The organism is Sphingobium sp. CFD-1, from assembly GCF_024611115.1.
In the GTDB taxonomy this organism is placed as follows: domain Bacteria; phylum Pseudomonadota; class Alphaproteobacteria; order Sphingomonadales; family Sphingomonadaceae; genus Sphingobium; species Sphingobium baderi_A.
In genome coordinates this window covers 666,425-778,239 of sequence record NZ_CP084398.1, presented here as the reverse complement: position 1 = coordinate 778,239, position 111,815 = coordinate 666,425, and the positions used below count along the sequence as shown (strand labels likewise).

111 protein-coding genes and 1 riboswitch are annotated in these 111,815 nt (G+C 62.3%); of the genes, 42 read left to right on the top strand and 69 right to left on the bottom strand.

Annotated elements, in window-relative coordinates:
* Window positions 1–32 precede the first annotated feature (32 nt).
* A complete protein-coding gene (locus tag LDB26_RS03875; protein WP_257540449.1) occupies window positions 33–500 on the bottom strand; it encodes a hypothetical protein in 468 nt (155 codons plus the stop codon).
* Window positions 501–620: 120 nt separating this feature from the next.
* Between LDB26_RS03875 and rplU the strand changes: the two genes are divergently transcribed.
* From rplU to LDB26_RS03860, 3 genes are all read left to right on the top strand, one after another.
* The gene (gene rplU, locus LDB26_RS03870) at window positions 621–920 is read left to right on the top strand and encodes a 50S ribosomal protein L21 (protein ID WP_062064242.1); all 300 of its coding nucleotides are present in this window, start codon (window positions 621–623) and stop codon (window positions 918–920) included.
* A gap of 31 nt (window positions 921–951) precedes the next feature.
* Entirely contained in the window at window positions 952–1,221 is a 270-nt protein-coding gene (gene rpmA, locus LDB26_RS03865) for a 50S ribosomal protein L27 (RefSeq protein ID WP_007683600.1), read from the top strand.
* A gap of 275 nt (window positions 1,222–1,496) precedes the next feature.
* Window positions 1,497–2,072, top strand: a complete 576-nt coding sequence (locus LDB26_RS03860) for a GNAT family N-acetyltransferase (protein ID WP_062064240.1) — start codon at window positions 1,497–1,499, stop codon at window positions 2,070–2,072.
* Window positions 2,073–2,107: 35 nt separating this feature from the next.
* On the opposite strand, the gene LDB26_RS03855 is transcribed toward LDB26_RS03860, so the two are convergent.
* On the bottom strand, window positions 2,108–2,641 hold the full coding sequence (locus tag LDB26_RS03855; protein WP_257540447.1) for a GNAT family N-acetyltransferase: 534 nt from the start codon (window positions 2,639–2,641) through the stop codon (window positions 2,108–2,110).
* A gap of 97 nt (window positions 2,642–2,738) precedes the next feature.
* Here LDB26_RS03855 and obgE point away from each other — a divergent pair, with 97 nt between their 5' ends.
* The 3 genes from obgE to LDB26_RS03840 are packed head-to-tail and all read left to right on the top strand — an operon-like array spanning window position 2,739 to window position 5,887.
* On the top strand, window positions 2,739–3,842 hold the full coding sequence (gene obgE, locus LDB26_RS03850; protein ID WP_257540444.1) for a GTPase ObgE: 1,104 nt from the start codon (window positions 2,739–2,741) through the stop codon (window positions 3,840–3,842).
* Entirely contained in the window at window positions 3,827–4,966 is a 1,140-nt protein-coding gene (gene proB, locus LDB26_RS03845) for a glutamate 5-kinase (protein WP_257540442.1), read from the top strand. Before obgE ends, proB begins: the two co-directional genes overlap by 16 nt.
* A 6-nt stretch (window positions 4,967–4,972) precedes the next feature.
* Window positions 4,973–5,887, top strand: coding sequence for an NAD(P)-dependent oxidoreductase (locus LDB26_RS03840; protein WP_257540440.1), 915 nt, complete (start codon window positions 4,973–4,975; stop codon window positions 5,885–5,887).
* 138 nt (window positions 5,888–6,025) lie between these two features.
* On the opposite strand, the gene LDB26_RS03835 is transcribed toward LDB26_RS03840, so the two are convergent.
* Both LDB26_RS03835 and radA read right to left on the bottom strand, forming a co-directional pair.
* A complete protein-coding gene (locus tag LDB26_RS03835; RefSeq protein ID WP_062064234.1) occupies window positions 6,026–6,547 on the bottom strand; it encodes a CvpA family protein in 522 nt (173 codons plus the stop codon).
* An 11-nt stretch (window positions 6,548–6,558) separates the two neighbouring features.
* The gene (gene radA, locus LDB26_RS03830) at window positions 6,559–7,926 is read right to left on the bottom strand and encodes a DNA repair protein RadA (RefSeq protein ID WP_257540438.1); all 1,368 of its coding nucleotides are present in this window, start codon (window positions 7,924–7,926) and stop codon (window positions 6,559–6,561) included.
* 211 nt (window positions 7,927–8,137) lie between these two features.
* On the opposite strand from radA, the gene LDB26_RS03825 reads away from it, so the two are divergent.
* The 3 genes from LDB26_RS03825 to LDB26_RS03815 are packed head-to-tail and all read left to right on the top strand — an operon-like array spanning window position 8,138 to window position 11,802.
* Entirely contained in the window at window positions 8,138–8,836 is a 699-nt protein-coding gene (locus LDB26_RS03825) for an endonuclease/exonuclease/phosphatase family protein (RefSeq protein ID WP_257540436.1), read from the top strand.
* 42 nt (window positions 8,837–8,878) lie between these two features.
* On the top strand, window positions 8,879–11,209 hold the full coding sequence (locus tag LDB26_RS03820; protein ID WP_257540434.1) for a patatin-like protein: 2,331 nt from the start codon (window positions 8,879–8,881) through the stop codon (window positions 11,207–11,209).
* Window positions 11,206–11,802 (top strand): hypothetical protein, encoded by a 597-nt coding sequence (locus LDB26_RS03815; protein WP_257540432.1) that lies wholly within the window; start codon window positions 11,206–11,208, stop codon window positions 11,800–11,802. Before LDB26_RS03820 ends, LDB26_RS03815 begins: the two co-directional genes overlap by 4 nt.
* A gap of 1 nt (window position 11,803) precedes the next feature.
* Here the strand turns inward: LDB26_RS03815 and LDB26_RS03810 are convergent, their stop codons facing one another.
* Window positions 11,804–12,100, bottom strand: a complete 297-nt coding sequence (locus LDB26_RS03810; RefSeq protein WP_257540430.1) for a 4a-hydroxytetrahydrobiopterin dehydratase — start codon at window positions 12,098–12,100, stop codon at window positions 11,804–11,806.
* A 40-nt stretch (window positions 12,101–12,140) separates the two neighbouring features.
* Between LDB26_RS03810 and LDB26_RS03805 the strand changes: the two genes are divergently transcribed.
* From LDB26_RS03805 to LDB26_RS03790, 4 genes are read left to right on the top strand one after another with little or no spacing between them, the layout of a single operon-like run.
* On the top strand, window positions 12,141–12,548 hold the full coding sequence (locus tag LDB26_RS03805; RefSeq protein WP_257540428.1) for a metallopeptidase family protein: 408 nt from the start codon (window positions 12,141–12,143) through the stop codon (window positions 12,546–12,548).
* Entirely contained in the window at window positions 12,545–13,150 is a 606-nt protein-coding gene (gene ccmA / locus LDB26_RS03800; RefSeq protein ID WP_257540426.1) for a heme ABC exporter ATP-binding protein CcmA, read from the top strand. Before LDB26_RS03805 ends, ccmA begins: the two co-directional genes overlap by 4 nt.
* Window positions 13,147–13,794 (top strand): heme exporter protein CcmB, encoded by a 648-nt coding sequence (locus LDB26_RS03795; RefSeq protein ID WP_257540424.1) that lies wholly within the window; start codon window positions 13,147–13,149, stop codon window positions 13,792–13,794. Before ccmA ends, LDB26_RS03795 begins: the two co-directional genes overlap by 4 nt.
* 49 nt (window positions 13,795–13,843) lie before the next feature.
* A complete protein-coding gene (locus LDB26_RS03790) occupies window positions 13,844–14,740 on the top strand; it encodes a DMT family transporter (RefSeq protein WP_257540421.1) in 897 nt (298 codons plus the stop codon).
* Between the two features lie 5 nt (window positions 14,741–14,745).
* Here LDB26_RS03790 and LDB26_RS03785 read toward each other — a convergent pair whose 3' ends face one another.
* Window positions 14,746–15,024: a chorismate mutase gene (locus tag LDB26_RS03785; protein WP_062064224.1), complete on the bottom strand. Its 279-nt coding sequence runs from the start codon at window positions 15,022–15,024 to the stop codon at window positions 14,746–14,748.
* Between the two features lie 89 nt (window positions 15,025–15,113).
* Here LDB26_RS03785 and LDB26_RS03780 point away from each other — a divergent pair, with 89 nt between their 5' ends.
* The 7 genes from LDB26_RS03780 (at window position 15,114) to LDB26_RS03750 (ending at window position 23,617) form a co-directional block, all read left to right on the top strand.
* Window positions 15,114–16,166, top strand: coding sequence for a polyprenyl synthetase family protein (locus LDB26_RS03780; protein WP_062064223.1), 1,053 nt, complete (start codon window positions 15,114–15,116; stop codon window positions 16,164–16,166).
* 39 nt (window positions 16,167–16,205) lie between these two features.
* Window positions 16,206–16,985 (top strand): TSUP family transporter, encoded by a 780-nt coding sequence (locus tag LDB26_RS03775; protein ID WP_257540419.1) that lies wholly within the window; start codon window positions 16,206–16,208, stop codon window positions 16,983–16,985.
* 37 nt (window positions 16,986–17,022) lie between these two features.
* Window positions 17,023–19,473, top strand: coding sequence for an ATP-dependent helicase HrpB (gene hrpB / locus LDB26_RS03770; RefSeq protein ID WP_257540417.1), 2,451 nt, complete (start codon window positions 17,023–17,025; stop codon window positions 19,471–19,473).
* A gap of 83 nt (window positions 19,474–19,556) precedes the next feature.
* Window positions 19,557–19,835, top strand: coding sequence for an ETC complex I subunit (locus tag LDB26_RS03765; protein ID WP_062064219.1), 279 nt, complete (start codon window positions 19,557–19,559; stop codon window positions 19,833–19,835).
* Between the two features lie 100 nt (window positions 19,836–19,935).
* Window positions 19,936–20,178 (top strand): acyl carrier protein, encoded by a 243-nt coding sequence (locus LDB26_RS03760; RefSeq protein ID WP_062064217.1) that lies wholly within the window; start codon window positions 19,936–19,938, stop codon window positions 20,176–20,178.
* Window positions 20,179–20,270: 92 nt separating this feature from the next.
* Window positions 20,271–21,503, top strand: a complete 1,233-nt coding sequence (locus tag LDB26_RS03755) for an aminotransferase class I/II-fold pyridoxal phosphate-dependent enzyme (RefSeq protein ID WP_062064216.1) — start codon at window positions 20,271–20,273, stop codon at window positions 21,501–21,503.
* Between the two features lie 140 nt (window positions 21,504–21,643).
* Window positions 21,644–23,617 (top strand): ATP-binding protein, encoded by a 1,974-nt coding sequence (locus tag LDB26_RS03750; protein WP_373886161.1) that lies wholly within the window; start codon window positions 21,644–21,646, stop codon window positions 23,615–23,617.
* Here the strand turns inward: LDB26_RS03750 and LDB26_RS03745 are convergent.
* The 3 genes from LDB26_RS03745 to LDB26_RS03735 form a co-directional block, all read right to left on the bottom strand.
* Window positions 23,574–24,497 carry a hypothetical protein gene (locus LDB26_RS03745; protein WP_257540413.1) on the bottom strand — a complete coding sequence of 308 codons (924 nt, stop codon included), beginning with the start codon at window positions 24,495–24,497 and terminating at the stop codon, window positions 23,574–23,576. The two genes, LDB26_RS03750 and LDB26_RS03745, sit on opposite strands and share 44 nt — an antisense overlap.
* Before the next feature lie 533 nt (window positions 24,498–25,030).
* Window positions 25,031–26,557, bottom strand: a complete 1,527-nt coding sequence (locus tag LDB26_RS03740; protein ID WP_257540411.1) for a class I SAM-dependent methyltransferase — start codon at window positions 26,555–26,557, stop codon at window positions 25,031–25,033.
* A 108-nt stretch (window positions 26,558–26,665) separates the two neighbouring features.
* The gene (locus LDB26_RS03735; protein ID WP_257540409.1) at window positions 26,666–31,531 is read right to left on the bottom strand and encodes an autotransporter outer membrane beta-barrel domain-containing protein; all 4,866 of its coding nucleotides are present in this window, start codon (window positions 31,529–31,531) and stop codon (window positions 26,666–26,668) included.
* Between the two features lie 574 nt (window positions 31,532–32,105).
* Here LDB26_RS03735 and LDB26_RS03730 point away from each other — a divergent pair.
* Window positions 32,106–32,711, top strand: coding sequence for a hypothetical protein (locus LDB26_RS03730; protein WP_257540407.1), 606 nt, complete (start codon window positions 32,106–32,108; stop codon window positions 32,709–32,711).
* Window positions 32,712–32,818: 107 nt separating this feature from the next.
* Here the strand turns inward: LDB26_RS03730 and gcvPB are convergent, their stop codons facing one another.
* From gcvPB to LDB26_RS03600, 26 genes are all read right to left on the bottom strand, one after another.
* A complete protein-coding gene (gene gcvPB / locus LDB26_RS03725; RefSeq protein ID WP_062064211.1) occupies window positions 32,819–34,390 on the bottom strand; it encodes an aminomethyl-transferring glycine dehydrogenase subunit GcvPB in 1,572 nt (523 codons plus the stop codon).
* On the bottom strand, window positions 34,387–35,745 hold the full coding sequence (gcvPA, locus tag LDB26_RS03720) for an aminomethyl-transferring glycine dehydrogenase subunit GcvPA (RefSeq protein ID WP_257540404.1): 1,359 nt from the start codon (window positions 35,743–35,745) through the stop codon (window positions 34,387–34,389). The genes gcvPB and gcvPA overlap by 4 nt, the downstream gene beginning before the upstream one ends.
* 49 nt (window positions 35,746–35,794) lie before the next feature.
* Window positions 35,795–36,166, bottom strand: a complete 372-nt coding sequence (gene gcvH / locus LDB26_RS03715; RefSeq protein WP_257540402.1) for a glycine cleavage system protein GcvH — start codon at window positions 36,164–36,166, stop codon at window positions 35,795–35,797.
* 21 nt (window positions 36,167–36,187) lie between these two features.
* On the bottom strand, window positions 36,188–37,345 hold the full coding sequence (gene gcvT, locus LDB26_RS03710; protein ID WP_082635155.1) for a glycine cleavage system aminomethyltransferase GcvT: 1,158 nt from the start codon (window positions 37,343–37,345) through the stop codon (window positions 36,188–36,190).
* A gap of 172 nt (window positions 37,346–37,517) precedes the next feature.
* Window positions 37,518–37,619, bottom strand: a riboswitch (glycine riboswitch).
* A gap of 74 nt (window positions 37,620–37,693) precedes the next feature.
* Window positions 37,694–38,002, bottom strand: a complete 309-nt coding sequence (locus LDB26_RS03705) for a hypothetical protein (protein WP_062064207.1) — start codon at window positions 38,000–38,002, stop codon at window positions 37,694–37,696.
* Window positions 38,003–38,044: 42 nt separating this feature from the next.
* Window positions 38,045–39,202: a deoxyguanosinetriphosphate triphosphohydrolase gene (locus tag LDB26_RS03700; RefSeq protein WP_257540400.1), complete on the bottom strand. Its 1,158-nt coding sequence runs from the start codon at window positions 39,200–39,202 to the stop codon at window positions 38,045–38,047.
* Between the two features lie 9 nt (window positions 39,203–39,211).
* A complete protein-coding gene (locus tag LDB26_RS03695) occupies window positions 39,212–41,101 on the bottom strand; it encodes an SPOR domain-containing protein (RefSeq protein ID WP_062064204.1) in 1,890 nt (629 codons plus the stop codon).
* A gap of 123 nt (window positions 41,102–41,224) precedes the next feature.
* Complete coding sequence (gene ftsZ, locus LDB26_RS03690; protein WP_062064203.1) at window positions 41,225–42,667, bottom strand: cell division protein FtsZ; 1,443 nt, start codon at window positions 42,665–42,667, stop codon at window positions 41,225–41,227.
* Window positions 42,668–42,778: 111 nt separating this feature from the next.
* Window positions 42,779–44,065 carry a cell division protein FtsA gene (gene ftsA, locus LDB26_RS03685; RefSeq protein ID WP_257540398.1) on the bottom strand — a complete coding sequence of 429 codons (1,287 nt, stop codon included), beginning with the start codon at window positions 44,063–44,065 and terminating at the stop codon, window positions 42,779–42,781.
* A gap of 6 nt (window positions 44,066–44,071) precedes the next feature.
* The gene (locus LDB26_RS03680) at window positions 44,072–44,995 is read right to left on the bottom strand and encodes a cell division protein FtsQ/DivIB (RefSeq protein WP_062064200.1); all 924 of its coding nucleotides are present in this window, start codon (window positions 44,993–44,995) and stop codon (window positions 44,072–44,074) included.
* On the bottom strand, window positions 44,988–45,944 hold the full coding sequence (locus LDB26_RS03675; protein ID WP_062064199.1) for a D-alanine--D-alanine ligase: 957 nt from the start codon (window positions 45,942–45,944) through the stop codon (window positions 44,988–44,990). The genes LDB26_RS03680 and LDB26_RS03675 overlap by 8 nt, the downstream gene beginning before the upstream one ends.
* Entirely contained in the window at window positions 45,941–46,906 is a 966-nt protein-coding gene (gene murB, locus LDB26_RS03670; RefSeq protein WP_062064197.1) for a UDP-N-acetylmuramate dehydrogenase, read from the bottom strand. The genes LDB26_RS03675 and murB overlap by 4 nt, the downstream gene beginning before the upstream one ends.
* Window positions 46,907–46,991: 85 nt before the next feature.
* Entirely contained in the window at window positions 46,992–48,440 is a 1,449-nt protein-coding gene (gene murC, locus LDB26_RS03665; protein ID WP_062064196.1) for a UDP-N-acetylmuramate--L-alanine ligase, read from the bottom strand.
* On the bottom strand, window positions 48,437–49,603 hold the full coding sequence (gene murG, locus LDB26_RS03660) for an undecaprenyldiphospho-muramoylpentapeptide beta-N-acetylglucosaminyltransferase (protein ID WP_257540395.1): 1,167 nt from the start codon (window positions 49,601–49,603) through the stop codon (window positions 48,437–48,439). Before murG ends, murC begins: the two co-directional genes overlap by 4 nt.
* Window positions 49,600–50,802 (bottom strand): putative lipid II flippase FtsW, encoded by a 1,203-nt coding sequence (gene ftsW, locus LDB26_RS03655; RefSeq protein WP_062064193.1) that lies wholly within the window; start codon window positions 50,800–50,802, stop codon window positions 49,600–49,602. Before ftsW ends, murG begins: the two co-directional genes overlap by 4 nt.
* Before the next feature lie 28 nt (window positions 50,803–50,830).
* Window positions 50,831–52,147, bottom strand: a complete 1,317-nt coding sequence (murD, locus tag LDB26_RS03650; protein WP_062064192.1) for a UDP-N-acetylmuramoyl-L-alanine--D-glutamate ligase — start codon at window positions 52,145–52,147, stop codon at window positions 50,831–50,833.
* 2 nt (window positions 52,148–52,149) lie between these two features.
* The gene (gene mraY, locus LDB26_RS03645) at window positions 52,150–53,223 is read right to left on the bottom strand and encodes a phospho-N-acetylmuramoyl-pentapeptide-transferase (protein WP_062064190.1); all 1,074 of its coding nucleotides are present in this window, start codon (window positions 53,221–53,223) and stop codon (window positions 52,150–52,152) included.
* A complete protein-coding gene (gene murF / locus LDB26_RS03640; protein ID WP_257540393.1) occupies window positions 53,223–54,617 on the bottom strand; it encodes a UDP-N-acetylmuramoyl-tripeptide--D-alanyl-D-alanine ligase in 1,395 nt (464 codons plus the stop codon). Before murF ends, mraY begins: the two co-directional genes overlap by 1 nt.
* On the bottom strand, window positions 54,614–56,059 hold the full coding sequence (locus LDB26_RS03635) for a UDP-N-acetylmuramoyl-L-alanyl-D-glutamate--2,6-diaminopimelate ligase (protein ID WP_082635154.1): 1,446 nt from the start codon (window positions 56,057–56,059) through the stop codon (window positions 54,614–54,616). The genes murF and LDB26_RS03635 overlap by 4 nt, the downstream gene beginning before the upstream one ends.
* Window positions 56,056–57,771, bottom strand: coding sequence for a penicillin-binding protein 2 (locus LDB26_RS03630; RefSeq protein ID WP_257540391.1), 1,716 nt, complete (start codon window positions 57,769–57,771; stop codon window positions 56,056–56,058). The genes LDB26_RS03635 and LDB26_RS03630 overlap by 4 nt, the downstream gene beginning before the upstream one ends.
* On the bottom strand, window positions 57,771–58,421 hold the full coding sequence (locus LDB26_RS03625; RefSeq protein ID WP_257540389.1) for a colicin transporter: 651 nt from the start codon (window positions 58,419–58,421) through the stop codon (window positions 57,771–57,773). The genes LDB26_RS03630 and LDB26_RS03625 overlap by 1 nt, the downstream gene beginning before the upstream one ends.
* Window positions 58,418–59,383 carry a 16S rRNA (cytosine(1402)-N(4))-methyltransferase RsmH gene (gene rsmH / locus LDB26_RS03620; protein ID WP_062064186.1) on the bottom strand — a complete coding sequence of 322 codons (966 nt, stop codon included), beginning with the start codon at window positions 59,381–59,383 and terminating at the stop codon, window positions 58,418–58,420. Before rsmH ends, LDB26_RS03625 begins: the two co-directional genes overlap by 4 nt.
* A complete protein-coding gene (locus tag LDB26_RS03615) occupies window positions 59,380–59,877 on the bottom strand; it encodes a division/cell wall cluster transcriptional repressor MraZ (RefSeq protein WP_062064184.1) in 498 nt (165 codons plus the stop codon). Before LDB26_RS03615 ends, rsmH begins: the two co-directional genes overlap by 4 nt.
* Window positions 59,878–60,064: 187 nt before the next feature.
* Window positions 60,065–61,291: a GldG family protein gene (locus LDB26_RS03610; RefSeq protein WP_257540387.1), complete on the bottom strand. Its 1,227-nt coding sequence runs from the start codon at window positions 61,289–61,291 to the stop codon at window positions 60,065–60,067.
* Between the two features lie 34 nt (window positions 61,292–61,325).
* On the bottom strand, window positions 61,326–61,631 hold the full coding sequence (locus LDB26_RS03605) for a hypothetical protein (protein WP_062064180.1): 306 nt from the start codon (window positions 61,629–61,631) through the stop codon (window positions 61,326–61,328).
* Between the two features lie 43 nt (window positions 61,632–61,674).
* On the bottom strand, window positions 61,675–62,670 hold the full coding sequence (locus tag LDB26_RS03600; RefSeq protein ID WP_062068610.1) for a cysteine synthase A: 996 nt from the start codon (window positions 62,668–62,670) through the stop codon (window positions 61,675–61,677).
* Window positions 62,671–62,885: 215 nt separating this feature from the next.
* Here LDB26_RS03600 and LDB26_RS03595 point away from each other — a divergent pair, with 215 nt between their 5' ends.
* Window positions 62,886–63,830: a cell wall hydrolase gene (locus LDB26_RS03595; protein ID WP_257540385.1), complete on the top strand. Its 945-nt coding sequence runs from the start codon at window positions 62,886–62,888 to the stop codon at window positions 63,828–63,830.
* Between the two features lie 324 nt (window positions 63,831–64,154).
* The gene (locus LDB26_RS03590) at window positions 64,155–64,283 is read left to right on the top strand and encodes an entericidin A/B family lipoprotein (protein WP_062064176.1); all 129 of its coding nucleotides are present in this window, start codon (window positions 64,155–64,157) and stop codon (window positions 64,281–64,283) included.
* 67 nt (window positions 64,284–64,350) lie between these two features.
* Here LDB26_RS03590 and tatC read toward each other — a convergent pair whose 3' ends face one another.
* The 9 genes from tatC to LDB26_RS03545 all read right to left on the bottom strand — a co-directional run bounded on the left by tatC (window position 64,351) and on the right by LDB26_RS03545 (window position 71,478).
* Window positions 64,351–65,127 (bottom strand): twin-arginine translocase subunit TatC, encoded by a 777-nt coding sequence (gene tatC / locus LDB26_RS03585; protein ID WP_062064174.1) that lies wholly within the window; start codon window positions 65,125–65,127, stop codon window positions 64,351–64,353.
* A complete protein-coding gene (gene tatB, locus LDB26_RS03580) occupies window positions 65,124–65,528 on the bottom strand; it encodes a Sec-independent protein translocase protein TatB (RefSeq protein ID WP_062064173.1) in 405 nt (134 codons plus the stop codon). Before tatB ends, tatC begins: the two co-directional genes overlap by 4 nt.
* Before the next feature lie 27 nt (window positions 65,529–65,555).
* Complete coding sequence (locus tag LDB26_RS03575; RefSeq protein WP_062064171.1) at window positions 65,556–65,792, bottom strand: twin-arginine translocase TatA/TatE family subunit; 237 nt, start codon at window positions 65,790–65,792, stop codon at window positions 65,556–65,558.
* A 28-nt stretch (window positions 65,793–65,820) separates the two neighbouring features.
* The gene (gene scpB, locus LDB26_RS03570; protein WP_257540382.1) at window positions 65,821–66,414 is read right to left on the bottom strand and encodes an SMC-Scp complex subunit ScpB; all 594 of its coding nucleotides are present in this window, start codon (window positions 66,412–66,414) and stop codon (window positions 65,821–65,823) included.
* On the bottom strand, window positions 66,411–67,193 hold the full coding sequence (locus LDB26_RS03565) for a ScpA family protein (RefSeq protein ID WP_257540380.1): 783 nt from the start codon (window positions 67,191–67,193) through the stop codon (window positions 66,411–66,413). The genes scpB and LDB26_RS03565 overlap by 4 nt, the downstream gene beginning before the upstream one ends.
* 11 nt (window positions 67,194–67,204) lie before the next feature.
* Window positions 67,205–68,221 carry a beta-N-acetylhexosaminidase gene (gene nagZ / locus LDB26_RS03560; RefSeq protein ID WP_257541964.1) on the bottom strand — a complete coding sequence of 339 codons (1,017 nt, stop codon included), beginning with the start codon at window positions 68,219–68,221 and terminating at the stop codon, window positions 67,205–67,207.
* 58 nt (window positions 68,222–68,279) lie between these two features.
* A complete protein-coding gene (locus LDB26_RS03555; RefSeq protein ID WP_062064167.1) occupies window positions 68,280–68,999 on the bottom strand; it encodes an SPOR domain-containing protein in 720 nt (239 codons plus the stop codon).
* A gap of 32 nt (window positions 69,000–69,031) precedes the next feature.
* Window positions 69,032–70,759 carry an arginine--tRNA ligase gene (argS, locus tag LDB26_RS03550; protein WP_062064165.1) on the bottom strand — a complete coding sequence of 576 codons (1,728 nt, stop codon included), beginning with the start codon at window positions 70,757–70,759 and terminating at the stop codon, window positions 69,032–69,034.
* Window positions 70,760–70,869: 110 nt separating this feature from the next.
* The gene (locus LDB26_RS03545) at window positions 70,870–71,478 is read right to left on the bottom strand and encodes a hypothetical protein (protein ID WP_062068606.1); all 609 of its coding nucleotides are present in this window, start codon (window positions 71,476–71,478) and stop codon (window positions 70,870–70,872) included.
* A gap of 153 nt (window positions 71,479–71,631) precedes the next feature.
* On the opposite strand from LDB26_RS03545, the gene ispH reads away from it, so the two are divergent.
* From ispH to rnhA, 3 genes are read left to right on the top strand one after another with little or no spacing between them, the layout of a single operon-like run.
* Window positions 71,632–72,591 (top strand): 4-hydroxy-3-methylbut-2-enyl diphosphate reductase, encoded by a 960-nt coding sequence (gene ispH / locus LDB26_RS03540; RefSeq protein WP_062064164.1) that lies wholly within the window; start codon window positions 71,632–71,634, stop codon window positions 72,589–72,591.
* A gap of 3 nt (window positions 72,592–72,594) precedes the next feature.
* The gene (gene thrB, locus LDB26_RS03535; RefSeq protein WP_257540378.1) at window positions 72,595–73,572 is read left to right on the top strand and encodes a homoserine kinase; all 978 of its coding nucleotides are present in this window, start codon (window positions 72,595–72,597) and stop codon (window positions 73,570–73,572) included.
* Window positions 73,569–74,015 carry a ribonuclease HI gene (rnhA, locus tag LDB26_RS03530; RefSeq protein ID WP_257540376.1) on the top strand — a complete coding sequence of 149 codons (447 nt, stop codon included), beginning with the start codon at window positions 73,569–73,571 and terminating at the stop codon, window positions 74,013–74,015. The genes thrB and rnhA overlap by 4 nt, the downstream gene beginning before the upstream one ends.
* Window positions 74,016–74,027: 12 nt before the next feature.
* Here rnhA and LDB26_RS03525 read toward each other — a convergent pair whose 3' ends face one another.
* The 4 genes from LDB26_RS03525 to LDB26_RS03510 all read right to left on the bottom strand — a co-directional run bounded on the left by LDB26_RS03525 (window position 74,028) and on the right by LDB26_RS03510 (window position 76,981).
* Window positions 74,028–74,651, bottom strand: a complete 624-nt coding sequence (locus LDB26_RS03525; RefSeq protein WP_062064159.1) for a cation transporter — start codon at window positions 74,649–74,651, stop codon at window positions 74,028–74,030.
* Between the two features lie 76 nt (window positions 74,652–74,727).
* Window positions 74,728–74,904: a DUF1508 domain-containing protein gene (locus LDB26_RS03520; protein WP_082635152.1), complete on the bottom strand. Its 177-nt coding sequence runs from the start codon at window positions 74,902–74,904 to the stop codon at window positions 74,728–74,730.
* Between the two features lie 23 nt (window positions 74,905–74,927).
* Window positions 74,928–76,031, bottom strand: a complete 1,104-nt coding sequence (locus LDB26_RS03515) for an FAD-binding oxidoreductase (RefSeq protein WP_257540374.1) — start codon at window positions 76,029–76,031, stop codon at window positions 74,928–74,930.
* Window positions 76,028–76,981, bottom strand: a complete 954-nt coding sequence (locus LDB26_RS03510) for an alpha/beta hydrolase (RefSeq protein ID WP_257540372.1) — start codon at window positions 76,979–76,981, stop codon at window positions 76,028–76,030. Before LDB26_RS03510 ends, LDB26_RS03515 begins: the two co-directional genes overlap by 4 nt.
* 78 nt (window positions 76,982–77,059) lie before the next feature.
* Here LDB26_RS03510 and LDB26_RS03505 point away from each other — a divergent pair, with 78 nt between their 5' ends.
* From LDB26_RS03505 to LDB26_RS03470, 8 genes are all read left to right on the top strand, one after another.
* Window positions 77,060–77,494 (top strand): prepilin peptidase, encoded by a 435-nt coding sequence (locus LDB26_RS03505; RefSeq protein WP_257540370.1) that lies wholly within the window; start codon window positions 77,060–77,062, stop codon window positions 77,492–77,494.
* A 63-nt stretch (window positions 77,495–77,557) separates the two neighbouring features.
* The gene (gene cpaB / locus LDB26_RS03500) at window positions 77,558–78,559 is read left to right on the top strand and encodes a Flp pilus assembly protein CpaB (protein WP_257540368.1); all 1,002 of its coding nucleotides are present in this window, start codon (window positions 77,558–77,560) and stop codon (window positions 78,557–78,559) included.
* A 1-nt stretch (window position 78,560) separates the two neighbouring features.
* Complete coding sequence (locus tag LDB26_RS03495) at window positions 78,561–80,069, top strand: type II and III secretion system protein family protein (RefSeq protein ID WP_062064154.1); 1,509 nt, start codon at window positions 78,561–78,563, stop codon at window positions 80,067–80,069.
* A 16-nt stretch (window positions 80,070–80,085) separates the two neighbouring features.
* Complete coding sequence (locus LDB26_RS03490) at window positions 80,086–80,742, top strand: CpaD family pilus assembly protein (protein WP_257540366.1); 657 nt, start codon at window positions 80,086–80,088, stop codon at window positions 80,740–80,742.
* Between the two features lies 1 nt (window position 80,743).
* Window positions 80,744–82,024 (top strand): pilus assembly protein CpaE, encoded by a 1,281-nt coding sequence (locus LDB26_RS03485; protein ID WP_257540364.1) that lies wholly within the window; start codon window positions 80,744–80,746, stop codon window positions 82,022–82,024.
* 56 nt (window positions 82,025–82,080) lie between these two features.
* On the top strand, window positions 82,081–83,079 hold the full coding sequence (locus LDB26_RS03480) for a type II secretion system F family protein (protein ID WP_062064150.1): 999 nt from the start codon (window positions 82,081–82,083) through the stop codon (window positions 83,077–83,079).
* An 18-nt stretch (window positions 83,080–83,097) separates the two neighbouring features.
* Entirely contained in the window at window positions 83,098–84,087 is a 990-nt protein-coding gene (locus LDB26_RS03475; protein ID WP_257540362.1) for a type II secretion system F family protein, read from the top strand.
* A gap of 130 nt (window positions 84,088–84,217) precedes the next feature.
* Window positions 84,218–84,646 (top strand): DUF2147 domain-containing protein, encoded by a 429-nt coding sequence (locus tag LDB26_RS03470; protein WP_257540358.1) that lies wholly within the window; start codon window positions 84,218–84,220, stop codon window positions 84,644–84,646.
* 298 nt (window positions 84,647–84,944) lie between these two features.
* Here LDB26_RS03470 and LDB26_RS03465 read toward each other — a convergent pair whose 3' ends face one another.
* The 5 genes from LDB26_RS03465 to LDB26_RS03445 form a co-directional block, all read right to left on the bottom strand.
* Window positions 84,945–85,637: an aspartate/glutamate racemase family protein gene (locus LDB26_RS03465; RefSeq protein WP_257540355.1), complete on the bottom strand. Its 693-nt coding sequence runs from the start codon at window positions 85,635–85,637 to the stop codon at window positions 84,945–84,947.
* An 85-nt stretch (window positions 85,638–85,722) separates the two neighbouring features.
* Window positions 85,723–87,153 carry an NAD(P)(+) transhydrogenase (Re/Si-specific) subunit beta gene (locus tag LDB26_RS03460; RefSeq protein ID WP_062068602.1) on the bottom strand — a complete coding sequence of 477 codons (1,431 nt, stop codon included), beginning with the start codon at window positions 87,151–87,153 and terminating at the stop codon, window positions 85,723–85,725.
* 20 nt (window positions 87,154–87,173) lie between these two features.
* Window positions 87,174–87,458, bottom strand: coding sequence for a proton-translocating transhydrogenase family protein (locus LDB26_RS03455; protein ID WP_021245599.1), 285 nt, complete (start codon window positions 87,456–87,458; stop codon window positions 87,174–87,176).
* A gap of 76 nt (window positions 87,459–87,534) precedes the next feature.
* The gene (locus LDB26_RS03450; RefSeq protein ID WP_257540353.1) at window positions 87,535–88,656 is read right to left on the bottom strand and encodes an NAD(P) transhydrogenase subunit alpha; all 1,122 of its coding nucleotides are present in this window, start codon (window positions 88,654–88,656) and stop codon (window positions 87,535–87,537) included.
* Between the two features lie 26 nt (window positions 88,657–88,682).
* The gene (locus tag LDB26_RS03445) at window positions 88,683–88,808 is read right to left on the bottom strand and encodes an aa3-type cytochrome c oxidase subunit IV (protein ID WP_257540351.1); all 126 of its coding nucleotides are present in this window, start codon (window positions 88,806–88,808) and stop codon (window positions 88,683–88,685) included.
* Window positions 88,809–88,961: 153 nt separating this feature from the next.
* On the opposite strand from LDB26_RS03445, the gene LDB26_RS03440 reads away from it, so the two are divergent.
* Together LDB26_RS03440 and LDB26_RS03435 are read left to right on the top strand one after the other, a co-directional pair.
* Window positions 88,962–90,404, top strand: coding sequence for a sigma-54 dependent transcriptional regulator (locus LDB26_RS03440; RefSeq protein WP_257540349.1), 1,443 nt, complete (start codon window positions 88,962–88,964; stop codon window positions 90,402–90,404).
* Between the two features lie 91 nt (window positions 90,405–90,495).
* Window positions 90,496–91,128, top strand: a complete 633-nt coding sequence (locus tag LDB26_RS03435) for a hypothetical protein (RefSeq protein WP_257540347.1) — start codon at window positions 90,496–90,498, stop codon at window positions 91,126–91,128.
* Here LDB26_RS03435 and folP read toward each other — a convergent pair.
* Window positions 91,125–92,249, bottom strand: a complete 1,125-nt coding sequence (gene folP / locus LDB26_RS03430; RefSeq protein WP_257540345.1) for a dihydropteroate synthase — start codon at window positions 92,247–92,249, stop codon at window positions 91,125–91,127. The two genes, LDB26_RS03435 and folP, sit on opposite strands and share 4 nt — an antisense overlap.
* Window positions 92,250–92,331: 82 nt before the next feature.
* The gene (locus tag LDB26_RS03425) at window positions 92,332–93,456 is read right to left on the bottom strand and encodes a site-specific DNA-methyltransferase (protein WP_062064140.1); all 1,125 of its coding nucleotides are present in this window, start codon (window positions 93,454–93,456) and stop codon (window positions 92,332–92,334) included.
* A gap of 287 nt (window positions 93,457–93,743) precedes the next feature.
* On the opposite strand from LDB26_RS03425, the gene LDB26_RS03420 reads away from it, so the two are divergent.
* Window positions 93,744–94,088, top strand: coding sequence for a helix-turn-helix transcriptional regulator (locus LDB26_RS03420; protein ID WP_062064139.1), 345 nt, complete (start codon window positions 93,744–93,746; stop codon window positions 94,086–94,088).
* Here LDB26_RS03420 and LDB26_RS03415 read toward each other — a convergent pair whose 3' ends face one another.
* Complete coding sequence (locus LDB26_RS03415; protein ID WP_062064138.1) at window positions 94,089–94,541, bottom strand: hypothetical protein; 453 nt, start codon at window positions 94,539–94,541, stop codon at window positions 94,089–94,091. It abuts the gene before it with no gap.
* Window positions 94,542–94,761: 220 nt separating this feature from the next.
* Here LDB26_RS03415 and ahpC point away from each other — a divergent pair, with 220 nt between their 5' ends.
* Window positions 94,762–95,325 carry an alkyl hydroperoxide reductase subunit C gene (ahpC, locus tag LDB26_RS03410; RefSeq protein WP_021245608.1) on the top strand — a complete coding sequence of 188 codons (564 nt, stop codon included), beginning with the start codon at window positions 94,762–94,764 and terminating at the stop codon, window positions 95,323–95,325.
* Between the two features lie 154 nt (window positions 95,326–95,479).
* Complete coding sequence (ahpF, locus tag LDB26_RS03405; RefSeq protein WP_062064136.1) at window positions 95,480–97,063, top strand: alkyl hydroperoxide reductase subunit F; 1,584 nt, start codon at window positions 95,480–95,482, stop codon at window positions 97,061–97,063.
* Window positions 97,064–97,263: 200 nt separating this feature from the next.
* Here ahpF and LDB26_RS03400 read toward each other — a convergent pair whose 3' ends face one another.
* The 5 genes from LDB26_RS03400 to glmM form a co-directional block, all read right to left on the bottom strand.
* Window positions 97,264–97,887: a L,D-transpeptidase family protein gene (locus tag LDB26_RS03400; protein ID WP_257540343.1), complete on the bottom strand. Its 624-nt coding sequence runs from the start codon at window positions 97,885–97,887 to the stop codon at window positions 97,264–97,266.
* A 159-nt stretch (window positions 97,888–98,046) separates the two neighbouring features.
* Window positions 98,047–98,646 (bottom strand): ribonuclease HII, encoded by a 600-nt coding sequence (locus LDB26_RS03395; RefSeq protein WP_257540341.1) that lies wholly within the window; start codon window positions 98,644–98,646, stop codon window positions 98,047–98,049.
* Window positions 98,639–99,400 (bottom strand): bifunctional hydroxymethylpyrimidine kinase/phosphomethylpyrimidine kinase, encoded by a 762-nt coding sequence (gene thiD / locus LDB26_RS03390; protein ID WP_257540339.1) that lies wholly within the window; start codon window positions 99,398–99,400, stop codon window positions 98,639–98,641. Before thiD ends, LDB26_RS03395 begins: the two co-directional genes overlap by 8 nt.
* The gene (locus LDB26_RS03385) at window positions 99,397–99,621 is read right to left on the bottom strand and encodes a DUF1272 domain-containing protein (RefSeq protein ID WP_257540337.1); all 225 of its coding nucleotides are present in this window, start codon (window positions 99,619–99,621) and stop codon (window positions 99,397–99,399) included. The genes thiD and LDB26_RS03385 overlap by 4 nt, the downstream gene beginning before the upstream one ends.
* A complete protein-coding gene (gene glmM / locus LDB26_RS03380; RefSeq protein WP_257540334.1) occupies window positions 99,621–100,961 on the bottom strand; it encodes a phosphoglucosamine mutase in 1,341 nt (446 codons plus the stop codon). The genes LDB26_RS03385 and glmM overlap by 1 nt, the downstream gene beginning before the upstream one ends.
* A gap of 93 nt (window positions 100,962–101,054) precedes the next feature.
* Here glmM and LDB26_RS03375 point away from each other — a divergent pair, with 93 nt between their 5' ends.
* Window positions 101,055–102,440, top strand: coding sequence for a sodium:alanine symporter family protein (locus tag LDB26_RS03375; protein ID WP_257540332.1), 1,386 nt, complete (start codon window positions 101,055–101,057; stop codon window positions 102,438–102,440).
* A gap of 80 nt (window positions 102,441–102,520) precedes the next feature.
* On the opposite strand, the gene LDB26_RS03370 is transcribed toward LDB26_RS03375, so the two are convergent.
* The 6 genes from LDB26_RS03370 to LDB26_RS03345 all read right to left on the bottom strand — a co-directional run bounded on the left by LDB26_RS03370 (window position 102,521) and on the right by LDB26_RS03345 (window position 106,576).
* The gene (locus LDB26_RS03370; protein WP_062064127.1) at window positions 102,521–102,703 is read right to left on the bottom strand and encodes a CsbD family protein; all 183 of its coding nucleotides are present in this window, start codon (window positions 102,701–102,703) and stop codon (window positions 102,521–102,523) included.
* A 199-nt stretch (window positions 102,704–102,902) separates the two neighbouring features.
* The gene (gene rpsI / locus LDB26_RS03365; RefSeq protein WP_257540329.1) at window positions 102,903–103,448 is read right to left on the bottom strand and encodes a 30S ribosomal protein S9; all 546 of its coding nucleotides are present in this window, start codon (window positions 103,446–103,448) and stop codon (window positions 102,903–102,905) included.
* Window positions 103,448–103,927: a 50S ribosomal protein L13 gene (gene rplM, locus LDB26_RS03360; protein ID WP_082635149.1), complete on the bottom strand. Its 480-nt coding sequence runs from the start codon at window positions 103,925–103,927 to the stop codon at window positions 103,448–103,450. Before rplM ends, rpsI begins: the two co-directional genes overlap by 1 nt.
* A gap of 159 nt (window positions 103,928–104,086) precedes the next feature.
* Entirely contained in the window at window positions 104,087–104,431 is a 345-nt protein-coding gene (cutA, locus tag LDB26_RS03355) for a divalent-cation tolerance protein CutA (protein ID WP_257540327.1), read from the bottom strand.
* Window positions 104,428–105,471: a COX15/CtaA family protein gene (locus LDB26_RS03350; protein WP_257540324.1), complete on the bottom strand. Its 1,044-nt coding sequence runs from the start codon at window positions 105,469–105,471 to the stop codon at window positions 104,428–104,430. Before LDB26_RS03350 ends, cutA begins: the two co-directional genes overlap by 4 nt.
* A 187-nt stretch (window positions 105,472–105,658) precedes the next feature.
* Window positions 105,659–106,576, bottom strand: a complete 918-nt coding sequence (locus LDB26_RS03345) for a LysR family transcriptional regulator (protein WP_257540322.1) — start codon at window positions 106,574–106,576, stop codon at window positions 105,659–105,661.
* A 94-nt stretch (window positions 106,577–106,670) separates the two neighbouring features.
* Here LDB26_RS03345 and LDB26_RS03340 point away from each other — a divergent pair, with 94 nt between their 5' ends.
* The gene (locus LDB26_RS03340; RefSeq protein ID WP_257540320.1) at window positions 106,671–107,513 is read left to right on the top strand and encodes a sterol desaturase family protein; all 843 of its coding nucleotides are present in this window, start codon (window positions 106,671–106,673) and stop codon (window positions 107,511–107,513) included.
* A 67-nt stretch (window positions 107,514–107,580) separates the two neighbouring features.
* Here LDB26_RS03340 and LDB26_RS03335 read toward each other — a convergent pair whose 3' ends face one another.
* On the bottom strand, window positions 107,581–108,765 hold the full coding sequence (locus tag LDB26_RS03335) for an acetyl-CoA C-acyltransferase (RefSeq protein WP_062064118.1): 1,185 nt from the start codon (window positions 108,763–108,765) through the stop codon (window positions 107,581–107,583).
* 113 nt (window positions 108,766–108,878) lie between these two features.
* Here LDB26_RS03335 and LDB26_RS03330 point away from each other — a divergent pair, with 113 nt between their 5' ends.
* On the top strand, window positions 108,879–110,063 hold the full coding sequence (locus tag LDB26_RS03330; protein WP_257540318.1) for a PQQ-dependent sugar dehydrogenase: 1,185 nt from the start codon (window positions 108,879–108,881) through the stop codon (window positions 110,061–110,063).
* Between the two features lie 72 nt (window positions 110,064–110,135).
* On the opposite strand, the gene LDB26_RS03325 is transcribed toward LDB26_RS03330, so the two are convergent.
* The gene (locus LDB26_RS03325) at window positions 110,136–111,770 is read right to left on the bottom strand and encodes a CTP synthase (protein WP_021245623.1); all 1,635 of its coding nucleotides are present in this window, start codon (window positions 111,768–111,770) and stop codon (window positions 110,136–110,138) included.
* Between the last annotated feature and the right edge of the window lie 45 nt (window positions 111,771–111,815).

The window sequence follows — 111,815 nt, the reverse complement described above, 5'->3', positions numbered from 1 at the left end:
ATGGGAGATGCAGGCCGGCAACGGCTGTCTTTTCAGGAGAGCGGCGGCGCGCGCGCCGGAGGACGATGACCGATAGCGGTGGAAGCGAGAATCTTCGCAAAATGAAGGGCAAGTGCGTTTGGCGTATGCAAAACACAGAGGGAAATCGCGAACCCGCAAAGGATTGGTAGAACTGAAAGCGGGACGGCATAAGGCAGGGACTTAAGCCCCTCGCCATCCGGTCGGATCACCCTGTTCACCTGCGGCCCGGCAGGCGATCGGGCTTTCAGCACCACGGCGGTCGTCGCGGGATTGAAGGCGGACCCCATGAGCTTGCTTGATGGAGGACCAAGCGGCGCCAGCGCGCAAAGCAGAGCTACGCAGATTGCCATCCACAACGTCGCGAGAAAGAGCGGGCAGCCCTTTCCTGCGTCGTCCCTGCGGCGTGGTAGCAACATGCGGTTCCCTTTCTTTCGGTAGAAATAGGGAATGAAAACGCTGAAAACCAGTGCCAATGCCACCCCATATCGGTTGACATAGGCGAGTCATTACCTTACCGGGCCACATTCCCGCGCGGGTCGGCAGGACTTTCGTCCTCAATGATCTGCGTAAAGCAGATTTGAACAAGAAGAGACAGAGCCATGTTCGCAGTCGTGCGCACAGGCGGCAAGCAATATCGCGTCGCCGCCGGAGACAAGATCGTCGTCGAAAAGCTGGCCGGTGAGGCTGGCGACAAGGTAACCCTGGACGATGTCCTGTTCGCCGGTGAAGGCGGCAAGGCGCAAGACGCCAACAAGCTGACCGTCGCCGCCGAAATCATCGCGCAGGCGAAAGGCGAGAAGGTCATCGTCTTCAAGAAGCGCCGTCGTCACAATTACCGCCGCAAGAACGGCCACCGCCAGAATCACACGATCCTGAAGATCGTGTCGATCGGCGCCTGAGCCGCAGCTAGAGATTTAAGGAGTTTAGGTCATGGCACATAAGAAAGCTGGCGGTTCGTCGCGTAACGGTCGCGATTCGGAATCCAAGCGCCTTGGCGTCAAGAAGTTCGGCGGTCAGGAAGTGATCGGCGGCAACATCATCATTCGCCAGCGCGGCACCCGCGTCTATCCCGGCCGTAACGTCGGCATGGGCAAGGACCACACGCTGTTCGCGCTCGGGGAAGGCCGCGTGGTATTCCACACCGGTAAGCTCGGCCGCAAATATGTATCGGTCGACGCGATGGCCGAAGCCGCAGAATAACGGACGATCGATGACGGATCGTCCTTCGCAAGGGCGATCCTCCCGGTAGAAAGCCATTTGGCGAACTGCCGGTGTTCGAGGGAAACAAGGGGCGCCCCATCCCAGGGAGCGCCCCTTTTTCTATTCGTCCGGCTCTTCCTTCATTTTCCCTCAAACCGCTGGAACCCAAGCCTTTTTCGCACGTCTATCGCGCAGCCAAGGCAGCCAGTCGAGAGCGTCGCCAAGCCGTAACTTTTGTGGGCCATGGGCGCTGCAGAAAAGAGGAGAGATCTATCATGTTCGCCCGTACCCCCCGCCTGCTGCTTCGGCCCGGCTGGAAGGAGGATGCAAATGCCCTGGCCCAGGCAATCGACGATACTGCAATCCTGCGGAACCTGACCCGCGTGCCCAGCCCTTATCGGCCGCAGGACGCCGAAGCCTTTCTGTCGATGCCGCAGGACTCGCTTCAGCCGCGCCTGCTGATCTTTGCGCGCACGCAGGGAGCGCCGCGTCTCGTCGGCGGATGCGGAATCGAACGATGCGCCGACGGCACGCCGGAACTGGGTTATTGGATCGCGCGCGCCTATTGGGGCCTTGGTTTTGCCACCGAAGCCACTCGCGCCCTGCTCAGCATGACTCGCGCCAGCGGTCTGCGGGGCGTGCGCGCGGCCCACTTCGCGGACAATCCCGCTTCGGGTCATGTGCTGCGGAAGATGGGCTTCCACTTCACCGGCCGTGTCGAAAAACGGCGCAGCCATGGTCGTGAAAACGCCGCCGACTGCCTGATTTTCGAAGAAGGTGAAAGCGCGCTCATGCCGGTGGACCCGGCACTCGACATCTATGGCGACGCCCTGCCCGCCCTGGCGGCATAAGGGCGCAATTCGGGCCGGGAGCCAAACTCCCGGTCCTATCCGGCTGAGGCGCGGGAACGGTCCAGGATTTCGACGGGGGTTCCGTCGATCAGGGCTTTTCCTATACTGGAGAAGCCCTGTTTCCCGGCCACCCGGAACGACGCGACATTGTCGCCTTCGATAATACAGCGAATCGCGGGAGCGTCGATATGGGCGTCGGCCCAGCGCAGCACCGCCCCGACCGCTTCAGAGGCGATTCCCCTACCCCAGGCGGACGGTAAAAAGACCCAGCCGATTTCCGGCACACCCTCCAGCTCCGCAATGCCGCGACAGGCGCTTAGCAGGCCAGCTTCACCCAGAAAGGCGCCTGTCGCGCAGTCCTCCACCACCCACATGCCATAGCCAAGGAGTTGCCACATGCCCGCATAGCGTAGCATGCGGAACCAGACCGCCTGCGTATCCTGCGTCGCGCCGCCGATATGGCGAACCACCTCGGCATCACTCCAGAGCATGCGGCAGGCAAGAAAATCCTCCTGCCGGTGGGGACGCAGGACCAGTCTTTCGCTATGCAGCGTGGGCGCATGGGTCATGATCCCGCCATGATGACGCCCCCTCTCCCACCGTCAAGCAGCAGGCCCCCTTCCATCGCCGGTTTAACTTCACCGCATAAGCGGCTATGGGCGCGCGATGCACTTTCTCGATCAAGCCAAGATTTTCATCAAGTCCGGCTGGGGCGGCCCCGGAGCGGTCAGTTTCCGGCGCGAAAAATATGTGGAATATGGCGGCCCCGACGGCGGCAATGGGGGCAAGGGAGGCGACATCATCTTTGAAGCCGTCGCAGGCCTCAATACTTTGATCGACTTTCGCTATACCCAGCATTTCAAAGCACAGCGCGGCATGCCCGGCGCGGGCAAGAACCGCTATGGCGCTGGCGGCGACGATCTGGTCATCAAGGTTCCCGTCGGCACGCAGATCCTCTCCGATCCCCAGCCGATCGAAGGCACGGAGGACGAGGACGGCATCCCCGAATATGAGGAGCAGGAGGTGTTGGCCGACTTCACCCAGGTCGGGCAACGGCTCGTGCTGCTGCGCGGGGGCGACGGCGGGCGGGGCAACCTGTCCTACAAGACCAGCACCAACCGCGCGCCGCGCCAACATGGCACGGGATGGCCGGGACAGGAAATGTGGGTGTGGCTGCGATTGAAACTGCTGGCCGATGTCGGGCTATTGGGGATGCCCAATGCTGGCAAATCGACCTTCATCAATCAGGTCACCAATACGAAGGCGAAGGTGGGGGCCTATGCCTTCACCACCACCAAGCCGCAATTGGGCGTCGTGCTCCATCGGGATCGGGAGTTCGTGCTGGCGGATATTCCGGGCCTGATCGAAGGCGCGGCCGAGGGTGCGGGGATCGGCGACCGATTCCTGGGGCATATCGAGCGGTGCAGAGTATTGGTGCATCTGGTCGACGCGACAGGCGACGATCCAGTCGAGGCATTTCGGATCGTGCAGGACGAACTGGCCGCCTATGGCGCGGGGCTGGACGAAAAACCGCAGCTGGTGGCGCTGAACAAGGGCGACCTGCTGGGGCAGGAATTGATGGAAGACATCGCGGCGCAGCTTCGCGACGAGGCGGGCGTGGTCGATATGTTCATCATCTCCGGCGCGACCGGCGAAGGCGTAGGCGCTTTGCTGGACGCCGTGCTGCCCTTGCTGGGGGAGGCACAGAATAAGGGCGACGCGCCGGATGATGAGGGCGAGGAAGGCGAAAGCACATGGTCGCCCCTGTAACGCCTCTCTCCGGCTTCCTACCCGCACAAATCCGCCGTCTGGTCATCAAAATCGGCTCGGCATTGCTGGTCGATCCCGATGGCCAGGTGCGTGAAAACTGGCTCCGCACGCTGGTCGCCGATGTGGCGGAGCGACGCGCGGCGGGCCAGCAGGTCATCATCGTGTCGTCGGGGGCCATCGCGCTGGGCGCGCGGCGGCTGAAACTCCCCAAGGGCGGGCGCGGGTCGCTGGAAGACGCGCAGGCAGCGGCGGCGACCGGGCAGATCACCCTGTCGCAATGCTGGGCCAGCTTGCTGCACGAAAACGGCATCACCGCCGCGCAGATGCTGGTGACGCTGGACGATCTGGAGAATCGGCGGCGCTATCTCAACGCTTCGGCGACGCTGGAGCGGCTGATGCAGTTGAACGTCGTGCCGGTGGTCAATGAAAATGACAGCGTGGCCACGGCGGAGATCCGCTTCGGCGACAATGACCGGCTGGCGGCGCGCATCGGACAGGCGGCACGGGCTGACGCGGTTGTGCTCCTTTCGGACGTGGATGGGCTTTACAGCGCCAACCCGCATGCCGATGCGAAGGCCATGTTGATAGAGACAATCGAGCGCATCGATGCGCGGATCGCGGGCATGGCGGACAGCGGGTCCGCTTCGGGCATGGGATCGGGGGGCATGACCTCCAAGATCGAGGCCGCGCGAATCGCGACGAGCGCGGGCGCGCACCTCGCCATCATTTCGGGCAAGGTGGAAGCGCCGCTGTCTCATTGGGCGAAGGGCGGGCGCGGGTCGATCTTCCTCGCTGCCCCCGCAAAGCGCGCGCGCAAGGGATGGCTGGCGGGCCGGTTGACGGTGCGCGGGCGGATCGTCGTCGATGCGGGCGCGGAAAAGGCGCTGGGCAAGGGCAACAGTTTGCTCCCGGCAGGCGTAGCGAAGGTGGAAGGCATTTTCGCACGGGGCGATGTGGTCGATATATTGACGGAGGACGGCCGGGTGATCGCGCGCGGCCTGATCGAATATGATAGCGAGGAAGCCGCGCGGATCGCAGGGAAGCGAAGCGAGGACATCGCCGCGCTGCTGGGTCATCTGCCCCGATCGGTGCTGGTCCATCGCGACCATCTGGCGATGGTCTGACTCCCCATGACACTTCGCATCGCCATGACCGGCGCGACGGGATTCGTCGGCGCCGAAACGCTCAACCAGGCGCTGGAATCCGGATATTATGTAAGCGCCCTTACCCGCCGGGCGCAACCGCCGCGCGCACGGCTTAAATGGGTGCCAGGGTCGCTGGACGATGCCGCCGCGCTGGATACGCTGGTGCGCGACGTGGACGCGGTGATTCATATTGCAGGCGTGGTGAATGCGCCGGACCGCGACAGCTTTGAGGTCGGCAATGCGCGCGGGACGATGGCGGTGGTCGATGCCATGCGAAAGCGCGGTGTCAGGCGGCTGGTGCATGTATCTTCGCTGGCCGCGCGCGAGCCGGGACTGTCGGACTATGGCTGGTCCAAGGAACTGGCCGAACGGCATGTGAAAGCCAGCGGGCTGGATTGGACCATCGTGCGCCCGCCCGCTATTTACGGACCGGGCGACCAGGAGATGCTGGAACTGTTCCGCATGGCGAAGCGGGGCGTGATGCTGCTGCCACCGGGCGGGCGGCTTTCAGTGATCGAGGTCAGCGATCTGGCGCGACTGCTGCTGACGCTGACGGGCGAGACGGATATGAGCCTCGCGCAGACCTATGAGGTCGATGACGGCACGCCACAGGGATGGGATCATCAGGATTTCGGGCAGGCAATCGGGCATGCGCTGGGGCGGACGGTGCGGACCATGGCGACACCCGCGTGGCTGCTGGGCGCGGGCGCGCGGATGGACCGTTTCTTCCGAGGCAAGGGCGCGAAGCTGACGCCCGACCGGGTGCGCTATTTCTGTCACCCCGACTGGGTAGCCGCTATGGGGCAACATCCGCCCAGGGCACTGTGGTCGCCGGAGGTAGCGACCGAGGATGGACTGAAGGCGACGGTGCAGGCTTATCGGGTCAAGGGGTGGTTGTAGGAGGCGGCTTTTGTCCGCCTTGATGGCTTCGCGAACTGACCACTGATCCCATATATGCCGCGCCTCCGCGAAGGCAGGAGCACGGGCTTGTTTAACGGCAAAGCCTAGCCAAAAACCGCCGCCCGCCGGATCTGCGTCTTAATTCGCTGCCGGTTCCGCAGGCTTCTGCGCGCGTCGTTCCGCGACAAATTCGCTGATCGCCTGTCCACTCGCGTTGAGCAGCGGATAGGTGCGCGCGTCAGACAGCCAATCGGGGCGGCGCGCGCCGCTGCCGTAGAAAGTATCGTAGACAAGGCTGAAAGCGAGGAAGAACAGGGTCGCGCCGATCAGGCCCTTGATCGCGCCGAAGCCGCCACCGAGCACACGGTCGACCGGACCAAGGATCGACTGGCGCGTGCGCTTGCCGATGGCATGGGCGAGCAGTTTTCCCGCCGCGAAGGTCACGCCGAACACCAGCACCAACGCCAGCATCGCCGCGCCGCTTTCCGTACCGATGAGCGGGGTCAGCAGTTCAGCAACCGAAGCATGGAACAAACGGATGGCGAAGATCGCCAACACCCAGGCAATCAGCGAGAGCGTTTCCTGCACGAAACCGCGCATCAAACCGAAAATGGCGCAACCGCCGATGGCGAGGAGGACGAGGATGTCGACGGCGTTCATGGCATGGCTGGCTATCCGCGCCCGAGCATCTGGTCAACAAGCTGTGAGAGAGCACGATAACCGCTGACCGAAATGCCCTTCACACCATCGGCAGCGGCAGCAGGAACGAACGCGCGGTTGAAGCCGAGCTTGGCCGATTCGCGCAGACGCAGCGGCGCATGAGCGACGGGACGGATTTCGCCCGAAAGCGCCACTTCACCGAACAGCACGACATCGGCGGGAACCGGGCGTTCGGTGAGCGCGGACATAAGCGCGGCGGCAACGGCAAGATCAGCCGCCGGGTCCGACAGGCGATAGCCGCCCGCCACGTTCAGATAGACTTCGCAGGTGGAAAAGCTGAGACCGCAGCGCGCCTCCAGCACGGCGAGGACCATGGCGAGCCGCCCGCTGTCCCAACCGACCACCGCGCGGCGAGGCGTCGCGCCGCTCGACAGGCGGACGACCAGCGCCTGGATTTCGACCAGAACGGGGCGCGTCCCTTCCAGCGCGGGGAATACCGTTGCCCCCGTCACACTTTCATCACGGTGGGTGAGGAACAAGGCGGAAGGGTTGGCGACTTCCTCCAACCCCTCTGCCACCATGGCGAAGACCCCAATCTCATCTGTGCCGCCGAAGCGGTTCTTGATCGCGCGCAGGATGCGATATTGGTGGCTTCGCTCGCCTTCGAAGCTCAGCACCGTGTCGACCATATGTTCGAGGACGCGGGGACCGGCGATGCTGCCATCCTTGGTCACATGGCCCACCATGACAAGCGCGGTGCCGCGCTGCTTGGCGAAGCGGATGAGTTCCTGAGCCGAGGCCCGAACCTGACTGACGGTGCCGGGCGCGCCTTCGATCAGGTCGCTGTGCATCGTCTGGATCGAATCGATGACGAGCAGCGCAGGCGGCTCCCCTTCCCCCAGCGTGGTCAATATATCGCGGACGGAGGTGGCGCTGGCGAGTTGCACCGGCGCCGTGCCAAGGCCGAGGCGTTGGGCACGCAGGCGAACCTGATCGGTGGCTTCCTCCCCGCTGATATAGGCGACCGACAGACCGCGGGCAGCGATGCGGGCGGCGGCTTGCAGGAGAAGCGTGGATTTGCCGATACCCGGATCGCCACCAATCAGCGTGGCGGAACCGAAGACGATGCCGCCGCCCAATGCGCGGTCGAACTCGGCTATCCCGGTACTGGTGCGGTCGGGCAATTGAACGGTGCTGTTCAGGCCGACGAGGGAAATCCCCCTGCCTCCGGTCTGAAGATCGTGGCGCGCGGAAAAGATGGTTTCGGCCGCTTCCTCGACAATGCTGTTCCATTCCCCGCAATCGTCGCACTGGCCCTGCCAGCGGCCCGATATGGTGCCGCATTGCTGACAGACGAATTTACGCTTTGCCTTTGCCATGATCCACGCATATCAGAACATATATAGAACACAATCCCGGCTGGCGGTTTGGTTAGGATTTTCGCCTTTGGGTGGAGGGTGGACATTCCCTTATCTCCATTCGCCCTGAACGAAGGTGGGTTGTCCGCAACTGGCCGGATGCAGAAATTCAAGAGCGAGCAAGCTGCATTGCCCCTTGGAAACGAAGGGGCTTCTGACGCATTACATCACCATGAAGTCCATTCGCATCGCCAGCTACAATATCCGCAAGGCCATCGGCACCGACCGCCGCCGCATCCCAGAACGAGTGATCGACGTGCTGAACGAAGTCGACGCCGACATCATCGCGCTTCAGGAAGCCGACAGGCGATTCGGCGTGCGGTCGGCGGCTCTCCCGCCGCTGCTGCTCGACAGCCAGAGCGGCTATAAGGCTGTGCCGCTCAATGTGCAGACCGACTCAATGGGCTGGCACGGTAATGCGATTCTCGTCCGCAAGAGTGCGGAGGTTGGCGCGCATGATGTGATTCACCTCCCCTGCTTGGAACCGCGCGGCGCAACGATGGCGGAAGTGACGCTGAACAGCGCAACCATACGCGTGTTCGGGATGCATCTGGACCTGTCGGGCCTGTGGCGGCGGCGACAGGCTTCGGCGATGATCCATGCGGCGGCGCAGGGCGCGGCAATGCCCACGGTGCTGATGGGCGACCTCAATGAATGGAGCGCGGACCGGGGGTGCCTGGCCGACTTCGCGCGGCACTATAATTTTGCGCCCTGCGGACGGAGTTTCCATGCGCGGCGGCCGGTGGCGCGACTCGACCGGATCATGCATTGCGGGCGGCTGAAGCTGGCGGATAGCGGCGTCCATGAAAGCGCGGCGGCGCGCAAGGCGTCGGACCATCTGCCGATCTGGGCGGAGTTCCGGCTTGACTGACGCCCCCTCGACAAGCTTCGTCCGCTCTGCGATCCATGAGGCATGAGGGAGAAGGAACTCCGGCTGGCGCTGGTCTGCTATGGCGGCATCAGCCTTGCCGTATATATGCACGGCATCACCAAGGAGATCTGGCGGCTGGCGCGGGCGAGCCGGGGTTTTCATGACGGGACGCCGCACCAGGGCAGCACCGAAGCCGTCTATCGCCGCCTGCTGGAAGCCATGGAGCAGGAAAGCGGCATCAGGCTGCGGATCATGCCCGACATCATTGCCGGGGCGAGCGCGGGCGGGATCAACGGCATCTTTCTGGCGCAGGCGATCGAGACGGGACAGTCGCTGGAGCCGCTGACCGACATGTGGCTGGAAAATGCCGATGTCGATCAGTTGCTGGCTCCCGATGCCCGCCCCGCCCGGGCGATCACGAAATTCTGGGCAACACCCCTGGTGTGGGTGGCGGCACGGCGGCCTGGCGATACGGTGGAGCGCACGGTCGCGCCCGACACGCGAGAGGAAGTGCGGCGCAAATTGTCCCGCTTCATCCGTTCGCGCTGGTTCGAGCCACCCTTTGGCGGGGAGATCTTCTCCGGCATGATCCTCGACGCCTTCGACGCGATGGAAGCGACGGGAGGCGGCCCGCCGCTGTTGCCCAACGGGCATCCGCTGGATCTGTTCGTCACCGTCACCGATTTCGAAGGGCATCCGCAAAGCCTGACGCTCAACAGCCCGCCACAGGTGATCGAGACGGAGCATCGCCTCTCCATCGGCTTCCGCGCGCAGGGGCACGGACGGCGGGCCTTTGCCGATGCCGCCGAACTGGTCTTTGCGGCGCGGGCGACGGCGAGCTTTCCGGGAGCCTTCCCGCCCTTCACCGTGCGGGAACTGGATGCGGTGCTGAAACGCCGTCATCGCGCATGGCCCACGCGCGACGCCTTTCTGGCGCGGGCCTTGCCACGGCATGTGGCGCAGGGCGTGGCGGAGGACGCAGTGCTGATCGACGGCTCCGTCCTTGCCAACGCGCCCTTCGCGCAAGCCATAGGGGCGCTCAGCAACCGGCCCTCCCGGCGGGAAGTGGATCGCCGTTTCGTCTATATAGATCCCAAGCCGGGACATCATTCCATCCGCCTGAACCGCGAAGGGGAAGCGGAGGAGGAAATGCCCGGAGACACGCGGCTGCCGGGCTTTTTTCGCACCATTTTCGGGGCGCTGAGCGACATTCCGCGCGAACAGCCGATCCGCGACAATCTGGAAGCGATCGACCAGCATTCCTCTCGCGTCCGGCGCATGGTGCGGATATTGCACGCGCTGCGCCCCGGCATCGAGGCGGAAGTGGAAAGCGCCATTGGCGGGATGCTTTTTCTGGACCGGCCCACGCCTGCGCGGCTGTCCACCTGGCGCGCCAAGGCGCAGCAGCGGGCGGCGAGTTCGGCTGGGTTCGCCTTTCCGGCTTACGGGCACCTCAAGCTATCGGGAATCGTCGAATCGCTCGCGGAACTGCTGTTCCGCCTGAGCGGGGAGGACAGTCCGATGATGCACGAAAACTATCGTCAGGCGATCTGGGCGGAAGTGCGCGCTACCGGCGCGGACAAGCTGACGGAGGATGCAGGGCCATCTTCCGCGCCGGTGCTGTTTTTCCGCACCCATGACCTGGCTTTCCGCGTGCGGCGGCTGCGTTTCCTGGCGCGGCGGCTGACGGAGGCTCTGGAGATCGAAAACGCGGCCGAGGAGGCGGCGATCGAAAAGCTGCGCAACGCCATCTATCAGGCGCTGGCCCATTATTCGGAGTGCGAAGAAGCCGATTTCCACGCGGAAACCGTTCGCGCCGCAGCGCGTGAGGTGCCGACCGACGCCGCCGCCGCCTTGGCCGCCATCGCGCAGGAACGCAACCTGAGGGCACGGGACGACGCCGCCGACAGAATGTTGGCCGATGCGCTGGCTGGCTTGCCGAAGAAAGAGCGGCGCATCATGCTGCTCGCCTATCTGGGCTTCCCCTTCTACGACATTGCCACACTGCCGCTCTTGCAGGGCGAAACCGCCGACGAATATGATCCGATCAAGGTCGATCGCATTTCGCCCGAAGATTGCGGCGCCATCCGGTCAGGCGGTGCTGAAGCCACGCTGAAAGGCATAGAATTCAACAATTTCGGTGCTTTCTTCAGCCGCGCCTATCGAGAGAACGATTATCTGTGGGGACGGCTGCACGGGGTGGAGCGGCTGCTGGATATCGCGATTTCCGCCATACCCGCAGCAAGCCGCCTTTCGCCCGAGCGACTGCATGACTATAGGCGGGAAGCGTTTCTGGCGATCCTGGACCAGGAGGAGGAGCGGTTGCCGCACATCGCGGATCTGATCGCCAGCCTGCGAGAGGAGATCGGATGAGCATCCGCGCGACACTGATTGCAACGATCCTGCTGGCCCTTGTCGGCGGTTGTTCATCATCGTCGGAAGAGCGTTCCGCCAACGCCGATCAGACGCAACATGGCGGAGCCGCGAATGAGTTGCCTGCCGTTACGCCGCCCCCACCCATAGTCGGAAAGACAGTCCCACCTCCTGCCGTCAGGATAAAGGACTTGCCGCCCACCAAGGTCATCGCGCCCGCCGAAGCGGAAGGGCCGCTGCAAGCCAAATTGCCGGACAGTCAGGAAATGGCCGTCACCCCGCCACCGCCTTACCGTCCGCTCGACCTGCCGCCCTCGGGGCAAGCGGGGCAGCTTGCGCCCTTTCCCCAGGAGGTGACGAACTTCATGGTCGAACGGGACAGTTGCGACCATTTCCGGGGCGAGGAACCCTATGATGCGGATCGGCGCGCTTATCTGGAGGAAAATATCGCAGAACTGTGTTCCGGCACCGACGGCCGGCTGGCTGCGCTGCGTATGCGCTATGCGAGCAACGCCACGGTGATCGCCGCCCTTTCCGGCTATGAGGACCGGATCGAAAGCGGCACGGGCAACAGCAAATATATCGGCAAATAATCTAACGCGCAGCCAATAGCGCATCGATGGCGGTTGCCATGGCAATATCGCGCTGGGACAGGCCGCCCGCATCGTGCGTGGTCAGCGTGATGTCCACGCGATTATAGACGTTCGACCATTCAGGATGATGATCCGCCTTGGCCGCCAACAACGCCACGCGCGTCATGAAACCAAAGGCTTCGTTGAAATCGGTAAAGGCGAAGCGGCGGCGAATGCCGTCAGGTTCGCCAATCGTTGTCCAGTCGGGAAGTCCTGCCAGCGCCAGCGCCCGCGCTTCTCCGTCCAGTTTATCAACCATTTGACTATCCTCACAATCTGCTTTGGCTTATGTCGCAGCCATGTCCGACACCCGTCAACCACAGCGTTTCGCGCCGACGAAAGAAGATATCGAAACGCTGGCGCTCCAGGCCCTGAGCCGCCTGCCCGATCCGTTCGCCGCGCATTTGTCCAATGTAATCCTGTTCGTCGAGGATTTCGCCGACGAACAGGTGCTGAAGGAGATGGAGATCGACGATCCCTTTGGCCTTACCGGCCTTTATACCGGACGACCGGTGGGCCATGAAGCGCAGACCGGGGATACGCCGCCGACCGTCCATCTTTTCCGCCGACCGCTGCTGGACGAATGGGTGGAAACCGGCGTCGCTCTGGATGCGCTTATCACCCATGTCGTAGTGCATGAGATCGGCCATCATTTCGGCCTGTCCGACCTCGACATGCACGTACTGGAAGACATGGTTGCGCCATGAGGAACGCGGTGCTGCGCCTGTCGGATGTAGCCTGTATGCGCGGCGGACGGATGCTGTTCCGGCATGTCACGCTCGATCTGCAAGCGGGCGGCAGTGCGCTGCTCACCGGCCCCAATGGCGTGGGCAAGTCTAGCCTGTTGCGGATTTGCGCGGGCCTCCTGCCCGCCTTTGCCGGGAGAGTGGACATGCGCGGCGGCATAGCCCTGACCGACGAGCGGCTGGCGCTGGATAGCGAGCGGCCATTGCTGAAGGCACTGGGTTTCTGGGCACGGCTGGACGGAGTGGATGACGGAACGTTGGAGCGCGCACTGGACGCCATGGCGCTCCTGCCGCTCGCGGAGGTGCCGGTGCGGATGCTCTCCACCGGGCAGCGCAAGCGCGCGATGATGGCGCGTGTGATCGCTTCAGAGGCGGCGATATGGCTGCTGGACGAGCCGGGCAACGGGCTGGACGATGCATCGCTGGATTTGCTCGGCGCAGCGATATCCTGTCATCTGGCCATGGGCGGCATTATTCTGGCTGCGTCGCATCAGCCGCTGCCGATTGCGGATCATGCACGGATCGACCTGCGCGCTTATGCGGCGGAGGCAGAAGACGCATGAGGATAATGTGGCTGCTGGCCCGCCGCGATCTGGGGCAGGCATGGCGCTCGGCGGGGCTGTGGCTGCCGGTCGCCTTCCTCTTGCTGGTGGCGAGCCTCTATCCCTTTGCTGTTGGTCCTGACGCACCGCTGCTCCGGCGAACAGGCGGGGGCATGTTGTGGATCGCGGCGTTGCTGGCCAGTCTGCTGCCTGTAGATCGTCTGGTGACGCCTGATCGCGATTCGGGCGTGCTGGACCAGATCGCCCTGCGCGGCATCGGGGAGGAGATGATCGTCCTGGCGCGGCTGATCGCGCATTGGCTGGGTTTCGGGCCGCCGCTGATGATAGCGACGCTGCCTGCCGCCGCCCTGCTGAAACTGGACCCCGAAACGATCATCCTGCTGGAAGCAGGCCTCCTGATCGGGACGCCCGCGCTCGCGGCGTTGGGTTTGCTGGTCGCGACCCTCACCGCTGGATTACGGTCCAGCGGAGCACTGGCCGGGCTGCTGGCCTTGCCGCTGGCCGTGCCGCTGCTGATCTTTGGCGCGGGGACGCTGAGCGACGGCAGCGGCGCGGCTTTCAAATTCCTGGGTGCGGCTTCGCTTTTGCTGGTGGCGGTCACGCCCTTTGCCGGGGGAGCGGCGATCCGAGCGGGCAGGGAATAGCCGAACGGCCCTCGACATAAAGGTGCGGGTGGGCCAAAGGCGCTGGCCCATGCTGGCCTTCCTTGCCTCCGCCCTTTTCGTCCTGATCTGGTCCACCGGCTTCATCGTCGCGCGCGCCGTGGTGCCGCATGGCTCGCCCGAACTGGTGCTGGCGGTGCGGTTGGCGCTGGTGACGCTGGTGCTCGGCGCGGCGGCGCTTTGCGCGCGGCAGGCCCTGCCCCGCGGCAAAAGGCTGGCGCTGCATCTGGCGGCGGGCGCGATGCTGCACGGAGTATATCTGACGCTGAGCTGGTGGGCGGTCGATCATGGGATGCCGGCCGGGATCATGGCGCTGCTGGGCGCGCTTCAACCGCTGATGGTCGCGGTGGCCAGCGTCATCTTCCTCCATGAACATCTGCCCGCGCGCGCATGGACGGGGCTTGGCGTCGCCATCGTCGGCGTAGGTTGCGTGCTGGCGCCCGCGATCGAGCGATCCGGCACGGGTTCGATCGCCATCCTGCCCGCCGTTGCCGCTCTGCTTGCCATCATGGGCATGGCGGCCGGCACCCTGATCCAGCGGGGCGCCATCGCGGGGGATGGCATTGCGATTTCAGGTGCGGTCCAGAATGGAGGCGGCGCGCTGGTCGCCATCGCAGCAGCCCTTTTCATGGGCGAGGCGCGGTGGGACAATAGCGCGATGCTTTGGGTAGGACTCGGCTGGTCGGTGCTGGGCCTGTCGGCGGCGGGGCTGTCGCTGCTGGTATGGCTTGTACGGCATCAAGGACCGACGAGGATGTCGATGCTGCTGCTGCTCGTGCCGCCGCTGGCCGCCGTCGAAGCCTGGCTGATTTTCGGAGAAAGGCTAGGCCCGGTACAGCTTGGCGGATTCGCGCTGGCGCTGGGTGGGGTTCTGCTGGGCCGATCCCGGGGCAAGCCGCGCGCGGACGATGTCGTCGAACCGGCCTGAACGGCTTATTGCTCGCGCAGTTGTTCGTGATGGCGGATGACTTCATCGATGATGAAACGCAGAAATTTCTCGGTGAAGTCGGGGTCCAGATGAGCATCAAGCGCCAATTGCCGCAAACGGGCGATCTGGCTGTCTTCGCGGCCCGGATCGGCGGGAGGCAGCTTGTGCTCCGCCTTGTAACGGCCCACGGCCTGGGTGATCTTGAAGCGTTCGGCCAGCATGAACACCAGCGCCGCATCGATATTGTCGATGCTTTCGCGATACCGCTTCAATGTCTCGTCCACGCAGTTCCTCCGTTCTTCGGGCGCTTTTTGCGCCTAACGCATCGTGAGGCAAGCTATTCCCGCTTGCCTTTAGCATTTTGCGCCGCCACATGGCCCCTGTCATGACCGCACCCGCCACAGGCCCTGTCACAGGCAATGTCCACCCTATCGGCCGCACCGGCAGCGCGCCTTCGCTCGCGCCCATGATGGCTCTGGTGGCGGATGGGATGAATCAGGTAAACGCCGTCATCCTGGATCGGATGCAGTCGCGTATCCCGCTGATCCCCGAACTGGCGGGCCATCTGATCGCGGGCGGGGGCAAGCGGATGCGGCCGATGCTGACGCTCGCCTGCGCCGAACTGGTGGGTTACGCCGGATCGCGCCATTACAAACTCGCCGCCGCGGTCGAGTTCATCCACACCGCCACGCTGCTGCATGACGATGTGGTCGACGGGTCGGGGCTGCGCCGTGGCCGCAAGACCGCCAACATCATCTGGGGCAACAGCGCCAGCGTACTGGTGGGCGATTTCCTCTTCTCCCGCTCCTTCGAACTGATGGTCGAGGCCGAATCGCTCAAGGTGCTGAAGATCCTGTCGGGCGCTTCCGCGGTGATCGCGGAAGGCGAGGTCAACCAGCTCACCGCCCAACGCAAGATCGACACGAGCGAAGAGCAGTATCTCGATATCATCGTCGCCAAGACCGCCGCCTTGTTCGCCGCTGCCTGCCGCATCTCCGCCGTGGTCGCCGGACGTGACGAGGCGGAGGAACAGGCGCTGGACGTCTATGGCCGCAACCTCGGCATCGCATTTCAACTGATCGACGACGCCATCGACTACGAATCGGATGGCGCGACCATGGGCAAGGATGCAGGAGATGACTTCCGCGACGGCAAGGTGACACTCCCGGTGATCCTCGCTTATGCGCGGGGTTCGGAAGAAGATCGCGCCTTCTGGAAAGCCGCCATCGCCGGGCACCGGATCGCCGATGAAGATCTGGCCCATGCGACGCGGCTGCTGCGCGAGACGGGCGCGATCGACGATACGCTGGCCCGCGCTCGCCATTATGGGCAGCGTGCCATCGACGCACTGGGCATGTTCGACGGTGGCAAGGCCAAGGCGGCGCTGGTGGAAGCAGTGGAATTCGCCATCGCGCGTGCATACTGATTCCCTGCCCAGCATCGTTGACGCTCAAGGGCGGAACCGATGATCCTGTCTCCTGAAATCATCGCCTTTCTGATGATCGCCGGCTTTATGGCGGGGGTGATCGATTCCATGGCTGGCGGCGGGGGTCTCATCACCCTGCCCGCGTTGATGGCGGCGGGCGTGCCGCCGGTCGGCGCAGTGGCAACCAACAAGCTGCAATCCTCCCTTGGCACATTCGGGGCCTGCATCGCCTATGCGCGGGCGGGGCATATGGACCTCAAAACCTACCGCTGGCCGATCATCGCGGCCTTTGCCGGATCGGTGGGCGGCGCATGGCTGGTGCAGAGAGTCAGCCCGTCGATCCTGGCAGGATTGATGCCCGCGCTGTTGATCGCCATCGCGGCCTATTTCACTTTCTCGCCCAAAATCAGCGATATCGACCGGCATCAGCGCATCGGTATAGCGTCGCTCTCCCTGCTGATCGGCGGTATCGGATTTTACGACGGTTTTTTCGGGCCGGGTGCCGGGGCCTTTTATACGACGATCTTCCTGGCATTGGGCGGCCTCAGCCTGCTCAGGTCAACAGCGCAGGCCAAAGCAGCCAATTTCGCCAGCAATCTGGCGGGCTTGCTGACCATGATGGTAGGCGGCCATGTGCTGTGGATCGTCGGACTGGCGATGGCGGTCGCCAATATCGTGGGCGCGCAGATCGGGGCGAGACTGGCGATGCGCTTCGGCAGCCGGCTGATCCGGCCCCTGCTGATCGTCATGTCGCTGGCGCTGACGGCGAAGATGCTGCTGGACCCGAAGAACCCAATCCACCTCTATCTCTTCGGATAGCATTGCGCCGGAAGCGGAATGGCGCGACAGGGCGAGAATGACCGATCTGCCCATCCATGATGTGCTACCCGACTTGCTCGCTGCCCTGCGCGCGGGGAGTAATGCCGTGCTGGTCGCACCGCCCGGCGCAGGCAAGACGACGGCGGTGGCTCCCGCCCTGCTTGATGAGCCATGGTGTGACGGGCAAATCCTGCTGCTCTCCCCCCGCAGGCTGGCAGCGCGGGCTGCAGCGGAGCGGATCGCCGAACTGATGGGCGAGCAGCCGGGCGGAACGGTTGGCTATGCCACGCGAATGGATAGCCGCCAGTCTGCCCGGACGCGCATCCTCGTGCTGACCGAAGGCATTTTCGTGCGCCGGATTCAGGACGACCCCGAACTGTCCGGCGTGTCCGCAGTGCTGTTCGACGAAGTACATGAGCGCAGCCTGGACAGCGATTTCGGACTGGCGCTGGCGCTGGACGCGCAAGGCGCGCTGCGGCCGGACCTGCGAATCATGCCGATGTCGGCGACCCTGGACGGCGCGCGCTTTGCCGCGCTTCTGGATGGTGCGCCGGTGATCGAGAGCGAAGGGCGCATTCAACCGCTCGAATTACGGCATATCGGACGATCGACGGAAAAGCGGATCGAGGACGAAATGGCAGCGGCCATCCGCCGGGCGCTGACGGAGGAGGCGGAGGGCGATGTGCTTGCCTTTCTTCCCGGCGTCGCGGAAATCGAACGAACGGCGGAACGGCTGGAAGGCGCGAGCGCGGAAATCCACAAATTGCACGGCTCGCTGGAACCGGCGGCCCAGCGCGCCGCGATACGCCCTTCGCGAGAAGGTCGAAGGAAGGTCATTCTCGCAACGTCCATCGCGGAAACGAGCCTCACCATCGACGGCGTTCGGATCGTGGTGGATTCGGGATTGGCGCGGCGGCCACGCTATGACCGGGCGGCAGGCGTCACGCGGCTCGTGACGGAGCGCGCCAGCCAGGCGGCGGCGATCCAGCGCGCCGGACGTGCGGCGCGCCAGCGGCCGGGCGTCGCCTATCGGCTGTGGGAAACGGCGGCGACGGCGGGGATGCCGCCCTTCGATCCGCCGGAGATACTGGAAAGCGATCTGTCGAGCCTGCTACTGGAGAGTGCCCTTTGGGGCGTGAGCGATCCAGCAGGGCTGCGCTGGCTGGATTCCCCGCCTGTTGCCGCCATCGCGGAAGCGCGCAAGCGGCTGACGGCGCTGGATGCGCTGGACGCAGATGGGCGAATTACGGCGCACGGCAAGGCGCTTGCCCGACTGCCGGTCGAACCGCGTATCGGACATATGCTGGTGCGCGCGGGTGATAGGGGCTTGGCCGATGTTGCCGCTGACGTCGCGGTGCTGCTGGGTGAGCGAGGCGTTGGCGGTCAGGATATCGACCTGTCGCATCGGCGCACGCGCTGGCAGCGCGAGAACGGCAAGCGCGCGGATGCCGCGCGAACGATGGCGAAACGGTGGGCACGGCTTGTTGCAGCCCAGGCCCGTCCCGCAAATGGCAAGGGGGAGCATGCAGTCGGCCTCTGCCTTGCGCTCGCCTTTCCCGACCGGGTGGCGAAGCGGCGCTCCGCCGATGGCGCGGATTGGGCGAGCGTGGGCGGACGCGGCTTCCGGCTCGATCCCTTGTCGCCACTCACGCGTGAGGATTGGCTGGCAGTTGGCGCGGTTCAGGGTGGCGCGGCGGGCGCGCGTATCCTCTCCGCCGCGCCCCTGAGCGAAGCGGATGTGCTGGCCTTGTTCGGCGACAGGATCGCGGAACATAGGACCGTGCGCTTTCGGTCGGATACGGGCGGGGTCGAAGCCCTGCGCGAGCGGCGGCTGGGCGCGGTGCGGATTTCTTCCGGCTTTGACGATCTGCCCGAGCCGGATGCAGTGGCCGCGGCGCTGCTGGAGGGAGTTCGACAAGGCGGGCTGGATCTGCTGCCATGGTCGGAAGCAGCGCGATCATTAAGGATACGGGCGGATTTCGCGGGTGTCGAACTCCTGTCGGACGAAACGCTCATCGCAACGCTGGACGAATGGCTACCGCCATTGCTCACGGGCAGGCGGCGCTTGTCCGATATCGACAGATCGCAACTTTCGGGCGTGCTGGAAGGGTTGATCGGCTGGGATGGAAAGCAGCAGGTCGACCGGCTCGCACCGCCCGAATTTCGCTCGCCCGCCGGGAGCAGCCATGAAATCGATTATGCGGCCGAGGGTGGACCGCGCGTGGAACTACGCGCGCAGGCTCTGTTCGGCCTGACCGAGCATCCTGTGGTGGGAAGTCAGCATATTCCGCTTGTCCTCTCCCTCACCTCCCCTGCGGGCCGTCCGATCCAGACGACGCGCGACCTGCCCGGCTTCTGGGCTGGAAGCTGGAATGCGGTGGCCAAGGAAATGCGCGGGCGCTATCCTAGGCATCCCTGGCCCGAAGATCCGGCTGGCGCGGCGGCGACGTTGCGGACGAAACGCTCCGATGCCCGTGCCAAGCCTTGACGCCAAGTCTTGACGCCAAGTCTTGACGAACGCCTGTCCGCTGGTGCAACGCGGCTGCACGATTTCACGGAGTCTTTCACGCGATGAGCGCGCGCATTTACCAGATCCAGAAGAACGCCCTGCAATCCGGCAAGGCGCTGACCCATAAATGGGTGCTGGAATATGCTCCCGCCGAAGCGAAGAAGCCCGATCCGCTGACCGGCTGGGCCGGATCGGGCGACATGAAGCAGCAACTCAAGCTGACTTTTCCTTCCGAGGAGGCAGCGCGCGCCTATGCCGAGCGGGAAGGCATTGCGTATACGGTCATCCAGACCGCACCAAAATCGCTGAAAATTCAGGCTTACGCCGATAATTTCCGCTGATCTTATGGTCTGATGGAGTTTTTCGGGCCAGATGCTGCCCGATTGACGCCTTATTCCCTTGCCAGAAGCGAGCTTTGCTTCCCCATGGATTGAAGAGATAATGACGGATCGCCAGCAGATTTTCGACAGCGTTACCGCGCAAATCGTTCCTTTCAACAAAAAGGGCGTGGAGCTGAGCGAAGCCACCACCTTCGCGGGCGACCTGGAATGGGACAGCCTGACGGTGATGGACTTCGTCGCCGCGATCGAGGATGAATTCGACATCATCATCACCATGAACATGCAGGCGGAAATCGAAACCATCGGCCAGTTGGTGGATGCCGTGGCGAAACTGAAGGGCTGACCTTCCGCCCCATTCGTGCCGGGGCGTTCGTTCAGGCGCGCGCGTGACAGGTCCTGCCCCGCCAGGACGCACGGATATTGGGATAAATCAAGATGACCGAAGCCACCGCCACGCAAAATTCGCGCGACCTGTTTTCCAAATTCGACCCCCTAATCGCCGAGCGTGAGGCGCTGTTGGCGACGGGCGTGCGCGACCCCTTCGCCATCGTCATGGACCAGGTTCTGTCCCCCACCCGCGCGATCATCAAGGGCAAGGAAACTATCCTGCTCGGCACCTATAACTATATGGGCATGACTTTCGATCCGGACGTGGTGGCTGCGGGCAAGAAAGCGCTCGACGAGTTCGGCGCGGGCACCACGGGCAGCCGCGTTCTGAACGGCACCTACCAGGGGCATAAGGAAGTCGAGGATGCGCTGAAGGAATTTTACGGCACCTCTTCCGCCATGGTCTTTTCGACCGGCTATCAGGCCAATCTGGGCATGATTTCGACGCTGGCGGGCAAGGGCGACTATGTGGTGCTGGACGCGGACAGCCATGCGTCCATCTATGATGGTTGTTTCCTGGGCGACGCGGAGGTCGTCCGCTTCCGCCACAATAGCGTCGAGGATCTGGACAAGCGCCTTGGCCGCCTGCCCACCGATGCGCTGAAGCTCGTCGTGCTGGAGGGTGTCTATTCGATGCTGGGCGACATTGCGCCCCTGCCCGACATGGTGGCCGCCGTCCGCAAACATCCCAATTGCATGATCCTTGTCGACGAAGCCCATGGCATGGGCTTTTTCGGTCCCAATGGCCGCGGCGTCTATGAAGAGCAGGGTGTCGAGAAGGACGTGGACTTCGTCGTCGGCACCTTCTCCAAATCGGTCGGCACGGTGGGTGGCTTCTGCGTCTCCAACCACCCCAAGTTCGAGGTAATGCGGCTGGTCTGCCGCCCCTATGTATTCACCGCCTCGCTGCCGCCCAGCGTTGTCGCCACCGCCGCGACCAGCATCCGCAAGTTGATGCACGCAAGCGAAAAGCGGGCGCATCTGTGGAAAAACAGCCGGCGACTGCACAAGGGCCTCACCGACCTCGGTTTCACGCTGGGGACGAAGGAACCGCAATCGGCGATCATTGCCGTCATCCTGACCGATCAGACTCAAGCCGTCGCCATATGGCAGGCGCTGCTGGAACTGGGCCTTTACGTCAACATGGCCCGCCCCCCGGCGACCCCGGCGGGCACATTCCTGCTGCGCTGTTCGCTTTGCGCGGAGCATAGCGATGAACAGGTCGAACAGATCATCGGCATGTTCGAAGTGGCCGGACGGACCGTCGGCGCTATCGGCTGATCGATTCAAATCCGCAAATTCACGGCCAGACGAGCTTTACGCGCGACAAAATCGCAGTTTTGCCTGCAACTTTTAATCGTTGCTGTTTCGCGCACAACATCGTTTGGTTAGTGTAACAGCCCATGGCCCAAGGCGATTTCATGGAAGAGGAAAGCACTGGCTGGCGGTCGCTCCTTCGGCGCGCCTTTGCTCCCGTGCTGGCCATTCTCCTTGTGGGAGCCTTGGGCGCCATGCTTTACGGCGCCAGCAGCGCATCGCGCGATCATGCCCGGGCGCTGGAAGAACAGCAGAAAAGCTACGAGGTCATCACCCTGGTCCGCACGTTTCAGGCGACGACGGCTCGCGCCGAAGTGACGTTGGCGCGCTATGTCATCAGCATGGACCCCGACACGGGCCGCTTATTCCAGGATCAATGGCGGACAGCCGCCAGCCAGATCAAGTCGCTGGCCTACGCCACCCGGGATTCCGGCTGGCAGCGCGACAATGTCCAGCAATTGCAACAAGCCTTCATCGCCCGCGGCAAGACGCTGAGCCAGATCGGCCTACGCACCACATATGACCAGAAAATGGGAGCGCTGGCCCAATTCCACCAAGCGGGCAAATCGGAGGATCTGCGGCGGATCACCACCTTGCTGGACAGCGTGATACAAGCAGAGAATAAGCGCCTGGCGGAGCGCAGCCTCGCCGTGAGCCTTGCCGGCGACCGCAGTGCCTGGGTCAGCCGCACCTATCGGCTATTGGGATTGGCGCTGTTGGTGAGCGTGCTCTGCGCGGTGTGGTTGGCCAATGCCGCTTATACCGAGCGACGCAACGCACGGCGACTGGCCGAAGTGGAAACCGACAGGGCCGACCGGCTGGAGGCGGCAGTCGCCACGCGGACTATCGAATTGTCCGAAGCCTATGAGCAATTGAAGAAGGAAACCGCTGAGCGCGCCGCCGTCGAGGAGAATCTGCGCCAGATGCAGAAGATGGATGCGATCGGCCAGTTGACCGGCGGGATCGCTCATGATTTCAACAACATGTTGGCGGTGGTGGTCGGCGGGCTGGAACTGGCCAAGCGCAAGTTGAGGCTGAAACCGGAGGAAGCCTCCCGCCATTTGGCCAATGCCATGGAAGGCGCCCACCGCGCCGCCGCGCTGACGCGTCGTCTGCTGGCCTTTGCCCGGTCAGAGCCGCTATTACCGAGCGCACTGGACCCGGACACGCTTTTGGCCGACATGGAAGAATTGATCGACCGCACAATAGGCGATCAGATCATCGTGACTTTCCATCATCACGCCCAGGGCTGGCGCATCTTCGTCGATCAGCAGCAGATGGAAAACGCGATTCTGAACCTGTGCGTCAACGCGCGCGATGCCATGGACGGACGCGGCAAGCTCACGATCGAAACGGGCCAGAGCCAGCTTTCCGAGCATGAGGTGGGGGAATGTCCGGCGGGGGAATATGTCACATTGACGGTGACGGACGACGGTTGTGGCATGTCTCCGGACATATTGGCCCGTGTGTTCGAACCATTCTTCACGACCAAGCCCGTCGGCAAAGGTACGGGCCTGGGCCTCAGCCAGATTTTCGGCTTCGTGCGGCAAAGCGAGGGTGAGATCCGCATAGAATCGAAAGAGGGCGAGGGAACCAGCGTGCACATCCACCTGCCCCGCCGCATTATCGCCGGGACGGATGCGCCCGACATCGTGCAGGACATGGAACACGAACCCACTTTGCATCCGCCGACGCGCATCCTGGTGGTGGAAGATGATTCGCGTGTCCTCAATCAGACGATGGCAGCCCTTTCGGAACTGGGCCACTTGCCGCTCGCCTGCGATCATCCTGACAAGGCCGTGAAACTGCTGGCGGCGAATCGCGACATTGGCCTCATTCTGACGGATGTACTGATGCCGGGCATGACCGGTCCCGAACTGGTGCGATCCCTGCCCAGCGCCTATACGCATCTGCCGGTGCTGTTCGTTACCGGATATGCTGGCGATACTGCGGAAAGCACCGATTTCGCGGGATATGAGGTGCTACGCAAACCCTACACGCTCGCCGCCCTGTCAGTGTCACTATCCAACGCCCTCAACGGATCGCGCCACCCCGGAACAGCCGCGGCAGCAGAGTGAGCGCACCGATCAACGGCCGGCGGCGCTGCCATGGCTTGATCTCAATGCTTGTGCCCGCGTGGCGATTTATCTTCCAGGCGAGATAGTCGATCCCGCCCGCATAGGTGAAGCTGGCCTTGGCAAGGCGGACAACCGACAGCCATTTCCCTCGCCGCTGCAATTGCCGCCAGCGCCGCGCCGCCTGATCGGGCGATAGAGCATGCGGCACTTCGCCTTTCGCCCCGACACCCCGTAACCGCGCGATTTCTCCGAGAGCGGCGGCACCAAAGCGTTCATAACGGTCCGGGTCGCCATCCACGATGGAGAAGGAACGACCTTTTCGCTCCGCCCGCAGTTCGGCATTATAGGTGAGCGTAAAACCGGTTTTCCATAGCTCCAAAACGCTATGTGCAGTCGATGAAGGCATCATCGGCATGGTCAATTCCAGCAGCGTCGGCGCGGCCGAGGCTATGGCGGCGATAGCGCCTTGCCGGGCAGGATCGTCCGCGGCCCAGAGCAACCGTGACGGCTGGGCAAAGCGCGCCCAGACCGACACATTATCCGCTTCAACACCGCAAAGACGTGCGAAATCGGCCTCCGACAGGACCGCATATTTGGCGATCAAGCCCCCATGTTCGAAAGGGAATACATTGGGCGGAATCAGGCGATTGGCGGTGGCCAGCCATTTTTTGCCATAAGCAGCGCGATAGTCAGACACGATCAGATAGAAGTCGAGCATCAGCCCGTCGAGATTCTCTTCCCGCAGGCATGAACCATAAAAGAGCACCGCACGCGCCGCATCGGGATAGCGCGCCGCAAGAGCCCCCGCCATAGCGGCCGCACGAGAATCGACGGACATGGCAAGTTCTTGAGCAACAAGGGAGCGCAGACGGTCAGGCATCGTTGCCCTCCTTAACGTCTGACGAATGGCATGGACAGACATTGACGGATATTTTCAGATGCGATCCATCGCGCCGCAGCCAATGGAAGAGTAGCGCAAAGGCCCCCGCATTGCCAATAAGAAGGATCTACAATTCAACGCTCATTGCCGCCGCTGCATATCTTGAAAGATACGCGGCGGCGGCAATAATTCAGACCAATGCTCGTTTAAGGCACGATAGCCGGGTTTATGCTTCCTGATCTTCAGACCAGATGCGAAATGCCCAAGCTATACATATAGCCGCTGCGATGAAGGCGCCCATCAATAGGCCACCAAGGAAGAAAAGCAGGTCGGTCATGCTGATGCACCGCCTACAGAAATCGGCTGTTCGTCGTTCCTTCACCAGCAGCATCGCCTACCATTCTGGCCAACCCCCTGCAGTATGGATCATCTTTCTTGGTATTAATAGAAACATCCAATATGAATAGACTAATCTCCATTTTCACCCCCCACAATATAGCAATAATCGAAAATATATTAGACCATTACTTGCATTATACGGCTCCCACAGCCTTCAAAACTGGCAGTCTTTCTTCAGAGAAATTCACGAACATCTTTCTGAGTTGAGCCTCCATCTCCTCTGGACCAGCAATTTCCTTGCCATCGACGACCAATCTCTGTTCCTGGGCGGTCAGGGTGGTCTGGACGAATGCCGGTGCATCGTCGTGAACCTGATGGATGGCATGGAGGAACAACTGCTCGATCCGGTTCACAGGCAAAGCGGAGCCAATGGTCGGGGCGGCCAGATGCTGAATATCGCCCGAATATTGTGCGCGCTTGCAGATATGTGCATTCAGCCGACGTGAGGCACCGGGGCTGGCGCTTTGGCTCCCCGGAATTTGCACTGGAGCGACAAAACCCTGCGCCATAAGGATGAGCAGGGCTTCCCAAATTTGCGCGCGCGAAAGCTTTTTACATGCTGGCGACGCCTCCAACTCCGCCACGCTTATCGGTTCAAGACGCCTGCTGGCCAGCGCTTCGGTCAATGGGCCATAGATATCCGACCGCAATGACGCTTCACCAGCCCCTGCCACAATCTTGGAAGGTGGAGTTGCAGGATCACCAAGGAGCATGAAATATTGCTGCCCGGCAAGTTCCAGTAATTCATAGTGCGACATGACGCGAACGCCGCGGGCAAAAATGTCGCGGCGAAACTGTTGATTGACGAAATAATCGCGCGTGGTTTCACGTAATTTGACATCATCGATCCGTGCGAGGATAGGGCGCGCTTTTTCCGGCGTGCTAATCGAAGGGATATTATCCAATATATTGGCGGAAGCAGCGAAACCGAGCTTCGCGCTTTCCAAAATTTCCGCGACCGCGGAAAACGGCATGGGGTCCCAAAACGTGTTGAAATATTCGTGCGCTATATAATTGCGATCCTGTCTCTTGATCGCTTCCAGCCGATGAGCAAGCGCAGGATTGGCCGAAAAATAGGACGCGCCATCCTCAATGACTTTTTCGACAAACTCGATGGACTGATCGACCCTCGACAACAGATCGCCCTTGGCGGCCGTTTTGGCATATTGTGCCATCAAATGACGCAGCGGGACGACCGACGACCAGCCCGGTGTGACATTATAGCTAATGTAGAGGATTCCACCGGGCTTCAATTTGCGATGCAGGATGTTGAGAATTGACTGACGGCCGTCCGCCGAAATCCACGACCATATGCCGTGCAGCGAAATAATGTCGAATTGCGGCAGATCTTCCACTGCCATCAATTCTTCAAAGGCGTGATCGAATATTCTGACCGGCTGCCCACTGGCCTCCGCCAATTCCCGGGCATGCGCGGCCTGGGCGGGATTGAAGTCGGTTCCGAAAAACTGCCCTTCCGACGTCGCGGCGTTGATATTCAGGGACACGCCCTGTCCAAAACCCAATTCCAGATAGTTGGGATGTTCGCCCACCGAATGCTGAATCCCGCGCGAAAGAAGCGCCAGTTTCAGCCGCTGCGGCGAAAGTTCGGGGTAATAGCCGTAGAGATAATCCACTTCAGAAACATAGCCCGCGTTCCACATGAGCATTCTTCCGCCGAATTGATTGAAAGTATGCGATCCGTCTTTCGTCAAAGACGAAGGGCGCGCCGTGTGACCGACGCGCCCTCCCCCTCCGCGACCCTAGGGGTTTTAGAAGCCGAAGCTGATACCGGCGCGGACCTGACCCGAGGAGGTATGGCCACCAAAGCCCAGACCCCCCGACAGGAACAGTCCGACGCGCTTGTTGACCGTGGCGTCGATGCCCAGTTCAATCAGACCGGAACCGTTGGGGTCCACACCGCGCAGCTGGAAGTCATCCCCACCGCCCAGATACTGGACCGTGCGACGGTTACCGACATTCCCCTGGAAGGTGTATTGCAGCTTACCATAGGGGCGGTAGGCAACCTTCTCCGGATCACCCAGCAGAGCGCCCGCCTTCACACCCAGGACAGGGTTGAAGACAGTCTTGGATGCGCCCTTGACGTTCAGGCCGATGCCCGCACCGCCTTCTTCCGTGAAACCGTTCATCGACCAGTGGCGAGCCGCCAGCTTACCGAATGGAGTGACGACCAGATTGCCACCGGCCTGCATGTCATAGCCCAGTTCCAGAGCGGCATCCCACTGCTTGCCCTTGAAATCGCCTTCGATGGTGCGAGCGAGGATCGTCAGATCACGCTCCACCTCGAACTTGGAAAAGCCATAGGCAAAGCTGAGGTTGCCGTAGAAGGGACCGAAGCCCTGCGTCGCATAAGCACCGATGGTGTAGGTCCGGACCTGAGCGCTTTCAGGCGTGCCGCGAGCGTTCACATCATGCTGGCCGTAGCCGAAGCCGATGCCGATCGCGCCATTTTCCTGATAGGCTACGTCGATACCGAAGGCGCCACCGTAGCTGTTCGTCTTGATCTTCGACGCACCGGACTTGGTGCCGCCCGTCTTGACGAAGCTAGCCGACGGATCGAACCAGAGCTGGGTACCAAGCGCCTCACCATAACCGCGACGCTGGGTCAGGCGGTTGAGCGAGCTGTTGAACACAGAGTTCTGATCCACCGAAGCAAGCGAGCCGTAGATCTCAGCCGAGGAAAGCTCGTTGAAGACCTGGGCCGCCTGTGCGGCGTTCAGGCGCCAGTCCAGAGCGGAAGCGATGTTGGCGATGTCCTGAGCGTTGGCGATGTCCTTCACCGAGGTGAAGTTGTCGGTCTTGATCGCGGCGATCACGTCAGTCAGCGCGCTGTCCAGACCCACCGCAGCCGAAGCGGCGTTGGGATTGGTCGCACCCGTCGCATAGCTCAGGCGGTTGGCGGCGATCTTCACCGTCTTGGCCGTTGCGTCATGCGTCAGACCGAACTTCACGAAGTTCGAGCTGATTGCCGAGTCCACCGTGGCCGTCACAGCGCCTGCACCCGTGTAGGTGAAGAGCGTGTAGCCGTCGCCGTTCGAATAGAGGCTATCCTTCGAAACGTTGACCGCCACCTTGCCGGCCAGGTTCAGGTCGCCATCGACCGTCACCGAAGAAGCCGTGGAGGCGATGCCGGTGCTCGCGGCGGTGAAGTAGTTGATCGAGACGCCGCCCGTGATCGGACCCAGGATTTCCGGAGCGGACCCCGACTGGTTGACGTAGGCGTTCGCACGGATCAGCGAGGGATTGATACCCACAACCGTCGTGCCGGTGGCGCTCTGGTTATAGTTGCCCTGCTGATGGATGGTGACGCCGTCGATGACTTCCCGCGTCGGATTGACCACGTTGCCGCCAATCGGCTGGCTGGAAGCCACCGTCACGCGGCGACCGAGCACAAGGGTGGCATCGTTGTTGATGTTGCCCTTGATGCCGAACACGTCGGTGTCGCTGTTCAGGCCAAGCTGAACTTCACCCGCCTTGATGTTGAAGTTGCCGACGTCCATCGTCCAATTGGCCGGAACGCCACCCGCCGCAGGCACATAATCGGCACCAGTGATGACAAAGGTGCCCGCGCCGGTCTTGTTCAGTTCGTTGACGCCGAGAACGCGAACCGAATCCGTCCATCCCAGCGACTTCGCAGCTTCCGGCAGCACCGGAACGGAAGCACCTGAGCCCGTCGCGTCACGGCCCAGGAAGCCGCTGCCGTTCAGGTTGACGGTGGTGTCGGTCAGGAACGTGCCGTCATCAGCGCGCTGTGCGTCAATGTCGCCCAGCGTGATCGACCCATTATTCAGGTTGATCGTCGCCTTGATATCGGCAGTCTTGACCGCCTTTTCACCGCCGACGCTGAGGTCGAACTTGGTCGGATCAACATCGTCAGGCGTCATCGTCACGCCGCGGCCAGACACCAGACCGGCCAGTTCGCTATACACGTCGTATTGCGTCGTGGTCGCGCCACCGACCGAGAAGCCGCCGGACACGCCATCCTGGTTCACAATATATTCCTGCGAAGCCACAACCGGATCGACCGTGACGGTCGTGGTGGTCAACGTCGCATCCACCTTGGCGGAGCCGCTATACTGCGAGTCACCGAGATAGGTGGTTCCATTGAGGATACCGCTGTTGGTCACGGTGCCCGTCGAGCCTGCGATTTCCGCACCGCCAAGGATCAGGCCGGTGTTGGTCAGGCTGGCGTCGCCGCCAACCGGCGTGACCGTCACTTCCGCGACCACGTTACGCAGGGTGGCGGTGCTGGCATCGGTGTCGGTCAGGGTCGAGTTCCCCTCGACGCCCAGCGAGTAGACGCCGACGCCGTTCAGGATTTGACCGCTGTTGGTGACCGAAGCAGATTCCAGACCGGAAGCATAAGCCGATCCGCCAACCTTGCCGTCGTTGGAAACGACAGCCTTGCCGCCCAATGCCGTGTAGGTTTCGCTCCGCTCAAAGCTGTCGGCAGCGACATCCTGCACTTCCTTGGTCTGCTCACGATATCCCTGGCTGGTCGCGCCAACGCTGCCGGCGATCTCATTGCCAGCCTTGATGGTGACGGTGGCGCCGCCAAGACCATTGGCATTCACATCACCGCCGACGCTCGGCACGCCCTTGCCCTGCAAGGCCGCCGCCGTATCGACGAGGATGGTGGCTTCACCGCCGAAGCTGGAACGATCGCTTTCTGTCGTGACCTTGAGCGTGGAGAAATCAGGAGCGCCGCTCTTGAGGGCCAGTTCAACGGTTTGCGTTTGGGAGCCCAGAGACGGGCCATTGCCGGTGCTGGCATAAACGCTGCCGCCGACCGTGCCAGTGATGGTTGCCGTGGCGTCGCCATGCGCCGCCTCGACCCATGCTGTGCCACCGATCCGGCCGGCATTTTGCAGCGTGGCATCACCGTCGACCTTGGACGCTGCCCAAGTCTGGGTATCGACAACCTTTATGGTGCCGTCACCCGCCTTATCAACCGTGACGTTAGAAACCTTCGAATTGCTGTAATCATAATAATATGTGGTGTCGACGAACACATTGTTGTCGGCCTTCGCCTTCGCCCCGATCACCGCCAAAGCGGAATTGGCGCCATCAACCTCGATATCGCCAACCACATGACCAGCGCCCTGCACGGTGACAGTCGCATCGCCGCCGGTCCAGGTTTCCTTATTATCCCAGTCCGTGGTGACAACGTTGGTCGATTCCAGAACGCCAGCCTTGTAGGTTCCGGTTGTAACCTTGCTGCTCGCATATGTATTGTCATATGCGCTGCTGCCGGAATCAATGCCGCCGGTCACCGTGCCGCCATCGACGGTCACGACACTCGCCTTCGTGCCATAAGAATCAACGTCGCCGCTGACCAGGCTGCCAGCGCCGATGACATCGACCTTGCTGGTTCCCGCCGTCGAAACATATTGATTACTGGTGGCCGTGGTGTCCACCCTCGTGCCGTCGCCGACAGGCGCCACGCCGACCTTGGTCGTTACTACATTCGTGTAATCGCTGGAGCCAGCCTCGGACTCAAGGTAGCCGTAAACCTTGCCGGTCACGGTCGCCGTGCTGTCCTTGTCGGCTGACTGATAGATATCGCCACCGCCGGGAACGCCAAAGTTCAACTGGCCGTTGATGCCCGCATAGGTGCCTTCGACCGAACCGCCCGTGGCGCTGGTCACCGTCGTTGTCGTGTCGCCAGCGATAACCGGCGCCGCCGTGTCGCTGTCGGAGCTGGTCAACTGGGTCGTGCCGACGACGACGCCTTCGTTGACGAACTTCACATCGCCGGTATCCGAATCCGCCTCGACAAGACCGCCGATCTGACCAGCCTTGCTGTTGGTGATCGAAATCGCGCCATTTTCAGTTTCAGCCGAAACATAGCCGCCGATCTTGCCATCATTCGTGATCGTGATGGCGCCTTCATTCGACTCAGCGTCGACATAGGTGCCGATCTCACCCTTGTTGGCAACCGTTACCGCACCCTTACCGCCAGCCCATGCCTCAACATAATCGCCGACAGTGCCGTTGTTGGTGATTTCAACGGTGCCATCACCCGTGGAATGGCCATGGACGCCATCGCCCACCTTACCGTCATTGGTGATCGAAACCGCGCCGTCGCCATGCACAGTGATGTAATCATCAACTGTCGCCTTAGCCGCATTTGCGATGGTGACATCACCGAGTGAACCGGAGACATATACATCGCCAGCGCTCCCTTCATTGGTGATCGAAACCGCACCGCCGAAGTTATACGCATTGATGTCGCCATCAACTTCGCCTTTATTGACAACCGTGAAGGTGTTTCCGGCCTTTACGACGCCCACGCCGGTGAAATCCAGGCCGCCAATCTTGCCGTTATTGTTGACGAGGATGGCGCCATCGCCTTCACCAGCGGCGTAAGCCGTGGCATCAAAACCAATAGAACCGCCGGTCACTTCTCCAGCCGTTCCAATCGTCACGGTCAGATCGGGATTGGCGGGCGTGGTGATCGCCGTATCGATCTTCGTATTGACGACTCCACTCGCCTCCGATGCGGTCACGTCGACCGTAGCGGGAGCCGCCCAGGCTACGCCAGCATTGACAAGCAGTGCCGCCGGTATGGAAGCCGACACGAGCAGCCTCCGGTTGAACTTGGAACTATTTCTCATTCACTTTCCCCTAACTCGGTCTTACGAACCCACGACGGCGGCTCGCGCAGAAATGCGGCAGGCATGCTTCAAGCAGCGCTGCTCCCTCACAAATGAAGCCGCGAACAAGTCTAGAGCATGATGATGCCCCCCTTTCTCTAAGCCCCACATTCCGGAGCGCACGTGAAACGCACACCGCCGCAATCTACGCAAATCGGATATTATCTATCGCACTGTTTCGCAAACGATTTTTTGATTTGGTCGCACATATGTTCGCACATCTCAGGTAAACATGGCATAATATCGTTATTTTACAACATATTATCGCATATCTCTGGCGCGCAAACGCAAATAAGCGAAATGTGCATAGGGTCAATTTGCGTGTTGGACCATTAACACACATATTTCCCGCCAAAAGGCATCTGATGCGCTGCCGTTTTCGGCGCTGCGGGGCCAAAAAACGGGCGCAAGGGAAACTATGTTCGATTATGAATGGGATCAGCAAAAAGCGCGCAATCTGATAGGCCGCCTCGTTGATCGAACGGGTTTATCAGCGACGGAAATTGCGCGCAGCGCCGGTTTGGCGCCGTCCACCTTGACTCGGATCTATCCGGTTCCGTCCGTCGACTATTCCCTGTCGGCGCGCAGCATTGCCAAGTTCAAGACGGCTTTCCCGGATGATTTCATGGCAGCTTCGGAATATGGGGATTCGCCCACTCCATCATCGATCGTCAAGGAACGCGCAACTCCCTTTGCCGCCCCATCGCATAATGTAATCCCCGTTTACGGCACAGCCCTTCTGTTCCCAGAGGAAAATGGCCTGCCGCTTTCAAAGGAACTGGAGCTTTGGGAAGGGGATTTTTCCCGTCCTGCGGCATATATGCCGATCCCTTTCGCCCAGACGGACCCGGAACGCTATTTTGCGATCTATATTCCCAGCGAAGCCATGGAGCCGCGCTTTCGCGCCGGCGAACGGGTTATCATGGATCGAATCAAGCCCGCCTCGATAGACACGGACGTGTTGGTCCAATTGCGCGGCGATAAAGGCCAATCATTATGGACCGTCGGCAGATTGCGTATGCGCGACCGCAATTTGATCGGCTTGACCCAATATCGGGACGGCATAACCGTTTCCATCCATCGGAGCAAAATAGCTCATATCTTCCCGATTATCGCCATGCTGGACGATGACGGCATATGAAACTGTCCACAGCTGTGGAACTGCGATAGCCGCGGGAACGGGATAAAGGCTTTACCCTGCCCTTTCGGGCGGAACCGGAGCCATCCTCTGCGGCTCCGGCCGCTTCATCATTCTGCCGCTTCCGCCAGTTCCGGTTCGGTCCAGACCAACACCGGCTTGCGTGCGGCCAGCGTTTCGTCCAGACGGCGGCGCGGAGCATGATAAGGCGCGCCCTTCAGCGCCTCATCCCCGGCCTTGGCCCGTTCAGCCAGACTACGCAGCGCCATGATGAACTGGTCAAGCGCCGCCTTGCTTTCGGTTTCGGTCGGCTCAACCAGCATCGCGCCGTGGACGACCAGCGGGAAATACATGGTCATCGGATGGAAGCCTTCGTCGATCAGCCCCTTGGCGATGTCGAGCGTGGTGAAACCTTCCGCCAGTCCCTTGTCACTGAACAGGGCCTCGTGCATGCAGGGCCCGCTGCCGCCAAAGGGGGCGTCCAGCACGTCTGACAAGCTGCGTAGGATGTAGTTGGCGTTCAGCACCGCATCGCCCGACACCTGACGCAGGCCGTCTGCGCCATGGCTCAGGATATAGGCGAGCGCGCGGGTGAACATGCCCATCTGGCCATGGAAAGCGACCATGCGGCCAAAGCTGCCGCCATGATGATCCTCGACCGATTCTTCCTCTACCAGCACGAAGCGGTCACCCTGTTTTTCGACGAAAGGCAATGGCGCGAAGGGCGCAAGCGCCTGTGACAGCACCACCGGACCGGAACCGGGGCCACCGCCGCCATGGGGCGTGGAGAAGGTCTTGTGCAGGTTGATGTGCATTGCGTCGACGCCAAGGTCGCCGGGACGAACCCGACCGACGATGGCGTTGAAGTTGGCGCCGTCGCAATAAACAAAGGCTCCGGCCGCATGAACCGCGTCGGAGATCGTCTTCATGTCGCGCTCGAACAGACCACAGGTATTGGGGTTCGTAATCATCACCGCCGCCACATCCGGGCCGAGGCGGGACTTGAGCGCTTCCAGATCGACGCGGCCATCCGGCGTCGCGGGAATATCCTCCACCTTATAGCCACAGAAGGCAGCGGTCGCGGGATTGGTGCCATGCGCGCTTTCAGGCACCAGCACGACCGAGCGAGCGTCGCCGCGTGCCTCCAGAGCGGCGCGGATGGCAAGCAGGCCGCAGAGCTCTCCATGCGCGCCCGCCTTAGGGCTCATGGCAACGCTGTGCATTCCGGTCAGGGTGACAAGCCATTGCGCGAGTTCATGGATCACCGCCAGCGCGCCCTGCACCGTCGATTGAGGCGCAAGCGGGTGGAGATCGGCGAAACCCGGCATCCGCGCGACCTTTTCATTGAGGCGCGGATTATGCTTCATCGTGCAGGAGCCAAGCGGGAACAGACCAAGGTCAATCGCGTAATTCTGACGACTGAGGCGCGTATAGTGACGCACCGTCTCCTGTTCCGACAGGCCCGGCAGGCCGATGGCGTCCTTTCGGGCGAGATTGCCGAAACGGCTCTTCACCTTGGGCACTTCGGCGAAATCGACGCCGGTCGTGTCTGCCGATCCGATCTCGAAGATCAGTGGCTCTTCCAGCATCAGCGCGCGGTTGCCGGTGGCCGTTGCTGGAGCCACATGTTCTTCCGCGACAGCCTGCGGCGCGGTGGGACGGCCTTCCTTGAGCATGGTCATGCCAGTTCCTCCTCCAGCGCCTTGGCGAATGTCTCGACATCCTCCGCCGTCACCGTTTCTGTGACTGCGACGACCAGGCCGTTGCCAATGTCAGCAGCATCCGGGAACAAGCGGCCCAGCGACACGCCGCCCAGCACGCCTTTGTCGGCAAGATTGCGGACAACGTCGCGCGCATCCTTCGACAGGATCAGCGTGAATTCGTTGAAGAAGGCATCGTTGAGCAAGCGCACGCCGGGCACTTTTGCAAGGCGGTCGGCGGCCTCAACGGCCAACGCATGATTGAGGGTGGCAAGCTCACGCAAGCCTTTTTCGCCCAGCAGCGTCATGTGAATGCTGAACGCCAGCGCGCAAAGGCCCGAATTGGTGCAGATATTGGAGGTCGCCTTTTCGCGGCGGATGTGCTGTTCGCGCGTGGAAAGCGTCAACACGAAACCGCGTTGCCCCGCAGCGTCAACCGTCTCACCGCAGAGGCGTCCAGGCATCTGGCGGACATATTTCTGTTTGCAGCCGAACAGGCCGAGATAAGGGCCACCAAATTGCAGGCCGACGCCCAGCGACTGTCCTTCGCCTACCACGATATCCGCGCCCATATGGCCGGGCGCGGCAATGGCGCCCAGCGCCACCGGCTCAGTCACTACCGCGACCAGCAGCGCGCCCGCTTCATGGGCGGCGTTGGCGAGTGGCGTCAGGTCGGCAATGCGGCCGAGTATGTCAGGATATTGAACCACGACGCAGCTCGTATCCTTGTCGATGCTGGCGACCAGCGCATCGATGTCGGTGGCCGCGTCCAGCTTCGGAGCTTCGTGGACCAGAGCGTCGCCGGTGAATTTCGCCATCGTCTTTGCCACCGACACATAATGCGGATGCAGGCCGGACGACAGCAGCGCCTTGCCGCGCTTGGTAATGCGGCGGGCCATGCCGATGGCTTCCCAGCAGGCGGTCGAGCCGTCATACATGGATGCATTGGCGACGTCGCAGCCCAGCAGGCGCGCCACCTGCGTCTGGAATTCGAACAGCACCTGAAGCGTGCCTTGCGCGATTTCCGGCTGATAGGGCGTATAGGCCGTCAGGAACTCGCCCCGCTGGATCAGATGATCGACGCTGGCGGGCACATGATGGCGATAGGCCCCCGCACCAAGGAAAAAGGGCGCCTCCCCCGCCGACAGATTCTGCCGCGCCAGCTTCGCCATGTGGCGTTCGACCGCCAATTCGCTGGCATGGTCGGGCAGACCCACGATTGTGCCGGGCAAGCGTGCCTGCACGGGCACATCGACAAACAGGTCATCCACGCTGGCCGAGCCGATGACGGAAAGCATCTCCTGCCGGTCGGCGTCGGTAAGGGGTAGGTAGCGCATGATATTTTCCTACGGCATCGGTCCCGCAATGGGGGAGCGACGGTGAAACTTAAAGCGAAGCCACGAACTTCTTGTAGGCGGCTTCGTTCATCAGCCCTTCCAGTTCGCTGGCATCGGTAACGCGCAGCTTGAAGAACCAGCCATCTTCCTCGGCATCGCTGTTGACGAGGGCGGGCTCATCCTCCAGCGCGCTGTTGGTTTCCACGACCTCGCCGGAAATGGGCGCATAGACATCGGAAGCGGCCTTTACCGATTCCACGACGGCAGCATCGTCACCCTTTTCGAAGGCCGCGCCTTCGGCAGGCAATTCGACGAACACGATGTCGCCAAGCTGTTCCTGTGCATAGTCCGTGATGCCGATAGTGGCGATTTCGCCTTCGACATCGATCCATTCATGTTCATCTGTGAAATAACGGCTCATGATTTCAACTCCCCTCGAAATTCAGGCAGATTTCTGACGGCGATAACGGTGCGGCACGAACGGCATCGGCGCAACGGTCGCCCCGATGCGCTTGCCGCGCACCTCAACCTCCAGCGCCGTGTCGAGCGCGCTGTGCGGCAGGCTGACCCAGCCCATGGCGATCGGCGCGCCCATGGTCGGCGCGAAACCGCCGGATGTCACTTCGCCTACCAACACATCGCCCGCATAGATCGGCGCGCTTTCCCGCGCAGGCAGGCGGCCGTCGATCTTCAGGCCCACCCGCTTGCTGCCGGGGCCATCCGCCAGTTCCTTCATCACGCGGGCGTGGCCGAAGAAGCCTCCCTCCTCGCGCCGTCGCTTCTGGACGGCAAAACCCAGATCCGCGCCAATCACGCTGACGCGGGGATCGAGATCATGGCCATAGAGCGGCAACCCCGCTTCCAGCCGCAGCGAATCGCGAGCGCCAAGACCTATGGGCTTTACCTGCGGCATGGCGACCAGCGCATCGGCCAAAAGCTTGGCATCCTCGGCGGGGATACTGATTTCAAAGCCATCCTCGCCGGTATAACCCGACCGGCTGATCCACAGCGGCACGTCGCGCCAGGTAAAAGGGCGGGACTGCATGAAGGAAAGATCGGCGGTTTCGGGGATAAGCTGACCAAGCGCCTCGCCAGCCTCCGGCCCCTGCAACGCGAGCAAAGCCTGCTCATCCATATGGTTCATGGTGACTTCATCGGGCAGATGTTCGATCATCCATCCCATATCGTCATATTTGGTCGCGCCGTTGACGACCATGTAGATGTCCGCGCCATCGAACGCGCCACCACCGATGCGCGACACCATCAGGTCGTCAAGGATGCCGCCTTCCTCATCCAGCAGCATGGAATAACGCTGATGGAAGGGCTTCAATCCCTTGATGTCGCTGGGCAGCAATCGTTCCAGCGCCTCGTCCACGCCCTCGCCGGAGAAGGTGAGCTGACCCATATGGCTGACGTCGAACAGGCCTGCATGTTCGCGGGTCCAGGCATGTTCGGCCATGATGCCTTCATATTGGATCGGCATATGATAGCCCGCGAAGACCACCATGCGGGCGCCCTGCGCGCGGTGCCAGGCGTCCAGCGGCAGGGCGCTGGGCGGAAGTTCCTCTTCAAGGGTCGCGACGTCGTCCTTGCCGGTCATGGGGCGGCCTTTCCGTGTTGAGTGTTCGGCGACAGACGCAGAAAGGCCAACGGGCCAGTGCGCTTGCCACCCCCTCTGTCACGGAACCTGAGAGCTTTGACCACCGATCCTTCGACCGGATGGCTTACCCCTTCGGTGGGATGGAATGAACCATCCGCTTTCCAGAGTGCCTGCCCATGATGCGGTCCTTTAGCCTGAGAGATTCCGGGGCGGTTGCTCCTTCGGCGATGGCGCCTGGCCTGAAAGGCCCGCCATGCTCTCCCGCATCATGCCCGGCGCCGAGTCTTCGACGCTGGAGACGGATTACGCATTGCTCAAAATGCCGGGCGGCGTCAATCGCTCATGCGATCAGGTGGCGGAACGTTCTTCCCGTGCCAGCCTTTCGGCCAACACGCGCGCAGCCTGCCGCAATTCGACGAGGCGGACATGGGCAGGCAGCAATTTCCCTTCCCCGTCGCGCAATTCAAAATCGGCGAAACCGCCCGCATCGCCGATCAGCGCCAGGAATTTTTCGATCCCTGTGAAATTGGAATCGGCGATCAGGTTGCGGCACAGATCGATCTTCACCGACCACCAGCGATCGCCATGGTCCCGCAGCAGGGCGGACATTTCTTCCAGTTGCGCGGCGAGCGCGGCGATTTGCGGATGCAGGGCCATGAATGGAAATTGGGCATGGCCACGCCCGCTTTCAACCAGCGATCAGGCGAATGTCACTTCCCCGAATATCTCGGCATGACGCTTCTCCGCATAGCGATCCGTCATGCCTGCGATGAAATCCGCGATATGGCGACTGCGCCGCGGTTCCTCCCGCACGCAGTCATCGCGCCATTCGGGCGGCATCAGGTCGGGCCGTTCATGATAGGCGCGAAACAGGTCGGTGACGATCACCCGCGCGCGCGCCGCTGCGGCAAGCTGTTCGGGATGATGATAGAGCGTCGCATACATGAACCGCTTGAGTTCGCGTTCCTGCGCGGCCATCTCCGGCGAAAACCCAACAAGAGCGCGCCCCGCTTGCCGCACCTCCTCCACCGTCTCGACGCCCGATTGCGCGATATTCGCCCGGGTTGCGGCGATCAGATCATTCGCCATAACGCCGATCTGTTCGCGCACCAGTTCACGCAACAACCTGTCTTCCGGCACATCGGGGTAGCGGGCGCGGACCCGGTCCCATGACATCTTCACCAGTGGCACGGCCAGCAACTGATCCAGTGTCAGCAGACCAGCGCGCAACCCGTCATCTATGTCATGATTGTCATAGGCTATGTCGTCCGAAATCGCCGCGAGTTGTGCTTCCAGCGAGGCATGGCTGGAAAGATCGAGGGGGAACAATGCGTCTACTTCGCGCATGGCCCAGCCGGGATGATCGACAGGACCATTATGCTTGGCCAGTCCCTCCAGCATCTCCCAACTGAGGTTCAGCCCCCGGAACAGCGGATAGGGGCTTTCCAGCTGCATCAGCGTGCGAAGCGTGTGTGCATTGTGATCGAAGCCGCCCTGTTCGTCGAGTGCCGCCTCCAGCGCATCTTCCCCAGCATGGCCGAAGGGCGGATGACCGATGTCATGGGCCAGGCACAACGCCTCCGTCAAATCCTCGTTAAGACCCAGGGTGCGGGCAGTGGTGCGGCCGATCTGCGCCACTTCAAGGCTATGAGTAAGGCGCACGCGGAAATGATCGCCGTCAGGCGACACGAACACCTGCGTCTTGTGGCGCAGGCGGCGGAATGAGATGGAATGGATGATCCGGTCACGGTCACGCTGGAACATGTCGCGCGGCCCGCGTATTTCACCGCCCGGCTCGGCATGGAGGCGGCCCCGGCTATGACCGGGATGAGAGGCATAGGAAGCCAGACGGGTCATGCGCGTGCCTTATTTGCCGCCGATCCGCTCGACGACCTCTCCCGCATCGCTTTGCCAGGCAAAGGCATCTGCCCCCGCTTTCTTGAGGTTCGATTCCACCGTCTTTGCACGCGTGAAGCTGGAAAAGGGGCCGATGAGCAGGCGATTTGTGCGTCCCCAGGATGCCGTCCAACCATCCTGTGGCGCCACCTCGTCATATTTCTTGCGAAGCGCGCGCAGGGTGAAGGCCAGCGCGCCCTTGTCCGACCCCGTGCCGATCTGAACCCAGTTGCGGGATGGGTTGGCCGCCAGCCGCTTCTGTTCCTCCGCCTGCTTCCTCTTGGTTTCGGCTTCCTTCTTCGCCTTTGCGTCGGCCTCAGCCTTGGCTTTCGCATCGGCGGATTTCTTCGCCTTTTCTGCGGCCGCCTCACGCTCAGCGCGCCGGGCAGCCTGCAAGGCGGCGACCTCCGCCAGATCAACTGGCGCGACACTGGGCTTCAATTCCTCGTCCGGCACGTCGATGGCGTGGATGATATCCGCCAGCGTACGCGTCGCTTGCGGATTGGGCTGTGGGGTCGCGGCGGGCGCGACGGCCCTGGCCGATTGCGCTGGAAGCGGCGCAGCAACGGGTTGTGTGGCCGCGTTCGGAGCAGGCTGAGGTTGCGTCGGCGCGGGCGCGAGCGGCACGGCGTTCAAGGGATTGGTCTGCTGCGCCGGAGCCGCTGCGGGAGCGCGCGTGACCTGCACGGATTCAAAGCCAGGCGCCGGTGGTCCTTGCACGGCACTCGTCGAAGGTGCGGGCGAAGCGGCCTCCACCTGCCGCACGGGTTGAAGCGGCGGCGAGACTGGCCGGACCTGCGGGGCGGGCTGCGACGTCGGTTGAGACGATGGTGGTAGTGGTTGGACCTGCTGCTGGGCAGGCTGCGGCTGCACGGGCTGTGGCTGGGCTGAATGAACGGGCGCGGCCGACACCGCTGTCGTCGCCTCCGGGGAGGATGAAGCCACCGGCGCCGGGCTGCCCGCCCGCGCCACCCTTGACGCTTCACGCCGCACCGCGCTGCGTGAACGATTGTCCGCGCGGGCTGAAGGCGTGGATGCCGCTGCGTTGGGAGTCGCCGGATTCGGCACTGCTGCGGATGGCGGTTGCGCGGTCGGGGTTATGGCTGCGATTCGCGTGCCCACATTTGTAGGGAAATGGCCAAAATGAATCGCCGCAGCCTTTTGTGCGGCAGTGAGATAGGGCATTTTCTGCATATAGGGAGTCAGGGCGCTCGCAAGCGGGGCAGGCATTGTCTGGTCCGCTATCTTCTTTGCTTCCGCCTGTTTGTTATTCATCGCCAGGATAAAGGCGCGATATCGCCAAGCGGCCCGGTCGCTTTTGTAGAGCAGTGGCTGGAGCACCTTGTCGGATGCCTCCACCTGTCCCGAAATACCGAGCGAAGCAGCATAGCGGCGAATGAGTTCCGCATCGTCCGGCTGGCGCTGCAACGCGGCCTGATAGTCGCGCTGCGCGCCAGCCTGATCTCCGGTGAGATCGCGGGCCAATGCACGGTCGGACAGGAAACCGGCATCAGGATAGCGCAGCCGCGCGGCCTGATCGAACAGACGCAGTGCTTCCGCCGGGTTCTGCATCTTCAGCATCACGCGGCCCAGCCCGGCCTTGATGCGGCCATTGCCGCTCTGAATCGCGTCCGCGCGCGCAAAGAATCCGGCGGCGGCGCGCGGATCGTCCAGCGCCAACGCAGCCTCCCCCGCTCCAATCAGCGCAGTGACGTCGCGGGGATCGGAAGCCAGGCGCGCTAGATGGCTGTTGAGATCAGCGGCATCGGATGGGCGAACCAGTTGCGCCTGATCGGATTGGGCATGGGCCGTTCCCACCAATAGGAGGGGCGCCAGAAGCCATAGGGGAGATCTTATCACATACGCCCCTTAGCGGATCGCGCCCTGAATGGGAAACTTACCGCAGAAAAAAGCGCGCCGGATTGCTCCATGCAATCGACGGCGCGCAAAAAAGGGGCGCGGAACACACCGCGCCCACAGCTTTTACTGATTGCTCTGCCGATTGAGGAAGCGGGGAATGTCCGCTCCCTTGCTATCGTCGACCGCGGGCGCCTTGTCCGCGCCGCGAGTGAGGCCAGCCATCCGCTCGAACAGCGTTCCGCCGGTCGCCACGCGAGGCGCGGGCTGCGGGTGCGCTGGTTCGGCCGGGGCGGCTTCGGCGCTTTCCGCGCCCAGCAGCAGTTCATCTTCACCCGCATTTTCATCGGAAAAAACAGCAGCCGGACGAGGGCGCGCAGGAGCTGCATCAGTCGCAGCCGCCGTTTCCTCGATCGGCGGCGTCAGCGGTGCGGGAGCGGGCGCTTCAGGCACGTCGAGTTCCAGCGTCTCGGGTTCTTCCGTTACGGCCTGCGCGCCGGGCTGCGCCGGCGCGACCGGTTTCGGCGCGGAGGAGGGCACGGCGACCGAGGGACGATTGGCGAAGCTGAACGGCTGGGTCAACGGGGCTGCGCCCTGGCCGACTTCGCTGTCGATACCAGTCGCGACAACCGACACGCGGATCTTGCCGCTCAGATTGTCGTTGAACGCGGAGCCCCAGATGATGTTCGCGTCTGGATCGACCAATTCGCGGATATGGTTGGCGGCTTCATCGACTTCCATCAGGCGCATGTCGTCACCGCCAACGATGGACACGATGACGCCCTTCGCCCCGCGCATCGACACGCCGTCGAGCAACGGGTTGGCGATCGCCTTCTCCGCCGCCTGAAGCGCGCGGCCGTCACCATCGGCTTCGCCGGTGCCCATCATGGCCTTACCCATTTCGCCCATCACAGATCGGACGTCGGCGAAATCGAGATTGATCAGGCCGGGCATGACCATCAGGTCGGTGATGCCGCGCACGCCCTGCTGCAACACCTCGTCCGCCATCTGGAAGGCTTCCTTGAAGGTGGTGTTGGGGTTCGCGATCAGGAACAGGTTCTGGTTCGGAATGACGATCAGCGTATCGACATGCTTTTGCAGTTCCTCGATGCCCGATTCCGCCGACTTCATGCGGCGATTGCCTTCAAAGGTGAAGGGCTTGGTCACGACGCCGACGGTCAGGATACCCTTGTCACGCGCCGCCTTGGCGATGACGGGGGCTGCGCCGGTGCCAGTGCCGCCGCCCATGCCTGCGGCGATGAAGCACATATGCGCGCCTTCCAGCGCCTGTTCGACCGATGCGATGGTTTCTTCCGCCGCCGCCTTGCCGATTTCGGGACGCGATCCCGCGCCCAGTCCTTCGGTGATCTGCGGGCCAAGCTGGATGCGCCGTTCCGCCGGAGAGGCGTTCAGCGCCTGCGCGTCGGTGTTGGCGACGATGAAATCCACGCCCTCGACACTGGCGGCGATCATGTTCGCGATGGCGTTGCCGCCCGCGCCGCCTACGCCGATCACCGCGATGCGTGGCTTCAACTCGTCCACATGCGGCGGGCTGATCTCAATACTCATAAATTCTAGCTCCCTCCAGCTTCGGCGACGTGAAGCGAAACTGACCTGAAAGGTTAATGCAACAGAAATTCGTGTAATTCATCAGCTAATTTCATCTGATTTTCAATTCCATCAATAATTGGTCTTCATCGCTCGCATCATCCGCTGCCACCATACGGGTGCGCTGAGACGATGCACGGTCTGCGGGACGGGCGCCATCATCCTTAGATCAACCGGGTTGGAAGCGCCGTAGAGCGCCAATCCGGCCAATGTGGCGAAGGCAGGCCCGCTGTGCGCTTCAGGCAAGGCCGCGATCCCGCGCGGGCGTCCGATGCGAACGGCGCGACCCAGTGCGCCTTGCGCGTAGTCGGCAATGCCCTTCATCTCCGCGCCGCCGCCGGTCAGCACGACCTGCCGTCCCGTAGGCGTATTGAAACCCATGCCCGCCAACGCGGCATTCACTTCGACCATGATCTGATTGAGCCGTTCGCAGATCACGCCTACCAGCGCGGCACGGGTGATCTTGCCGCCTTCGGCGTTCGGCCCTGCATTCTGGCCTGGAATGGCGACATCGCCATGGGGCGTCGCGATCTCGATCATTTCACGGAAATCGCGGCGATTCTGCATCGCCGAGCCATAGAAGCATTTGACCCGCTCCGCCTGGCTGCGTCGGATGCCGAAGGCCGACGCGATGTCATCGGTGATGTCCGACGCACCCAGCGGAATGGAATGAAGCCCCACTAGCATACCGCCCGCATAAAGCGAGACATTGGTGACGCCCGCGCCCAGTTCCACCAGCGCCACGCCCAGATCGCGCTCCTCCTCCGACAGACAGGCAAAGCCGGTGGCGATCGGCGAGGCGACGATGGAATTGACGTTGAGATAAGCCCCCCGCACGCACAGGTCGAGATTGGCGAGCGGCGCGCCGTCGGCCAGCACGACATGAATGTCGACGCCCAGCAGATCGGCATGCATCCCCAGCGGCTTCTTGACCGGCACCTTGCCGTTGATGGTAAAGCAAGTCGGCTGGGCATGGAGTATGACGCGCCCGTCCGGGTCGATCCCCTGCTGGCCGGTGGTGAGCAGGTCATCGATATCGGCCTGTTCGACACGATAGCCGCCCATGTCACGTTCAACCGTGACGACATCGCTGACCAAACTGCCGCCAGAAAAACTGACCCACACATCCTCGATATTGGTGCCCGCGACGCGTTCTGCCTGTTCCACCGTTTCGCGCACGGCGAGTTCCGTGCGCTCCATGTCGGCGATGAAGCCACGCCGCACGCCCCGGCTTTCGCGCTGGCCGGTGCCCAGGATCGTCAACTCGCCCGTTTCCGTGCGCCCCGCGATCAGCGCGGACACTTTCCACGACCCGATGTCGATCGCCGTGAAGAGTTTTTCGACCTTGGGCTGTGCCATGACCCCTTATCCCTCACCGTCCGAAGCGGGTTGCGTATTCGTCGCCGCTTCAGGCTTGTCCTGCGCCAACCCTTGCGGCAGACGGAGCACGAAACGATCGGGATCGCGCATGTCGAACTTGACGATTCCCCGGCCCAACAAGCGATTGACGCCGTCCATACGCGCGAAATTGACCAGCGCGGAGGCCGAATCCTTGTCGCCTTCGGGCAAGGAAAGCGTTTCGCCCGATTGGAAACGCAGATCCCAGCGGCGATTGCCGACCCATGTCGCACCGGCAAGCATAGGCTTCAGGGCGGGCGCATTTTCCATCAGTTTGTTGAGGCCCGCCGTCTGGAGATTGGCGTTCGGTCCTACGACCAATGGGAGATCAGGCATGGCGCCGGACGACACACTCTGAAGCACCACGCCCGCTACGTCGATCAGTTGCAGGTGCCCCCCGTTCTGCCACACCGCGACCGGCTCACGCTCGACAATATCGACCACCAGCGTATCGGGCAGGCGGCGAGAAACGCGTGCATCTTTGACCCAGCCGAGCTTCAGCATTTCCTCCCGTACTTTGGGCAGATCGACCGACAGCATGGAGCGATCCACCTGCCCCAGTGCAATATTATAGACGGGCATTTCATCCATGCGCTCAACGCCGCGCACCTCGACCTTTTCGACCTCGAAGCCTGCGCGGGCGGCAAGGTCCGCCGCGCCCTGCCGCGCCATGCCGGGAAGACCGAACATGATCGCAATGCCACCGGCGAGCGCCAGCGCGATGCCGACGATGGCCCAACTCGCCATGCGTTGCACCGTGGCTTCGCTGACGGGCAGGGATGCGATCAGGCGGTCGATCTGGGACCGCTGCTTGACCGCGCGGCCCCGCCCTTTGGACGTCGTTCGCGTCAACCGCGCGGTGCCGCCACGCCGAATTCGTGCTTCACTCATGCAAAGCCCCCATTTTCGCCCCCGTTTTCAGCGCATCCTCCACGATCCGCTCGACCAGTTCCGCATAATCAATGCCCAGCTTCGCCGCCTGTTCAGGCACGAGGCTGAGTGGCGTCATGCCCGGCTGCGTATTGACCTCCAGCAGGAACAAGCCATCGATACCCTGCGAGTCGTCCCAGCGGAAGTCGGAACGTGACGCCCCCCTGCAACCCAACAGCTTGTGGGCGCGCAGCGAGATCGCCTTGCACGCCTGCGCGATGTCGTCAGGGATGTTGGCGGGGCAGACATGCTCAGTCATGCCGTCGGTATATTTGGCGTCGAAATCATAGAAACCGCTCTTGGGCCGCAATTCCGTGACCAGCAGCGCCTCTTCACCCAGAACTGCGGTCGTCAGTTCCCGGCCCCGGATATAGGGTTCGGCCAGCAACTCTTCGAAATGCAGCCACGGCCCTTCCACATCGCGGCCGACAGGCGAGCCATAATTGCCGCCCTCGGTCACGATGGCGACGCCGACGGAGCTGCCTTCATTGACTGGCTTCACGACATAGGGACGCGGCAGGGGATCGCCCTCGAACAAGCTCTCACTCTGTACCACCTGCCCGCCGGGCATGGGGATGCCATGCGGCACGAGCGCCTGTTTGGTGAGTTGCTTGTCGATGGCGATGACCGAAGTGGCGAGACCCGAATGAGTGTAGGTGAGCCCCATCAGGTCCATCATGCCTTGCACCGTCCCGTCCTCGCCCGGAACGCCGTGCAGGGCGTTGAACACGACATCGGGCTTCGTTTCCGCAAGGCGCAGCGCGACGTCGCGATCCATGTCGATCCGCGTAACCTTGTGCCCGCGGGATTCCAGCGCCTTCGCCACGCCTTCCCCGCTCGACAGCGAGACGGGGCGCTCCGCCGACCATCCGCCCATCAGGACGGCGACATGCCACGGACCCCGGCTCACTTCTGCAACCCCACGATTTTCTCCTTGTCGGCGGCGTCGGCTAACAGTCCGACACGCTGAATTTCCCACTCCAGTTCTATGCCGCTCTTTTCTCGAACGCGGCGGCGGACTTCCTCGCCCAACGCCTCGATATCTGTGCTGGTCGCCTCGCCTAGGTTGAGGAGGAAATTGGTGTGTTTTTCCGAGACCTGCGCCCCGCCCAGCTTAAGCCCACGACAGCCTGCTTCATCGACCAGAGCCCAAGCCTTATGCCCGGCGGGGTTCTTGAAGGTCGATCCGCCGGTCTTGCTGCGAAGCGGCTGGCTTTCCTCACGCGCGGCGGCGATCCGGTCCATCTCCGCCTGGATCGCGACAGGCTCTCCAGGCACGCCCCGGAACAGCGCGCTCACCACCACTGCGCCTTCGGGCAATGTGCTGTGCCGATAGGTGTAACCCAATGCGTCGAGCGGCAGCGTGATGCGCTCGCCCGAACGCAAAACGACATCGCATTCGATCAATATATCGCATGTTTCGCGGCCATAGGCGCCGCCATTCATCCGCACGAAGCCACCGACCGTGCCGGGGATCGAACGCAGGAACTCAAGCCCCGCTATGCCCGCATCGCGCGCGGTTGAAGAAACAAGGATACCCGACGCCCCGCCACCACAGCGCAGAGTCGTGGCATCCACCCTCTCCACTTTCGCAAAGGGCTTGCCAAGCCGCACGACCACGCCCGGCACGCCGCCATCCCGCACGATAAGATTGGAGCCAAGGCCCAACGCCATCACTGGAATGGCCGGGTCCAGACCACTCAGAAAATCGGAGAGATCATCGATATCCCTAGGCTCAAACAGCCATTGCGCCGTGCCGCCTGCCTTGAACCAGACCAGCGGCGCCAAGGGAGCGTCGGCCTTGAGCGTGCCGCGAACGGAAGGAAAGGACGACCGGAGAGAAGAAGCTAGCGTCAAGCGCGCACTCCCCATGAGCGCACCGTTTCGCCCATGTCGTACACAGCATCCACACCCTGCTGCATCTGCGCGTCCAAGCCTATGCCGAACAGCGCGGACATCAGGCCGCCTCTCCCTGCTTACTCGACGCTGTGACGGCAGATGCCAGGCCTGCCGCCCATTTTGTAATGTCCCCTGCACCCAGACAGACGATCATATCGTCAGCCCGAACATCCGTAGCGATGACACGGGCCAGATCGTCGGCCCCTTCCACGGTAGAGGCCGCGCGATGGCCCCGGCGCTTCAACCCTTCGACCAGCGCGGAACTATCCACGCCCTCGATCGGCTGCTCGCCCGCCGGATAGACGGGCGCGGCATAGACGATGTCGGCGTCGTTGAACGCCTGCTGGAACTCGTCCATCAAATCGCGCAGACGCGTGAAGCGGTGCGGCTGGACCACGGCAATGACGCGCCCCCCGCTCCCCGCGCCCTGCAAGCCTTCGCGAGCGGCGGCGAGCACGGCCCTGATCTCGACCGGATGGTGGCCGTAATCATCGATGACGGTGGCGACACCTTGCCCGGCCGGGATTTCCCCAACCTTGGTGAAGCGGCGCTTTACGCCGCCGAATTTGGCAAAACCGGTCTGTATGGTTGCATCGTCAATCCCCATATGCAGCGCAACGCCGATGGCAGCCATGGCGTTGAGCACATTGTGGCGGCCCGGCATCGGCATTTCGACACCGTCGATCCGACGGACCGAACCGTCACGCTCACGGATCTGCACATCGAAGCGATTGCCGCCGGGGATTGGCTGCACATTCTCGCCGCGAATATCCGCCTGTGCCGAAAAGCCGTAAGTGACGATGCGCCGATCTTGCACGCGTGGCAGAATCGCCTGCACTTCTGGATGGTCGAGACACAATATCGCCGCGCCATAGAAAGGCACATTCTCGACGAACTCGACGAAGGCATCCTTCACGGCGTCAAAATTGCCGTAATGATCGAGATGCTCAGGATCGATATTGGTGACGACCGCGATGGTGCCGTCAAGACGCAGGAAGCTGCCATCGCTTTCGTCGGCTTCCACCACCATCCACTCGCTATTTCCCAGACGCGCATTGGAACCGTAGCTGTTGATGATGCCGCCATTGATGACGGTCGGGTCTACCCCGCCCGCATCCAGCAACGCCGCAATCATCGAGGTCGTGGTAGTCTTGCCGTGGGTTCCGGCCACTGCGACTGTGGATTTGAGGCGCATCAGTTCGGCCAGCATTTCCGCGCGACGGATGACCGGCACGCGCTTTTCCAGCGCCAGTTCGACTTCCGGATTGCCCCGCTTTATCGCTGTGGAGGTGACGACCACGGCTGCATCGCCCAGATTTTCCGCCTTATGGCCGATCTTCACGGCTATGCCCTTCTGGCGGAGTCCCTCTACGACATAGCCTTCGGCCACATCGCTGCCTTGAACCTTGTAACCCAGATTATGCATCACTTCAGCGATGCCGGACATGCCGATACCGCCGATGCCGATGAAATGGATCGTACCGATGTCAGTGCCGACACCTTTCATGCGGGAACTCCCTGGAGATTGAGGCTGGTCGGCGTCGGACCGACGCGCAGCGGATCATTGACGATGGGCGCGGGGCCGATGCTTTCAAGCAGATCGGCCATGTCGCGCGCGGCGTCGGGACGCCCACATGCGCGAGCGCGCTTCGCGGCATTCTGGAGCGCGCCCGGCTCCATCGCCATCTTCTGCATCTGCTTGGCGAGTTCGATGGCGGTGAAGCGCGCCTGCGTTATGGTGCGCGCACCGCCCGCTTCCGTCATCTCGCGGGCGTTCGCCGTCTGGTGATCGTCCATGGCGCTGGGTAGCGGGATAAGGATGGCGGGACGGCCCGCACAGGTCAGTTCCGCCAATGTCGAGGCGCCCGCCCGCGCAATGATGAGGTGCGACCAGCCAAGCTTTTCCGGCACGTCATTGAAATAGGTCGCAAGGTCCGCGGGAATTTCAAGATCGGCATAGAGCTTGCGGACACGTTCGATATCCTCAGCGCGGCATTGCTGCGTGACTTGGAGGCGGCGGCGCAAGCTCAGTGGCAACATGCCAAGGCCATCGGGCACCACGCTCGACAGGATCGTCGCGCCCTGACTGCCGCCGATCACCAACACGCGGAACACGCTCTCGTCGGTCAATGCGGGAAATTCTTCGTCCCGCAGCGCCTTCACTTCCTCGCGCACAGGGTTGCCGATCAGATGGACCTTGTCGGCATATTTGTCGTTGAGCCGCTCCACCGCGGGATAGGCGGTCGCGATCGCGTCGACACGGCGCGCGATCAACCGGTTCACGCGGCCCAGCACGGCATTTTGTTCATGAATGGCGGTCGGAATGCCATCGGCCAACGCACCCAGCAAAGTAGGCAGCGCCGGGTAGCCGCCAAAGCCGACTACGGCAGTCGGCCGGAACGTCTCGTTCAGCCGCCGCGCCATGGCCCGCCCGGCGAGAATGGCCTTCAAAGCGCCCGGCCAGCTTTTCGGGTTGCCGGTCATCCGGCCAGCGGGCAGCACATGAACCTGCGCCTTGTCAAAGATGCCAGGGATCTTCGCGCCCCGCTCATCCGTCACCAAAGCGACATGATGGCCCCGCGCCATCAGCTCTTCAGCGACGGCATGGGCGGGTATCATGTGACCGCCCGTCCCGCCTGCGGCGAGGACGAAGTGACGGGAAATGCTCATCGACCACTCCATTTGACGACGGTGTGCCGGCCCATGAAGGGGTTGCGCCGCGTGAATGCGAGCAACAGGCCTACCCCGATACAAAGCGCGAGCATAGAGGAGCCGCCATAGCTGATAAAGGGCAGCGTCATGCCCTTTGACGGAAAAATCTGGGCATTGACACCCATGTTGATGATCGCCTGCAACCCGAACTGGGTGGTAAGGCCAGCGGCGGCGAGGATCGTGAAATTATCCTCTTCGTCCAGCAAGCGCAACAACACCCGCACGACGATGGCGAGGTAGAGGACCGCGATGGCGATGCAGGCGAGGAGGCCGAATTCCTCCCCGATCACCGAGAAGATATAGTCGGTATGCGCTTCGGGCAGCCGGAACTTGTTCTGCCCGCCCCCTGGCCCCACGCCCATGAAGCCGCCATGGGTGATGGTGCGATAGGCAAGGTCGGTCTGGTCCGGTCCCGCCGCATGATCGACGCCGATGCCCAGGAAGTCGTTGATACGTTGCCGCCCGTTCTCGTAAAACATATACATCGCCACCAGCCCGGCGAGCCCTATCCCCGCCATCGCACCAATGAAGCGCATCGGCACGCCCGAAAGCAGCAATAGGCAGCCCCAGCAAGCCGCGAATATCACTGTCTGCCCAAAGTCGGGCTGGCGCATCAAGATCAGCGCGATGAAAGCCGTGACCACGCCAGTCAACGGAATAACAGGCAGCGTTTCGTCCTTGCCACGCAGCGAAAGCAGCCAGGCAATGGTGACGACATAAACCGGTTTCAGAAATTCCGAAGGCTGGAAACGAAAGCCAGGCAGGTCAATCCATCGCTTCGCGCCGTTCACTGTCGATCCCAGCAGGGGCACCAGCATCAGAGCCAGCACGAACACACAGCACATCACGACCGCGAACCGCCGCGCCTGTGGCCGGGGCAACATGGAAATCACCAGCATGATCGGCAAACCCAGCCCCACCCACATGAGCTGGCGATAGAAATAGATCAGTGGATTGACCGCGACCGTGGTAGTGGAACGGTCGATGGCGGCAACCGGGGATGCCGCCGCGACCGCCACAAGCCCGATCGCCATCAGCGCGACGATCAGCGACAGCAGCAGGCGATCGATTTCCCAGAACCAGATGGCAAGCGCGGTCCGTTCGCGCGGCACGGTGCGGGATTTGAAGCCCTTCACCAGTTCCCCTGCCCTGAACATGCCTGCTCGCCCTTTCCTTTGCGCCTGCTTATTCCAGCGCCGCGACGGCCGCGGCGAAGGCATCGCCCCGCGCTTCGAAATCGCGGAACTGGTCGAAACTCGCGCAAGCCGGCGACAGGAGCACCACATCGCCCGGCTGCGCCACCCGCGCCGCGCGCCGAACGGCGGCCGATAGCATCTCGCTGTCATCCACCGCCATATGTGGGCGTAGCAAGTCGGCGAACATACGCCCCGCCTCACCGATGGTATAGGCTTGCGCGACATTACCGAATGCAGGCGCGCACTCGTCCAGATTATCGGTCTTGGCAAGGCCGCCGACGATCCAGTGGATGCGGGGCTTTCCATTCATGGGCGGAAAGGCAGCGAGCGCAGGGGCAGTCGAGGCGGGATTGGTCGCCTTGCTGTCGTTGACGTAGAGAACATCGTTCAGTTCCCGAACCCGCTGCATCCGGTGCGGCAGGCTGGCGTAAGAGGTGAGCGCGTTGGCGATGGTATCCTCATCAATGTCCAGCGCGCTGGCTACAGCAATGGCGACGGCGGCGTTCTGGGCATTGTGCGGCCCCTGTAGCGAAGGCCATCCAGCCTGCGCGGCGGGATCGATGTCCGCCGCCTTCACTTCCACGCTGCGGGCAATGGCCTTGGCTGCTATGGCGCGGCTCGGATCGTCCTGAGTGGCGATAACCGCAACATGCTCCGCGGATTGCATGGCGAACAGCCGTGCCTTGGAGGCCACATAGCCTTCGAAACCATTATAGCGATCCAGATGATCCGGCGTGATATTAAGCAACACCGCCACGTCGCAATCGAGGCTGTGGGTCAGGTCGATCTGATAACTCGACAGTTCCAACACATAGATGCCCGCGCCTTTCAGGTTCGGCTCCAGCGGTTCCTGCCCCAGGATCGGCAGGCCGATATTGCCGCCCATGCGTGTGGGGTATCCCGCTTGCTCGATGATATGATGGATGAGCGCGGTGGTGGTCGACTTGCCGTTAGTGCCTGTGATGGCGACGACCTTATGCGGTGGGAGCGTCGGCCGGGCTAGCGCAAACAGCTCGATGTCGCCAATGATCGGCACGCCCGCCAGCTTCGCCTGCATGGCAATGGGATGCTTGTTGAGCGGCACGCCCGGCGACACGACGACGCCGTCAAAGCCCTTAAGGTCGATCTCCGCCGGGTCGGCAAGCTCCGCTTTGTCCGCTACGGTAGCGCGCGCTTCTTCCCGGCTATCCCAGGCGACGACCTGCGCGCCGCTGGCCGCCAGCGTCTCGACCGTGGCGAGGCCCGATCGCGCCAGTCCCAACACCGCGTAACGCTTGCCCGCAAAGATGTTCGAAACGATCCCCATCCTTACCTCAGCTTCAGCGTGGCAAGACCGGCGAGCGCAAGCACGAAGGCGATGATCCAGAAACGAATGACGACCGTCGGCTCGGCCCAGCCAAGCTGCTCGAAATGATGGTGGATCGGCGCCATCTTGAACACGCGCTTGCCGGTCCGTTTGTAGAAGAATACCTGAATGATGACGCTCATCGCCTCCACGACGAACAACCCGCCAATGATACCCAGCACGATTTCATGATGCGCGGTGACGGCGATCACGCCGATGGTGCCGCCCAGCGCGAGGCTCCCGGTATCGCCCATGAATACGGCGGCGGGCGGCGCGTTGAACCAGAGGAAGGCGAGGCCTGCCCCAATGATCGCACCGCACAGGATGGTGAGATCGCCGGCCCCCGGCACATGCGGAATGCCCAGATAGGTGGCGAAGTCCGCGCGGCCGACTAGATAAACGATCAGCATGAACGCCAGCGACGCGATAATAACCGGCATGGAGGCAAGGCCGTCCAGCCCGTCCGTCAGGTTCACCGCATTGCCGAACGCCACGATCACGAAGGCTGCGAACAGGAAATAAAACGGCCCCAACTCGATCGCCGGGCCATTGTAGAAGGGCACATAAAGCGCGGTATTGCCGTGATGATTAACGATCATCCACGCGGCGAACCCCGCGATCAGGAACTCGAACAGCAGACGCACCTTGCCTGAAAGGCCCTTGTGGCTGGCCTTCGTCACCTTGTCATAATCGTCAAGAAAGCCAATCGCGCCAAAGCCCAGCGTCACGAAGAGGCAAGCCCACACATAGATGGACGAGAGGTTCATCCAGAGCAGGACCGACACGATCATGGAAGTGAGAATCATGAGACCGCCCATGGTCGGCGTGCCCCGCTTGGCCAGATGGCTTTGCGGGCCGTCGTCACGGATCGGCTGTCCCTTGCCCTGCCGCACGCGCAACCAGCCGATGAACCGTGGTCCAATGACGAGGCCGATGAGCAGCGCCGTCGCGATCGACGCTCCGGCACGAAAGCTCAAATAGCGGACAAGGTTGAAAACCCCCGCGAAATCCAGTGTCTGGGCAAGCCAGTAGAGCATCAGTTCCTGTTCCCATCGCGGGTCGTTTCATTCAGCGCGGCAATCAGGCGTGACAGGCCGATGCCGTTCGATCCCTTGACCAGGATCGCATCGCCCGCGCGCATTTCGGATTGCAGCAGGTTGGTGGCCGCCGCCGCATCGGGCACGTGAGCGAAGGAAAATGCCTTTCCCAGCGCGTCGGCCAGCGGCGCCATCTCCTGTCCAACCAATATCGCATAGTCGACCTGTCCGGCGGCGAGCGGTTCTGCAAGTCCGGCGTGCAGTTCGGCGCTGCGGTCGCCCAGTTCGCGCATCCCGCCCAGAACGGCGATGCGGCGTTCTGCCTTTTCCTGTCCCAATTGCTTGAGCGTCGCCGCCATGCTCAGCGGATTGGCATTATAGCTTTCGTCGATCAGCAGCGCCTCGCCACCCGCGACCGGCACGATGCGCCGCTCGCCGCGTCCCGGCAGGCCTGGCATCTCAGCGAGTGCAAGCCCCGCCATCGCCAAATCGCCGCCCAACGCCTCAACCGCCGCCAGCACCGCTAGCGCATTCGACACCCAATGGTCGCCCGGCGCCGCAACGGTGAAGCACAGTTCAGCGTCGGACAAAACCGCCGTCACCAGCGTTCCGCCACTCGCCGCAGGAACCATTTCCCGCACATGAACATCCGCTTCCTCACCAAAGCCGAAAGTCAAAACACGCGCCGCGTGCTTCTCCGCCTTTTCGTAAAGGATGGCGACATGTGGGCTGTCATAGGGGATGATCGCCGTGCCGCCCGGCTCCAGCCCTTCGAAGATTTCCGCCTTGGCCTGCGCGATTTTGTCTTCGGTGCCGAAAAATTCGATATGCGCGGGTGCGATGGCGGTGACGATGGCGACATGCGGACGCACCTGCCGAGTGAGCGCGGCAAGTTCACCCGCATGATTCATGCCCATCTCAAACACGCCGAAGGCCGCGCCACGGGGCATCCGCGACAGGCTCAGAGGCACGCCCACATGGTTGTTGTAGCTTTTGACCGAGCGGTGCACGAACGCCGGATGGCTGCGGTCAAGCGCCTGGAACAGTGCTTCCTTGGTTCCGGTCTTGCCCACCGATCCGGTGACGCCGATCACCTTCCCCCCCATCCGTGCCCGCGAAGCGCGGCCCAGCCCCCCCAGAGCGGCGACGCTGTCGGGCACCAGCACATGCGGATAATCGACCGGCTCGCTGACGATGGCGCCCGCCGCGCCCTGCGCGAAGGCTTTGTCGACAAAGCGATGCCCGTCGGTAGTTTCACCCTTCATCGCGACGAACAGGTCGCCTTGGGTCACTTCGCGGCTGTCGAAGGCCACACCGGAAACGGCAAACGGCGCCGTCGCGGCGCCGCCCGTGGCCGAAGCAATTTCCCCGGAGGTCCAGAGGTCAGCTTTCACCCCGCGCACTCCCGCGCCACGGTGACGTCATCGAACGGCAGCACGCGGTCACCGATGATCTGCCCTTGCTCATGTCCCTTGCCCGCCAGCAGCACAATATCATCCGCCCCCGCCTGCGCGATGGCCGCGGCGATGGCGGCGCGCCGCCCGCCGATTTCCTCGGCACCCGGAGCGCCCGCCATCACAGCGGAACGAATGACGGAGGGGTCTTCGGAACGGGGATTGTCATCCGTCACGATCACATGGTCGGCAAGCTCGGTCGCGACCTTACCCATCAGCGGTCGCTTGCCCGCGTCGCGATCTCCGCCCGCGCCAAAGAGAGCGATCAGGCGGCCCTTCGTATGCGGACGCAGCGCCTCGATAGCGGCGCGCAGGCCGTCGGGCGTATGGGCATAATCGACATAGACCGGCGCGCCCGCCTTGCTGATAACGGCGCGCTCCAGCCGCCCGCGCACCGGCTGGACCCGGCTCAAGAGTTCCAGCACCTTGGCTATATCCCCACCCGTCGCCACGACGAGGCCCGCCGCCGTGAGAGCGTTAGCCGCCTGATAGGCGCCGATGAGCGGCAGATTGACCTTGTAGATTTTGCCATCCGCTTCAATCTCAAGCGCCTGACCCAACTGGGTCGGGGTGCGGTTGGCAAGACGCAGTGCCTGCCCCTTCACCCCGACGCTCAGCAGACGAAGCCCCCGCTTCGTAACCCGTTCGATAACCTTGTCCGACCATTCGTCATCTGCCCAGATGACCGCGGCGCCATCTGGTGCGACCACTTCGTCGAACAACCGCATCTTGGCTTCGAAATAGCTGTCCATGTCGCCATGATAGTCGAGATGGTCGCGCGACAGGTTGGTGAACCCCCCCGCCACGACCGGCAGTCCTTCGGTTCGATATTGGGCGAGGCCATGGCTCGACGCCTCGAACGCGGCATGAGTGATGCCCTCGCGTCTGAGACCCGACATGTTGGACAGAAAGGTCACGATGTCCGGCGTGGTAAGGCCGGTCGAAACCTGATCGACCGACGTGGTGACGCCCAGCGTGCCGATGGACGCCGACTTGTGCCCCAGCATCCGCCAAAGCTGTCGCGTCAATTCCACAGTGGACGTCTTGCCATTGGTCCCGGTGACAGCGACGGTTACATCAGGAAAAGGCGAAAAATAGCGTGCGGCGAGCAAGGCGAACAGGCGGCGCGGATTGGGGTGAGCGATATGCACCGCGCCCTCGACCTTGGCTTCGGGCCGGGCGACGACGGCAATCGCGCCCGCCTTCACAGCGTCAGGAATATAAACCTCACCATTGACGCGCAGCCCCTGGAACGCGCCAAAGACGGTGCCCGGCGCGACCTTCCTGTTATCAATCGCAAAACCCGTGACGGACGTGTCGAGGCCGGCGTCGCCGTCGACCTCGACATCCAGCTCCTCGATTAGCGACCCGAGGCGCGTCACTCTTTTTCTCCCTTGTCTCCGCCAAGCAGCGGCATGAGGTCGGAAATATCGACGTCACGCTGCTCGTCGGGCATGATTCCCAGCATCGGCGCGGTGCGTTCCACCACCCGCTTCACCACCGGCGCCGCCGTCCAGGCGGCCGTCCGCAAACCAAAAGTCTGCGCGTTCCCCTTCGGCTCATCCATCATGGTGAGCACGACATAGCGGGGATTGTCCATCGGGAAAGCAGCAGCGAAAGTCGTCACCAGTGAAGTCTTGTTATAGCGGCCCTCTTCCGGCTTTTCGGCGGAGCCTGTCTTGCCACCAATGCGATAGCCCACGGCGTTGGCGCTCCGCCCTGTACCGGCTGAAACGATCATCCGCAACAGTTGCCGCATCCGCGCGCTGGTGGCAGCGGAAAAAACGCGATGGCCCTGCGGCACTTCATCGGGCTTCAGCTTCCGCAGCGTGGCCGGACGCCACATGCCGCCATTCACCAGCGCCGCATAGGCGGCCGCAAGGTGGAGCGGCGTGACCGCGATGCCATGGCCATAGGATACCGTCATGGTGGTAATGCGCCCCCAACTCGACGGCCAGATGCTCTTGGCGCGCTCGTTAAGCTCGATCGGGGCCCGCTGGTCGAAATGCAGTTCGCGGAAAAGATGCTGCAACGGCTCGGCACCCATTTCGTCCGCGATGCGCGCAGTGCCGATGTTGGAGCTGTGCACAAGGATCTGCGGCACATTCACCCAGCGGCCGAGCGGATGGTCGTCCTTGATCTTGAAGCCCGCGACGGCCAGCGGAGCGGTAGCATCATACCGCTTACTCATCGACGTGACGACGCCCCGATCCATGGCCGCTCCAATGGACAGAGGCTTGAAGGTCGAACCCAGTTCGTAACGCGCCTGCACGATATGGTTGCAGAGCGGCGAATCAGAGCATTTCTTGCCCGCGTAATTCTGCAACTTATTGGGATCGAACACGGGGATAGAGGCCATGGCGATCACCTCGCCGGTATTGGCGTCGAGGATGACCCCGCCCGCGCCCTTCGCGTTCTGCGCGACCATCTGGGCATAAAGCTCGCTTTCCAGCGCGCCCTGCACCCGGCTGTCGATCGAAATGGCGAAGGGCTGTCCACGCAGCGCCGGATCGATCAGGCGATCGTTGAAAGCCGCTTCCACGCCCATGCCGCCTACGCCGTCCGCATTGGGCGCAAACCCCAGCACATGCGCTGCCAGCGTCCGCTGCGGATAGAGTCGTTCCTTTTCGCGTGGGAATTCGATGCCGATTTCGCCCAGCGCATTCACGGCCGCCACTTCTTCGGGCAAAGCACGGCGACGCAAATAGGCCCAGCCCTTGCCGGTCAGCTTCTTGTAAAACTCGGTCTCCGGCTCATCAGGGAAGATTTCGTGCAGCTTGCGCGCCAGTTCCGCCGGTTCGCCGATCAGCTTCGATGGACGCACGGCAATGGAATAGGCATCCATCGTTCGCGCCAGCGGCACGCCGTTGCGGTCGACAATGTCCGCGCGCGCGGGGAGCAGTCCCGAAAGCCCGTCCCCGCCCCGCCCGCCATCAGCAAAGAAGCCGACCCAGGTGAGCCGGCCGATCAGGATCGCAGTGATGGCTAGGAACAACAGCAACAGCAGCATCAGCCGATTATGGGCAATGGCAGTCAGGTTGATCCGCTGCCGCCCGGCCCTTGCACCACCTGGCTGGACGATGATCGTCGCCATCAGCGCGGCTCCTTCCTGCGTTCGCGCGCAGCCTTGGCGCTGAGGTCCCCCAGCGTGCTGTCATCCAGCAGCTTGGCGTCCAGCATCGCCATCCGCTCGGCACGGCGCGCAACCGGATTGGGGCGGGACGTGTCGGCGTCGCGCTTCGCCTTTTCCGCAAGCGTTGGCTTGGCGGGCTTCGCGATCCTGTCGACATTATCGGCCGCATGGGCTTCGCGGATGACGGCAATGTCGCTGCGGATCTGCGTCGCGGCAGGACTGGCCGGAGCGGGCTGCGCGGCGGACGGCAGATCGGCGGGCGTCTGCACCATCGCCACCATCACCGGCGGCGCGACATAATCGGGACCATTGGGCTGAACGCCGTCCAGATGCGCCAGCGCCCGCTCGCCCGCCAGATATTGCTGGGCAGTCGGGGTCGCATACATGAAATCATCCTGATTCCAGCGCTCAAGCTGCCGCATGTTCGCCCGCGCGCTGAATTCGGTTTCCAGATAACGGATGTCGCCATTGGCTCGCACAATCTGCGCCTTGACCCGCATCAGTTCGTTGCGTTCCGTCGCGACCTTGAGCGAAACCAGATAAGCGCCCAGCGCGCCCAGCGCGACGAGGAACACCCAGATCAGGCTCTGCAACCTCTTGACCGCGATCATGGCCGATCACTCCGGCTGGTGTTGGAACGGCGGGCTGGCGCACCGGTGCGGACGGCGCTGCGAAGCGTGGCGGAACGGGCGCGGGGGTTGCGCGTCAATTCGGCCTGACCGGGACGCACAGCCTTGGCGGGGCGCTCGAAAGTGGGGCGTTCGTTGACCTGCCGCTCGGGCATGTGGCGCGATCCACCGCTTTCGCTGCCCGAACGTTGGCGCAGGAATTGCTTGACGATCCGATCCTCAAGGCTGTGGAAAGTCACGACAGCCAGACGACCGCCCTCTTCCAACAGGGCCTCGGCCGCTTCCAGCCCGCGCTCCAGTTCCTCCAGTTCGCGGTTCACATGGATGCGGATAGCCTGGAAGGTCCGGGTTGCCGGGTCCTTCTTGTCATGGGGCTTGTGGCCCAGCGCCCGGCGCACCACGGCAGCAAGCTGCCCCGTCCGCTCCAGCGGCCGCGCCTCGACGATGGCCCGCGCGACGCGACGCGAACGCGGCTCTTCACCATAGCGATAGAGCACGTCGGCTATGTCCTGCTCCAGGGCGTTGTTCAGGAAATCGGCCGCGCTCATACCGTCCTGACTCATCGTCATGGCGAGCGGCCCATCAGCCTGAAAGGAAAAGCCTCGTTCCGGCCTGTCGAGTTGCATAGACGAAACGCCGATGTCGAGCGTTATGCCCGAAACACTCGTCACGCCACGCTCCGCCAACAGCGCCTCCATACGGGAGAACTCGCCTTCGATCAGGGCTATGCCCTTTTCTGATGCCAGCGCCTGCCCTTCCCGGATCGCATCGGGGTCACGGTCGAAAGCGAAGACCTGCGCGCCCTTCCCCGCCATCGCCGCCGAATAACCACCTGCGCCGAACGTGCCATCGACATGCTGCTCGCCGGGGTTGATGGCGAGGGCATCCAGCACCTCATGAATCAGGACGGGAATATGGCGATCGGGATCGGCGGAGAGGGTCATTTGCCGCCCCCCGCTTCTCGCTGATCCAGCCAACGGCGCACCTTGTTACGGATCAATTCCGGGCGATTCTTGCTGTCTATCAGCGCTTCGGGCTTCCAGATCTGGATGTAACGGCCCACGCCATAGAAGAATACGGCGTCAGTGACCCCATATTCCTCCTTGATATCGGGGTGCATGGCGAAGCGGCCGCCTTCGTCGAAATTCACTTCCTCAATGGTGCCAAGGCGGCGCTCCAACTCCAGATCGGCATTATAGTCGTGGCCCTGCGCCCGCGCTTCGCGCGCCAGTTCCTCGACTTCACCGAACAGGAAGCGGCGATGCGACTCGCCAAAGCCTGTAGCGCAGCCATTTTCGACATGAACGGACATATAGAGGCGGTTCTCGCCTCCGCTGGAGAGCTTCACCTGCCGGCGCATCTCCAAGGGCAGCACGAAACGACCTTTGCCGTCCGCGACGCTGAACGCGTTGCCCGTATAGAGAATGAGTTCCGACACTTTTGGCCTGTTCGCCCCTGTTGACGGAGCGCAGGCCATCGCTCGCTAAATCGCCGATGCGATCCAGCACATTACGCGCACGAAGCCTGACAACCCCAATAGGCAATCAGATACCAATCCCCAAGCGTCAAGAAAAGGGAAAAGTCGGTAAAATCTGGGAAATCCTGTTTTGTTCTGGTTTTTATTTCTACTTTGACCCTATTTCTCCCTCTACGGCTGCCCTCTGCCCACTCGCAATCGGGCGTTCCACGCGCCCGAACCACATCCATCCCAATCCCGCCCATAAAATCCCGGCCAGCGCCGCCCAGCGTACCGCTCGCACCAGATCATCTTCCGAGCGCACCCAGCGTCGCTCGCCGGAAAGCGATTGGCCAAGCCAATGCATGACCAGCGCAGGGGTATCGGCACTCCATTGCTGAGGCAACAAGGGACGGCCAGGATCGGCCAGCCAAAGCCGGTCGTCGATCATATCCGCATCGGCCACCATGATAGCCGTGCCCCGCCCTATCCGGCATAGGACAATCAGCCCGGATGCTTCGGGCCGACAATGCTCTTCTCGCACCTCAAACCGAGAGGCCGCCATACTCGTCAATAAAGAACCGTCGGGCAGAAAATGTCGCCCCTCCCCCATCGTTTCGGCCGGGGCCAGCCGCACACCCCAATGATCCAGCAATGGACCTAACAGGCTGGCGGGAGGCGCACGGCGGCGGTCGCCCAACGGCAAGGACGATGGCCAGAGCAACAGCGGATCAGCCAATATCAGCACCCGCCCGCCCTCTCGCACCCATTGGTCGATGGCGACCAGTTCCCCTGCCTCCATCCCGCGCGGCTGGGCAAGCATCAGCAGCCCCATCCTCCGCAGGTCAGGCGACAGGGCGCTATCCAATGGCTGCACATCGAAGCGGCGACGCAGCAGTGCGACGATCAGCGCATCCGTCCGAGCGGTTAGGCCAAGTTCTCCCTCGCGCCAGAACAGGGGCAGGGCCGTGATGACGGCAAGCGCCGGCCGATCCGCCACCTGCCTGACTGGAGAAGCCCGTCCAACAAACCATGCCAGCCCCGCGACCGCCAGCAGGCCAAACGCTAGCGGCCAGCGCGACCGCCACACAGCGCCACCCGCACCCGCAGCACAGGCAATGACCAACAAAAGCAACATCGGCCACGGTGGAGGCGCACGCCCCGCTGCGACGACACACAGAAGAAGAACGCTTCCGGCTGCAACGGTCGAAATCCACAGCGTCAGCTTCAACCGCGCACGGCCCATGATCCAGCCAGCGCTCGTCAATATCAACATGGCAGGCCATGCCCAACGCATCGCGTCGACCTGTCCACCATGCAGCACGGCAGGTAAACCGCTCAGCAGCACCAGCATCGGCAGGCACAGTATCAACAGGCAGCGCCCCATCGCGATCATGCGTGATGCGGACCCTCTATCGGCTTATCGCTCGTCAGCGCGGCTGTGCCTGCGGATCGCGATCCATCGGTTTCCTGAGATAGGGATCGGGCTGAAGATCGGGCACGACCGGCGCCTGCTCCGGCGCGGGCTGTACGCCCAGTTCCGCCAGTGGTTCCTTGGGCGACACGGCATTGGCCCCAGCGGTGGGCACGACTGGAGGCGGCGCGATGGCATCGTCCACTCGCGCCTTGTCAATCACGATATTCGCAAGACCGACCAGCAGCACCACGCCCGCGAGACCCGTCAAGCCGATCTGGACGCGCTGCAACCCTTCCTGTCGGCGGGGTGTTTCAGCCATAATCTGCTCTTTTTTTTCTGACAGCCGCGACCTTATCGGCCTGTCAACGATTGTGCGCGAACCAAGGGAACACCGTCAAGCCCTTAGATTCAAGCCATTCCCGATTATAAAGCGTTGAAAGATAGCGAAAACCTGTATCGCACAGGATCGTCGCGATCCGCTTGCCCGGACCCAGTTGCTTCGCCAGCGCCACTGCGCCCGCCACATTGATGCCTGACGACAGGCCCAGGCACAGCCCTTCCTCGGCCAGCAAGCGGCGGACCCAGGCCAATCCCTCATCATCGGAAATGCGGAACTGCGTGTCGATGGGAGCGCCTTCCAGATTGGCGGTGATGCGCCCCTGTCCTATGCCCTCCGCGACGGAACTGCCCTCCGCTTTCAACTCGCCATGCGCGTAATAATTATAGAGCGCCGCGCCATATGGATCGCTGAGGGCAATGGTGACGGCCTCATCATGCGCCTTCAGCCCTAGTCCCACACCCGCAATCGTGCCACCTGTCCCTGCCGCGCAGGTGAAGCCGTCAATCCGCCCGTCCATCTGTGTCCAGATTTCCTCGGCGGTGCCCATGATATGCGCCTTGCGATTGGCGATATTGTCGAACTGGTTCGCCCAGACGGCATTGTCGGTCTCTTCCGCGATGCGGCGCGACGTGTGCACGAAATGGCCGGGATTGGAGTAGGGCGCGGCCGGCACGGTCACCAGTTCCGCCCCCAGCGCGCGCAGCGTGTCCATTTTCTCGCGGCTCTGCGTTTCCGGCATGACGATGATCGTCTTGTAGCCCTTCGCATTGGCGACCAGCGCCAGACCGATGCCGGTATTGCCTGCGGTCCCCTCCACGATCGTCCCGCCGGGCTTGAGCAATCCCTTTTCCTCAGCGTCATTGACGATGAACAGCGCCGCGCGATCCTTCACCGAAGCACCCGGATTGGCGAATTCGCACTTGGCGAAAATCTCGCATCCCGTTTCGCTGGAAGGACCGGCGAGGCGCACGAGAGGGGTGTTGCCGATAAGGGCGAGACTATCTTTTTGGACCAGCATGACATCCGCATAGCGGACCAGACAGCGCCTTGCCAAGCAATGGAATACATCGGCCCGCAAAGCCTCAGTTTTTATCCCTTTGCCGCGCGTTAACCTGTAACAGGCAGAACGTACCATAGCGGGACGATCGCGAATCCGGACAGGAAATCGCAACCTCTTTGAGTTAGGGCGGATCGAGAGCGCCGGGCAATGGGCGAAATTCGCAAGGACGGGTAATGCAGTCTCGCATGGCGGGGAACAGATGGAAGCTGCATGGTGCCCTTGCCGCCGTGGCGATGACCGCGCTTGCGGCGCCGCACCTTATCACTGCAGCGCCCCTCGACATGCTGGACACCCCCATCACCGACGACGATCCCGCCGAGAAAGCGGGACAGAATTTCCCCGGCTCCGCCTTTTTCTTCGCGCAGGGCGCATTCGATCCCGTGCCAGGCGTGCAGATATCGCGCAGCGAACATGTGATGGGCCTGGCTCAAGTGCAGGCGGCCCCTGCCATGGCCTTTCGCGGATTGACGGCGCTCGACAGCTATCGTGCACTCAATTGCCTGACGTCGGCCATCTATTATGAAGCGGGCAATGAGCCGGAAGACGGGCAACGCGCCGTCGCGCAGGTCGTACTCAACCGGGTCCGCAGCCCGCTCTGGCCCAACAGCGTGTGCGGCGTCGTGTATGAAGGGTCGGAACGCACCGACTATCGGTGCCAGTTCACCTTCAGTTGCGATGGGTCCATGGCCCGCGCGCCCGACATCCGCGCCTGGACACGGGCACAGCGCATCGCGGACCAGGCCCTTTCTGGACTGGTCTATCGTCCCGTGGGCCTTGCCACACATTATCATACGCTAGCCGTCCGCCCCCCATGGTCCAGCGCCCTTCAGGCAGTGGCAGTGATCGGCGCGCACATCTTTTACCGCAATTCAGGGTTTCACGGGACGCCAGCCGCTTTTCGTATCCCCTATGGCGGGCGCGAGATGCAATCCGGCCCTGCGCGGCGGACGTGGCCAGCCAAGCCTGTGGCGCCTCTTGACGCCTTTGAGATGCCCTATGCGGTCCAGCCTTCTCCTTCCTACCAGACGATGCCGATAGTCCCTTCACAGCCTGTCCAGGCCTTGCCTGAATCCACCATTCGTCCCGAATATCGAAATAGCGGCAAGCCTTTGACCTGATTTCTCGGCGATTTTTAGCAAGCGATTGAAAAAAAAGAAAATAAAATCACGATTTTTTTCAATTGGCTGGGAACCCCCTTCTGGGATGAGCGTTATGATCTGCGGATAGCAAATCTTTTGCCCCCCGCTCTTGCTATCCAAAAAAACATGAGCCCGGAACGCTTCCCCCCCCCCGACGCGTTCCGGGCTCAGACTATTTCAGGGGCACAAAATACTGAAATCAGAATGGTTTCTTGCACGGAACGCTTTCGGCGGACAGGGGTTATTCCCTTGTCTCCGGTTCACCCAACAGAGCCGGACCGAGTGTTTTCAAGGAGAGGTTGCATGACGAAGAAGATTCTTGTCGCGCTGCTGCTGACGGGTTCCCTGATGGTTGCGGCCTGCAATACAGTGGAAGGCGCAGGACGCGATGTGCAGAGCGCAGGCGAAGCCGTGGAAGACTCGGCAAATTAAGCCATTTCCTTCATGATTTCTCCCGACATGGCCCGCCTGCCGACGGGCTTTTTTTGTAGAGAAAAACTCAGGCCGAAGCGCTCTCTGTCGCTTCCTCCTGCGCTTTGCGCCGGTCAGTAAACCAGATGGCGATGATCGTGATCTCGTAAAGCAGCAGCAGTGGGATCGCTAGCATCAGTTGCGACACAACATCAGGCGGCGTCAGCACTGCCGCCAGAATGAAGGCCGCCACGATCATGTAGCGGCGCAGGCTGATCAACTGCGCCCGCGTCACAAACCCCGCCCTATTGAGCAGCATCAACAGCACGGGCATTAGGAAACTGATCCCGAAGGCTAGGATAAACTGCATCACCAGCGTCAGATAATCCCCGGCGGATGGCAGTGCCTCGACCGAAAGTCCCGAACTATTCCCTTGAAATTGCAAGAAAAAATGAAATGCCGTTGGCATCACTACGAAATAGGCGAGGGATGCGCCCATGACGAACAGCACCGGCGTCATGACAAGGAAGGGCAGCAACGCCTTCTTTTCCTTGGCGTAAAGCCCCGGCGCGACGAAGGCCCATAGCTGGTTTGCGATGATCGGAAAGGACAGGAAGAAAGCACCGAAGATCGCAATCTTCACCTGCACGAAAAAGGCTTCATACAATTTGGTATAGACCAGTCGGCCGCCCGCATCGCCAAAGGCTTCCTTGAGCGGATGGACCAGTAGCGCGAACAGCTTGTCGGAAAAATAAAAGCAGACAGCGCCCGTGAGAAACAACGCCCACACGCATTTCAGCAGCCGTCCACGCAATTCGACCAGATGATCGAGCAATGGCGCCTTGGTATCATCGATGTCCATCATGCAGCCGCATCGCCCTTCCGGTCCTGCGCCTCATCTGCGGTGGGCGCTTCCAACGCAGGGGAAGCCGATCGCGCAACAAAAGCGGGCTTTACGTCCGCAGCGCTATTATCCTCCTCCAACGTCGTTGCCGGTGCAGGCAGCGGCTCCATCGATTCGGCTGTTTCGGGCGGATGCTCCTGCATGATGCGACGGTTTTGTTCCGCCCACTTCTTCTCCAGTTCTTCCAGTTCGACCTCCCGCACCATGGCGTCGATGCCGGTGCGGAAATGGCGCGCCATGCCACGCGCCTTACCGACGATCTGCCCCACCTTGTAGAGCGCGCGCGGCAAATCCTTGGGACCAATCACGACCACCGCGACGATCACGATCAGCAGAAGTTCGGACGACCCAATATCAAACATGCCAGCCTATCGCAGTCTGAGGAAAAATCAGACGCCGGTCTTTTCTTCCGTGGCGGTCGGCGCATCCTGTTCGGAAACACGTTGTCCTTCGATTCGCTGGGCGGGCTTGGCTGGCTTGACGTCGTCGTCATCCTCCATGCCCTTCTTGAAGCTCTTGATACCCTTGGCGACGTCACCCATCAGCCCGGAAATCCGGCCGCCGCCAAACAGCAGCATGACCACCAGGAGCACGATGACCCAGTGCATCAGCGAAAAGGAACCCATTATGCAATACTCCTGAAAGAGGGCCTATCTAGGCTTCTTCCTCATCATTTTCCACTACGGATTGGTTTCCCAACCCTTCCAACGCCAAATCCACCGGGTCCAGCAGACCCGCCGCGCGCAGATCATCGATGCCCGGCAGGTCCCGGCGGCTGCTAAGGCCGAAATGTGACAGAAACTCTACGGTCGTCACATAGATGAGCGGCCGTCCCGGCACTTCGCGCCGCCCGGCAGGCCGAACCCAGCCCGCTTCCATCAGAACGTCCAGCGTTCCTTTCGCCACCTGCACGCCGCGAATGGCATCTATCTCGGCGCGGCTTACAGGTTCATGATAGGCTATAATGGCCAGCGTTTCCATCGCCGCGCGGGATAATTTACGCGTTTCCTCGCGCTCACGACGCAAGATATGGGCCAGGTCGGCCGCAGTCTGAAAATGCCAGCGCCCGCCCCTTTCGACAAGGTTGACGCCGCGTCCGGCATAATGATCCGCCAATGCCGCAAGCACGCCGGAAAGGTCACCGGCTTCCCCCACATGGAGCCGTAGATCGGCCAGCGTCAGCGGCTCTTCCGCGACGAACAACGCCGCTTCCACCGCTCGCAGGAAATCGTCGGCCTCCGCCGTCACAACAGCCTCTCCTTCTCCTGGGCTGGAGTCGCCGCGCGCAGGAAGATCGGTTCGAATATCCCTTCCTGCCAGATATCCAGCCGCCCCTGCCGCGCCAATTCCAGCGCCGCGACGAAGCTGCTGGCCAGAGCCGATTTCGCCATGGGTGCATCCAGTCCCGCGGGCAGAAAGGATTCGATCCGCGTCCAGTCCAACGCCATACCCACCAGCGCGCTGACCCGCTGAATAGCTTCATCGAGCGTCATCACGGGGCGGACGGCGACCCGATGGAGCACCGGCTGCGTCCGCGCCCGCACCTGCCCATAAGCCCGGAGAATGTTGAACAGACTCGCATCCCACTTCGCCTTACGGACGAGGCGCAATCCCTCCGGCTTTGCGCGCACGAACACATCGCGCCCTATCCGGTCACGCGCCATCAGCCGCGCACCCGATTCCCGCATGGCATGGAGACGCTGGAGCCGGAGTTGCAGACGTAGGGCCAATTCCTCGGGGCTGGGTTCGGGCTGCGCTTGCTTCGGCAACAATAGCGCGGACTTGAGATAGGCAAGCCATGCCGCCATCACCAGATAATCCGCCGCCAGTTCCAGCTTCAACTGCCGCGCGCCGTCGATAAAGGCGAGATATTGCTCCGTCAGCGCGAGAATGGAGATTTCGCGCAGGTCGACCTTCTGCGTCCGCGCCAGCGCCAACAACAAGTCGAGCGGACCTTCCCAGCTATCGAAGCTGACGGTCAGTATATCGGGTCGGGACGCGGCGACGGGCGTGAACAGGTCGTCCACTCCTGCTCTCCCTATGCCAGAACCGGCGCCAGCAGCGCATCTCGCGTGGCAAGCAACTCCTCAAGCGACGTCCCCCCGTCGGCCGGACGCTTCACCGACGCCATCGCCTGATCAAGCCTCGCCCGCGATGTTTCGGATATTTCGGGCAACTGCTCCACAATCCCGACCATGTCGTCCATCCGTCCCCAGCAATTCAGCGCCAGATCGCACCCCGCCGCGACGACCCCAGCCGCAAGCGCCGGGATACCGCCTTTTAGCGCCTTCATATCGAGGTCATCGGACATGAGCAGCCCATCGAACCCGATGCGTTGGCGGATGATCCGATCTATGACCACGGGCGAAAGGCTTGCGGGCCGTTCCGCGTCCCACGCCGTATAGACCACATGCGCCGTCATCCCCATCGGCGCGTTCTTGAGGGTCCGGAAAGGGGCGAGATCGCTCTCCAACGCCTCCTCATCGGCGGTGACGACCGGCAATTCATGATGGCTGTCCACCATCGCCCGTCCATGGCCGGGCATGTGCTTGACGATGCCGACCACCCCGCCATCGGCCAGTCCCGCCAGCACCGCTCGCCCCAGCGCGGCGACCCGCATCGGTTCCGCGCCCAACGTGCGGTCGCCCATGATGTCGCTCGCCCCTTCCTGCCGCACGTCGAGCAGGGGCAAGGCATCCACGCTTATCCCTGCCTCCGTCAGCGTCGTCGCAATAGCGCAGGCATTGGCTCGCGCCGCCGCGATAGCGCTGGACGGCGCCACATCGTAAAGGCGGTCGAACACCGCGCCGGGCGGAAAACTGGGCCATACCGGCGCCTGCATCCGCGCAACGCGCCCGCCCTCCTGATCTATCATGATGAGCAGATCGTCCCGCCCATGCAGCGCCCGCAAGTCGTCGGTCAGCGCGCGAATCTGCGTCCTGTCCGCGATATTGCGCCGGAACAGGATATAGCCCGCTGGCTTTGCCTCCGCGAAAAAGGCGCGTTCGTCAGGGGTCAGGGCTTCACCGGAAAGACCGAAAATAACAGGCTTCATACCCTGATCGTAGCGGCTCATGTGCGCCCTGTCGAAGGGGTAAAAGCGACCGCCCCCTTCAGTTCACGACGATGCAGCTTTCGCCTGCGACCTTGAGCTTGCCGCAGATCGCGCTGGCCTGTCCGCCAGCTGCCGCGCGCAGGCGATAGACAGTGCTCCCGCCGACCTCCGCCGATTCGACCGACATGGTGAACGGTTCCAGATAGGCGAAACGTTTGGACAGGCGCTTCCATGCATCCTTGGCGCCTGATTGACTGCCATAGGCGCCCAACTGGATCATGCCGCCTGCCGCTCCGGATTTTGGCGTGGCCGCCACCGGCTTCGCGTTGGTTTCATCGGCCACGCGAGTCGTGACGCTCTGCGTGGGCTGAGCAGACGAAGCTTTTCTATCCTCCGGCGCCGGACGGGTCGCGGTGATCGGCGCTTCGGGCACGCGGCTGGGATCGATGCGCCCGTCGCGCGCCACGCCTTCGCTCGCGGCGAAGCTGGCGTCACCTTCTCCCGCGAACTTCCGCGCATCGGCATCCTTAGCGGGCAACTTGTAGTCGTCGGCGGGGGCCGCGATCAGCTTGCCCTCGCCACCTGCACCGCCGCTCCGATTCTGAATCCACCAGATACCAGCGACAACCGCGCCGATCAGCGCAAGGCCGACAAGGATGAACACCAGCAGCCGAAGCGGCGAAAGACGTTCCTCATCTTCCTCCTCTATCGCCGGTTCCAGCCAGGGGAGGCGATCATCGTCATCCAGGTCCAACTGGCCCCGCACATAGTCGCCCATCACTCAGAACTCCGCCAAAACTCCGTTCGTCTTCACTGCATCTCTGTCAGCGCGGCCACACCCATCAGGGCAAGACCATTGCGGATTATCTGCCCTATTCCGCGGCTCAAGAAAAGCCGCGCCGAAGTCGTTGCGGGATCATCCATAAGGATGACGCGCGCCTGCGGATTGTCATTCCCCATGTTCCACCAGCCATGGAAAGCGGAAGCCAAGTCATTGAGATAAAAGGCAATACGATGCGGCTCGCGGGCCTGCGCCGCCCCCTCCACCACACGGGGAAACTGGGCGGCTAGCTTCACCAGGTTCAGTTCCTCCGTCCCAAGGCGGGACAGGTCGGGCGCAGGAAGTTCCATCCCCGCTTCTTCCGCCCGCCGTGCGAGCGAGGAAATGCGCGCATGGGCATATTGGACATAGAAAACCGGATTATCCTTCGACGCTTCCACCACCTTGGCGAAATCAAAGTCCATCTGCGCGTCAGCCTTGCGCGTGAGCATGGTGAAGCGGACCACATCCTTGCCCACTTCACCCACCACATCGGCCAGCGTCACGAAATTGCCCGCGCGCTTGGACATCTTCACCGGCTCGCCATCGCGCAGAAGGCGAACCATCTGGATCAGCTTCACGTCGAAGCGGGCCTTACCCTCGGTCAAAGCCGCAACGGCCGCCTGAATCCGCTTCACCGTGCCCGCATGATCCGCGCCCCAAATGTCGATGAGCTGGTCGGCCGTCTGCGCCTTCTGGAAATGATAGGCCATGTCCGCGCCGAAATAGGTCCAGCTTCCGTTGGACTTCCTGATCGGCCGGTCCTGATCGTCACCGAATTTCGTCGAGCGGAACAGCGGCAGTTCGACCGGCTCCCAATCGTCCGGCGTCTCACCCTTGGGCGCTTCAAGCACGCCATCATAGACCAGATCATGGTCGCGCAGCCATTTTTCGGCGGCTTCCGGCTTTCCCGCCGCCTGCAATTCCGCCTCGGACGAAAAGATGTCGTGATGAATGCCCAGCAGCGCCAGATCGCTGCGGATCATATCCATCATTGCGGCGACAGCTTTCGTGCGGAACAGCACCAGCCATTCCCTCTCCGGCGCGCCCACATATCTGTCGCCATAATCGGCAGCCAGCGCCTTGCCCACCGGCACCAGATAGTCGCCGGGGTAGAGCCCTTCCGGGATATCCCCTACATCCTCGCCCAATGCCTCGCAGTAACGGACATGGGCCGACCGCGCGAGCACATCCACCTGCCCGCCCGCATCGTTGATATAATATTCGCGGATGACCTTGTGCCCGATCGCCTCCAGCAGCGTGGCGAGCGCATCGCCCACCACCGCGCCCCGGCAATGACCCATATGCATGGGGCCAGTCGGGTTAGCGGAGACATATTCGACATTGACGGTCACGCCCGCGCCTGTGTCGGAGCGGCCATAGTCGTCGGCCTCGACATGGATCGCGGCCAGTTCCGCGCGCCATGTCGCATCGGTGAGGCGCATATTGATGAAGCCTGGCCCGGCGATCTCCGCACTCTCCACCTCATTCAGCGCCAAAAGGCCCGCGACGATCTTCTCCGCCAGAGCGCGCGGATTGGTGCCCGCCGGCTTGGCGAGAACCATGGCGGCATTAGTAGCAAGATCGCCATGCGAAGGGTCGCGCGGCGGCTCCACGGTCACGGGCTTGCGGTTCAGCCCGGCGGGCAGCGCGCCGTCCGCTTCCAACGCGTCGAGCACGACGTTCAGATGAGCGGTGAAACGGGTATAAAGGGACACAGGAGCGGACTTTCCTTCAACGCCGTTCGCCCTGAGCGAAGTCGAAGGGCCGTCCTTTCCTCGAAAAGGTCAGGGCTTCGCAAGCTCAGCCCGAACGGAAGACAATGGGCTTAACGGGTAGCGTTATATTTGAGTTGGTCCTGGGTCAGGTTGAACCCGATGAGCAACTCGAAGCTGGTTCGCTGCAATGCGGCCTTGACGTCCGGCTGCGAGAAAGGGTCGATCGCCGCATCCTCATCACCCGCCTTGCGCTTTGCGGTAATCCGCTGCTGGATGTCCTCGGGCAGCGTCGCGGCGCTTTTGTTCACATAAGAACCGGCCTTCGCCATCGCGCTCGCGCGATATTCGCCCGGCGCAAAGTTCAGCGTCACCTGCCCCACCCGCTTGGCGATCACGGCATTGCCGCCGCGCACGACTGTGGAGAAATAGGGCAGCGTCACCTGCCGCGCACCGGTCGGATCGCCGCGGCGGGCATTCACGGTAAAGGTCGCTTCGGTATAGAATTGCTCCCCATCCGCGCAGGTAGAGCGCAGGTCGGTGATGTTCGCCACCACGTCGATGGCTGAAGCGTCGCGGCTCTGGGCCGGATTGAACAGGGTGATGTCACCGGTATAGGCGGGAATCGCGGCTGTCGGACAAGCCGAACGCACGGAAACGATGCCGCCCGTCGGGTCGATCTCTCCCCGGCGCGAACAGCCAGCAAGAGCAAGAAGAATCATTCCGGTCAGCGCGATACGAGGCAATGTCACAGGCGGTTCCTTGGCATGGGCCCTTGGCTCAGGCGTTCGGCTTCCTTATCCATCCCCCGCCGCCCGTGCAACCGAAAGGAAGCCGCTTTCATCCGCGATGATATTCACCTAGAGCCACCCTTCATGACGAACGCACCTTCGCCTCGCCCACCAATGACGCTGCTGATCGCCGCCCCGCGCGGCTTTTGCGCCGGCGTCGATCGCGCCATCGTCATCGTTGAGCGCGCGATCGAGAAATATGGCGCGCCGGTCTATGTCCGCCATGAAATCGTCCACAACAAATATGTGGTGGACAATCTGAAGGCCAAAGGGGCCATTTTCGTGGAAGAACTGGATCAGGTGCCCGATGGCGTGCCGGTCGTCTTTTCCGCCCATGGCGTGCCCAAGGCGGTTCCCGCCGAAGCCGAAGAGCGCGGCCTTTCCTATCTGGACGCCACCTGCCCCCTGGTCAGCAAGGTACACAGACAGGCGGAGCGGCATGTAAAGGCGGACCGCCATATCCTTTTCATCGGGCACAAGGGGCATCCCGAAGTCATCGGCACGCTGGGACAAGTGCCCGAAGGCACGATGACGCTCATCGAAACGGTGGAGGACGCCGAAGCCTTCACGCCCGCCGATCCCGAAAACCTCGCCTTCCTGACACAGACCACGCTGTCGGTGGATGACACCACCGCTATCGTCGCCGTGCTGGAACGGCGCTTTCCGGCGATCCAACCGCCCAAGGGCGAGGACATCTGCTACGCTACTTCGAACCGTCAGGCGGCGGTCAAGACCATCGCGCCCCGCTGCGACGCTCTCTATGTGATCGGCGCGCCCAACAGCTCCAATTCTGTGCGCCTCGTCGAAGTCGCTCAGCGCGAAGGCACGCCTGCCCGCCTGATCCAGCGTGCGGAAGACATCGATCTCGACTGGCTGAAAGACGTAAAGACGCTGGGCCTGACCGCAGGCGCTTCCGCTCCGGAGGTGCTGGTGCGCGAAGTCGTGGACCTCATCGCCCGCCATTTCGACGTGCGGGAGGAACAGGTGGAAACCGCACAGGAACGCATTTCCTTCAAGCTGCCGCGCGGGCTGGAGGCAGCGTAACTCATGGCCGTCTACACCCATGTTCCCGCTGAGGACATCGACACCTTTCTCACGCGCTATGACGCAGGCCGCCTCGTCTCCGCCAAGGGCATTGCCGAGGGGGTAGAGAACAGCAACTACCTGCTCGAAACCACCGGCGCGGACGGCAATGGTCACCGCTATATCCTGACCCTCTACGAGAAGCGGGTGGATGAGGCGGACCTGCCCTTCTTCATGGACTTACTGGACCATCTGGGCGCGGGCGGCGTGCGTGTGCCCCGCTTCATCCCGGCGCGAGACGGCACGCGATTGCAACAGCTTGCCGGGCGACCTGCCTGCCTGATCGAGTTTCTGACCGGCATTTCCGTCACCGAACCGACCGTGGCCCAATCCCGGGCGGCGGGTGCGGCGCTGGGCGCGATGCACCGCGCGGCGGAGGGCTTCACTGGCGAGCGTCCCAACGCACTCGACCTTTCCGGCTGGCACGATCTGGCGGCGAAATGCGGCGAGGATTTCGACCGCATCGCCCCCGGCATTGGCGCGCGCGTAGCCGAAGAACTGGCCTTCCTTGACGCCCATTGGCCTGCCGATCTGCCCCGTGCCGTTATCCATGCGGACCTGTTCCCAGACAATGTGTTGATGTTGGGTGATGAGGTAACGGGCCTCATCGACTTCTATTTCAGTTGCACCGACATCCGCGCTTATGATCTTGCCGTCACGCATAGTGCCTGGGTATTCAGCCATGACGGCGCGATCTGGCATGGCGACCGTGCTGCCGCTCTGGGCGCTGGTTATGTGGAGACGCACGGCTTGTCGGAGGAAGAGCGCGCTGCTTTCCCGGTCCTATGCCGGGGCGCAGCACTGCGTTTCCTGCTGACGCGCGCCTATGACTGGATCAACACGCCTGCCGACGCGCTGGTGACGCGCAAGGACCCGCTCGCCTTCATGCGCCGCCTTGACTTCTACGCCCATGCCAACCCGACGGACCTGCTGGGTGCATGAGCGACCTTACGCAAGTCGAGATATTCACCGATGGGGCGTGCAAGGGCAATCCGGGCCCAGGCGGCTGGGGCGCTGTGCTGCGTTTCGGTGATAAGGAAAAGGAAATTTCCGGCGGCGAAGTGCAGACCACCAACAACCGCATGGAGATGATGGCAGCGGTGGAAGCGCTGGATATGCTGAAACGCCCCTGCCGCGTAACGCTCTACACCGACAGCAAATATGTGATGGACGGCATCACCAAATGGGTCTTTGGTTGGCAGAAGAATGGCTGGAAGACGGCGAACAAAAAACCGGTCAAGAACGCGGAAATCTGGCAGGCCCTGCTCAAGGCCGCCGCCCGCCATCAGATAACATGGCAATGGGTGAAGGGCCATGCCGGCCACCCCGAAAACGAACGCGCCGACCAGCTCGCCTGCGCGGCGGCGGAGAGTTTTCGAAGATAGGAGAAAGCAATCCTATATGGCGCGCAGATGGAGCGTCGCATCCGCGATGACGCGCACGGAAGAACGCAGGAAAAGCACCGCCATAACGGAACCAATGACGATATCAGGCCATGGCGAATGGAACAACGCCACGGCTCCAGCCGCCAGCAGCACGCCTACATTCGATATGACATCGTTGCGCGAACATTCGAACGTGCTCGCCATATTCACGTCCTGCTGCCGGAAACCCCAAAGCAGCCGAAGGCAGAAGGCATTCGCCATCAAGGCGAGGCCGCCGAAGATCAGCATCAGCGCGGATGACGGCGGGATGCCCGTCCTGATCTTGACAACGACATTGATAACGATGCCCACGCCCAGCAACAGAATGAACAATCCCTTGAACATCGCCGCACCCGCTTTCCAGCGCGCGCTACGGTCGAGGGCATAGATGCTTATGCCATAAACCAATGCGTCGCCCAGCATGTCCGTTGCATCAGCCATCAGCGCTGTCGAACCCGCGATGACGCCCGCACCGAACTCCGCCACGAACATCACCGCATTGATAATCAGTACGACAATCAGGACTCTGCGCTGATCCCCTTGCCTTGCAAGACGCTCAATTTCAGAGCCTTTTGAGGAGCAGCAGTTATCAGCCATCGGGCCAACATGAACCCGTTTTCCGATATCCGCAATCGATCACAACCTGCCCTGGCCCACGCAAGATGATGGGCAATTATCCCGCGTCTTCGACTTCAGCGCCAGGGCCGTTTTTTAGGATGGATTCGATTGCGTTCTTCGCGCCCGCCTTGCTGGAATAGCCTTCGGTCCAGAAGATCACTTCGCTATTATATTTGAACTTGGCGACGAACTCGCCCGCCTTGTTCTTTTCGATCACGAACTTATGCGCCATGACTCGACCCTCCGGTTGTTGCGCTACCGAAACCGCGTTGGAGAATAGGCAGCAAAATCAAGGCTGGCAATGATTTCCGGCGCTGCCTCCTTCATCAGCAGCGCACGCCCCAGCAACGCTGCCGCCGGAGAGGTCTGGATACCGAACCCACCTTGCCCAGCGAACCAGAAAAAGCCTGGCATATCCGGATCGTAGCCATAAACCGGCGCGCGATCCAGCGCGAAGCTGCGTAGCCCCGCCCATTTGCGCTCGACCGCTTCGATGGGCCAGTCCACCGCTTCCTGAAAGCGTGCAATCGCCTGCGCCACCGCCAGTTCATCTGGCGCAGCGTCACAGGGCGGCGATGGCACTTCATCATGCGGAGTCAGCCAGATGCGCCCTTCCCCCTCCGGCTTGAAATAAAAGCCGCCGCCCAGGTCCATGACCAACGGCAAATCCATCGAAGGCATCGCCGGCACCCGCAACTGCAATACGGTCCGGAGCAAAGGCTTAATCCCCAGCGGCGCAACGCCGCAGACACGCGCTACATCATCAGCCCATGCGCCTGCCGCATTGACGATCACACCACAGGCGATCGGTCCACCGCTCGCCTCCAGCCGCCAGCCATTGCTCTGCCGCTGCGCCGAGCGGAGCGCCGCTATCAGGCGCATTTCGCCACCCCTCCGCCGAAAAAGCCGCAACCATGCCTGATGCAGCGCGCCCACGTCGATGTCCTTCACCTCCGGTTCCAGCACGCCCAGCATCCATTCCGGCCGCAACCCAGGCACGACCACCTGCGGATCGACCCGCTCCAGCGCGACCTTCCCCACATAGCTCGCCAACAGCCGATCGCGCGCACCTTCATCGCCCACGCGCCCGACATGCAATGTCCGGCGCGGCGACACGAAGGAACGCTCGGAAAAATCCGGATCGGGCGACAACAACATTGGTCCCGACGCGGTGGTCAGCGGCTGCACCTGCGGCCCGCCATAGGTTTCCTCCCAGAAGGCGACCGAGCGGCCCGTAGCGTGATAGCCCGCCACCTCCTCCTTCTCCAGGATCAGCACCGATGCCTGCGCCGCCAGTTCCGCGCCCAGGCTCGCGCCGGCAATGCCGCCGCCGACGATTACGACATCAAAACGGGTCAACGCGCATTCTCGTCCAGGAAGGCGTCGATCCGCGCCAGTGCATTCTGTCGCACCGGGTCCAGTTCGCGCAGGATTTCATGCGCCGCTTCTACCCCGTAAACATGCAGTGTCGCATGGGGAATCCGCGCCGCGATCCGCCGGATAGCGGGCGTCGATACCAGCGCATCATTCCCCGCGGCAAGGATTAGCAGCGGAACCGCCAGCCGGTCCAGCGCCTCATTCTCCTCCAGCGCGCGGGTCGACGCCAAAGCCTGCCGCACCCAGTTCCAGCTTGGCGCGCCTAGCGCGATGTCCCGGCTATGGTCCCGCCACCACAGTTCATCGGCATAGCGAAGCGGGTCATGGGTCAGGCGCTTCTGTCGCATCTGCCTTTGCCGTTCAGAGCCCTCCCGCTGCGTCCACGCCTGCCGCTGGGAAAATCCAAGACGGCACATTATTTCCGCGATCCCAATCGCCAGCCATCGCGGCAATGGCGCGCTATGTATGCCCAGCATCGGCGCGACGGCTACCGCGGCATCGGGGGCCACCATGCCCTCTGCCAGAGCCCGCAGCATCAGATGCCCACCCATGCTATGCGCGATCATCGCCGTTGGGCCATCCCCTTCGCCTCGCCACTCGGCGGCAAAGGCGTCAAGGTCGGCAATCCACTGGCCAAAATTTTCGATATGGCCGGTCATCGGATTATCGGTCAACCGCCCCGATCCCCCCTGCCCCCGCCAGTCGAAGGCGGTGACGGCCCATCCTCGATCGGCCCAATATTGAATCACCTCCAGATATTTCTCGATCATGTCGCCGCGCCCGTTGAGCAGCAGCATCCGTCCCCGCTCCCCGCTGCCCAATCGATACCGGCGCAGCCGCCATCCATCCGCCGCTTGCCAATAATCCAGCCGTCCCCGCTCAGGCCAGGCGCGCCGGTCGAAAGCGGGAGATAGGGAAGTGGGCGAATCCATCGGGCCGCATGGTTACGATTTGGTAAGCCATCGGGTCTACACCTTTGACGCATGATGGGGGAATATTTCAGAGTCGCGATGCTGTGTCTGCTGGGCGTGCTGCTGATCATAGCAGCCGTCACGGACCTGCGTTCGCGCATCATCTCGAACAGGCTCAATCTGGCCGTGGCCGCGCTGGCGCCGATCTGGTGGGTAGCGAGCGGCATGCCACTCTGGCCTGACATAGCGGGACAGCTTCTCATCGCTGCTATCGTCTTCGGCATCTTTGCGGGCCTCTTCTCGCTGGGCTGGATGGGTGGCGGCGACGTCAAGCTGCTGGCGGCGCTGGCGCTCTGGTTCCCGTGGCAGGTGGTCATGTCGCTGATCGTCCTCATGGCGGTGCTGGGCGGCGTGGTCACTATCGTCACCGTGGTACACCACCGCATGACCCGGCGGCTTGGGCAGCCCGAAATCCCTTATGGCGTTGCGATTTCGCTGTCGGCGCTGTGGCTGATTTGGCCAACGATATTTTAACCATTCTGGATGCAAGGTGGGTGCCGGGGGCAATGCACCCGCTTGAGGGAGGCGAATTTCGTCATGGACGCAAAAAAGATCGTGCTGCTGGTGGGGGCGCTGTTCGTGGCGATCACGACGGCCTTGCTGGCGCGCAGCATGTTAAGCTCCTCCAGCGCGCCGCAGGTAAACGCCGCGTCGATGCCGGTCGAAGCCAATCAGCCGCATGTACTCGTCGCCACGAAGGCGCTGCCGGTAGGGACCATCCTCGACGCTGAAAGCTTTCGCTTCCAGCCCTGGCCCAAGGATTTGGTCGAGCAGGCCTATTATCTGAAAGGCGAAGCCGACCCCGCGAAGCTGGCGGGCAGCGTGGTGCGTAACGCCATTACGGCCGGTCAGCCGCTGACGCAGGGTTCGCTCATCAAACCGGGCGACAGGGGCTTTCTGGCCGCCGCGCTCGGCCCGGGCATGCGCGCCGTGACCGTTCCCGTTTCCACGCAAAGCTCCGTCGCGGGCTTCGTCTTTCCGGGCGACCGCGTCGACCTCGTCCTGACGCAAAGCGTATCGGGCGGCGGCGACGGCGACCCACTCAAGGTTTCCGAAACCATCCTCCGCAACCTTCGCGTACTCGCCACCGATCAGCGCATGGACGCCATGGGTGACGACGGCAAACCGGTCGTGCAGACTTATTCCAACGTCACGCTCGAAGTGACGCCCAAAATCGCGGAGAAGATCGCGGTCGCACAAACCGTCGGTTCACTGTCGCTATCGCTCCGCTCGATCGCCGACAACGCCGCCGAACTGGACGCCGCCATTGCCGGCACCGATCAGGATCTGCCCGACGGCGCCAATCCGAATGCTGAAAAGAAGATGCTCGCCAGTCTTCAGGCCCGCCCTGTCGATCGCGGCGGCACCTATTCCACGGGCGCCGACGTCTCCCGTTATCAGCGCAGCAGCGTCCCGGCCAAGCCGCAACAGTCCGCCGGTCCCGATGGTGCTCCCGTGGGGACTGCGGTGTTCCAAGGCCCGACGATCCGCGTGGCGCGCGGCACCAATGTGAGCGAAGTTCCGGTCGGGGGGAAATAAGATGAAGGGATTGCACCTGCTCCGCCGAACCGCGGCGATCAAGCCGATGGCTACACCGGCAATCGCCCTCGGCCTTGCGCTGACGGCGGCAGCCATGCCGACCGCTGCGCTCAATGCGGCGCCCTCCTCGATGCAGGACAATGCGATCCTGCTGTCCGTGGGTGGAAGCCGCGTGGTCAACCTGCCCGCGTCCATGTCTGACGTGGTGATCGCCGATCCCGATGTGGTCGACGTGCATGTCCGTTCGCAGAACCAGCTCTACCTGATCGCGAAGAAGGCGGGCGAAACCACCGTCTTTGCCACCGCCAAAAATGGCAAGGTGCTGTTTTCTGGCACGGTACGGGTCGGCAACAACCTGACCAGCATCGACGACATGCTGCGTCTGGCGATGCCCAATGCGGATATCGCGGTCAACAAGATGAACGGCATGGTTCTTCTGACCGGCACCATCGCCGCGCCCGAAGACGCTGCCGAAGCCGAACGCCTGACGCAGGCCTTCGTCGGCAAGGATGTGACCGTGGTTAGCCGGCTGCGTATGGCGACGCCGCTTCAGGTCAATCTTCAGGTCAAGATCGCGGAAGTCAGCCGCGACCTCGGCCACAAGATCGGCATGAACTGGAAATCGTTCGACCCTAGCGGCGGCAAGTGGCACGGCGGTATCGGCGGCGGCACGCGCGATGCCATCACTTTCAACGACAATGGCTCGGGAAGCTTCAACTTCCCCATAGATGGCGGCTACAGCCTTGGCGGTGTCGGTCGCATTCTGGGAATGGACATTGGCGCCGTGCTGGATCTCGCTGAATCGAGCGGGCTCGCGACGACCCTGGCCCAGCCCAATCTGACCGCGCTGTCAGGCGAAACCGCCAGCTTCCTGGCGGGCGGCGAATATCCCTACACAGTCAGCAACGGCACACAGGGCAACAGCATCCAATTCAAGCAATATGGCGTGCAGTTGGCCTTCACGCCAACCGTGCTGGCCGATGGACGCATATCCCTGCGGGTGCGACCGACCGTGTCAAACCTCGACTTTTCGATCAACAGCAACGTGCCCGCGCTCAAGAGCCGTACTGCCGAAACCACGGTGGAACTGGGTTCGGGTCAGGCTTTCATGATCGCCGGGCTGCTGAACAACGAAACCGGCAACACGATCAACAAGGTTCCGGGCCTCGGCAATATCCCGGTTCTGGGCAGCCTGTTCAAATCACGCCAGTTCCAGCGCAATGAAACCGAACTGGTGATCGTAGTGACGCCCTATCTGGTGAAGCCGATGAATGCGTCGGACGTGCGCTTGCCGACGGATGCCTTCCGCACCGCCAACGAAGGTCAGGGCCTTTTCCTGCAACAAAGCAGCGATGGCGTCAGCGGTGGACGGGCACCTGCGCCCAGCCGCGGTCCGGAAGTTCCGATGCCCGCTCCCGGTCCGCAGGCCGCCGCTTCCACGCCAGCACTCGCCGCTCGGGGAGAAAGCCGCCGCAAGTCGGATGACGCCGCTCCCGGTTTCAGCTTCTGACGGAAGGACGAAAAGCATGACATCCCTGTCCCCAAAAACCATCGTCCGCCTCGGCTTCCTCGCCCTGATGGCCCTGCCCGTCACCGTCGACGCGCGCGAATCCAACCGCAGCGTGGATTCTGTGCATCAGCCCGTGGTGAGCCATGCAGCCTACACCTTCGACGTGCAGGGCGGCATGGACGGCGGCCTGACCGCTTCGGAAGCACGCCGTCTAGACGACTGGTTCGCGTCCATCGGCCTTGGCTATGGCGACCGCGTCTCGCTGGCTGGCGACCCGGCTTATACCAACCCGGCGCTGCGGGAAAGCATCGCCAATGCCGTGGGTCGTCATGGCCTGTTGATCGACGAGGACGGCTCGGCGGTCGCTGGCGACGCGCCTGAAGGCAGCGTCCGCCTGATCGTGCGCCGCGCCATGGCCAGCGTGCCGGGCTGCCCCGACTGGCGATCCAGGACCGAAGTCGACATGAACCTTGGTACATCTTCCAATTTCGGTTGCGGCGTGAACAGCAACATTGCCACCATGGTCGCCAATCCAGATGACCTGGTCCGCGGTCAGGGCGGCGACAGCTCCTTGCGCACTGCGACGTCGAACCGCGCCATTTCCACCTACCGTGACAAGGCGCCGACCGGATCGGGCGATTTGAAGCAACTGTCGGCGACGGGAGGCAATTGAGATGAACGCACCCTGGAAGCCCGGTATGAACGGCCAGCGTGATCCATTCCACGCCTTCGTTTGCGACGATCACAGCTTCGATCTTCTTCGCGCAGTGGCCGCCGAAATGGGCTGGGCACCGGAAAAGGTGAACAAGGGCGGGATGCGTAACGCGGTGCAGAGCCTGTCGATCACCGCATCGCCGCAGATACTGTTTGTCGACATGTCCGAAAGCGGCGATCCGCTGAGCGACATCAACAGCCTCGCCGAAGTGTGCGAGCCCGGCACGGTGGTGATCGCCGCGGGGCAAGTCAACGACGTGCGCCTCTATCGCGACCTGCTGGCCAGCGGCATTCAGGATTATCTGCTCAAGCCATTCGGCGCCGACCAGCTTCGCGATGCGCTCGCGCAAGCGCAGGCCGTGTTCTTCGCGCCCCGCGAAGGCGCAGTGGAGCGACCGCACATGACCACCGCCGTCATCGGTACGCGTGGCGGCGTGGGCGCGTCCAGCCTCGCTACATCGCTGGCATGGGTACTCAGCAGCCAGCATCAGCGCACGACCGCCCTTCTCGACCTTGACGTCCATTTCGGCACCAACGCGCTCTCCATGGATCTGGAGCCGGGACGCGGCCTGATCGACGCCATTGAAAATCCCGGCCGCATCGACGGCCTTTTCATCGAACGCGCCATGGTCAGGGCCAGCGACAATTTGGCGATCCTGTCGGCCGAAGCGCCGATCAGCATGCCGATGATGACGGACGGCGGCGCCTTCTATCAGTTGCTGGAGGAGTTCCACTCCGCCTTCGAATGTACGGTCATCGACCTGCCGCGCGGCATGATGATCCAGCATCCGCATCTGATGGGCGACGTCAATGTTGCGCTGGTCGTTACCGAAATGACGCTGGCAGGCGCTCGCGACACCATTCGGCTGCTGTCCTGGCTCAAGACGGGCGCGCCCCATGCGCGCGTGCTGGTGGTTGCCAACCGCGTCCATCCCGGTTCGCCGGAAATCAGCCGCAAGGATTTCGAACAATCGATCGAACGCGCCATTGACGTGCTTGTCCCCTTCGACCTCAAGGCCGCTTCCCAGGCTGCCAAACTTGGCAAGACGCTGGCCGAAGCCGCCAAGGGGAGCAAGGCCGGCGCGGCCTGCACTGCGATGGTGAAGGAAGTGCTGGGCGCAGCCGAAGCTGAAGAGGAAGAGGGCAGCCGCAAAAAGGGCGACTCCCTGCTCGGAAAAATCGGCGATCTCAAGAACATGATCCCTTCGCGCCGTAAGGAAAAGGCGGCGCTGAACAACTGATGCGATGCGCGGCCGTCAGGCGGCGCGTCCCCTGCTGAAACGGAACAGGCGAGCACATGGACGGCAAGATGATCCTGATGGCGGTGCTGTTGGCGACCCTTCTGGGACTCGTCATGGCGGCCTTTTCCGGCCCGTCGCCCGACAAGGCCCGCAAGCGCCGCATGGCGCTGATCCGCGGGCGGCATAGCGATTCCGCCGAAGCGGTGCTGGAAGCGCGCATGCGCCGGGTGATCGACAGCCGCCAGCCCGCCACCGAAATGAAGATGCTGGTGTCGCTGATCCCGAATCCGGAAAATCTGACCAAACGGCTTCGGATGACCGGCAAGAAGTGGACGCTCAGCCAGTATATGACGGCCGGCTCCGTGATATTCCTGTTCATGGCCGCCGTGATGATGCTGCGCGGTTTTCCGCTGATATTCTCGCTGATGGTATCGCTGGCGGCGGGTCTGGGTCTGCCCCACTGGTGGGTCGGTCGCCTCATCGCCAAGCGGATCGCTCAGTTCAACGCCAAATTCCCCGATGCGCTGGAACTTCTGACGCGTGGCCTGCGCTCGGGCCTCCCCATCGCCGAGACACTGGGCGTCGTGTCCCAGGAAATTCCCGGCCCCGTGGGCGAAGAATTTCGCCTCATCACCGAACGCATCAAGATCGGCAAGACGATGGACCAGGCGCTTCAGGAAACAGCGGATCGGCTGGGCACGGCTGAATTCCAGTTCTTCGTCATCTCGCTTGCGATCCAACGCGAAACCGGCGGCAATCTCGCCGAAACGCTGTCGAACCTAGCCACGGTGCTGCGCCAACGCGCGCAGATGAAGCTGAAGATCCGGGCGATGTCCTCTGAATCCAAGGCATCCGCCTATATCATCGGCGCGCTGCCCTTCATCGTCTTCGGCCTCATCAGCTACATCAACTTCAACTATATGAGCCCCTTCTACACGCCCGATCCCATGGGCCTGTTCGGCCTGTCATTGATGCAGGTAATCGGCATCGGGGGCATGTGCTGGATGGGCATCGGCGCCTTCATCATGGCGCAGATGATTAACTTCGAGATCTGACTGGGGAGCAAGGCAATCATGGAAGCGCCCCCTACAGGCACCCTTTTTGGTCTCACCGCCACCGACTTCGGCACGCTGCTGGCCGGGCTGGCGACGATGGCCGTGATCTTCGCGCTCTACACGGTCATGACCGTGCGCGATCCGATGGCCAAGCGGGTCAAGGCCCTGAACGAGCGCCGCGAGCAGCTCAAGGCCGGCATCACCGCTTCCACGGCCAAACGCCGCGCCAAGCTGGTCAAGAAGAACCAGACGACCGATCGGATGCGGTCCTTCCTGTCCAGCCTTCAGGTGTTGCAGGACGACCAGTTGCGCGACGTGCAGACCCGCATGGCGCAGGCGGGTATCCGGTCGAAGGAATGGGCCGTCGCCGTCATCTTCGCCCGCATGGTCCTGCCGATCATCTGCGGCGGCCTCGCAGCGCTGCTGATCTATGGCGTGGATTTCTTCCCCGACTGGGGCGGTTTCAAGCGGTTCATGGTGTTCGCCGGGGCACTGCTGCTCTCCTACAAGGGGCCGGACCTCTATATCAACAACAAGGTGCAGAAGCGGTCCGCCGCAATCCGCAAAGGGCTGCCCGACGCGCTCGACCTGCTGGTGATCTGCGCCGAAGCGGGCCTGACGGTAGATGCCGCCTTCAGCCGCGTCGCGCGCGAACTGGGCAAGGCCTATCCCGAACTGGGCGACGAGTTTCAGCTTACCGCCATTGAGCTGGCCTTCCTGACCGATCGCCGCATGGCCTTTGAAAATCTTGCCACACGGGTCAATCTCGACGCGGTGAAGGGCGTGGTGACGACCATGATCCAGACCGAGAAATACGGCACACCGCTGGCCTCCGCGCTACGCGTCCTGTCCGCCGAATTCCGCCACGAACGCATGATGCGCGCCGAGGAAAAGGCCGCCCGCCTGCCCGCGATCATGACAGTGCCGCTGATTCTCTTCATCCTGCCGACCCTGTTTGTCGTCATTCTGGGTCCGGCGGCCTGCTCAATCAGCCAGGCTTTCAAATAAATTCCATGCCAAAAGGGGCGGCGCCGTAGCGTCCCTTTTCGTCCTACACCACCCGCCGATTCTTGGCGGTGGCGCGCGCCATGTTCCCATCTTATCCTGCCGGAAACAAACAGACAGGATGAGGTTGCCCATGTTCTCCCAATCCGGCCTTTTTGCCGCCCTCGCGCCCGCCGCGCTTTTTGTCACGGTCATCCCGGCGCTGGCTGCGGAGCCGATCAATGGCCGCTGGACCACGGTCGAGGGCAAGGCCATCGTCCTGATCGCGCCCTGCGGCAAAAATCTGTGCGGTCGCATCGAACGCATCGTGAAGCCCACACCGGGCCGTCCGCAAACAGACATCAACAATCCCGATCCCGCGCTGCGATCCAAACCGCTGGCAGGGTTGGCGCTGCTGAGCGGCTTCCATGATGCGGGTTCCTTCTGGAAGGGCACTATCTATGACCCGGAAAGCGGCAAAAGCTATACCAGCAAGGCCAACCGTAAGCCCGACGGCACGCTGAAAGTGCAGGGCTGCATCGCTTTCTTCTGCAAGGCGCAAGTCTGGACGCCAGTGCGATAAGGCCCGATCGCCGTATCGCCGCTTGTTTGGCGATGACAGTCATCGGTCATTTTCGAACATTTGTCACTCGGTTCGCCCTGAGTAGGAACTGAGCCCTTCGACTGACTGCTTGCAGCAGTCGCTCAGGATGAACTTGGCCTTTGGCCAAACCGAAGACTCGTGTCGAAGGGTCTGGCACAACCTATGTCCTTCGATACGCCTCTTCGGCAGGCTCAAAGGCTACTCAGAACGAGCGAGGGGGCAGCCGTTCCGCTCTCCACCCACAGCCTTCGCCACCTGGGTCATGAACGCCCGGCTCCTATTCACCAAGGATGAAAGCCGCCCCTGCCTTGGCGTGAATCGAGGTGCAGTCATAGATGGGCAGCACATTCGCCTTCACATCGACCACCAGCTCCAGTTCGGTGCAAGCCAGCACCACCGCCTGCACATCCTCCTTGGCGATGTCGGTCAGTTCCGACTTCATGAACCGCTCACTCTCGCGGCTCACCTTGCCCAGCGTCAGTTCGTCATAGACGATGTGATTGATCCGCTCAGCCAATTCCATGTCTGGCGGCAACAACGATACGCCGTGCGAGACCAGCCGCTGCCGGTAGAATTTCTCCATCATGACATTGCGGGTGCCGATCAGCGCGGCTTTCTCGATATTGTCGCTCGCCATCCGCGCGCCGACGACATCGGCGATATGGATGATCGGTATGCTAACCGCCTCCTGAACCTGCTCATAAATTCGGTGCATGGAATTGGCGCAAATCAGCAGGCTTTCCGCCCCCGCCTGCGCCAGCCGTCGCGCCGCGCCGGTCAGATGTTCCGCCGCGCTATCCCAATCGTCCTGCGTCACACTGCCCGCGACCTGAGCAAAGTCCAGGCTTTCGATCAGCAGCGGCGCGCTATGCTGCCCGCCCTTCGCGCGATGGACAGTCCGGTTGATGATCTCATAATAGCGGGCGGTGGAAATCCAGCTGAGACCACCGATCAGGCCGAGTTTACGCATAAGCGGGTCACATACTCTTGCAAAAAGCGAACGGACGGCGGCGCCTGGGCACCACCGTCCGTCACAGCGTTACGGGAAGCCTGCCTTAGTGGGCAAGCCCCTTGACGATTTCCTCGACCATCTTCTTGGCATCGGCCAGCAGCATCATCGTGTTGTCCATGTAGAAGACTTCATTGTCGACGCCGGCATAACCAGCCCCGCCCATGGAGCGCTTCACGAACAACACCGACTTCGCATTGGCGACATCCAGAATGGGCATGCCATATATGGGCGACGTCTTGTCGGTCTTCGCCGCCGGGTTCGTCACGTCGTTCGCGCCGATGACGAAGGCGACGTCGGCCTGGCCGAATTCGCTGTTGATGTCCTCCAGCTCGAACACCTCGTCATAGGGCACGTTCGCTTCGGCCAGCAGCACGTTCATGTGCCCCGGCATACGGCCCGCGACCGGATGGATCGCATATTTGACCGACACGCCTTCCTTCTTGAGCAGGTCGCCCATTTCGCGCAGCGCGTGCTGCGCCTGGCTGACCGCCATGCCATAGCCCGGCACGATGATGACGCTGTCCGCCTGCTTCATCAGGAAGGCTGCATCCTCCGCACTGCCGCGCTTATAGGGACGATCGATCGCCGCTCCGCCGCCTGCCGAAGCCGTCTCCGCACCGAAACCGCCTGCGATCACGCTAATGAAGCTGCGGTTCATCGCCTTGCACATGATGTAGGACAAGATCGCACCCGACGACCCCACCAGCGCGCCAGTGATGATCATTGCGCTATTGCCCAGCGTGAAGCCCATGGCAGCAGCAGCCCAGCCCGAATAGCTGTTCAGCATCGACACCACGACCGGCATGTCCGCACCACCAATGGGGATGATGAGCAGGAAGCCGATGATGAAGCTCAGCGCCGTGACTGTCCAGAAGATCCACGGGCTCTGATCGGTCACGAAATAAGCGATCAGCCCCAGAATGGCAGCCAGCATGGCCAGGTTGATGAGATGCCGGCCGGGCAGCATGATCGGCTTGCCCGACATATTGCCGTTGAGCTTCAGGAAGGCGATGACCGAACCAGAGAAGGTGATCGCGCCGATAGCGACGCCCAGCCCCATTTCGATACGACTGGCGTTGTGGATCTCGCCGGTTAGCGCATCCAATATGCCGAAAGCCCCCGGATTGAGGAAAGCCGCCGCGCCGACCAGCACCGCCGCCAGACCGACGAGCGAGTGGAACGCTGCCACGAGCTGCGGCATCGCGGTCATCTCGATCTTGCGCGCAATAACGAAGCCGATGGCGCCGCCGATGGCGATGGCGCCCACGATCTCCGGCAGGGAGATGACGTCATGGGTATAAAGCGTGGTGGCGACGGCAATCGCCATGCCTGCCATGCCCATGCGATTGCCCCGGCGGCTCGAAGCCGGGCTGGACAGGCCCCGCAGCGCGAGGATGAAGAGGACGCCTGCAATCAGATAGGCGAGCGAAACGAAGGGCGAAGCAGCGACGCCTTCAGCGCCAGCGGCGGCCATCGCAATGACGGTCTGCAGCATCATTTGCGCTCCTTCTTCTTGTACATCGCCAACATCCGTTCAGTCACGGCAAAGCCGCCGAAGATGTTGACCGACGCCAGCGTCACCGCGATCAGGCCCAGATATTTGGCCGCCGCGCTGCCCGCCTCGGCGGACGCGACCAGCGCGCCGACGATGATGACGGAGGAAATGGCGTTGGTGACCGCCATCAATGGTGTGTGGAGCGCCGGTGTCACCGACCACACCACATAATAGCCAACGAAACACGCCAGCACGAAAATCGACAGGATGGAGATGAAGTCCATCTTTCCTACTCCCCGTTCGTCCCGCTTTTTGCTGCGGGACATGATGCGCGCAGCCTTCCGGCCACGCGCTATTACCTCACCCCAGAAGGCGTTCGTTCACGACCTTGCCGCCCTGCGTCAGGCGGATGGCGTTGCCGATCTCTTCGTCTAGCACTGGCGCGTTCTTTTCCTTGTCCCAAAAGGCCGACAGGAAATTGTAGAGATTGCGCGCGAACAGGGCCGAAGTATCCGCCGCCAGCCGCGAAGGCACGTTGCGATGCCCTACGATCTTGACGCCGTGACGTTCGACCACTTCACCAGCGACTGCTCCTTCGACATTGCCGCCCTGTTCGACGGCCAGGTCGACGATCACGCTGCCTGGCTTCATCGTCGCGATCTGCGCGTCGGTGATGAGGCGCGGAGCGGGACGTCCGGGAATCAGCGCCGTGGTGATGACGATGTCCTGTTTGGCGATGTGGCTGGAAATCAGTTCGGCCTGCGCTTTCTGATATTCCTCCGACATTTCGGTGGCATAGCCGCCGGAGCCTTCGCCCTCTATGCCCTTGACGCTTTCGACGAAGATCGGCTTGGCCCCGAGCGATTCGATCTGTTCCCTAGTTGCGGAACGCACGTCCGTCGCCGACACCTGCGCGCCCAGACGGCGAGCGGTCGCGATCGCCTGAAGCCCGGCAACGCCCACGCCCATGATGAACGCCTTGGCCGCGGACACCGTGCCCGCCGCCGTCATCATCATCGGGAAAGCCCTACCATATTCGGCGGCGGCATCGAGCACCGCCTTGTAGCCCGACAGGTTCGATTGCGATGAAAGAATATCCATCGACTGCGCGCGTGTGATGCGCGGCATGAACTCCATCGCCAGCGCCTCCAATCCGGCGGCGGCATAGGCATCCACGCGGCCGCGCTCACCAAAGGGATTGAAACCGGCGGCAATCCAAGCGCCCGACTTCGCCCCGGCAAGAGTCGCCGGATCGGGTGCCTGCACGCCCAAAATAATGTCAGCGCCGGCAACCGCAGCAGCGCGATCACCCACCACGCCCCCGGCCGCGACATAGTCTGCATCGGCAATCGAGGCGTTGAGCCCCGCGCCGCTTTCGACCGCCACATCAGCGCCCAGCGCCTTGAACTTCTTCACGGTCTCCGGCGTACCAGCGACCCTGCGCTCGCCGGCGGCGAGCTCCTTGATAATTGCAATTTTCATGGACATCCCCCTGTGCAAACCGACCTTCAGCTCGAGATCAGCAGCACCACGATCGCGCCTGCGATCAGAGAGGCGATCGTGCCCCATTTCATGACGGCCACGAACCCTTCATAGGTTTCGGTTGCGCTTTCTATATTTCCCTCTTGGGCCATGCCCTCTTCCTTCCTGGCGACATATTCGGCAAACCTCTTATCTTCTGCCTGCCCGACCCTCAACCCGCATCGCACAAGAAAATCTTTCAGGTTAAGAGCGCCTTTACTCCCCCCGCGCTAGGCTTTGCAGCCTGTAGTGAAATGAGGGATGAAATGGCGCGCGACGGCGTTCCCATGTTGATGCTGATCGACGATGAACCGGCGCAGCGCCGGCTTGTGTCGGCGCTCGCGGCGCGGGCAGGCTGGCGCACGATCTTCGCGAACGACGGAGAAACCGCGATTGCCACGCTCGGCACACAGGACGGGATGCGGCTGGACGCCATTTTGCTGGACCAGTGGTGCCCATCTTTTGAACCAACGCAATTGATTCGGGAATTGCGCGCGCGGCGGCCTGCCTTGCCCATCCTCGTACTGACCGCTCATGACAATGTCGCGGTCGCCGTCGAATCGATGCGCGCGGGCGCCACCGACTATCTGTCAAAGCCGATCGCGCCCGAACGGCTGCTGGCTGCGTTAAACGCGACGCTCAGCGAAGACGATATCAATAGCGAACTGCGCCCCCTTACGGAGAAGATCACCGCTCCCCTTTCTTTCGAGGATGTGGTGGGTTCGGCTCCCAGATTCCGCGCGGCGCTCGCTGTCGCCGCCAAGGCTGCCCGCGCCCGCGTCCCAGTGCTGATCGAAGGCGAAAGCGGCGTCGGCAAGGATGTCATCGCCCGCGCGATTCACGCTGCCTCCCCTCGTCACAAGCAGCCGATGGTGACTATCAACTGCGGCGCCATTCCTGCCAATCTGGTCGAATCCGAGTTGTTCGGTCACGAACGCGGTGCCTTCACCGGCGCTTTCGAACGCCACATCGGCAAATTCATCGCAGCGGACACGGGGACGATCTTCCTCGACGAAGTCAGCGAAATGCCATTCGAGGCGCAGGTCAAGTTGCTCCGCGTGCTACAGGATGGGGAAGTGCAGCCCATCGGCGCGCGCCGTCCGGTTCATGTGGATGTGCGGATCATCGCCGCGACCAACAAGCGGTTGCAGGATGAAATAGAGGCGGGGCGTTTCCGCGAAGACCTCTATTATCGCCTCAATGTCGTGCAATTGACGATTCCTCCGCTGCGTGAGCGAATCGGCGATGTCCCGGCGCTCTGTCGTCATCTGCTTGCCCGGATCGCTGAACAGCCTGGGCTGCGGAGTCTGGGCCTGACGGATGAGGCGTTGGCGCTGCTGATGCAGCATGAATGGCCAGGCAATGTGCGCCAGCTTCAAAATGCCCTGTTCCGCGCCGCCGTACTGTGCGAAGGAGACGCCCTGACACCGCAGGACTTTCCCCAGATCGCGGCGCAGCTTGGCGCGCGCAATGCGGTGCCGTCTCTTCAAACACTCCCGCCCCGCCAGCCACATCGCGAAGGAGCGGGTATCACCTTGTTCGAAGGCGACGGTCATGTCCGCCAGCTTGCCGAAATAGAGGCCGACGTGATCCGCCTCGCCATTGGCCATTATCGGGGGCGCATGACGGAAGTCGCACGACGTCTGGGCATCGGCCGGTCGACCCTTTATCGGAAACTCGCAGAACTAGGCATCGACAACGCTGCCTGATAGCCCGCGCATCCCGATACAAAGGCAAATCGTCCTAAAGATATGCGCTGCGTCGTTGAAAAATGACGGCGGCTATGCTTTTGAACAGGATATGAAACCTGCTTCCCTTGCCGCTTGCCTTCCTTTGCTCGCCCTTGTCGCCTGCGGGCGGGCTGAACCTGTGGGCGACACGCCCAGCCAGGAAGAACTGGCGGCGGCAGCCAATGCGGCGGCGGCCAGCGCAATCTCCAATCAACAGAAGACGGAAGACACGGAAAACCGCAATTATGTGAATGCGGATCGAGGCTTTTCCGTGACCTTTCCTGAAGGTTGGGTGAAGGATGGATCGGCCAGCAATGCAGACGGCATCGTCTATGAAGATCCGGGCGCTGGCGCGGATGTCCGCGTCTTTTGGCAGAAGAATGACGCCGACAAGACATTGCAGCAGATCGTGGAAACCGTCAGCAGCGGTTCGGAGGGCGTCGATGGCGACTTTATCGGCGACAATGAATATCGGGGCACAGCGAATGATGGCGAAGGCAATAACGTCGCCATTCGCCTGTTGAAACAGCCGGATGGATCGATTGTGACCGCCACTTTCGTCTATCCTGAAATGTTGAGCGAACAATATCAGGCGATTGCGGAAAAACTGCTCGACAGCCTGCGGGTATTCGCTCCCAGGAGCCAAACACCGGAAGGTCGGGTGCCGACGCCTGTTCAGGCATCCAACGCGGCGGGCAATTAGACGGCGCTCAATCCTGCATCGGCAAGGCCGCGCCAAAGGTGCAGTGCCTGAACACTTTCCTTGACGTCATGGACGCGCACCATCTGGGCGCCCTGCTCGGCCGCGCGAAATGCCAGGGCGATTGATCCGCCCAGCCTTTCGGAAGCAGCCGCTTCGTTGGAGAGCGCACCAATCAAACGCTTGCGACTTCCCGCAAAGAGCAATGGCACGCCCAGTCCCTGAAACGTCGCCAGCCCATTGACGAGCGCCAGATTATCCGCAAGTCCCTTGCCGAAACCCAGGCCCGGATCGACCATGATCCTGTCCCGTGCGATCCCCCCCGCCACGCAGGCCTCTATCCGTTCTTCCAGCATGTCGAAAACTTCCGCCACGACGTCACGATAGCCAGCCGGATTGTCATGCGGATCGTCCCCGGCCGAAGGCGCGTGCATCAATATCACCGGGCATTTCGCCGCCGCCACGACCTCCATGCTGCGCGGATCGTACCGCAGCGCGCTCACATCGTTGACGACCTTCGCCCCTGCGGCGAGCGCCGCCTCCATCACCGCGGCCTTGCGCGTGTCGACCGATACGGACACGCCAGCCATCGCCAACCGTTCGATAACGGGAACGATGCGGGCGATCTCATCGCCTTCCCATATCTTCTCGGCGCGCGGGCGGGTGGATTCTCCGCCTATGTCGATCAATGCGGCCCCAGCCGATGCCATGGCGAAGCCTGCATCTGCCGCCGCATTGGGGTCTTCCATATATTTGCCGCCATCGGAAAAGCTATCCGGCGTCACGTTCAGGATTGCCATGACCTGCGGCGCATCAAACCGGATAGTTCGCTCGCCAAGCATCAGCGGAGAGCGCTGGGCAGAAATATTCGCGGCCAGACTGTGTGCCCGCTCGGTCAACGACTCCGGCAAACTCACCAGAGCGTCAGCAAATCTGTCGACCGGAATCGTCACGCGCACTATCCGCTCGCCATTTCGCCGCACCGTCAGTTCATAGCCCTGGAACCAGATTAGCCCATTGCTCATGCGCGCTGCCGCCCCGTCCGGCAATCCGATGGGCGACGGCACGAACCATGTCGGCTTGAGGTATAGCCGGGCGTCGGCGGGAATATCGGGCAGGTTCATCTACACTCCGCTGGGTCTGGATCTGTCGACGGGCACATTTCCTACAGGGTTTCGACAGGCTCAGCGCGAACGGATCGAGAAATCAAGGTTCGTTAGCCAGCAAATAGGTCTGCCGCAGCGTATCGATGGGTTGCAACTTGCCGTCCACCTCATGATGCCAGAAGGTCCAACCGTTGCAACTCGGCGCGCCTTGCAGCGTCGCGCCCATCTTGTGAATCGATCCGCTATCCTTGTCCACGGCGAGCGAGCCATCCGCGCGCACCACCGCCTGCCAACGCCGTTTCACATCGGTCAGCACCGTGCCGGGCTGACAATAGCCGGTTTCTACCAGCGTGCCGAATGCCACCTTGGGTTGGGCCTTTGCGCTTTGCATGATGGTGAGCGCCGATTCGTCGAGCGGCAACGCTGCTTCGATCCGCTCCAGCGCGACCTCGATATAACTGTCTTCACGCTCGATGCCGATCCATTTGCGGCCCAGGCGCTTGGCGACCGCGCCCGTCGTGCCCGTGCCGAAGAAAGGATCGAGCACCACATCGCCCGGCTTGGTGCAAGCCAGCATCACGCGATAGAGCAGTGCTTCAGGCTTCTGCGTCGGATGCGCCTTGGCACCGTTGCGCTTCAGCCGCTCCTGCCCACCACAGATCGGCAGCACCCAGTCAGAGCGCATCTGCAGTTCGTCGTTCAGCGTCTTCATCGCCTTATAGTTAAAGGTGTAGCGTGCATCTTCGCCCTGGCTGGCCCAGATCAGCGTCTCATGGGCGTTGGTGAAGCGCGTGCCCTTGAAATTGGGCATCGGATTCGCCTTGCGCCAGATGATGTCGTTCAAGATCCAGAAGCCTTCATCCTGCAAGGCCGTACCGACGCGGAAGATATTGTGGTAGCTGCCGATCACCCAGATGGTGCCGTTGGGCTTCAGAATGCGGCGGGCTTCCTTCAGCCACGCCTTGGTGAAGCGATCATAGGCTCCCAGCGTGTCAAACTTGTCCCAATCATTGTCTACTGCGTCTACGCGCCCGCCTTCGGGCCGGAACAGGTCGCCGCCCAATTGCAGATTATAGGGCGGGTCAGCGAAGATCATGTCGATGCAGGCGTCCGGCAGCTTCGCCATTTCCGCGATGCAATCGCCCCGCAGCAGGCGGTCCGCCTCAATCTCTATCGGCGCGACCGCCTTCTTCCGCCGCAGCGCGACGCGTTCCATGACACCCATGCAGCAACCCCCATATGTTTCGAGGACCAGCGATGAGTCCTCAGGAGTCCACCGTCAAGATCAGTAGCTTATCAGTTAACCCTCATAAAAAGGTTAACAGGAGGGAGAACGAAGAGGGTAGGCACGAGATATTGAGCCTGCAAATGGCAGCAAGACTCCATATCAGGTAGTGTGACTAAAAAGACTCAACCTGCGACGCCCTCGAAGTTTTTTTGGTTAACAGATGAGAGCAAGGCAAAAATCGGCTCTCGCTTGACCAACTCATAACCCAATGATTATGTGATCAAATGATTGCCCATTCTTATAAGGAAGACCGTTCCGCCCTACGCGACGCCTTGTTCAAAGCGTTGTCGGACGGCACGCGACGCGCCATACTCGAATATCTGGTGCGCGAAGGAGAGCAGAGCGTTCACGCCCTTACCGCCGTGTCGGGTGTGTCGCAGCCTATGGTGTCCCGTCATCTCGGCAAGCTGAAACTGGCGGGGCTTGTTACGGCTCGTCGTGCCGGGCGGGAAACCTATTATACCGCCCACGCCAAGGGGCTGGCTCCAATCGTTCAGTGGATGGCCGTTTACGGAGCCCTCTGGTCACAGCGGTTCACGGCTCTGGAGGATCTGGGCGATGGCGAATAGCTAGCGGCAATAACCTTCCCGTCCCGGTATCACGATCAGGCAATCATCCTTCTCCACCAGATATTTGAAGCCCGTCTCGTTACCTGAGCCGGGACGGATCGCCAGATCCTGCCCATCGCGCACGAAACGGATTGTGCTGCCATCCGCCAGTCCGTTGTAACTTCCCTTTCGGTCGAGCGTGTCCTGATTGGTGATAACATAATGCCCGGATTTTCCATCGGGCGAAGGCTGAATGTCCAGGAACAACCCTTCTGGGCCGGTCCACCGTCCCACCCAATCATCCGTCGGCAGGCGGTCCGCTTCGGGCGCGCCGTTACCCAGCGCATCCACATCCTCTATCGTTTCGGCACTACCCGGCTGCATTATTGTGTTGCCTGCCACATTTTCCGTGCTTTTGGAGCAGCCAGTCAGCGCAATTGCGAACGCAACGGGAAGGAAACGAAAGCGCGCCATATTCTTCTCCTGTGAATATTCATCCCTCTAACACGGACATAGAAGCCAATGCCCAAAAAGCAGCGGAGTTCACTAACTAAAAATGATCCGATCGATCAATTCGCAATTGTGTAATCGATTTTCTCTATCTGCAAGTCCGAGAAAACCAATTTCCCCCGACTCGTTCCCATCCCTACATAGGCCGGGCAACAGCAACCCCAGAGAAGGAACTGGAAAGCCCATGGCTCTTATCAACACCCCCCTGCAGCCGTTCAAGGCGACCGCATTCAAGGAAGGCAAGTTTGTCGACGTTACCGACGCCGACGTGAAGGGCAAGTGGGCCGTTTTCTTCTTCTACCCGGCCGACTTCACCTTCGTCTGCCCGACCGAACTGGAAGATCTGGCCGACATCTACCCCACCCTTCAGGGCATGGGCGTGGAAGTCTATTCGGTCTCGACCGACACCCATTTCTGCCACAAGGCATGGCACGACACTTCGCCGGCGATCGGCAAGATCAACTATTACATGCTGGGTGACCAGAATCACGACCTGTCGAACCAGTTCGGCGTCCTGCGCGAAGGCGTTGGCCTGGCCGACCGCGGCACCTTTGTGCTCGACCCGGAAGGCGTGATCCAGCTTGTCGAGATCACCCCGGAAGGCGTCGGCCGCAACGCGACCGAACTGCTCCGCAAGATCAAGGCCGCACAATATTGGGCCAGCCACCCCGGCGAAGTCTGCCCGGCCAAATGGGAAGAGGGTGAAAAAACCCTTGCTCCCTCCCTCGACCTCGTCGGCAAGATCTGACGACTTTTCCGCGACCGGACCTTGGGGGAACGTCCCCGGTCCGGCGCGGCTTGATCTCTGAATATTTCAGACCAATCTTTCCGAAGGATGGGCTTTCCTATCCTTCGGACACGGGCGGCTTGCGCTTCCCATTCATGCAACGGAGCCAGAAACGATGTTGGACGTAAATCTCAAAGGACAGCTCAAGGGCTATCTGGCGAACATCACCCAGCCGATCGAGTTGGTAGCTTCGCTGGATGACGGCGCGAAATCGCGTGAAATGCAGGAACTTTTGAACGAAATCGCCGAACTGTCGGACAAGGTTGCCGTGGTTCGCGCCGATGACGACAAGCGCAAACCCAGCTTCCTCATCCGCCGGGTGGGCACTGATATCGGCGTGCGCTTTGCGGGCCTGCCGATGGGGCATGAATTCACGTCACTGGTACTCGCCTTGCTCCAGGTCGGCGGTCATCCGTCAAAGGCCGCGCGGGATCTTATCCAGCAGATCAAAGATCTGGACGGCGACTTCGCCTTCGAAACTTATTTCTCGCTTTCCTGCCAGAACTGCCCGGACGTGGTGCAGGCACTGAACCTGATGAGCGTGCTTAACCCCCGCATCAGCCATGTCGCTATCGACGGCGCGCTGTTCCAGCAGGAAGTCGATGCGCGCAAGGTGATGGCGGTGCCCACCGTCTTCCTGAACGGAGAGCCTTTCGCTTCGGGTCGCATGGAACTGGAGCAGATCGTCGCGAAAATTGACAGTGGCGCGGCCGATCGCGCGGCAGAGAAGATCAAGGCACAAGACCCCTTCGAAGTGCTGATCGTCGGCGGTGGCCCCGCTGGCGCAGCGGCGGCTATCTATGCCGCGCGCAAGGGTATCCGCACCGGCGTCGCGGCGGAGCGGTTCGGTGGCCAGGTGCTCGACACTATGGCGATCGAAAATTTCATCTCCGTCCCCCATACCGAGGGACCGAAGCTGGCCGCGCAGTTGGAACAGCACGTCAAGGACTATGACGTGGAGATCATGAACCTTCAGAAGGCGGCGCAGCTGATCCCAGCCAAGACCGAAGGCGGCTATCATGAGGTAGTGCTGGAAAATGGCGCGTCGCTGAAGGGCCGCACCGTGATCCTCTCCACCGGCGCGCGCTGGCGGCAGATGGGCGTGCCGGGTGAAGATGACTATCGCAACAAGGGCGTAGCTTATTGCCCACATTGCGACGGCCCGTTGTTCAAAGGCAAGCGCGTGGCCGTGATTGGCGGTGGCAATAGCGGCGTCGAAGCAGCCATCGACCTTGCCGGCATCGTCGCCCATGTGACGCTGATCGAATTCGACAGCCAGTTGCGGGCCGACGCGGTACTCCAGCGCAAGCTGGCCAGCCTGCCCAATGTGAAGATCATCACCTCGGCGCTGACCACGCAGGTGCATGGCGACGGCAACAAGGTGACGGGTCTCAGCTACAAGGATCGCAATCATGGCACCGAACATGATGTCGAACTTGAGGGCATTTTCGTTCAGATCGGACTCGTCCCCAACACCGAATGGCTGAAGGATGCAGTCTCCCTGTCCCCACGCGGCGAGATCGAGATCGATGCCCGCGGTGAAACCAGTCAGCCCGGCATATTCGCGGCGGGCGACTGCACGACCGTGCCCTACAAGCAGATCGTCATTGCCATGGGCGCAGGATCGACGGCGGCGCTTTCCGCCTTCGACTATATGATCCGCCTCCCCGCCAGTGAGGAAGCGGCCGAGGCGGCTTGACTGGCTCGCGTTGGGTGGACTTTGGAGAGGGCGGCCGATCCTCAAAGGCTTGGCCGTCCAGCTTGTTTGTGGAGTCAATGATTGAAGATGCATGACCGTTTAGGCCAATGCACATTCCTTCATCCTCACGTCCGATGAAGTCGATCCGATGGCCCTTTGCATCGAACTGAGGCGCGTTTCTCCCGAGGGAGGTTTTTTCGTCAGCGCCTGGTCCGGAACCGGAAAATAGCTGGATCGACTTTCAGCATTGGCACATCCTGTCGCTCCTGCAATTGCGCGCTCTGCTGCGATAGGACGGTCCTTTCCGACAAGGCCTCAACGTCGGGCGGCGTGAAGGTGACAATCGCACTGGCGGGATCATCCGGATCAGCCAGCACCAGCGTGCCGACCATCAGAACCGGACTCAGTTGATCCGTCGTCACGCTCACCGGCGTTCCGATCCGGGTCAGGCCGAATAGTTTGCTGGCAAAGCCATAGGGCAGCCGAATGCAGCCATGGCTGGCCGGATAGCCCGGATTATGTCCTGCATGGAGGGCGATGCCATCCCATGTCAGCCGCTGCATGAAAGGCATCGGCGCATTGCTGTAGATATTGGACCGGTGCCATTGCCGTTTCTGCAGGATGGGGAATTCCCCGGTCGGCGTTCGGTGCCCCTTCATACCAGTGGATACCGAAGCGGCGCCAATCAACCGGTCGCCGTCATAGACATGCACCATCTGCTTTTCGATACTGATGATCATATAGAGCGGACCGGCCCACGGTCCTTCACTCAACCAGCGATATTCGCCCGGGCCAAGCGCGACTTGATCGGCGGGAATCGGCATAGCCCGGACCACCGGGGGTGCTGAAAAAAAAGCCGCCAGCACAAGCAACGGAAAGAACAAGCGTAAACCAGAAGGCATAAGGCTTCTTTAACCACATGCCGCCCATGCGCTAGTCTGCCGGAATCGGTTCGTCGCATCAGTCCCATCGTGGGACAGGGATCAAAGCAGTAGCAGTTGCGCCACCGGCGCGAAACTACGCCGATGCAGTGGTGTCGGTCCATGTTCGCGCAGCGCCGCCAGATGATAGGGGCTGCCATAGCCCTTGTTGCTTTCCCAGCCATAATGCGGGTGGCGCGCGGCTGCCTCCACCATGATCCGGTCCCGCGTTTCCTTGGCGATGATCGAAGCAGCGGCGATGGAGAGGCATTTGGCGTCGCCCTCCACCACGGCGGTCGCGGGCCAACGCCAGTCGGGGCAACGATTGCCATCCACCAACACATGCGCGCAGTCGGCGTTCAGCGCCTCCATAGCCCGCTTCATCGCCAACATCGTCGCCCAGAGGATGTTGAGGCTGTCGATCTCCGCCACGCTGGCGATAGCAACGCCCCAGCATAGCGCCCGGGCCTTTATCTCCACTTCCAGCTTAGCGCGGCGAGCGGCGGTGAGTTGCTTGCTGTCGTTCAGGCCATCCGGGCAATCCTTCGCGTGCAGGATGACGGCTGCCGCGACCACCGGCCCGGCCAGCGGCCCGCGGCCCGCTTCGTCCACGCCCGCAACAAGGCCGGGATGATGTCGAAGCTCATGCGTGAAATCAGGCATGGGCGTGAAACTCCAAAGGCGCGCCCATCGGCCCATGTCCGTGTCCCAGTCCCGGCGCAAGCGACAGGGCTTCCCTCACATATTTGCGCGCCCGCTCGATGGCGTCGACCATATCCATGCCCTGCCCCAGCCCGGTCGCGATGGCGCTTGCCAGCGTACAGCCGGTGCCGTGAGTGTGCGGCGTATCGATCCGGGCGTTGCTCCATGCCTTGATGGCGCCGCGCGGCCCAATCAGCCGGTCGGTCAGCATCGGACCTTCGCCATGCCCGCCCTTGGCAAGCACGTGGGTAGCGAAGCGGATCGCTACCTCCTCCCCGCCCAGCGCTTCCAGTTCGGGCAGATTGGGCGTCACCAGTGTCGCAAAGGCCATCAGCTTTTCGAAAGCCGCTACGGTCGCCTCGTCCGCCAGCGCCGGTCCGCTGGTGGCAACCATCACCGGATCGAATACGATGGGCACGCCTTCCAGCACCGCCAGTCTTTCCGCGACGGCGGCGGCGGTTTGCGCCGAACCGATCATGCCGATCTTCACCGCATCGACGCCGATATCTCCGATGACGCTCTCCATCTGCGCCAGCACCAGCTCGGTCGGCACAAGATGCACGGCCTGCACGCCCAACGTGTTTTGGGCGGTGATCGCGGTGATCGCGGTCATGGCATGGCCGCCGAGCAGGGTGACGGTCCTGACATCCGCCTGAATCCCCGCGCCGCCGCCGCTATCGGAGCCCGCGATGATGAGGATGCGCGCGACCTTCATGCCTTGTGCCGCCGCTCCGTCGATGCCGGGCTGGCCATCAGCGCCTTGCCGACCCGCGTCGGCCTGTCCATCAATTCTCCGCGGCAATTGAGGCATCGGTCGTCCATGGCTTCCGCGCAGGCCGCACAGAAGGTGCATTCGAAGGAACAGATGAAAGCCCCCGCCTCGTCAGCGGGAAGGTCAACGCCGCAGCATTCGCAATCAGGCCGCATCTCAAGCATCAGCCCGCGACCTTCTCCACAGCGGCGCAGATGCGTTCGACCACATCCCTTACCTGTTCTTCTTGATCTCCTTCCGCCATCACACGGATCACCGGCTCCGTACCGGACGGGCGAATGACCAGACGCCCTGCCCCCGCCAATTCCGCCTCGGCCTGAGCGATCACGCGTTTCACCTCGTCATGTTCCAAAGGCCTACCACCTGCAAAGCGGACATTCTTCAAAAGCTGCGGTACCGCATCGAACTGATGCAACACCTCGCTGGCGGGCTTGCCGGAGCGGACGAGCGCGGCCAGCACTTGCAGAGCGGCGATGGTGCCGTCCCCCGTCGTCGCATGGTCGGACAGTATCATGTGCCCCGACTGCTCGCCGCCGACATTGAACCCCCCCTCGCGCATCCGCTCCAGAACATAGCGGTCGCCCACCTTGGTGCGCTCCAGGCCGATACCCTGTCCTGTCAGGAATCGCTCAAGGCCGAGGTTCGACATCACCGTCGCCACCAGCCCGCCTCCGCGCAGCGTTCCTTCCCGCGCCCAGTTGGCCGCAATCAGGGCCATGATCTGATCGCCATCGACGATATTGCCCTTCTCATCCACCACGATCAGGCGATCCGCATCCCCGTCCAGCGCAATGCCGATGTCCGCGCCGGAAGACAGCACGGTTTCCTGACACAGCAGAGGCGCGGTGGAGCCGCATCCATCGTTGATATTGGTGCCGTTGGGCGCGACACCGACCGCGATCACCTCCGCGCCCAGTTCCCAGAGGGCGGAGGGCGCGACCTGATAGGCGGCCCCGTTGGCGCAATCGACCACGATCTTCATGCCATCCAGCCGCAGATCGGCAGGGAAGCTGGACTTGACTGCGTGAATATAACGGCCACGCGCATCTTCGACCCGGCGGGCGCGGCCAATGTCCTGCGATGCGGCAAGCGGGATGTCCTGATCCAGCAGCGCCTCGATCTTCAATTCATCCTCGTCCGACAGCTTGTAGCCGTCCGGGCCGAACAGCTTGATGCCATTGTCAAAATAGGGATTATGGCTGGCCGAAATCATGACGCCCAAATCCGCACGCATCGAATGGGCGAGCAGAGCCACGGCGGGCGTCGGGATCGGGCCGAACTGCACGACATCCATTCCCACGGCGGTGAAACCCGCGACCAGCGCATTTTCCACCATATAGCCTGACAGACGCGTATCCTTACCGATGACAACGCGGTGGCGGTGGCTGCCTCGCAGAAAGTGGCGGCCCGCGGCCATGCCGACCTTCATCGCCAGTTCGGCGGTCATCGGCCATTGGTTCGTGCGGCCCCGGATTCCGTCGGTACCGAAATATTGTCTGCTCATAAATCCAGTCCGCTCATGTCAGGTGCGGGAAATGCATCGTCTCCATAGCAATCTTTGTTCGACTTTCCACCGGGCAGCGGTCAATCGTAGCGGATGGAAAGATTCAACGCATGGGTCGACGCACTGTCGAACGCGGTGTTTTTCAAAGTGCCGATATTAGGCACGCAAATCGAGCTGATCGTACTGTATCTGGCCGTGCCGATGCTATTCTTCACCATCTGGCTAGGATTCCCCAACGTGACGCAGGTCGGACGGGCGCTCCGCATCCTGCGAACCCAGCCCGGCAAAAGCGAGGCAAAGGGCGATGTCAGTCAATGGGCGGCGCTGTCAACGGCCCTGTCTGGTACCATCGGGCTTGGCAATATCGCAGGGGTGGCGGTGGCGCTGACCATGGGAGGCCCAGGCGCGATCCTGTGGATGTTCGTCATCGGCTGGTTCGCGATGACCGTAAAGATGGCGGAGGTGACGCTGGGCCTTAAATACCGGGTCTTTGATAGCCAAGGCCATGTGCATGGCGGACCGATGTATGTGCTCAAAGCCGTGGGCGCCGCACGGGGGTGGCCGAAGATCGGGATGCTGCTGGGCGGACTTTACGCCTTTTTCGCACTGTTCGGGGCAATCCCGATGGTTCAGGTCAATCAGAGTTTCGCGCAGGTAAAGGTGGTGACGGGCCTTAGCAACGGATGGGCTTATGGCGTATTTCTCGCCGGAGCGGTGGCACTTGTGACGCTGGGTGGCGCGGCGTGGCTGGGCGAGGTAGCCAAGCGCCTGACGCCGCTCAAGGTCGCCGTCTATCTGGCGGGTGTGGCGGCAATCCTGATCCTTCATATCGATGGCATCCCATCGGCTTTGGCACAAATCTGGCAGGGCGCATCGACTGGCAGCGCAGCGACGGGCGGCGCGGTGGGCGCCTTCGTTGCCGGAATGCGTCGCGCCGTATTCGCGAGCGAGGCGGGCGTGGGGTCCGCCGTAATGGCACATAGCCTCGCACGGGCGCGGCATCCGGTGTCCGAAGGCCTTGTCGCGCTGCTGGAGCCACTGCTGGGCACGATGATCGTCTGCGCCTTCGGAGGGCTGGCGCTGGTGGTGGCGGGAACGTGGAATACGGGATTGGAGGGGATCGCGATTATCTCGGCCGCTTTTGCCAAGGTATCACCCTGGTTTCCGTGGCTGCTGGCGGTAGTGGTGTTCCTCTTCGCCTATTCGACGCTGGTGGCATGGGGCTTTTACGGATTGCAAGCCTGGGGCTATTTGTTCGGCAATGGGTCAAAGGCGCAGTGGACCTACAAGATCCTCTACATCGTCGCTCTGCCCCCGGCGGCGGCAATCGATCTGGGCCGGGTGGTCGGGATCGTGGACAGCAGTTTCTTCCTGATGGCCATTCCCAATGTCATTGCGTTGTATCTATGCGCCGGAGAGTTGCGGAGGGACGTGCGGAGCTATCTGCGAAATAAAGACGAGACAGATCGCGCTCCCTGACATGCGTTGAATCCTGCGAAACCAAAAAGAGCCCCGCTCCCGAAAGGAGCGGAGCTCTTGTCGCTACGAAATCCTGAACGTCAAATCTTGTCGCCAAGCGCTCCTTTGACAGAACCGGCCACATCTTGCGCCGTGCCCTTGGCCTTTTGAACCTTGCCTTCCGCCTCGAGCCGTTCGTTGTCGGTAGCCTTGCCGACCGCTTCCTTGACCGACCCAGCCGCCTTGTTGCCAGCGGCCTTCATCTTGTCTGTCATCTCACCCATGTCGTTCTCTCCTTGGTTAGAGTTACGGGGTCAACGAGCGACGGGGCAAGCGGTTGCCACCGGAACGGGGACGGAATGAAAGCAATGCTTGCGAAGCCTGTTGAGCTTATCAAAGGACCAAAGGTCTGAAGCCACTCGACCAATAACAAAAAAGGGCCGGAAAACCGGCCCCTTTCTCGAAATTTCCGTAACGAACTGCTTAGCGCTTCGAGAACTGGAAGCTGCGGCGGGCCTTGGCGCGGCCATACTTCTTACGTTCGACGACGCGGCTGTCGCGCGTCAGGAAGCCTTCGGCCTTGACCGCACTGCGGAGCGCCGGTTCATATTTGCTGAGCGCCTGGGCAATGCCATGCTTCACGGCGCCAGCCTGACCCGACAGACCGCCACCCTTGACGGTCGCGATCACGTCATACTGACCTTCACGCTCAGTGACGCCGAAGGGCTGGTTGATGACAAGTCGCAGCGTAGGCCGCGCGAAATAGATTTCCTGATCGCGACCGTTGACCGTGATTTTGCCGGTGCCGGGCTTCACCCAGACGCGAGCGACAGCATCCTTACGGCGGCCGGTCGCATAAGCGCGACCGAGGCTGTCGATTTCCTGGGCGCGCAGGGGCGCCGAAGGCTGCGGCGGCGCAATGGGCGCTTCGGCATTCGCGGCTGCGACAGCGGCGGGCGCTTCGGCAGCGGCAGGCGCATTGGCGGTGAGCGACGCGAGGTCGGACAGGGACTGGCGGTTATCAGACATTATGCACCCACCTTGTTCTTGCGGTTGCGCGACGCGAAATCGAGCACTTCGGGGTTCTGCGCTTCATGAGCGTGTTCGGCGCCGGCGAAGATGCGGAGGTTGCGCATCTGCTGACGGCCGAGCGGACCACGAGGGATCATCCGCTCAATCGCCTTTTCCAGGACGCGCTCAGGAAAACGACCTTCCAGGATCTTGGCGGGCGTGGTTTCCTTGATGCCGCCGGCATAGCCGGTGTGCTTGTAATAGACCTTGTCGGTCATCTTGCGACCGGTGAACTTCACCTTGCCGGCATTGATGATGATGACATTGTCGCCGCAATCGACGTGCGGGGTGAAGCTCGCCTTGTGCTTGCCGCGCAGGATATTCGCTACGGTCGAAGCGAGACGGCCGACGACGAGACCTTCCGCGTCGATCAGTATCCACTTCTTTTCGACCGTTGCCGGGGTCGCCGGCTTGGTGGTCTTCATCAGCGCCTTCATGGTGCCAATCTCCAGAATGAAATAGTGAACCGAACGCCTTTGGGACGGTCGGAAGATGGGCGCTCATGACGGGTGGGGAGGCGGAAGTCAAGAGATTCTGCGGGATTCGCGACGGGTAAAATAATACCTCTTGATTTACGGAGGCACGTCGCTCGCCTTTCAGTCCGACGGACAATGCGCCGCGCCGCTGGTCTGGCCAGCGATCCACCGGGCGAAGGGCGCATGGGCGGCGTCCACCGGCAGCGCAAGGATGGCGGGGACTTCATAGTCGTGCAGTTCCGCCAGCCGCGCCATCAGCGCATCGCGCTTTTCCGGCGCGGTCTTGAGCAGGACGGGAATCTCGGCCTCACGCTGGAGCGCGCCTTCCCATGCGTAGATCGAGGTGCAGGGCGCCAGCATGTTGGCGCAGGCGGCCAACCGTTCCTCCACCAATTGCCGCGCGATACGCTCGGCGCTCTCCGCCGATCCGAACAGGGTGTAGACGATCGCGACGCCGCCGCTCATGCCCGGCGCATGCCGATGGCGTGCGCGGCCCATGCGGCGGAGGCGACCACCAGCGCGCCGACCGCCTGATGCAGCACGGCGAGCGGCAGGGCGATGCCGCTGAGGACGGTGGCGATGCCAAGGACGATCTGCGTGCCCACCGCCGCATTGATCGCAATGGACGGCCCACGCTCCCCCACCCGCTTCGCCTTGCGCGCGAGCATGATGAGCGCCAGCGCCGCGATCCACGCCCACCAGCGATGGATGAAATGGACGAGATAGGGATCACTGGAGACCGTCGCCCACAGCGAGCCGACCCATTCGATCCCTTCCGGCACGAAATGATCGTTCATCAGCGGCCATGTGTTGGAGACATAGCCGGCATTCAGCCCGGCGGTGAACGCCCCGAACAGAAGCTGCACGAACAACAGGAACAGCGCCAGCAACGCAAAGGGCCGAAGCCGGGCCGGCCGCGCGCGGGAATAGCGGGCGAGCGCGAAAAGATCGAGCGCCGTCCAGATCAGCGCCCCCATGATGAACAGCGCCATCAGCAGATGCACGGCCAGGCGATAGTGGCTGACGTCGGTGCGGACCGACAGGCCCGACTTCACCATCCACCAGCCGATCGCGCCCTGCAATCCGCCCAGCGCCAGCAAGAGGACGAGCCGCAGGCCATAGCCCGCCGGGATCGCCCGCTTCACCGCGAACCAGAGAAGCGGGAGAGCGAAGGCGACGCCGATCAGGCGGCCCAGCAGCCGGTGCACCCATTCCCAGAAAAAGATGAACTGGAAATCGGAGAGGCTCATGCCTTGCCGAAGCTGCTGATATTCGGGGATCTGCTGATAGTCGCGAAACGCCTCCATCCACTGATCGTGGGTCAGCGGCGGGATCGCGCCGGTGATCGGCTTCCATTGGGTGATGGACAGGCCCGATTCGGTAAGCCGCGTGATGCCGCCCACCACCACCATGCAAAAGACCAGAAAGGCCACCATGAGCAGCCAGCGGGCAATGGCGGCGGGACGCGCGGCAGGCGCGGCGGAACGAAAAGCGGTCGCGGTCATGGGCCGGGTTCATGCGCCCAAGCCTCGCGGGATTCAAGAGGGCGCGCCGGGGACAAAATGCCCTATCGGAGCGAAGGACGGGTAATGTTACGCATCATTTTTGCCGTTCGGCACAGCGACAGCGGCACCGCATGGTTTTCTGTCGCCCCTGCGTTCAGGCCTGAGCCACCGCCGACGGGATCGAGTGCTATCGGGTTCCGGAACTGGATGTGCTGAGCGCGTTCCGCAGCCCTTGTATCTGCTGCCGAAAGGCCTGTTTTACCCTTAGCATTCCCGGTGATTGAGAGCGACGATCGAGCGAGTAAATAACCATTCGAAAACTCTGAGGCGCGCCGGTGCCGAGCCGATCAAGGGCATGAAGCCGTTTGGCTTCGAGATCCCTTGCGACGGAATAGGCCGATGAAACCCAGATCGCATCAGTGGACTTGGTGAGCATGACCAGCGTGGCGTAATCCTCCACCACATGCGGAGGGCCTGCCGCCCATTTGCGGAGGTTGTCGAATATGGCCATGTTCGCGGTTGCCCGACTGGAAAGCAGCACGGGAAATTCCTGATCGGGGCAATCTTCTTTCAACAGCGGGTGAGCAGCACGGACAATCAGCGTGACAGGGAAGTGGCCAAGCGTTTCGGCGCGCACGCGCGGCGCATCAGGCACCTGCCCTTCTGCACTAACGAAAAACTCTATATCACCCGCTAACAGAAGCGGCCACAGCGCCTCGACATTGCGGACCACGACTTCGTTGGTGAGCGCTGGAAATGCTTGAAGGCTTTCTGACAAGAGGGTCGGCAGTAAGGTCCAGGCCGGTAATGGCGCCATGCCGAAGCTGACCCGCCCTTCTTCCCCTCGCGCGGTGTGTCGCAACTGGCGTTCGAAATCATCTGCCTGGGTCAGCAATGCATTGGCGCGTTCAACTACAACGTGACCCTGCGAGGTGAGACTTACCCCCCCGCGACCCCGATCAAACAGCCGCATTCCGGCCTGTCGCTCCAAGGACTGGATGCTGCGGGTGAGTGCGGATTGAGACAGCCCCAAATCGTCGGCGGCGCGTGAAAAGCTCAGCCTGCGGGAAAGGGCGACCAGATGGCGCAGGTTACGCAGGTCCATTTTGATGCATCCTAATCATCAAAAATATCATTCATATGCATTAGACGCGAGATATCGCCTCTGCAACGATAGAAGCGATAGGCGAGGAAGAAACATGAACCATCTGGGATTGTGGGTTTTGGCGGTAACCGGCGTGATCCTGCTGGCGGAGGTGATCGCCGGCCGACACCGTAAAATTTACAGCCGCAGCGACTGGATCGTGAACAGCATTTGCATGCTTGGCGCGGCGCTGGTGCGACCGGCGGGCACGGCGGTAGTGGCGATGGCCATTGCTTACCTGTTTCCGAGCGGACAGGGGGCTTTGCGTAATGTGCCCTTCCTGCCGGCGCTGATCGCCATCATCCTCTTGGCGGAGTTCGCCAATTACTGGGTTCATCGCGGCAGCCACCAACTGAAAGGCAGCCGGTGGTTCGATTGGTTTTGGCGCATGCACCGCACGCATCACACCGCCCAATATGTGAATGTGCTGCTCAACTTCCGGATCAGTCCGTTCTGGATTCTGGTCGGCGGTCTGGGTTGGGTGTTTTCGCTGGCGATCTATTTGGGTCAGGCGCAGGCAGCAGGCCTTGCGATCGTGATTTTCACTTTCTGGGGCATCTTCACCCACAGCGATTTCCGCTGGGACGATGCGATCAGGCGGCACTCCGTTTTCGGCTCGCTGTTCCGCGGACTGGAGCATGTCTTTATCTCGCCGGGCATCCATCACAGCCACCATGGCTATGGCCGCGACGGGGGCAATTTCCGTAACTTCGGTGTCTTTCTGTCGATCTATGACTGGATGTTCGGCACCTTGCACATCCCGACCGGCCGACCGTTCCGCTATGGCATTCCCGGCAACACCCCACATTGGGCGGACGACGCTTTCTCACCCCTTCGCCTCGGCGCGCTGATCTCCGGGCATCCGTCAGGCGAGGCAGAGAGCAAACCATTATCGTAGCGCGCCATTATCGTAGCGCGAAACGGCCATCCCATGCGCCGCTTCGATCCACCCAGCCGTCCTGCTTTTACGCCAGTTCGATCGCCATCGCGGTCGCTTCGCCGCCGCCGATGCAGAGGGAGGCGACGCCGCGCTTGCCGCCCCGGCTCTGGAGCGCGGCGATCAGGGTGGCGAGAATGCGCGCGCCGCTCGCGCCGATGGGATGGCCGAGCGCCGTCGCGCCGCCGTTGACGTTGAGCTTTTCGGCGGGAATGGCGAGTTCCTTCGCGGCGATCATGGCGACCACGGCGAAGGCTTCGTTGACTTCGAACAGGTCGACATCCTCGACCGACCAGCCTGCTTTCTCCAGCACCTTACGCATGGCAGGGACCGGCGCGGTGGTGAATTTGGGCGGCTCATGGGCGTGGGCAGCGGTGGCGACGACCTTCGCGACGATGGGCAGGCCCAGCTTTTCCGCGACGCTCTGGCGCGTCATCACCAACGCCGCCGCGCCGTCCGAGATGGAGGAGGCGTTGGCGGCGGTGATCGTGCCATCCTTGACGAAGGCGGGTTTGAGCGACGGAATCTTGTCGGGCTTCGCCTTGCCGGGCTGTTCGTCGGTGTCGATGATGGTGTCGCCGCCCCGGCCCTTGACCGTGACCGGCGTGATTTCCCCGGCAAAGGCGCCGCTCGCTATGGCCGCGTTGGCGCGTTCGAGCGAGCGGATGGCGTAGGCGTCCTGATCCTGCCGCGTGAACTGATAGTCGCGCGCGGTTTCCTCGGCGAAGACGCCCATCGCCTTGCCGGGTTCATAGGCGTCCTCCAGCCCGTCCATCATCATCGTGTCGATGATGCGGTCATGGCCGATGCGCGCGCCGGAGCGGTGCTTGGGTAGCGCATAGGGGGCGTTGGTCATGCTTTCCATGCCGCCCGCGATGACGATATCGGCGGTCCCGGCAAGAAGCGCCTCCTGCGCCATGATCGCGGCCTGCATCCCCGATCCGCACATCTTGTTGACGGTCGTGGCCTCGACCGATTGCGGCAGGCCCGCGCCCAGCGCCGCCTGGCGCGCGGGAGCCTGGCCCAGGCCGGCGGGGAGAACGCAGCCCATATAGATGCGGTCGATGGCATCGGCGGGGACGCCCGCGCGCTCGACCGCCGCCTTCACCGCCGCCGCGCCCAGTTCCGTGGCCTTGAGCGGCGACAGCGCGCCCTGGAATCCGCCCATCGGCGTGCGCGCATAGCCCGCGATGACGACCGGATCGCTGCTCATGGCCATTTCCTTTCCGTGCAATAATATTACAAGATCTATCTAGGTCCAGAGCCGCCGATTGCAATGCGGAACGCGCCGCCCGCCCGGGGGTTGGAAGCGCAAGGGAGAAACATATGATACGCCATTTTTCTTTCGCCGCCCTGCCGCTCGTCCTGCTGGCCTGCTCGGCCGACAATGCGACGGGGCAGAACCGCGCCGAGACGGCGGGCAAGCCCTTCAAGACCGAGGTGATCGCCGATTTCGATGCACCCTGGGCGATGACTTTCCTGCCCGATGGCCGCCTGCTGGTGACGGAGAAGGCAGGCGAACTGGTGCTGTTCGATCCGCGCAACAAGGATAAGAGCTGGGACGGCAAGGTCCAGGTGGGCATCGACGGCGGGCCGCGCGTGGACAGCACAGGGCAAGGCGCACTGATGGACGTGGTGCTGCATCCGCAGTTCAAGGACAATGGCATCGTCTATCTGAGCTGGTCGGAACAGGGTGCGGGCGGCAAGGGCGTGGCGCTGGGCATGGGCCAGCTTGTCGAGCGGCAGGTGCAATGCGTCCGCGCGCCCTGCCCTCCGCAAGCGATGCTGAACGGTTTCAGGACGATCTTCCGCGCCGCCCCCTATGTGGACGGGAACGGCCATTATTCCGGGCGCATCGCCTTTTCGCCGGACGGAAAATATCTGTTCTTCACCAATGGCGAGCGGCAGAAATTCGATCCGGCGCAGGACCCGAAGGCGACCTTGGGCAAGGTGCTGCGGCTCAATCCCGACGGCACGGCGGCGGCAGGCAATCCGCTGGCCGGCAAGGGATTCCATCCGGCGGTCTGGTCCTATGGGCACCGCAACCTGCTGGGGCTGGCCTTCGACAAGGACGGGCGATTGTGGGAGCAGGAAATGGGACCGCAGGGCGGCGACGAGGTGAACCTCATCAAGCCGGGAGCGAATTATGGCTATCCCAAGGCGTCGAACGGCAGCCATTATGATGGGCGCGACATTCCCGATCACCAGCCGCATGACGGGTTCGAGGCGCCCAAGGTCTGGTGGAATCCCTCCATTTCGCCCGCGGGGCTGGTCTATTATTCGGGCGACCTGTTTCCGCAGTGGAAAGGGTCGCTGTTCCTGGGCGCGCTGTCGGGGCAGGCGCTGGTCCAGGTGAAGCTGGACGGCGAGAACGCCGCCAAGGCCGACCAATGGGACATGGGCGCGCGCATCCGCGAAGTGGAACAAGGGCCGGAAGGCGCGCTGTGGCTGCTGGAGGATGGCGGGCAGGGATCGCAGGGGCGGCTGCTCAAGCTGACGCCTGCGAAATAGCTTATCTCCGTTCAAGCAAAGTCGAGAAGCGGTTGGCGGTTTCTCGACTTTGCTCGAAACGAACGGAGGTCGTTACACGAGCCGGCTCTGCTTGAGCGCCGCTTCGATGAAGCCCGCGAAGAGGGGGTGCGGGTCGAAGGGTTTGGACTTGAGTTCCGGGTGGAACTGCACGCCGACGAACCAGGGGTGATCGGGGCGCTCGACGATTTCGGGCAGCGTGCCGTCCGGCGACATGCCGGAGAAGATGAGGCCGCCCTTTTCCAACGGCTCGCGATAGCCTGCATTGACTTCATAGCGGTGGCGGTGGCGCTCGCTGATCTCGGTCGCGCCATAGATGCCCGCAACGACGCTGTTGCCGGTGAGCTTTGCGGGATAGGCGCCCAGACGCATGGTGCCGCCCAGATCGGTGTCGGCGGTGCGCTGCTGAAGGCCCTCCTTGCTCATCCATTCGGTGATGAGGCCGACGACCGGCTCGCTGGTTTCGCCAAATTCGGTGGTGGAGGCGTTGGCGATCCCCGCAGTGTTCCGCGCGCCTTCGATGCAGGCCATCTGCATGCCGAGGCAGATGCCGAAGAAGGGTACGCCGCGTTCGCGGGCGAATTTGACGCTGGCGATCTTGCCCTCGCTGCCGCGCACGCCGAAGCCGCCGGGGACGAGGATGCCGTGCATGGGTTCGAGCCGGGCGGCGATGTCCGCGCCCTCTTCCTCGAACAGTTCGGCGTCGATCCAGCGGATGTTGACCTTCACCCGGTTGGCGAAGCCGCCATGGTGGAGCGCCTCGTGCAGCGATTTATAGGCGTCGGGCAGGCCGACATATTTGCCGACCACGCCGATGGTGACTTCACCTTCGGGGTTCTGCTGACGGTCCATGATGTCGTGCCAGCGGTCGAGCGAAGGCTGCGGCGCGCCTTCCATCCCGAAGGCGCGGAGCACTTCGTCGTCCAGCCCTTCGGCATGATATTGGGTCGGGACCGCGTAGATGCTGCTGGCGTCGAGCGCGGGGATGACCGCTTCTGGACGCACGTTGCAGAAAAGCGCGATCTTGCGCCGCTCGCTGTCGGGCAGCGGCTGTTCGCAGCGGCACAGGAGAATGTCGGGCTGGATACCGAGCGAGGTGAGTTCACGGACGCTGTGCTGCGTCGGCTTGGTCTTCAGCTCGCCCGCCGCCGCGATATAGGGGACCAGCGTCACATGGACGAAGATCGACTGGCCGCGGCCCAGATCGTTGTGGAGCTGGCGAATCGCTTCCATGAAGGGCAGCGATTCGATGTCGCCCACCGTGCCGCCGATTTCGCACAGCACGAAGTCGAGGTCTTCGGTGTCGGCGATGGCGAACGCCTTGATCTCGTCGGTGACGTGGGGAATCACTTGCACCGTCGCGCCCAGATAATCGCCGCGCCGCTCCCGCGCGATGATCGTCTGATAGACGCGGCCCTGCGTCACATTGTCTGACTGGCGCGCCGAAACGCCCGTGAAACGTTCATAATGGCCGAGGTCGAGGTCGGTTTCCGCCCCGTCGTCGGTCACATAGACCTCGCCATGCTGATACGGGCTCATCGTGCCCGGATCGACGTTGAGATAGGGATCGAACTTCCGGATTCGCACACGGAAACCTCGCGCCTGCAACAGAGCTGCAAGCGAAGCGGCCATCAGGCCCTTGCCAAGCGAGGAGACCACGCCGCCGGTGATGAAAATATACCGCGCCATGGGAGAGGAGGCTTAGCCTTTTACAAGCGAGTTGGGCAAGCGCGG

What these genes read in the sequence shown, in the direction of transcription:
- rplU (WP_062064242.1), top strand. Translation starts at nt 621, where the DNA reads ATGTTCGCAGTCGTGCGCACAGGCGGCAAGCAATATCGCGTCGCCGCC.
- rpmA (WP_007683600.1), top strand. Translation starts at nt 952, where the DNA reads ATGGCACATAAGAAAGCTGGCGGTTCGTCGCGTAACGGTCGCGATTCG.
- LDB26_RS03860 (WP_062064240.1), top strand. Translation starts at nt 1,497, where the DNA reads ATGTTCGCCCGTACCCCCCGCCTGCTGCTTCGGCCCGGCTGGAAGGAG.
- LDB26_RS03855 (WP_257540447.1), bottom strand. Translation starts at nt 2,641, where the DNA reads ATGACCCATGCGCCCACGCTGCATAGCGAAAGACTGGTCCTGCGTCCC.
- obgE (WP_257540444.1), top strand. Translation starts at nt 2,739, where the DNA reads ATGCACTTTCTCGATCAAGCCAAGATTTTCATCAAGTCCGGCTGGGGC.
- proB (WP_257540442.1), top strand. Translation starts at nt 3,827, where the DNA reads ATGGTCGCCCCTGTAACGCCTCTCTCCGGCTTCCTACCCGCACAAATC.
- LDB26_RS03840 (WP_257540440.1), top strand. Translation starts at nt 4,973, where the DNA reads ATGACACTTCGCATCGCCATGACCGGCGCGACGGGATTCGTCGGCGCC.
- LDB26_RS03835 (WP_062064234.1), bottom strand. Translation starts at nt 6,547, where the DNA reads ATGAACGCCGTCGACATCCTCGTCCTCCTCGCCATCGGCGGTTGCGCC.
- radA (WP_257540438.1), bottom strand. Translation starts at nt 7,926, where the DNA reads ATGGCAAAGGCAAAGCGTAAATTCGTCTGTCAGCAATGCGGCACCATA.
- LDB26_RS03825 (WP_257540436.1), top strand. Translation starts at nt 8,138, where the DNA reads ATGAAGTCCATTCGCATCGCCAGCTACAATATCCGCAAGGCCATCGGC.
- LDB26_RS03820 (WP_257540434.1), top strand. Translation starts at nt 8,879, where the DNA reads ATGAGGGAGAAGGAACTCCGGCTGGCGCTGGTCTGCTATGGCGGCATC.
- LDB26_RS03815 (WP_257540432.1), top strand. Translation starts at nt 11,206, where the DNA reads ATGAGCATCCGCGCGACACTGATTGCAACGATCCTGCTGGCCCTTGTC.
- LDB26_RS03810 (WP_257540430.1), bottom strand. Translation starts at nt 12,100, where the DNA reads ATGGTTGATAAACTGGACGGAGAAGCGCGGGCGCTGGCGCTGGCAGGA.
- LDB26_RS03805 (WP_257540428.1), top strand. Translation starts at nt 12,141, where the DNA reads ATGTCCGACACCCGTCAACCACAGCGTTTCGCGCCGACGAAAGAAGAT.
- ccmA (WP_257540426.1), top strand. Translation starts at nt 12,545, where the DNA reads ATGAGGAACGCGGTGCTGCGCCTGTCGGATGTAGCCTGTATGCGCGGC.
- LDB26_RS03795 (WP_257540424.1), top strand. Translation starts at nt 13,147, where the DNA reads ATGAGGATAATGTGGCTGCTGGCCCGCCGCGATCTGGGGCAGGCATGG.
- LDB26_RS03790 (WP_257540421.1), top strand. Translation starts at nt 13,844, where the DNA reads ATGCTGGCCTTCCTTGCCTCCGCCCTTTTCGTCCTGATCTGGTCCACC.
- LDB26_RS03780 (WP_062064223.1), top strand. Translation starts at nt 15,114, where the DNA reads ATGGCCCCTGTCATGACCGCACCCGCCACAGGCCCTGTCACAGGCAAT.
- LDB26_RS03775 (WP_257540419.1), top strand. Translation starts at nt 16,206, where the DNA reads ATGATCCTGTCTCCTGAAATCATCGCCTTTCTGATGATCGCCGGCTTT.
- hrpB (WP_257540417.1), top strand. Translation starts at nt 17,023, where the DNA reads ATGACCGATCTGCCCATCCATGATGTGCTACCCGACTTGCTCGCTGCC.
- LDB26_RS03765 (WP_062064219.1), top strand. Translation starts at nt 19,557, where the DNA reads ATGAGCGCGCGCATTTACCAGATCCAGAAGAACGCCCTGCAATCCGGC.
- LDB26_RS03760 (WP_062064217.1), top strand. Translation starts at nt 19,936, where the DNA reads ATGACGGATCGCCAGCAGATTTTCGACAGCGTTACCGCGCAAATCGTT.
- LDB26_RS03755 (WP_062064216.1), top strand. Translation starts at nt 20,271, where the DNA reads ATGACCGAAGCCACCGCCACGCAAAATTCGCGCGACCTGTTTTCCAAA.
- LDB26_RS03750 (WP_373886161.1), top strand. Translation starts at nt 21,644, where the DNA reads ATGGAAGAGGAAAGCACTGGCTGGCGGTCGCTCCTTCGGCGCGCCTTT.
- LDB26_RS03745 (WP_257540413.1), bottom strand. Translation starts at nt 24,497, where the DNA reads ATGCCTGACCGTCTGCGCTCCCTTGTTGCTCAAGAACTTGCCATGTCC.
- LDB26_RS03740 (WP_257540411.1), bottom strand. Translation starts at nt 26,557, where the DNA reads ATGTGGAACGCGGGCTATGTTTCTGAAGTGGATTATCTCTACGGCTAT.
- LDB26_RS03735 (WP_257540409.1), bottom strand. Translation starts at nt 31,531, where the DNA reads ATGAGAAATAGTTCCAAGTTCAACCGGAGGCTGCTCGTGTCGGCTTCC.
- gcvPB (WP_062064211.1), bottom strand. Translation starts at nt 34,390, where the DNA reads ATGACCATGCTCAAGGAAGGCCGTCCCACCGCGCCGCAGGCTGTCGCG.
- gcvPA (WP_257540404.1), bottom strand. Translation starts at nt 35,745, where the DNA reads ATGCGCTACCTACCCCTTACCGACGCCGACCGGCAGGAGATGCTTTCC.
- gcvH (WP_257540402.1), bottom strand. Translation starts at nt 36,166, where the DNA reads ATGAGCCGTTATTTCACAGATGAACATGAATGGATCGATGTCGAAGGC.
- gcvT (WP_082635155.1), bottom strand. Translation starts at nt 37,345, where the DNA reads ATGACCGGCAAGGACGACGTCGCGACCCTTGAAGAGGAACTTCCGCCC.
- LDB26_RS03705 (WP_062064207.1), bottom strand. Translation starts at nt 38,002, where the DNA reads ATGGCCCTGCATCCGCAAATCGCCGCGCTCGCCGCGCAACTGGAAGAA.
- LDB26_RS03700 (WP_257540400.1), bottom strand. Translation starts at nt 39,202, where the DNA reads ATGACCCGTCTGGCTTCCTATGCCTCTCATCCCGGTCATAGCCGGGGC.
- ftsZ (WP_062064203.1), bottom strand. Translation starts at nt 42,667, where the DNA reads ATGAGTATTGAGATCAGCCCGCCGCATGTGGACGAGTTGAAGCCACGC.
- ftsA (WP_257540398.1), bottom strand. Translation starts at nt 44,065, where the DNA reads ATGGCACAGCCCAAGGTCGAAAAACTCTTCACGGCGATCGACATCGGG.
- LDB26_RS03680 (WP_062064200.1), bottom strand. Translation starts at nt 44,995, where the DNA reads ATGAGTGAAGCACGAATTCGGCGTGGCGGCACCGCGCGGTTGACGCGA.
- murB (WP_062064197.1), bottom strand. Translation starts at nt 46,906, where the DNA reads ATGGGGAGTGCGCGCTTGACGCTAGCTTCTTCTCTCCGGTCGTCCTTT.
- murC (WP_062064196.1), bottom strand. Translation starts at nt 48,440, where the DNA reads ATGAAAGGTGTCGGCACTGACATCGGTACGATCCATTTCATCGGCATC.
- murG (WP_257540395.1), bottom strand. Translation starts at nt 49,603, where the DNA reads ATGAGCATTTCCCGTCACTTCGTCCTCGCCGCAGGCGGGACGGGCGGT.
- ftsW (WP_062064193.1), bottom strand. Translation starts at nt 50,802, where the DNA reads ATGTTCAGGGCAGGGGAACTGGTGAAGGGCTTCAAATCCCGCACCGTG.
- murD (WP_062064192.1), bottom strand. Translation starts at nt 52,147, where the DNA reads ATGGGGATCGTTTCGAACATCTTTGCGGGCAAGCGTTACGCGGTGTTG.
- mraY (WP_062064190.1), bottom strand. Translation starts at nt 53,223, where the DNA reads ATGCTCTACTGGCTTGCCCAGACACTGGATTTCGCGGGGGTTTTCAAC.
- LDB26_RS03630 (WP_257540391.1), bottom strand. Translation starts at nt 57,771, where the DNA reads ATGGCGACGATCATCGTCCAGCCAGGTGGTGCAAGGGCCGGGCGGCAG.
- LDB26_RS03625 (WP_257540389.1), bottom strand. Translation starts at nt 58,421, where the DNA reads ATGATCGCGGTCAAGAGGTTGCAGAGCCTGATCTGGGTGTTCCTCGTC.
- rsmH (WP_062064186.1), bottom strand. Translation starts at nt 59,383, where the DNA reads ATGACCCTCTCCGCCGATCCCGATCGCCATATTCCCGTCCTGATTCAT.
- LDB26_RS03610 (WP_257540387.1), bottom strand. Translation starts at nt 61,291, where the DNA reads ATGATCGCGATGGGGCGCTGCCTGTTGATACTGTGCCTGCCGATGCTG.
- LDB26_RS03605 (WP_062064180.1), bottom strand. Translation starts at nt 61,631, where the DNA reads ATGGCTGAAACACCCCGCCGACAGGAAGGGTTGCAGCGCGTCCAGATC.
- LDB26_RS03600 (WP_062068610.1), bottom strand. Translation starts at nt 62,670, where the DNA reads ATGCTGGTCCAAAAAGATAGTCTCGCCCTTATCGGCAACACCCCTCTC.
- LDB26_RS03595 (WP_257540385.1), top strand. Translation starts at nt 62,886, where the DNA reads ATGCAGTCTCGCATGGCGGGGAACAGATGGAAGCTGCATGGTGCCCTT.
- LDB26_RS03590 (WP_062064176.1), top strand. Translation starts at nt 64,155, where the DNA reads ATGACGAAGAAGATTCTTGTCGCGCTGCTGCTGACGGGTTCCCTGATG.
- tatC (WP_062064174.1), bottom strand. Translation starts at nt 65,127, where the DNA reads ATGATGGACATCGATGATACCAAGGCGCCATTGCTCGATCATCTGGTC.
- tatB (WP_062064173.1), bottom strand. Translation starts at nt 65,528, where the DNA reads ATGTTTGATATTGGGTCGTCCGAACTTCTGCTGATCGTGATCGTCGCG.
- LDB26_RS03575 (WP_062064171.1), bottom strand. Translation starts at nt 65,792, where the DNA reads ATGGGTTCCTTTTCGCTGATGCACTGGGTCATCGTGCTCCTGGTGGTC.
- nagZ (WP_257541964.1), bottom strand. Translation starts at nt 68,221, where the DNA reads ATGAAGCCTGTTATTTTCGGTCTTTCCGGTGAAGCCCTGACCCCTGAC.
- LDB26_RS03555 (WP_062064167.1), bottom strand. Translation starts at nt 68,999, where the DNA reads ATGGGCGACTATGTGCGGGGCCAGTTGGACCTGGATGACGATGATCGC.
- LDB26_RS03545 (WP_062068606.1), bottom strand. Translation starts at nt 71,478, where the DNA reads ATGATTCTTCTTGCTCTTGCTGGCTGTTCGCGCCGGGGAGAGATCGAC.
- ispH (WP_062064164.1), top strand. Translation starts at nt 71,632, where the DNA reads ATGACGAACGCACCTTCGCCTCGCCCACCAATGACGCTGCTGATCGCC.
- thrB (WP_257540378.1), top strand. Translation starts at nt 72,595, where the DNA reads ATGGCCGTCTACACCCATGTTCCCGCTGAGGACATCGACACCTTTCTC.
- rnhA (WP_257540376.1), top strand. Translation starts at nt 73,569, where the DNA reads ATGAGCGACCTTACGCAAGTCGAGATATTCACCGATGGGGCGTGCAAG.
- LDB26_RS03525 (WP_062064159.1), bottom strand. Translation starts at nt 74,651, where the DNA reads ATGGCTGATAACTGCTGCTCCTCAAAAGGCTCTGAAATTGAGCGTCTT.
- LDB26_RS03520 (WP_082635152.1), bottom strand. Translation starts at nt 74,904, where the DNA reads ATGGCGCATAAGTTCGTGATCGAAAAGAACAAGGCGGGCGAGTTCGTC.
- LDB26_RS03510 (WP_257540372.1), bottom strand. Translation starts at nt 76,981, where the DNA reads ATGGATTCGCCCACTTCCCTATCTCCCGCTTTCGACCGGCGCGCCTGG.
- LDB26_RS03505 (WP_257540370.1), top strand. Translation starts at nt 77,060, where the DNA reads ATGCTGTGTCTGCTGGGCGTGCTGCTGATCATAGCAGCCGTCACGGAC.
- cpaB (WP_257540368.1), top strand. Translation starts at nt 77,558, where the DNA reads ATGGACGCAAAAAAGATCGTGCTGCTGGTGGGGGCGCTGTTCGTGGCG.
- LDB26_RS03495 (WP_062064154.1), top strand. Translation starts at nt 78,561, where the DNA reads ATGAAGGGATTGCACCTGCTCCGCCGAACCGCGGCGATCAAGCCGATG.
- LDB26_RS03490 (WP_257540366.1), top strand. Translation starts at nt 80,086, where the DNA reads ATGACATCCCTGTCCCCAAAAACCATCGTCCGCCTCGGCTTCCTCGCC.
- LDB26_RS03485 (WP_257540364.1), top strand. Translation starts at nt 80,744, where the DNA reads ATGAACGCACCCTGGAAGCCCGGTATGAACGGCCAGCGTGATCCATTC.
- LDB26_RS03480 (WP_062064150.1), top strand. Translation starts at nt 82,081, where the DNA reads ATGGACGGCAAGATGATCCTGATGGCGGTGCTGTTGGCGACCCTTCTG.
- LDB26_RS03475 (WP_257540362.1), top strand. Translation starts at nt 83,098, where the DNA reads ATGGAAGCGCCCCCTACAGGCACCCTTTTTGGTCTCACCGCCACCGAC.
- LDB26_RS03470 (WP_257540358.1), top strand. Translation starts at nt 84,218, where the DNA reads ATGTTCTCCCAATCCGGCCTTTTTGCCGCCCTCGCGCCCGCCGCGCTT.
- LDB26_RS03465 (WP_257540355.1), bottom strand. Translation starts at nt 85,637, where the DNA reads ATGCGTAAACTCGGCCTGATCGGTGGTCTCAGCTGGATTTCCACCGCC.
- LDB26_RS03460 (WP_062068602.1), bottom strand. Translation starts at nt 87,153, where the DNA reads ATGGCCGCCGCTGGCGCTGAAGGCGTCGCTGCTTCGCCCTTCGTTTCG.
- LDB26_RS03455 (WP_021245599.1), bottom strand. Translation starts at nt 87,458, where the DNA reads ATGGACTTCATCTCCATCCTGTCGATTTTCGTGCTGGCGTGTTTCGTT.
- LDB26_RS03450 (WP_257540353.1), bottom strand. Translation starts at nt 88,656, where the DNA reads ATGAAAATTGCAATTATCAAGGAGCTCGCCGCCGGCGAGCGCAGGGTC.
- LDB26_RS03445 (WP_257540351.1), bottom strand. Translation starts at nt 88,808, where the DNA reads ATGGCCCAAGAGGGAAATATAGAAAGCGCAACCGAAACCTATGAAGGG.
- LDB26_RS03440 (WP_257540349.1), top strand. Translation starts at nt 88,962, where the DNA reads ATGGCGCGCGACGGCGTTCCCATGTTGATGCTGATCGACGATGAACCG.
- LDB26_RS03435 (WP_257540347.1), top strand. Translation starts at nt 90,496, where the DNA reads ATGAAACCTGCTTCCCTTGCCGCTTGCCTTCCTTTGCTCGCCCTTGTC.
- folP (WP_257540345.1), bottom strand. Translation starts at nt 92,249, where the DNA reads ATGAACCTGCCCGATATTCCCGCCGACGCCCGGCTATACCTCAAGCCG.
- LDB26_RS03425 (WP_062064140.1), bottom strand. Translation starts at nt 93,456, where the DNA reads ATGGGTGTCATGGAACGCGTCGCGCTGCGGCGGAAGAAGGCGGTCGCG.
- LDB26_RS03420 (WP_062064139.1), top strand. Translation starts at nt 93,744, where the DNA reads ATGATTGCCCATTCTTATAAGGAAGACCGTTCCGCCCTACGCGACGCC.
- LDB26_RS03415 (WP_062064138.1), bottom strand. Translation starts at nt 94,541, where the DNA reads ATGGCGCGCTTTCGTTTCCTTCCCGTTGCGTTCGCAATTGCGCTGACT.
- ahpC (WP_021245608.1), top strand. Translation starts at nt 94,762, where the DNA reads ATGGCTCTTATCAACACCCCCCTGCAGCCGTTCAAGGCGACCGCATTC.
- ahpF (WP_062064136.1), top strand. Translation starts at nt 95,480, where the DNA reads ATGTTGGACGTAAATCTCAAAGGACAGCTCAAGGGCTATCTGGCGAAC.
- LDB26_RS03400 (WP_257540343.1), bottom strand. Translation starts at nt 97,887, where the DNA reads ATGCCGATTCCCGCCGATCAAGTCGCGCTTGGCCCGGGCGAATATCGC.
- LDB26_RS03395 (WP_257540341.1), bottom strand. Translation starts at nt 98,646, where the DNA reads ATGCCTGATTTCACGCATGAGCTTCGACATCATCCCGGCCTTGTTGCG.
- thiD (WP_257540339.1), bottom strand. Translation starts at nt 99,400, where the DNA reads ATGAAGGTCGCGCGCATCCTCATCATCGCGGGCTCCGATAGCGGCGGC.
- LDB26_RS03385 (WP_257540337.1), bottom strand. Translation starts at nt 99,621, where the DNA reads ATGCTTGAGATGCGGCCTGATTGCGAATGCTGCGGCGTTGACCTTCCC.
- glmM (WP_257540334.1), bottom strand. Translation starts at nt 100,961, where the DNA reads ATGAGCAGACAATATTTCGGTACCGACGGAATCCGGGGCCGCACGAAC.
- LDB26_RS03375 (WP_257540332.1), top strand. Translation starts at nt 101,055, where the DNA reads ATGGAAAGATTCAACGCATGGGTCGACGCACTGTCGAACGCGGTGTTT.
- LDB26_RS03370 (WP_062064127.1), bottom strand. Translation starts at nt 102,703, where the DNA reads ATGGGTGAGATGACAGACAAGATGAAGGCCGCTGGCAACAAGGCGGCT.
- rpsI (WP_257540329.1), bottom strand. Translation starts at nt 103,448, where the DNA reads ATGTCTGATAACCGCCAGTCCCTGTCCGACCTCGCGTCGCTCACCGCC.
- rplM (WP_082635149.1), bottom strand. Translation starts at nt 103,927, where the DNA reads ATGAAGGCGCTGATGAAGACCACCAAGCCGGCGACCCCGGCAACGGTC.
- cutA (WP_257540327.1), bottom strand. Translation starts at nt 104,431, where the DNA reads ATGAGCGGCGGCGTCGCGATCGTCTACACCCTGTTCGGATCGGCGGAG.
- LDB26_RS03350 (WP_257540324.1), bottom strand. Translation starts at nt 105,471, where the DNA reads ATGACCGCGACCGCTTTTCGTTCCGCCGCGCCTGCCGCGCGTCCCGCC.
- LDB26_RS03345 (WP_257540322.1), bottom strand. Translation starts at nt 106,576, where the DNA reads ATGGACCTGCGTAACCTGCGCCATCTGGTCGCCCTTTCCCGCAGGCTG.
- LDB26_RS03340 (WP_257540320.1), top strand. Translation starts at nt 106,671, where the DNA reads ATGAACCATCTGGGATTGTGGGTTTTGGCGGTAACCGGCGTGATCCTG.
- LDB26_RS03335 (WP_062064118.1), bottom strand. Translation starts at nt 108,765, where the DNA reads ATGAGCAGCGATCCGGTCGTCATCGCGGGCTATGCGCGCACGCCGATG.
- LDB26_RS03330 (WP_257540318.1), top strand. Translation starts at nt 108,879, where the DNA reads ATGATACGCCATTTTTCTTTCGCCGCCCTGCCGCTCGTCCTGCTGGCC.
- LDB26_RS03325 (WP_021245623.1), bottom strand. Translation starts at nt 111,770, where the DNA reads ATGGCGCGGTATATTTTCATCACCGGCGGCGTGGTCTCCTCGCTTGGC.